Source organism: Pseudorhodoplanes sp. (assembly GCA_032027085.1).
Taxonomy (GTDB): domain Bacteria; phylum Pseudomonadota; class Alphaproteobacteria; order Rhizobiales; family Xanthobacteraceae; genus Pseudorhodoplanes.
Genome location: JAVSMS010000001.1, coordinates 2236894 through 2352236 on the forward strand (window position 1 = coordinate 2236894; position 115343 = coordinate 2352236).

General features: G+C 62.3%; 103 protein-coding genes (2 of these 103 only partly in view). 58 read left to right on the top strand and 45 right to left on the bottom strand.

Annotation, left to right across the window (positions count from 1 at the left end; translation table 11 throughout):
• A protein-coding gene (locus RO009_10870) for an amidohydrolase family protein (protein MDT3685529.1) crosses the window boundary here: on the bottom strand, nucleotides 1-725 show its 5' portion. 325 nt of this gene lie to the left of the window's left edge; 725 of the gene's 1050 nt are visible here — the first part of the coding sequence; it begins with the start codon at nucleotides 723-725; the stop codon falls past the left edge of the window.
• Between the two features lie 127 nt (nucleotides 726-852).
• Here RO009_10870 and RO009_10875 point away from each other — a divergent pair, with 127 nt between their 5' ends.
• The 3 genes from RO009_10875 to RO009_10885 all read left to right on the top strand — a co-directional run bounded on the left by RO009_10875 (nucleotide 853) and on the right by RO009_10885 (nucleotide 4431).
• The gene (locus tag RO009_10875) at nucleotides 853-2046 is read left to right on the top strand and encodes a CoA transferase (GenBank protein MDT3685530.1); all 1194 of its coding nucleotides are present in this window, start codon (nucleotides 853-855) and stop codon (nucleotides 2044-2046) included.
• A gap of 11 nt (nucleotides 2047-2057) precedes the next feature.
• Nucleotides 2058-2849: an enoyl-CoA hydratase gene (locus tag RO009_10880; GenBank protein ID MDT3685531.1), complete on the top strand. Its 792-nt coding sequence runs from the start codon at nucleotides 2058-2060 to the stop codon at nucleotides 2847-2849.
• 145 nt (nucleotides 2850-2994) lie between these two features.
• A complete protein-coding gene (locus RO009_10885) occupies nucleotides 2995-4431 on the top strand; it encodes an NAD-dependent succinate-semialdehyde dehydrogenase (protein ID MDT3685532.1) in 1437 nt (478 codons plus the stop codon).
• Nucleotides 4432-4528: 97 nt separating this feature from the next.
• Here RO009_10885 and RO009_10890 read toward each other — a convergent pair whose 3' ends face one another.
• The 3 genes from RO009_10890 to RO009_10900 form a co-directional block, all read right to left on the bottom strand.
• On the bottom strand, nucleotides 4529-6880 hold the full coding sequence (locus tag RO009_10890; GenBank protein MDT3685533.1) for a xanthine dehydrogenase family protein molybdopterin-binding subunit: 2352 nt from the start codon (nucleotides 6878-6880) through the stop codon (nucleotides 4529-4531).
• A 157-nt stretch (nucleotides 6881-7037) separates the two neighbouring features.
• Nucleotides 7038-8150: a Gfo/Idh/MocA family oxidoreductase gene (locus tag RO009_10895; protein MDT3685534.1), complete on the bottom strand. Its 1113-nt coding sequence runs from the start codon at nucleotides 8148-8150 to the stop codon at nucleotides 7038-7040.
• 197 nt (nucleotides 8151-8347) lie between these two features.
• Nucleotides 8348-8701: a hypothetical protein gene (locus RO009_10900; protein ID MDT3685535.1), complete on the bottom strand. Its 354-nt coding sequence runs from the start codon at nucleotides 8699-8701 to the stop codon at nucleotides 8348-8350.
• A 128-nt stretch (nucleotides 8702-8829) separates the two neighbouring features.
• On the opposite strand from RO009_10900, the gene RO009_10905 reads away from it, so the two are divergent.
• Nucleotides 8830-9732, top strand: coding sequence for a lytic transglycosylase domain-containing protein (locus RO009_10905; GenBank protein ID MDT3685536.1), 903 nt, complete (start codon nucleotides 8830-8832; stop codon nucleotides 9730-9732).
• Here the strand turns inward: RO009_10905 and RO009_10910 are convergent.
• The gene (locus RO009_10910; protein MDT3685537.1) at nucleotides 9729-10805 is read right to left on the bottom strand and encodes a tartrate dehydrogenase; all 1077 of its coding nucleotides are present in this window, start codon (nucleotides 10803-10805) and stop codon (nucleotides 9729-9731) included. The genes RO009_10905 and RO009_10910 overlap by 4 nt on opposite strands.
• Before the next feature lie 221 nt (nucleotides 10806-11026).
• Between RO009_10910 and RO009_10915 the strand changes: the two genes are divergently transcribed.
• Nucleotides 11027-11239: a LysR substrate-binding domain-containing protein gene (locus RO009_10915; protein MDT3685538.1), complete on the top strand. Its 213-nt coding sequence runs from the start codon at nucleotides 11027-11029 to the stop codon at nucleotides 11237-11239.
• An 85-nt stretch (nucleotides 11240-11324) separates the two neighbouring features.
• Entirely contained in the window at nucleotides 11325-12371 is a 1047-nt protein-coding gene (locus RO009_10920; protein MDT3685539.1) for a S1C family serine protease, read from the top strand.
• A gap of 24 nt (nucleotides 12372-12395) precedes the next feature.
• Here RO009_10920 and RO009_10925 read toward each other — a convergent pair whose 3' ends face one another.
• Nucleotides 12396-12683 carry a hypothetical protein gene (locus RO009_10925; GenBank protein MDT3685540.1) on the bottom strand — a complete coding sequence of 96 codons (288 nt, stop codon included), beginning with the start codon at nucleotides 12681-12683 and terminating at the stop codon, nucleotides 12396-12398.
• 189 nt (nucleotides 12684-12872) lie between these two features.
• Between RO009_10925 and RO009_10930 the strand changes: the two genes are divergently transcribed.
• Nucleotides 12873-13025, top strand: coding sequence for a hypothetical protein (locus RO009_10930; protein MDT3685541.1), 153 nt, complete (start codon nucleotides 12873-12875; stop codon nucleotides 13023-13025).
• Between the two features lie 5 nt (nucleotides 13026-13030).
• Here RO009_10930 and RO009_10935 read toward each other — a convergent pair whose 3' ends face one another.
• A complete protein-coding gene (locus RO009_10935) occupies nucleotides 13031-13465 on the bottom strand; it encodes a hypothetical protein (protein MDT3685542.1) in 435 nt (144 codons plus the stop codon).
• Between the two features lie 637 nt (nucleotides 13466-14102).
• Nucleotides 14103-14582, bottom strand: coding sequence for an NUDIX domain-containing protein (locus tag RO009_10940; protein MDT3685543.1), 480 nt, complete (start codon nucleotides 14580-14582; stop codon nucleotides 14103-14105).
• 95 nt (nucleotides 14583-14677) lie between these two features.
• Here RO009_10940 and RO009_10945 point away from each other — a divergent pair, with 95 nt between their 5' ends.
• Nucleotides 14678-15265, top strand: a complete 588-nt coding sequence (locus RO009_10945; GenBank protein MDT3685544.1) for a hypothetical protein — start codon at nucleotides 14678-14680, stop codon at nucleotides 15263-15265.
• Between the two features lie 175 nt (nucleotides 15266-15440).
• On the opposite strand, the gene RO009_10950 is transcribed toward RO009_10945, so the two are convergent.
• From RO009_10950 to RO009_10960, 3 genes are all read right to left on the bottom strand, one after another.
• A complete protein-coding gene (locus tag RO009_10950; GenBank protein ID MDT3685545.1) occupies nucleotides 15441-15680 on the bottom strand; it encodes a hypothetical protein in 240 nt (79 codons plus the stop codon).
• Nucleotides 15681-15829: 149 nt separating this feature from the next.
• Nucleotides 15830-17548, bottom strand: a complete 1719-nt coding sequence (gene ade, locus RO009_10955; GenBank protein MDT3685546.1) for an adenine deaminase — start codon at nucleotides 17546-17548, stop codon at nucleotides 15830-15832.
• A gap of 140 nt (nucleotides 17549-17688) precedes the next feature.
• On the bottom strand, nucleotides 17689-18855 hold the full coding sequence (locus RO009_10960; GenBank protein ID MDT3685547.1) for a cobalamin-independent methionine synthase II family protein: 1167 nt from the start codon (nucleotides 18853-18855) through the stop codon (nucleotides 17689-17691).
• A gap of 237 nt (nucleotides 18856-19092) precedes the next feature.
• Between RO009_10960 and RO009_10965 the strand changes: the two genes are divergently transcribed.
• From RO009_10965 to boxA, 11 genes are all read left to right on the top strand, one after another.
• The gene (locus RO009_10965) at nucleotides 19093-20706 is read left to right on the top strand and encodes a benzoate-CoA ligase family protein (protein MDT3685548.1); all 1614 of its coding nucleotides are present in this window, start codon (nucleotides 19093-19095) and stop codon (nucleotides 20704-20706) included.
• Between the two features lie 133 nt (nucleotides 20707-20839).
• Nucleotides 20840-22015 (top strand): ABC transporter substrate-binding protein, encoded by a 1176-nt coding sequence (locus RO009_10970; GenBank protein ID MDT3685549.1) that lies wholly within the window; start codon nucleotides 20840-20842, stop codon nucleotides 22013-22015.
• 105 nt (nucleotides 22016-22120) lie between these two features.
• Nucleotides 22121-23038, top strand: a complete 918-nt coding sequence (locus RO009_10975) for a branched-chain amino acid ABC transporter permease (protein ID MDT3685550.1) — start codon at nucleotides 22121-22123, stop codon at nucleotides 23036-23038.
• Nucleotides 23035-23982, top strand: a complete 948-nt coding sequence (locus RO009_10980; protein ID MDT3685551.1) for a branched-chain amino acid ABC transporter permease — start codon at nucleotides 23035-23037, stop codon at nucleotides 23980-23982. Before RO009_10975 ends, RO009_10980 begins: the two co-directional genes overlap by 4 nt.
• Nucleotides 23975-24742: an ABC transporter ATP-binding protein gene (locus RO009_10985; protein ID MDT3685552.1), complete on the top strand. Its 768-nt coding sequence runs from the start codon at nucleotides 23975-23977 to the stop codon at nucleotides 24740-24742. Before RO009_10980 ends, RO009_10985 begins: the two co-directional genes overlap by 8 nt.
• Complete coding sequence (locus tag RO009_10990) at nucleotides 24735-25481, top strand: ABC transporter ATP-binding protein (protein MDT3685553.1); 747 nt, start codon at nucleotides 24735-24737, stop codon at nucleotides 25479-25481. Before RO009_10985 ends, RO009_10990 begins: the two co-directional genes overlap by 8 nt.
• Before the next feature lie 58 nt (nucleotides 25482-25539).
• On the top strand, nucleotides 25540-26448 hold the full coding sequence (locus RO009_10995) for a helix-turn-helix transcriptional regulator (GenBank protein ID MDT3685554.1): 909 nt from the start codon (nucleotides 25540-25542) through the stop codon (nucleotides 26446-26448).
• Nucleotides 26445-27257: an alpha/beta hydrolase gene (locus RO009_11000; protein ID MDT3685555.1), complete on the top strand. Its 813-nt coding sequence runs from the start codon at nucleotides 26445-26447 to the stop codon at nucleotides 27255-27257. The genes RO009_10995 and RO009_11000 overlap by 4 nt, the downstream gene beginning before the upstream one ends.
• A gap of 262 nt (nucleotides 27258-27519) precedes the next feature.
• Nucleotides 27520-29208 carry a 2,3-epoxybenzoyl-CoA dihydrolase gene (boxC, locus tag RO009_11005; protein ID MDT3685556.1) on the top strand — a complete coding sequence of 563 codons (1689 nt, stop codon included), beginning with the start codon at nucleotides 27520-27522 and terminating at the stop codon, nucleotides 29206-29208.
• A 94-nt stretch (nucleotides 29209-29302) separates the two neighbouring features.
• Complete coding sequence (gene boxB / locus RO009_11010) at nucleotides 29303-30748, top strand: benzoyl-CoA 2,3-epoxidase subunit BoxB (protein MDT3685557.1); 1446 nt, start codon at nucleotides 29303-29305, stop codon at nucleotides 30746-30748.
• Between the two features lie 170 nt (nucleotides 30749-30918).
• Nucleotides 30919-32130, top strand: coding sequence for a benzoyl-CoA 2,3-epoxidase subunit BoxA (gene boxA / locus RO009_11015; protein ID MDT3685558.1), 1212 nt, complete (start codon nucleotides 30919-30921; stop codon nucleotides 32128-32130).
• A 302-nt stretch (nucleotides 32131-32432) separates the two neighbouring features.
• On the opposite strand, the gene RO009_11020 is transcribed toward boxA, so the two are convergent.
• Nucleotides 32433-33641 carry an aminotransferase class V-fold PLP-dependent enzyme gene (locus RO009_11020; protein MDT3685559.1) on the bottom strand — a complete coding sequence of 403 codons (1209 nt, stop codon included), beginning with the start codon at nucleotides 33639-33641 and terminating at the stop codon, nucleotides 32433-32435.
• Nucleotides 33642-33993: 352 nt separating this feature from the next.
• Here RO009_11020 and RO009_11025 point away from each other — a divergent pair, with 352 nt between their 5' ends.
• Nucleotides 33994-36963, top strand: a complete 2970-nt coding sequence (locus RO009_11025) for an FAD-linked oxidase C-terminal domain-containing protein (protein ID MDT3685560.1) — start codon at nucleotides 33994-33996, stop codon at nucleotides 36961-36963.
• Here RO009_11025 and RO009_11030 read toward each other — a convergent pair.
• Genes RO009_11030 through RO009_11050 form a run of 5 tightly spaced genes read right to left on the bottom strand, consistent with a single transcriptional unit; the run spans nucleotide 36960 to nucleotide 41605 of the window.
• Nucleotides 36960-37331, bottom strand: a complete 372-nt coding sequence (locus RO009_11030) for a sensory rhodopsin transducer (protein MDT3685561.1) — start codon at nucleotides 37329-37331, stop codon at nucleotides 36960-36962. The genes RO009_11025 and RO009_11030 overlap by 4 nt on opposite strands.
• Nucleotides 37332-37346: 15 nt before the next feature.
• Nucleotides 37347-38780 (bottom strand): trehalose-6-phosphate synthase, encoded by a 1434-nt coding sequence (locus tag RO009_11035; protein ID MDT3685562.1) that lies wholly within the window; start codon nucleotides 38778-38780, stop codon nucleotides 37347-37349.
• On the bottom strand, nucleotides 38780-40570 hold the full coding sequence (locus RO009_11040) for a glycoside hydrolase family 15 protein (GenBank protein MDT3685563.1): 1791 nt from the start codon (nucleotides 40568-40570) through the stop codon (nucleotides 38780-38782). Before RO009_11040 ends, RO009_11035 begins: the two co-directional genes overlap by 1 nt.
• Nucleotides 40567-41418 (bottom strand): trehalose-phosphatase, encoded by an 852-nt coding sequence (otsB, locus tag RO009_11045; GenBank protein ID MDT3685564.1) that lies wholly within the window; start codon nucleotides 41416-41418, stop codon nucleotides 40567-40569. The genes RO009_11040 and otsB overlap by 4 nt, the downstream gene beginning before the upstream one ends.
• A complete protein-coding gene (locus RO009_11050; protein MDT3685565.1) occupies nucleotides 41369-41605 on the bottom strand; it encodes a hypothetical protein in 237 nt (78 codons plus the stop codon). Before RO009_11050 ends, otsB begins: the two co-directional genes overlap by 50 nt.
• Between RO009_11050 and RO009_11055 the strand changes: the two genes are divergently transcribed.
• The 7 genes from RO009_11055 to RO009_11085 all read left to right on the top strand — a co-directional run bounded on the left by RO009_11055 (nucleotide 41605) and on the right by RO009_11085 (nucleotide 47136).
• Nucleotides 41605-41733 carry a hypothetical protein gene (locus tag RO009_11055; GenBank protein ID MDT3685566.1) on the top strand — a complete coding sequence of 43 codons (129 nt, stop codon included), beginning with the start codon at nucleotides 41605-41607 and terminating at the stop codon, nucleotides 41731-41733. The two genes, RO009_11050 and RO009_11055, sit on opposite strands and share 1 nt — an antisense overlap.
• Before the next feature lie 154 nt (nucleotides 41734-41887).
• Nucleotides 41888-42214, top strand: a complete 327-nt coding sequence (locus tag RO009_11060) for a hypothetical protein (GenBank protein MDT3685567.1) — start codon at nucleotides 41888-41890, stop codon at nucleotides 42212-42214.
• Nucleotides 42211-43362 carry a Gfo/Idh/MocA family oxidoreductase gene (locus tag RO009_11065; GenBank protein ID MDT3685568.1) on the top strand — a complete coding sequence of 384 codons (1152 nt, stop codon included), beginning with the start codon at nucleotides 42211-42213 and terminating at the stop codon, nucleotides 43360-43362. The genes RO009_11060 and RO009_11065 overlap by 4 nt, the downstream gene beginning before the upstream one ends.
• A 7-nt stretch (nucleotides 43363-43369) precedes the next feature.
• Nucleotides 43370-44560 carry a dihydrodipicolinate synthase family protein gene (locus tag RO009_11070; GenBank protein ID MDT3685569.1) on the top strand — a complete coding sequence of 397 codons (1191 nt, stop codon included), beginning with the start codon at nucleotides 43370-43372 and terminating at the stop codon, nucleotides 44558-44560.
• 149 nt (nucleotides 44561-44709) lie between these two features.
• Nucleotides 44710-45573: a sugar phosphate isomerase/epimerase family protein gene (locus RO009_11075; protein ID MDT3685570.1), complete on the top strand. Its 864-nt coding sequence runs from the start codon at nucleotides 44710-44712 to the stop codon at nucleotides 45571-45573.
• Nucleotides 45574-45609: 36 nt separating this feature from the next.
• Nucleotides 45610-46233: a UdgX family uracil-DNA binding protein gene (locus tag RO009_11080; GenBank protein MDT3685571.1), complete on the top strand. Its 624-nt coding sequence runs from the start codon at nucleotides 45610-45612 to the stop codon at nucleotides 46231-46233.
• Nucleotides 46234-46338: 105 nt separating this feature from the next.
• Entirely contained in the window at nucleotides 46339-47136 is a 798-nt protein-coding gene (locus RO009_11085) for an SDR family oxidoreductase (GenBank protein MDT3685572.1), read from the top strand.
• A 3-nt stretch (nucleotides 47137-47139) separates the two neighbouring features.
• Here the strand turns inward: RO009_11085 and RO009_11090 are convergent, their stop codons facing one another.
• Nucleotides 47140-47352, bottom strand: a complete 213-nt coding sequence (locus tag RO009_11090; GenBank protein MDT3685573.1) for a hypothetical protein — start codon at nucleotides 47350-47352, stop codon at nucleotides 47140-47142.
• A gap of 126 nt (nucleotides 47353-47478) precedes the next feature.
• Here RO009_11090 and RO009_11095 point away from each other — a divergent pair, with 126 nt between their 5' ends.
• Together RO009_11095 and RO009_11100 are read left to right on the top strand one after the other, a co-directional pair.
• Nucleotides 47479-47679, top strand: coding sequence for a CsbD family protein (locus RO009_11095; GenBank protein MDT3685574.1), 201 nt, complete (start codon nucleotides 47479-47481; stop codon nucleotides 47677-47679).
• Nucleotides 47680-47880: 201 nt separating this feature from the next.
• Nucleotides 47881-48672, top strand: a complete 792-nt coding sequence (locus RO009_11100) for a transglutaminase-like cysteine peptidase (protein ID MDT3685575.1) — start codon at nucleotides 47881-47883, stop codon at nucleotides 48670-48672.
• Nucleotides 48673-48675: 3 nt separating this feature from the next.
• Here RO009_11100 and RO009_11105 read toward each other — a convergent pair whose 3' ends face one another.
• The 6 genes from RO009_11105 to RO009_11130 form a co-directional block, all read right to left on the bottom strand.
• Nucleotides 48676-49395 carry a cyclic nucleotide-binding domain-containing protein gene (locus RO009_11105; GenBank protein MDT3685576.1) on the bottom strand — a complete coding sequence of 240 codons (720 nt, stop codon included), beginning with the start codon at nucleotides 49393-49395 and terminating at the stop codon, nucleotides 48676-48678.
• Between the two features lie 134 nt (nucleotides 49396-49529).
• Nucleotides 49530-50357: an MBL fold metallo-hydrolase gene (locus RO009_11110; GenBank protein MDT3685577.1), complete on the bottom strand. Its 828-nt coding sequence runs from the start codon at nucleotides 50355-50357 to the stop codon at nucleotides 49530-49532.
• A 42-nt stretch (nucleotides 50358-50399) separates the two neighbouring features.
• The gene (locus RO009_11115) at nucleotides 50400-52658 is read right to left on the bottom strand and encodes an adenylate/guanylate cyclase domain-containing protein (GenBank protein MDT3685578.1); all 2259 of its coding nucleotides are present in this window, start codon (nucleotides 52656-52658) and stop codon (nucleotides 50400-50402) included.
• A 28-nt stretch (nucleotides 52659-52686) separates the two neighbouring features.
• A complete protein-coding gene (locus tag RO009_11120) occupies nucleotides 52687-53997 on the bottom strand; it encodes an HlyD family type I secretion periplasmic adaptor subunit (protein ID MDT3685579.1) in 1311 nt (436 codons plus the stop codon).
• A complete protein-coding gene (locus RO009_11125; GenBank protein MDT3685580.1) occupies nucleotides 53994-55748 on the bottom strand; it encodes a type I secretion system permease/ATPase in 1755 nt (584 codons plus the stop codon). The genes RO009_11120 and RO009_11125 overlap by 4 nt, the downstream gene beginning before the upstream one ends.
• Nucleotides 55749-55909: 161 nt before the next feature.
• On the bottom strand, nucleotides 55910-59752 hold the full coding sequence (locus tag RO009_11130) for a VCBS domain-containing protein (protein MDT3685581.1): 3843 nt from the start codon (nucleotides 59750-59752) through the stop codon (nucleotides 55910-55912).
• A gap of 326 nt (nucleotides 59753-60078) precedes the next feature.
• On the opposite strand from RO009_11130, the gene RO009_11135 reads away from it, so the two are divergent.
• Nucleotides 60079-61326 carry a flavin-dependent oxidoreductase gene (locus RO009_11135; GenBank protein MDT3685582.1) on the top strand — a complete coding sequence of 416 codons (1248 nt, stop codon included), beginning with the start codon at nucleotides 60079-60081 and terminating at the stop codon, nucleotides 61324-61326.
• A 91-nt stretch (nucleotides 61327-61417) separates the two neighbouring features.
• On the opposite strand, the gene RO009_11140 is transcribed toward RO009_11135, so the two are convergent.
• Together RO009_11140 and RO009_11145 are read right to left on the bottom strand one after the other, a co-directional pair.
• Nucleotides 61418-61627: a hypothetical protein gene (locus RO009_11140; protein ID MDT3685583.1), complete on the bottom strand. Its 210-nt coding sequence runs from the start codon at nucleotides 61625-61627 to the stop codon at nucleotides 61418-61420.
• 63 nt (nucleotides 61628-61690) lie between these two features.
• Nucleotides 61691-62269, bottom strand: coding sequence for an OsmC family protein (locus RO009_11145; GenBank protein ID MDT3685584.1), 579 nt, complete (start codon nucleotides 62267-62269; stop codon nucleotides 61691-61693).
• 208 nt (nucleotides 62270-62477) lie between these two features.
• Between RO009_11145 and RO009_11150 the strand changes: the two genes are divergently transcribed.
• Nucleotides 62478-63089 (top strand): TetR/AcrR family transcriptional regulator, encoded by a 612-nt coding sequence (locus RO009_11150; protein MDT3685585.1) that lies wholly within the window; start codon nucleotides 62478-62480, stop codon nucleotides 63087-63089.
• A gap of 43 nt (nucleotides 63090-63132) precedes the next feature.
• On the opposite strand, the gene RO009_11155 is transcribed toward RO009_11150, so the two are convergent.
• Entirely contained in the window at nucleotides 63133-63585 is a 453-nt protein-coding gene (locus RO009_11155; protein ID MDT3685586.1) for a cupin domain-containing protein, read from the bottom strand.
• A gap of 292 nt (nucleotides 63586-63877) precedes the next feature.
• Here RO009_11155 and RO009_11160 point away from each other — a divergent pair, with 292 nt between their 5' ends.
• The 5 genes from RO009_11160 to RO009_11180 all read left to right on the top strand — a co-directional run bounded on the left by RO009_11160 (nucleotide 63878) and on the right by RO009_11180 (nucleotide 68683).
• Nucleotides 63878-65050, top strand: coding sequence for an ABC transporter substrate-binding protein (locus RO009_11160; GenBank protein ID MDT3685587.1), 1173 nt, complete (start codon nucleotides 63878-63880; stop codon nucleotides 65048-65050).
• A 253-nt stretch (nucleotides 65051-65303) separates the two neighbouring features.
• Nucleotides 65304-66227 carry a branched-chain amino acid ABC transporter permease gene (locus tag RO009_11165; protein ID MDT3685588.1) on the top strand — a complete coding sequence of 308 codons (924 nt, stop codon included), beginning with the start codon at nucleotides 65304-65306 and terminating at the stop codon, nucleotides 66225-66227.
• A 1-nt stretch (nucleotide 66228) separates the two neighbouring features.
• Nucleotides 66229-67236, top strand: a complete 1008-nt coding sequence (locus RO009_11170) for a branched-chain amino acid ABC transporter permease (protein MDT3685589.1) — start codon at nucleotides 66229-66231, stop codon at nucleotides 67234-67236.
• The gene (locus RO009_11175; protein ID MDT3685590.1) at nucleotides 67229-67981 is read left to right on the top strand and encodes an ABC transporter ATP-binding protein; all 753 of its coding nucleotides are present in this window, start codon (nucleotides 67229-67231) and stop codon (nucleotides 67979-67981) included. Before RO009_11170 ends, RO009_11175 begins: the two co-directional genes overlap by 8 nt.
• A gap of 3 nt (nucleotides 67982-67984) precedes the next feature.
• A complete protein-coding gene (locus tag RO009_11180; GenBank protein MDT3685591.1) occupies nucleotides 67985-68683 on the top strand; it encodes an ABC transporter ATP-binding protein in 699 nt (232 codons plus the stop codon).
• 39 nt (nucleotides 68684-68722) lie between these two features.
• Here the strand turns inward: RO009_11180 and RO009_11185 are convergent, their stop codons facing one another.
• Nucleotides 68723-71068 carry a bifunctional salicylyl-CoA 5-hydroxylase/oxidoreductase gene (locus RO009_11185; protein ID MDT3685592.1) on the bottom strand — a complete coding sequence of 782 codons (2346 nt, stop codon included), beginning with the start codon at nucleotides 71066-71068 and terminating at the stop codon, nucleotides 68723-68725.
• Between the two features lie 158 nt (nucleotides 71069-71226).
• On the opposite strand from RO009_11185, the gene RO009_11190 reads away from it, so the two are divergent.
• The 8 genes from RO009_11190 to RO009_11225 all read left to right on the top strand — a co-directional run bounded on the left by RO009_11190 (nucleotide 71227) and on the right by RO009_11225 (nucleotide 78701).
• A complete protein-coding gene (locus tag RO009_11190; protein ID MDT3685593.1) occupies nucleotides 71227-71739 on the top strand; it encodes a MarR family transcriptional regulator in 513 nt (170 codons plus the stop codon).
• Nucleotides 71736-72572 carry an enoyl-CoA hydratase family protein gene (locus RO009_11195; GenBank protein MDT3685594.1) on the top strand — a complete coding sequence of 279 codons (837 nt, stop codon included), beginning with the start codon at nucleotides 71736-71738 and terminating at the stop codon, nucleotides 72570-72572. Before RO009_11190 ends, RO009_11195 begins: the two co-directional genes overlap by 4 nt.
• An 81-nt stretch (nucleotides 72573-72653) precedes the next feature.
• The gene (locus RO009_11200; GenBank protein ID MDT3685595.1) at nucleotides 72654-73844 is read left to right on the top strand and encodes an acyl-CoA dehydrogenase family protein; all 1191 of its coding nucleotides are present in this window, start codon (nucleotides 72654-72656) and stop codon (nucleotides 73842-73844) included.
• Between the two features lie 69 nt (nucleotides 73845-73913).
• The gene (locus tag RO009_11205) at nucleotides 73914-75554 is read left to right on the top strand and encodes a benzoate-CoA ligase family protein (protein ID MDT3685596.1); all 1641 of its coding nucleotides are present in this window, start codon (nucleotides 73914-73916) and stop codon (nucleotides 75552-75554) included.
• Between the two features lie 96 nt (nucleotides 75555-75650).
• On the top strand, nucleotides 75651-76082 hold the full coding sequence (locus RO009_11210) for a RidA family protein (protein ID MDT3685597.1): 432 nt from the start codon (nucleotides 75651-75653) through the stop codon (nucleotides 76080-76082).
• Between the two features lie 66 nt (nucleotides 76083-76148).
• Entirely contained in the window at nucleotides 76149-76898 is a 750-nt protein-coding gene (locus tag RO009_11215; protein ID MDT3685598.1) for a hypothetical protein, read from the top strand.
• A 119-nt stretch (nucleotides 76899-77017) separates the two neighbouring features.
• A complete protein-coding gene (locus RO009_11220) occupies nucleotides 77018-77779 on the top strand; it encodes an FCD domain-containing protein (GenBank protein ID MDT3685599.1) in 762 nt (253 codons plus the stop codon).
• A gap of 43 nt (nucleotides 77780-77822) precedes the next feature.
• Nucleotides 77823-78701 (top strand): ABC transporter substrate-binding protein, encoded by an 879-nt coding sequence (locus RO009_11225; GenBank protein MDT3685600.1) that lies wholly within the window; start codon nucleotides 77823-77825, stop codon nucleotides 78699-78701.
• Between the two features lie 48 nt (nucleotides 78702-78749).
• Here the strand turns inward: RO009_11225 and RO009_11230 are convergent, their stop codons facing one another.
• From RO009_11230 to RO009_11265, 8 genes are all read right to left on the bottom strand, one after another.
• Entirely contained in the window at nucleotides 78750-79484 is a 735-nt protein-coding gene (locus RO009_11230; GenBank protein MDT3685601.1) for an ABC transporter ATP-binding protein, read from the bottom strand.
• Nucleotides 79477-80235: an ABC transporter ATP-binding protein gene (locus tag RO009_11235; protein ID MDT3685602.1), complete on the bottom strand. Its 759-nt coding sequence runs from the start codon at nucleotides 80233-80235 to the stop codon at nucleotides 79477-79479. The genes RO009_11230 and RO009_11235 overlap by 8 nt, the downstream gene beginning before the upstream one ends.
• Entirely contained in the window at nucleotides 80232-81227 is a 996-nt protein-coding gene (locus RO009_11240; protein ID MDT3685603.1) for a branched-chain amino acid ABC transporter permease, read from the bottom strand. The genes RO009_11235 and RO009_11240 overlap by 4 nt, the downstream gene beginning before the upstream one ends.
• 3 nt (nucleotides 81228-81230) lie before the next feature.
• On the bottom strand, nucleotides 81231-82091 hold the full coding sequence (locus RO009_11245; GenBank protein MDT3685604.1) for a branched-chain amino acid ABC transporter permease: 861 nt from the start codon (nucleotides 82089-82091) through the stop codon (nucleotides 81231-81233).
• Between the two features lie 48 nt (nucleotides 82092-82139).
• Nucleotides 82140-83321 (bottom strand): ABC transporter substrate-binding protein, encoded by a 1182-nt coding sequence (locus RO009_11250; protein ID MDT3685605.1) that lies wholly within the window; start codon nucleotides 83319-83321, stop codon nucleotides 82140-82142.
• Nucleotides 83322-83455: 134 nt separating this feature from the next.
• A complete protein-coding gene (locus RO009_11255; GenBank protein ID MDT3685606.1) occupies nucleotides 83456-84643 on the bottom strand; it encodes an ABC transporter substrate-binding protein in 1188 nt (395 codons plus the stop codon).
• A 102-nt stretch (nucleotides 84644-84745) separates the two neighbouring features.
• Nucleotides 84746-85861: a 5-methyltetrahydropteroyltriglutamate--homocysteine S-methyltransferase gene (locus RO009_11260; GenBank protein ID MDT3685607.1), complete on the bottom strand. Its 1116-nt coding sequence runs from the start codon at nucleotides 85859-85861 to the stop codon at nucleotides 84746-84748.
• A gap of 174 nt (nucleotides 85862-86035) precedes the next feature.
• On the bottom strand, nucleotides 86036-87220 hold the full coding sequence (locus RO009_11265; GenBank protein MDT3685608.1) for an ABC transporter substrate-binding protein: 1185 nt from the start codon (nucleotides 87218-87220) through the stop codon (nucleotides 86036-86038).
• 241 nt (nucleotides 87221-87461) lie between these two features.
• On the opposite strand from RO009_11265, the gene xdhA reads away from it, so the two are divergent.
• From xdhA to RO009_11290, 5 genes are all read left to right on the top strand, one after another.
• A complete protein-coding gene (gene xdhA, locus RO009_11270; GenBank protein MDT3685609.1) occupies nucleotides 87462-88886 on the top strand; it encodes a xanthine dehydrogenase small subunit in 1425 nt (474 codons plus the stop codon).
• Nucleotides 88883-91204, top strand: coding sequence for a xanthine dehydrogenase molybdopterin binding subunit (gene xdhB, locus RO009_11275; GenBank protein MDT3685610.1), 2322 nt, complete (start codon nucleotides 88883-88885; stop codon nucleotides 91202-91204). Before xdhA ends, xdhB begins: the two co-directional genes overlap by 4 nt.
• Before the next feature lie 146 nt (nucleotides 91205-91350).
• Nucleotides 91351-91986 carry a helix-turn-helix domain-containing protein gene (locus tag RO009_11280; protein ID MDT3685611.1) on the top strand — a complete coding sequence of 212 codons (636 nt, stop codon included), beginning with the start codon at nucleotides 91351-91353 and terminating at the stop codon, nucleotides 91984-91986.
• Entirely contained in the window at nucleotides 91976-93067 is a 1092-nt protein-coding gene (locus RO009_11285) for an efflux RND transporter periplasmic adaptor subunit (GenBank protein MDT3685612.1), read from the top strand. Before RO009_11280 ends, RO009_11285 begins: the two co-directional genes overlap by 11 nt.
• Before the next feature lie 28 nt (nucleotides 93068-93095).
• Nucleotides 93096-96221 (top strand): efflux RND transporter permease subunit, encoded by a 3126-nt coding sequence (locus tag RO009_11290; GenBank protein MDT3685613.1) that lies wholly within the window; start codon nucleotides 93096-93098, stop codon nucleotides 96219-96221.
• 56 nt (nucleotides 96222-96277) lie between these two features.
• On the opposite strand, the gene RO009_11295 is transcribed toward RO009_11290, so the two are convergent.
• Nucleotides 96278-97120 carry a shikimate dehydrogenase gene (locus tag RO009_11295; GenBank protein MDT3685614.1) on the bottom strand — a complete coding sequence of 281 codons (843 nt, stop codon included), beginning with the start codon at nucleotides 97118-97120 and terminating at the stop codon, nucleotides 96278-96280.
• 65 nt (nucleotides 97121-97185) lie between these two features.
• On the opposite strand from RO009_11295, the gene RO009_11300 reads away from it, so the two are divergent.
• The 9 genes from RO009_11300 (at nucleotide 97186) to RO009_11340 (ending at nucleotide 108391) form a co-directional block, all read left to right on the top strand.
• On the top strand, nucleotides 97186-98109 hold the full coding sequence (locus RO009_11300) for a TRAP transporter substrate-binding protein (protein ID MDT3685615.1): 924 nt from the start codon (nucleotides 97186-97188) through the stop codon (nucleotides 98107-98109).
• Nucleotides 98110-98254: 145 nt separating this feature from the next.
• Nucleotides 98255-99133 carry an IclR family transcriptional regulator gene (locus tag RO009_11305; GenBank protein ID MDT3685616.1) on the top strand — a complete coding sequence of 293 codons (879 nt, stop codon included), beginning with the start codon at nucleotides 98255-98257 and terminating at the stop codon, nucleotides 99131-99133.
• A gap of 37 nt (nucleotides 99134-99170) precedes the next feature.
• Nucleotides 99171-100337 (top strand): zinc-binding dehydrogenase, encoded by a 1167-nt coding sequence (locus RO009_11310; GenBank protein MDT3685617.1) that lies wholly within the window; start codon nucleotides 99171-99173, stop codon nucleotides 100335-100337.
• Nucleotides 100338-100468: 131 nt separating this feature from the next.
• Nucleotides 100469-101389 (top strand): FAD binding domain-containing protein, encoded by a 921-nt coding sequence (locus RO009_11315; protein ID MDT3685618.1) that lies wholly within the window; start codon nucleotides 100469-100471, stop codon nucleotides 101387-101389.
• Complete coding sequence (locus tag RO009_11320) at nucleotides 101382-103265, top strand: molybdopterin cofactor-binding domain-containing protein (GenBank protein ID MDT3685619.1); 1884 nt, start codon at nucleotides 101382-101384, stop codon at nucleotides 103263-103265. Before RO009_11315 ends, RO009_11320 begins: the two co-directional genes overlap by 8 nt.
• A gap of 109 nt (nucleotides 103266-103374) precedes the next feature.
• Nucleotides 103375-104484 carry a molybdopterin cofactor-binding domain-containing protein gene (locus tag RO009_11325; GenBank protein MDT3685620.1) on the top strand — a complete coding sequence of 370 codons (1110 nt, stop codon included), beginning with the start codon at nucleotides 103375-103377 and terminating at the stop codon, nucleotides 104482-104484.
• Between the two features lie 3 nt (nucleotides 104485-104487).
• Nucleotides 104488-105357, top strand: coding sequence for an MBL fold metallo-hydrolase (locus RO009_11330; GenBank protein MDT3685621.1), 870 nt, complete (start codon nucleotides 104488-104490; stop codon nucleotides 105355-105357).
• Nucleotides 105358-105432: 75 nt separating this feature from the next.
• A complete protein-coding gene (locus RO009_11335) occupies nucleotides 105433-106419 on the top strand; it encodes a tripartite tricarboxylate transporter substrate-binding protein (protein MDT3685622.1) in 987 nt (328 codons plus the stop codon).
• Between the two features lie 79 nt (nucleotides 106420-106498).
• Nucleotides 106499-108391 carry a thiamine pyrophosphate-dependent enzyme gene (locus tag RO009_11340; GenBank protein ID MDT3685623.1) on the top strand — a complete coding sequence of 631 codons (1893 nt, stop codon included), beginning with the start codon at nucleotides 106499-106501 and terminating at the stop codon, nucleotides 108389-108391.
• A 133-nt stretch (nucleotides 108392-108524) separates the two neighbouring features.
• Here RO009_11340 and RO009_11345 read toward each other — a convergent pair whose 3' ends face one another.
• The 8 genes from RO009_11345 to RO009_11380 form a co-directional block, all read right to left on the bottom strand.
• Nucleotides 108525-109037, bottom strand: a complete 513-nt coding sequence (locus RO009_11345) for a flavin reductase (protein MDT3685624.1) — start codon at nucleotides 109035-109037, stop codon at nucleotides 108525-108527.
• A complete protein-coding gene (locus tag RO009_11350) occupies nucleotides 109037-110104 on the bottom strand; it encodes an amidohydrolase family protein (GenBank protein ID MDT3685625.1) in 1068 nt (355 codons plus the stop codon). Before RO009_11350 ends, RO009_11345 begins: the two co-directional genes overlap by 1 nt.
• 22 nt (nucleotides 110105-110126) lie before the next feature.
• Complete coding sequence (locus RO009_11355; GenBank protein ID MDT3685626.1) at nucleotides 110127-110846, bottom strand: ABC transporter ATP-binding protein; 720 nt, start codon at nucleotides 110844-110846, stop codon at nucleotides 110127-110129.
• Complete coding sequence (locus tag RO009_11360) at nucleotides 110836-111573, bottom strand: ABC transporter ATP-binding protein (protein MDT3685627.1); 738 nt, start codon at nucleotides 111571-111573, stop codon at nucleotides 110836-110838. The genes RO009_11355 and RO009_11360 overlap by 11 nt, the downstream gene beginning before the upstream one ends.
• A complete protein-coding gene (locus RO009_11365; GenBank protein ID MDT3685628.1) occupies nucleotides 111570-112565 on the bottom strand; it encodes a branched-chain amino acid ABC transporter permease in 996 nt (331 codons plus the stop codon). The genes RO009_11360 and RO009_11365 overlap by 4 nt, the downstream gene beginning before the upstream one ends.
• Nucleotides 112562-113422, bottom strand: a complete 861-nt coding sequence (locus tag RO009_11370; protein ID MDT3685629.1) for a branched-chain amino acid ABC transporter permease — start codon at nucleotides 113420-113422, stop codon at nucleotides 112562-112564. Before RO009_11370 ends, RO009_11365 begins: the two co-directional genes overlap by 4 nt.
• Before the next feature lie 178 nt (nucleotides 113423-113600).
• Complete coding sequence (locus RO009_11375; protein MDT3685630.1) at nucleotides 113601-114842, bottom strand: ABC transporter substrate-binding protein; 1242 nt, start codon at nucleotides 114840-114842, stop codon at nucleotides 113601-113603.
• Between the two features lie 114 nt (nucleotides 114843-114956).
• Nucleotides 114957-115343 carry the 3' end of a CocE/NonD family hydrolase gene (locus RO009_11380; GenBank protein MDT3685631.1) on the bottom strand. It continues 1482 nt past the right edge of the window, so only the last 387 of its 1869 coding nucleotides appear in the window; its start codon lies beyond the right edge, outside the window — the gene reads right to left on this strand; its stop codon occupies nucleotides 114957-114959.

Sequence of the window (115343 nt, forward strand, 5' to 3'; positions counted from 1 at the left end):
GCATGCCGGAAGCGGTCTATCTGATATGGCAGGAATCCGCCGGAATGGGGCAGGTTCATTTTCAGATCAGGAAAGCGTTGCAGCACACCGCCGAAAATCATGCGGATGACAGCGAGTGAGGTCTGCAACGGATAGCCGATGCAATTGTGCAGGAAATACTCGTTCAGACCCTGCGGCGGCTGCTCGTCATAGGGATGCAACAGAACGAGGACTTTCAAATCCTGCACGGCCTGCCAGAACGGATCCAGCGCGGTGTCGTCCAGAAACTTTCCGGGACCGACATAGGTGGAGAGCTGGATCGCGCGGAAACCCAGATCGCGAACGGCACGTTCCAGCACCTTGATGGCCGCAGCGGTGTCCTGCAGCGGTACGTTGGCGGCGCCGGCCAGACGGTTCGGATGTGCCGCGACCGTAGCCGCCAGATGCTCGTTCTGCAGTTCGGAAAATTTCACCGCCAGATCGAGCGGCATTGTGTAGCCGCACAGGTCGATCCAGCTCGCGACCACCTGCATGTCAATACCTTGGCGGTCGAGCGTGGCAATGCGCTCTTCAACCCGCATCAATGGTTTCGGGAAGGGCTTTACGCGACCGCCGGCCAGCTGCAGTTTTAACGCATCATCGGTGCCAGTGAATTCCACACCGTAGCGGGCACCGTCCCGACGCAGGATTTTCACCATTTCCGGGGGGACGAGATGGGCGTGGACATCGATGATTGGAGTGGTCATGGGCATTCCATAATTGAGGCAGTTGGCGCCGCACTTTAATCAAGTCGGGGTCGCTGGCGAGTTGAATTTGCGCCCGGCATCGGGGAATGTCAGCGTCCGGTCAAACAACCAAAGAACGTCCTTGCCAATGCCCTCACGCCGCGCCTCGACGGCGCTCTCCCGTTTCACGGTCCTCGATCTGAGTCGCGTTCGCGCGGGGCCGACCTGCGCGCGCCAGCTTGCGGATTGGGGCGCCAACGTCATCAAGGTCGAGGCGCCGGCGCGGCTCGAGCCGGGCGACCCGATCGGCGGGCCGCGCCACAATGGCGATTTCCAGAATCTGCACCGGAACAAACGTAGCATCACGCTCGATCTGAAAAATCCGGCAGGCCGCGATGCGTTGTTGCGGCTTGCAAAAACGGCGGATGTGGTGATCGAGAATTTCCGGCCGGACGTGAAGACGCGTCTCGGCATCGATTACGAAAACCTGCGCGTGATCAATCCGCGCATCATCTATGCCAGCATTTCGGCCTATGGGCAGACGGGCCCTTACCGGGAGCGGCCGGGCTTCGACCAGATCGCGCAAGGCATGGGCGGGCTGATGTCGATCACAGGGTTGCCGGGGCAGGGGCCGGTGCGGGCGGGCGCGGCGGTCGCCGATGTCGCGGCAGGCCTGTTTGCAGCGCTTGGCATCATGGTCGCCCTGCTGGAACGTGAGACGTCCGGCGAGGGCCAGAAGGTCGAAACCTCGCTGCTGGAATCGCAGATTTTCATGCTCGATTTTCAGGCTGCGCGCTGGCTGGTGGATAAGGTGGTGCCGAAACAGGCCGGCAACAACCATCCGACAAGCATCCCGACCGGCGTCTACAGGACCAAAGACGGTTACATTAATATCGCTACAACCGGCGCGCCGACCTGGATTCGCTTCTGCAAGGCGATGGACGCAGAGCATTTCCTGCAGAATCCGGATTATGCCAGTAATGATCTTCGATCGAAAAATCGCGACAAGCTCAACGCCGAGATCAACGCCATCATGGCGGCGCGGACCAGTGCGGATTGGATCGAGCGATTGAACGTGCAGGGCGTCGCTTGCGGCCCGATTTATGCCATCGACGAGATGTTTGACGATCCGCAAGTCAGGCATCTCGGTATCGTCACGCAGATGCAGACGAAGGATCGCGGCACGCTTGACGTCATGCGCCAGCCCGTCTCACTGTCGCGTACGCCGAGCGTGGTGGCGATGCCGACGCCGGAACGCGGCGAGCATACTAGTGAAATTCTGCGGGAATTCGGATTCAGCGAAGCGGATATTGAAACGCTTCGCAAGGCGAACGCGATCTGAGGAGTTTTGAAATGTCGCAAACGGACAAGATGCTTGCGCGCAAGGAAGATCGCGTCGGCTACATCATCTTCAACAATCCTGAGCGGCATAACGCGATGTCGCTCGAAATGTGGGAGGCGACCAGCGATATTCTCGCCGATTACAAGAAAGACGACAATGTACGTGTCGTTGTCCTGGCCGGCGCTGGCACCAAGGCATTCATTTCCGGCGCGGATATTTCCAAATTCGGTTCCGAGCGTGCCTCTCAGGTGGCGGTTGAGCGCTACAACGCGGCGACGGAAAGGGCCTATGCCGGAGTGCACGACTTCCCCAAACCAACGATTGCGTTGATACGCGGCTATTGCATCGGCGGCGGCCTCGGACTGGCTGTCAGTTGCGACATGCGGATTGCAGCCGACAATGCACGTTTCGCGGTGCCGGCAGCGAAGCTCGGGCTTGGTTACGACTATCCGGGTCTGAAGCGGCTGATGGACGTCGTTGGTCCGTCTTTCACGAAGGAAATATTCTTCACGGCGCGCCAATTCGACGCCGAAGAGGCGAGAACCATGGGCCTCGTCAATCGTGTGTTGCCGGACGCGCAGCTCGAAGACTTCGTGAAAGGCTATGCCGATACGATTGCCGCGAATGCGCCGCTGACGGTAGAATCGGTCAAGTTTATCGTCGGGCAGGCGCTCGAGGACGAGTCCCGGCGCGACATGGCGGCCATCGCGGAAAGCGTCCGGCGCTGCTTCGCCAGCCAGGACTACATTGAAGGCCGCACGGCCTTCATGGAAAAGCGAAAGCCGGTTTTCACCGGCCGATAGTCTCGCTCTTGGCGTTTTTCAGGCAGTGAAACCCATGCCGCCGTACTCCGGCGGCATTGGCCCGCGCGGGTTGGCGATAGCAGCCAGAAGGTGCTAGGTCATCGCCACCCCATTTGCCCGAGGCAGCAGCGAACAGAGGTAACTCATGTCGAGCGTGTATCCCGATCTTCAACTCTACATCGACGGCGAATGGTTGAACGGTGCGGGCCGCAAGGGCGAAGACGTGCTTAACCCGGCGACCGGCAAGGTGCTCGCCAATCTCCCGCATGCCAGCAAGGCCGATCTTGATCGCGCGCTCAACGCCGCGGAGAAGGGACTGGCCGTGTGGCGGGTGACGACCGCCTATGACCGTTCCAAAGTGATGCACAAGGCGGCCGATCTGGTGCGTGAGCGCACAGAGCAGATCGCCAAGGTCATGACGCAGGAGCAGGGCAAACCGTTTCCGGAAGCGCGCGCCGAAGTGATCGGCACCGCCGACATCATCGACTGGATGGCTGAGGAAGGCCGCCGTGCCTATGGCCGCATCGTTCCCGGTCGCGGCAAGAACGTGCGGCAGCTCGTGGTGCAAGAGCCGGTCGGCGTTGTCGCCGGCTTCTCGCCGTGGAATTTTCCGACGCTGACCCCGGTGCGCAAGATCGCGGGCGCGCTCGCGGCCGGCTGCTCGATCGTCCTCAAAGCGGCCGAGGAAACACCGGGCTCCGCCGTCGAACTCGTGCGCTGCTTCCATGATGCAGGTCTGCCGAAGGGTGTGCTCAATCTTGTGTTCGGCGTGCCGGCCGAAGTGTCGCAGCACCTGATTGGCTCAAATACGGTGAAGAAGATTTCCTTCACCGGCTCGGTGCCGGTCGGCAAGCTGCTGGCCGGTCTTGCCGCGCAGGGCATGAAGCGCGCCACCATGGAACTCGGCGGTCACTCGCCGGTGGTAGTGTTCGGCGACGCCGATCCGGAAAAGACTGCCGACACCATTGCCGCGTTCAAATACCGCAACGCCGGACAGGTCTGCATTTCGCCGACGCGCTTCTATGTGCAGGAGGGCGTCTATGACCGCTTCCTCAAGCGCTTCACTGAATATGCGCAGGGCATCAAGCTTGGCGACGGCCTCGAGAAGGGCACCACGATGGGACCGCTCGCCAATTCGCGCCGTCTCGATGCGATGGAATATTTCGTCAACGACGCAAAAGACCGCGGCGGCAAGATTGTCACCGGCGGCAAGCGGCACGGCAACCAGGGCTATTTCTTCGAGCCGACGGTGATCACCGACGTGCCGGATGACAGCAAGATCATGACCGAAGAGCCGTTTGGGCCGGTGGCGCCGATCGTGCGCTTCAAGACCTTCGATGAAGTGGTCGAGCGCGCGAATTCGTTGCCGTTCGGTCTTGCCTCGTATGCGTTCACGGCATCGGCGCAGACCGCAACCATGATCGGCGATGCGTTGCAGTCCGGCATGGTGGGTGTGAATTCGGTCGCGATCTCGACGCCGGAAACGCCGTTCGGTGGCATCAAGGAATCCGGCTATGGCCAGGAAGGCGGCATCGAGGGGCTGGAGGCTTACACCAACCGCAAGTTCATCTCGCAAGGGTAGCGCCAATTGCTGTCATCATCCGCGAAAGCGGATGATCCGGTAACTACCAACATTTCAGAGATTACTGGATGCCCCGCTTTCGCGGAGCATGACAGTTTTAGACTTGAGCCTTTGGCTCCCGGCACGCCAACCAAATCTTCTCGATCGTCGCCGGCATATCCATGGTCGCCGTTGCCTTGCCGGGAACAGCGTCGGCAATCGCGTTCATGATGGCGGCCAGCGCGCCGGTGGTGCCGGCCTCGCCTGCGCCTTTTACGCCGAGCGGATTTGTGGTGGCAGGAACCGGGTGCGAAGCATCGCGGATGATTGGCGGCATGTTGTCTGCGCGGGGCATCGCGTAATCCATGAATGAGCCGGTGACGAGCTGCCCGCTGTCGCGATCATAGACCACATTCTCGAACAGCGCCTGGCCGAGTCCCTGCGCCACCCCGCCATGCACCTGGCCTTCGACCAGCGTGTGATCGAGTACGTGGCCGCAATCATCCACTGCGGAATACGACAGCACATCGAGCCAGCCAGTTTCGGGGTCTATCTCGACCTCAGCGATGTGGCAGCCATTCGGGAAAGCGAGCGGCGTGTCGGTCGCGATCTTGGTGTCGAGATTTTCGGCAATCTCGCCCTTCTTCTTCAATTCATCCGCCTGCGCAGCCAGCTCGAACAGGCCGATCCTGCGATCGGTGCCGACTACCTCGAATGTGCCGGCGCGATAGCCGATATCGCCTTCCGCCGCTTCCAGCACATGGGCGGCGATCTTCTTGCCCTTTTCGACCATTGCTTCGACCACGCGCACAGTGGCGCTGCCGGCCGTCATCGACGAGCGGGATGCAACCGACGGAAAGCCCTTCAGACCCATGTCGGTGTCGCCTTGCCGGTGCTTGATCAGCTGGACCGGAATGTCGAGCTTGTCGGCGACAATCTTCGGATAGACGGTGGCGTGTCCCTGGCCGGTATTGCCGACATTGAGACCGATGGTCAGTGTATTGCCGGAGAACGTGAGCAATGCGCCTTCGGTCGGGTAACCGCCGGAATGCTCCAGGAAGCAGGAAATGCCAATTCCGCGCAGCTTGCCGCGCGCGTTGGACTCCCGCTTGCGCTTCTTGAAATTGTCGTAGTCAGCGAGCGCGAGCGCCTTGTCGAATACAGCGGGAAATTCGCCGCTGTCGAACACGACGCCGAGCGCATTCTTGTAGGGCATCGCCGACGCCGGAATGAGGTTGCGCTTGCGCAGCGTGGCGCGATCGATGCCGGTGACGCGCGCGGCTTCGTCGATCAGCCGTTCGGTCAGGTAATTCGCTTCCGGGCGTCCGGCGCCGCGATAGGCGCCGGTCGGCACTGTATTGGTATAGAGGCAGCGCGCCCCGTAATCGATCCTTGGAATGCGATAGACGGTCGGAAAACATCGGGCAAAGTTCACGGTCGCAAGCGTGATGCCGGCCGTGGTCGCATAGGCGCCGAGATTCTGAATGTGGCGGACGCGCAGCGCCAGGAACTTGCCGCGCTCGTCCATGGCGAGCTCGCCGATCGTCACGCCGTCGCGGGCCTGGTTGTCGGTGTTGAAGGCCTCTGAGCGGCTCGACATCCAATGCACCTTGCGGCCGACGGTCTTCGCCGCCACCAACAGCACCGGATATTCAGGATAGGGGCCGCTTTTCATGCCGAAGGCGCCGCCGACGTCATCGGTCGTGACGCGCAGCTTCTCCTTCGGCCAGTTCATGATGGCGGCGACCGTCTCCTGCATGGGCCCGGCGCCCTGCGTGCAGACATGCAATGTGTAACGGTCACTGGCGGCATCATAGCTCGCGGTGGCGCCGCGCGGCTCCATCGACGCTACCATCAACCGTTGTTGCGTGAGGGTCTGCCGGATGACATGGGGCGCAGACGCAATAATGCGTTCGACCTCGCGCTCATTGGCGCCGTCGTCCACAAGCAGGCCAGGCCAGTCGATGGCGAGATTGCCGGACACGTTGTCGAAGAGCTGTGGTGCATCTGGCTTGTCGGCTTCGCTTGCGTCGGTCACCGCCGGCAATTCGTCATATTCGACGAAGACCAGTTCAAGCGCGTCGAGCGCATGCAACTGCGTATCTGCGACAATAGCGGCGACGGCTTCGCCGACATGGCGCACCTTCTCGCGCGCCAGCGGATCGCGCTGTGAGATAATGGCGGGCTTGCCGCTACGATCCTTGAATGGCACCGGTCGCGCCACGTTGCCGACGCCGGCCTTTTCCATATTGGCGGCAGTCAGCACCGCCAGCACGCCGGGTGCGGCCAACGCTTCCGTTGTGTCGATCGAGACAACGCGAGCATGCGCATGCGGAGACCGCACGAAAACAACATGGGCGGCACCCTGTTTCTCGACATCGTCGACGAAGCGGCCGTGCCCGCGCACCAGCGGGTCATCCTCAACGCGGATGGTTCGATGCGCATGGACGGCGTCGGTCGCAGAGGTCATGGCAGGGGCCCTTGGCTTTTGGAAAGCGGCTTATAGCGCAAAGCAAGGCGGTGGACAGCCTCTGCTTACAATGGCTTCTGGTTATGGGAGCCATGCGTCGTGGAGAGCCAGCCGATGGCATCACTGAGGGCAGGTCCAAGTCCTGACTTGCTCCTCGTCACGCGCCTCCGGCCGCCAGCTTGCGGTTGGCCGCGATCATGTCGGCGATCCCGGACATGGCCTCGTTGTTGAGCGGGATATCGACCGGCGCATTGCGCTCCGCCGACAGGTCAGCGGCGAGATAGCATTGCATGACCATGCGCGCGCTTTCCGGGGTGACCATCACCGGGCGGTCGAGGATGCAGGATTCGAGAAAGTGCAGCGTCTCCGGACCCATCTGCCCGGCGAAGACGTGGTCGACTTGCTCGCCCGGCATGGTCGACATCGGATAGCGCGTGCCGCCTTCGACGGTGTTCAGCCAGTTGTCGCGGTGTGTGTCGTCGAGAAACAGCGAACCCTCGGTGCCGGTGATCTCAATCCAGGTGGCGCAGAAATTTGGATAGCTTGGCGGCAGATTCCAGCCGCCGCCGATGGCGACCAGAACGCCGTTGTCCATCTTCACCGTGGTCCACATGACGTCGTAGGAGCCGTTCACCGGCTTCATGTAGCCATAGGCGCCCTGCGAATAGACACTCACAGGCTTGGCCGGCTCGAGCAGCCAGAACACCATGTCGAGATCATGCGTTGATTCCATCGCGGCGGGCGAGAGCCGCACGCGGCTTGCGATCTTCTTGCCGAGCGATCGTGAGAGGTGCCGGCTCACCATGACGGAGACCGGCTGGCCGAGCGTGCCGTCGGTCAGCTTCTTCTTGGCGTAGGCGAATTTGGTGTTGAAACGCTGCGAATAGCCGATGGTGAATTTGACGTTATTGCGCTTCGCCAGCGCGATCAGTTCGTCTGCCTCGAACAATTCCATCGCGATCGGCTTTTCCAGCAGCACATGCTTGCCGGCTCTCAGGCAGTCGCGCGCGATGGGATAGTGGGTGCTTTCCGGCGTGGTCGAGATATAGACCACCTTGATGTCCGGATTCTTCACGATGTCCTGGTAATCCAGCGTGGCCGTCGCCGCGCTGGTCAGCGCCGCGATTTCCTTCAGCCGGTCCGGCCGAATCTCGCAGACGTGCAGTTTCTTGACCAGTGCGGAGCGGGACAATGTTTCCGACCGGATTCCCCCGCACCAGCCAGTGCCAATCACCGCCACTTCCATTTGCACGATATGAAACCTCCCCATCAGACGGCCGGCTTTACGGTCATTGCTGTGAGCAGACCATGAGATGCAGGGGCCTGCAAATTAGCTTGCAAGGGGAGTGCATATTACCAATCTTGAAAGAGCGCCCAATTTGCAGCCGGCTCTCGCGGCGTACTTCCGCGCGTCGCTTTCAGCGATACACAGACTTTTAATGCGAGGCCCCGTTTTGCCGCGCTTGCCTAATAGCAAATGCGGATGCGGCGCATGCCCTGTGGTTCCGGCTTGTTGGTCCAGTAACAGGTTGTCGGCGGCGCAGGCGGTGCATCCGGGTCGATCTGCGGCCAGACGCCGGGCCCGTCATAAGCGGCATAGCGGTAACCCGGCCGCAGCCAGCCGGGATAGCCATAGATTGGATAGCCGTAGCGCGGGCCGTACATATCGTAACGGGTCGAATAGAACGGCGCCTTGAGCAGCGTGTTGGCGGCGGCGCCGATAATAAGATACGTGGTGATGGGGTCGGCCTTGGCGGGCGTCGCGCAAAGAACGGCGGAGGCAAGCAGAGCGGCTGCAGCGCCGCTGGGAATTCGGGGCATGACCGGTCTCCTTCCGCAGCCGAATCAATAGCTTGTCATGGTTAACAGATGGTTGGCCGCCGTCATGAGTGGGGCGGCGCCAATTCGGCCGACAAACTTCCGGCGAAATGCAGCCTGACCTTTTGGCCATGCGGCGCGGATGGTGCGAAGCTTTTCTTGCTGCGTTGCTGCTGCTGGTCGGCTCTTCCCTCAGCCGGGAGGCCGAAGCGCAGCAACATGACGACTCGCTTTGTCTCATGATCGAATCGGCGGCGCAGTCGCATGACCTGCCGGTGGAGTTCTTCGCCCGGGTGATCTGGCAGGAAAGCCGTTTCCGCGCCGGTGCCGTCGGGCCTGTGACGCGCAGCGGCCATCGCGCCCAGGGCATGGCGCAGTTCATGCCTTATACGGCTGCCGAGCGTGGTCTGCTCGATCCTTTCGATCCCGTCCAGGCGCTGCCGAAATCGGCGGAATTCCTGCGCGAGCTGTGGCTGGAATTCGGCAACCTTGGGCTGGCCGCCGCAGCCTACAACGCGGGTCCGCGCCGCGTGCGCGAATGGCTCGATGGTACGGGCCACATGCCAGGCGAGACGCGCAATTATGTGTCGGCCATTACCGGAATGACTGTCGACGAATGGAAGGAGCAGCGCGGCAAGCCGACGCCGCCAGCCTCGCCGCGCAACAAGCCGGGCTGCGGTGAACTGATGGCGTTGCTCAAACAGACGCCCAGTCCCTTCCTTGAACAGCTTGAGCGACGCGTGAAGCTTGTTGCGGGAAGTCCCTGGGGCGTGCAGCTCGCCGCCGGATTTTCGCGCGATCGCGTCTTGGCAGTCTATGCACGGCTGATAAACCGTTTCAGCACCGTTCTTGCGGAACGCGATCCGAGCATTCTCACGACATTGCTCCGCAGCCGCGGCACCCGCGCTTTCTATCAGGTGCGTCTTGGCGCCGAGACGCGCTCTGCCGCCAACGATCTGTGCAGTCAGATCAGACGCGCCGGCGGCGCCTGCATGGTGCTGCGCAATACGCGCGGCCGCGCCGACGCGGGTTAGTTGTTATCGCCTTCCAGCGCGCGCTTCACCGCGTCGGTCACCTGACGTGTGGTCGCGTTGCCGCCGAGATCGGGCGTATGCAGCGCCGTGTCGGCGGTGACGCGCTCGACGGCCTTCATGAGGCGCGCAGCGGCGGCTTTCTCGCCGAGATGATCCAGCATCATCACGCCGGTCCAGAATGTGCCCACCGGATTGGCGATGCCCTTGCCGGTGATGTCGAAGGCCGAGCCATGGATCGGCTCGAACATTGAGGGTGTCTTGCGCTCGGGATTGAGATTGGCCGTCGGCGCGATGCCGAGCGAACCGGCGAGTGCCGCCGCGAGATCGGAGAGAATATCGGCGTGCAGATTGGTTGCGACGATGGTGTCGAGCGTCTCCGGCCGCAATGTCATGCGCATGGTCATGGCATCGACCAGCATCTTGTCCCATTCGACGTCGGGAAAATCTTTTGCGACTTCCGCCGCCATGTCGTCCCACATCACCATGCCGTGGCGTTGCGCATTTGACTTGGTGACGACGGTGAGTTTCTTGCGCGGGCGCGAACGGGCCAGCTCGAAGGCGAAGCGGATGATGCGGGTGACGCCGGACCGCGTAAACATCGCGACGTCGGTGGCGACCTCCTCCGGAAGGCCCTTGTGCACGCGGCCGCCGACGCCGGCATATTCGCCTTCCGAATTCTCACGCACAATCACCCAGTCGAGCTCGGGACCGCTGACGTGCCGCAGCGGGCTTGTGATGCCGGGCAGGATGCGGGTCGGCCGCACATTGGCGTATTGATCAAGCGGCTGGCAGATCGCGAGCCGCAGCCCCCACAGCGTGATGTGATCGGGAATATCGGGTGCACCCACCGCGCCGAAATAAATAGCGTCGAAGGGGCGCAGCCTGTCGGCGCCGCCTTCCGGCATCATCACCCCGTGCTTCTTGTAATAGTCAGAGCCCCAGCCGAAATGCTCGACCTTCAGCGAAAAGCCGCCATCGCGCTGGGCGCAGGTTTCGAGGACTTCAAGGCCCGCGGCGATGACTTCCGGCCCGATGCCGTCGCCGGGAATCGCAGCAATCTTGTGGATGCGCATTGTTCTTATCTCGCCATCGTCCGTCAGACCAGTCCGCATGAAATCTTCAAGACAGTTCCATCAGACACATTATAACCCGCCCGCATGGAATGATGCACAGACGGCATTCGCCTGTGGGTAGCTCAGCCCTTACGTTGCGCTGACCCGGCTCGCTTCGAGCGCGGGCGCAAGAGGGCCAGCCTTGCTGGCTGACGCCGGTCCTCACCTCGCATCCCGGCATCGTGCTGAACACCCTCGCGGCGGATGGCCGCGGCATCGTCTGGTCGCCGCAGAGTTTGGTGATGGATGATCTGGCCGCAGGAGGACGCTTGATCCGCGCAGGCGATCCGGCATGGGACATTCCGGTTGAAATTCGCCTGTTCCGCCCGCGCGCCCGCCAGAACGACAAGGCTGAGCTTTTCTGGGCGGCGCTGACCGGCCAAACGATTTCGTGAAGCGGTTGCGAGGTTCTGCCGCCACCTTATTTGCATAGTATGATCCGCCCGTGAGTCGCGGATCCCTCCAAGCTGGAGACTTCTGATGCCGGACTTTCGCCGCATCGTCTGGAACGCTCTGCCCGGCCTTTTAGTAGCGACGGCCTTGCTGCTGTCGTCGCAGCTTGCGTCTGCGCAGGACACGCCGGCACCGGAGGAGAATGCGGCTTCGGAAAAACTGACCATCGATCAGATGATCGAGCCGGTCGTGCGCATCAAAGTGTATGTCGATCCAAATGCGCGCACCTCGCAAAGCCTCGGTTATGAGCGCGACGGCTCCGGCATTGTGATCGACTCCAACGGTCTGGTGCTGACCATCGGCTATCTGATGGTGGAAGCGCACACGGCCGAGATCATCACCAATGACGGCCGCAAGATCGCGGCGAATATCGTCGGCTACGATCACGACACCGGCTTCGGCCTCTTGCGTGCGACCGCGCCGCTGAAATTGCGCGCAATGCAATTCGGCAAGGCAGCCGATCTCAAAGTCGGCGAACCGGTGCTCGCCTCGAGCTTCGGCGGCCGCGACGGCACCGTTCCCGCCTTCATCGCCGCACTCCGGGAATTCGCCGGTTCCTGGGAATATCTGATCGACGGCGCCATCTTCACCGCGCCTGCGCATTCGCACTGGAGTGGCGCCGCGCTGATCAATCGCGAAGGCAAGCTGGTCGGCGTCGGCTCGCTGATCGTCGGCGATGTCGGCGGCAAGCATACCGGCGTCGCCGGCAACATGTATGTCCCGATCGATCTGTTGCCGCCGATCCTTGCCGATCTCATCAATGACGGCCGTGCCGGCAATGCGCCGAAGCCGTGGCTTGGTGTGAATACGGAGGAGGTGAACGGCAAGCTGATCGTCAGCCGGATCACGCCGGGCTCGCCCGCCGAGAAGTCGGGAATGAAACGCGGCGATGTCATTGTCAGCATCGGCGGCGAAGCGCCGGCCGGTCTTGCGGACATGTACCGGAAAATCTGGTCGCGCGGCGAAGCCGGCGTCGACGTGCCGGTCGATTTCGAGCGGGACGGCGGCAAGCGGCATCTCGACATCAAGTCGATGAACCGGCTCGATCACCTGCGGCTGAAATCGACGCTCTGATTTCCAGCCGCTCCGCCGGGCGAGTTACCTGTTGCCCCAGTTGAAGTCGCGGGCTGCCGCGATCGGGTCCTTGATCGGCGAGTCGCAAGGCAGGGTAACGTTGCCCTCCATGCGGCCGGAAACGTTGTCGAAGCGCGCCATCCGGCAATGGCCGTCTTTCTGCGCATAGACGACGCGGCCCTGACGCTTCTCCTCCGCCTTGCGCAAATCCACTTCGATCTGATGGCGTTCGCGCTCGTCGAGCACGGTGCGTGCCGTGAAGTAAGCGCAACTGATGATGACGGCACCGAAAGCCATATAGATTGCAGCCACGCGCAGCAACCGGAGGCCGCGGGTCTGAATGCGGGGTGCTGTCCGCCGGGCGCCCTTTGCATCCTTGCGTCTCCCTTTCGCAAGGCCAGGCGCGCCGGTCATTCCAATTTCGCGCATGTGGTGAAGTTAACACGTTTGGCTTTCCATCCGTTTTCATGAATAGCTCAAATTGTCACAACTGCCTGTTTGATGAAGCGGAAACACATCAAATCATTGCCCTTCCTCCTCACACTCTTCGTTGTGCTTAAGAAAATCTTCATCACGATGGCCCGGCCATTCTGCATTGCCCAGGTCGCCGATCATGCGGTGCTGATCCAGCGGAATGCGCCCGCCAAGGGCTGACGCGTTCAGGTCTGTTTGCAGACGGCTTCGCGGCAGAGCTTGGTGAGTTCGGGGAACGGCTGATAGGCGGCCTTGCCGCATATTTCCGGAGTGGCCTTCACCATCTGCGTCATGCGTCCCGCGTAATAATAGACGGCCATTTCGCGCAGGCCCGCATATCTGGCGGGCTCGCCTTTCTTGTTGGGCCGTTCCTTCGGATCGAAACGCAGGCAGGCGACATAGCGCTGAGTTGTGCCGACATTGGTCAGCGTCGGCTCGGAGACGAAGGCGTCGCGGATGCCGCTTGGGTCCGGCAATTCCTTGTGCAGGTAGTCAAGGATCTCGGTGCGATAGCCCTGCGGATAGAGATTTTCCTCGACCTTCTTTTCTTCCTGCGCCGCGCAGCCCGCCAAGAGCGCGGCCGGCAGCAGCCAGGCTGCAATCCTTCCCGATAATGTCACGCTGCGATGCCTCCCTCCTGCGCATCGTGAAAGTCTAGCAAGCCGTCCCCGCACGGACATCCGGAAATCCATACCAGCGCGACACAATCACGCTTGTTGTCAGATTCATTTTTCAAACAGCAGAGCAGACGCGCGTCATCGCCCGTATTGTTTGAGGCGCCGGGATCGCCTTCCTGCTCTTTCCCTCACTTTCAATAAGTGAGGGGGATGGCGCGCCGGGCGGCGCAACCTTCCTTTTTCAGTGTGCGATCCCGTTTCCGGAACCGCCGCGTCGTCCGACGCGCCATCGCGGCGTTTTCACTACGATGCCGGGCCGCGCTTGGTGGGTGATCCAGTGTGGGCCCACGGCAGCCAGCTCCTGGCGGAGGCCCATCAGTGGCCTCGGGCGGAGCCCCGGCATAGCCCGAGTGCGAGCTTGCGAGGCTCGCCCGCGGGCGCCGCACCGGCCGAGGCCCGGAATTACCGGGCGCCGTCCAGGAAGGGTCCTGCGGCGCATCTCCACCGCAGCCCTCCCTTCGTCCCGCCTCCATGACGCCTCATGAGAGCGCCCCTCAGCGGACGAGGTGATATGCTTATAGTCCTACATAGGAATATTGTCAAGAGAAACTTTGCGGGGAATTTGCTGGGTCCGTTTTGGCTATTTGCGCCGGCTGCCGCTGGACGCAAGCTGCGCCAGCAGTGCATCCAAAATCGCGACCTGTCCCTTCACAATCTTGCGCCGCGCCGCGTCCGGGGCGAACCAGCCGGCCTTGTCGACCTCCGGAAAATCCTGCATGCGGCCGGATCTGGGCGGCCATTCCATCGCAAAGAGATTGCTACGCAGCTTCGCCGGATCGGCGTCGCCCTGCAGGGCATAGGCCTGCACGATCTTTCCGCCGGGCTGCCTGAAGGCGCCGAGATCGATAAAGTCGCCTTGCGCGGTGAAGCCGGTTTCTTCGGTGAATTCACGCTGGGCGGCGGCGAGCGGGTCTTCGTCTTCTTCGTAGAGACCCTTGGGAATGCTCCAGGCAGCGTCGTCCTTTTTCGTCCAGAACGGCCCGCCAGGATGCACAAGCAGCACTTCGGGCTTCGCGCCCGACAGGCGATAAAGCAGAATCCCGGCGCTGCGTTTGGGCATGGCTGCGATGTCAGTCCGATGCGTATCAGGCCTCAGGGACGTGCCGGATTGCCGTTCGCAACATCCGGGTTACGGTGTGACGACAGGAGCCTACAATGAATAATCTCATCGCCGATCTCACCGCAAAAATCCGCGACCTCGAGGCCGAACTCGACGCCGAGATGGCCAAGCGGCGCGCCGAATTGCGGGTCGGACTCGAACACGGGCGCATCGCCTTCGAGAAGGAATTGCTGCGGCGGCACCGGGAACTGAAGACCAATCTTTCGAGCTATCTCTGGAACGCGCGCCCGCTGGTCATTCTCACCGCACCGTTCATCTACGCGCTCATCGTGCCGCTTCTGGCGCTCGATCTGTTCGTGAGCATCTACCAGACGATCTGCTTCCCGGTTTACGGCATCGCGAAGGTGAAGCGGAGCGACTATTTCGTCTTTGACCGGCACCACCTTGCTTATCTGAATGCGCTGGAGAAGCTGAACTGCGCTTATTGCTCTTACGCAAATTGCCTGATCGCTTATGTGCGCGAGATCGCCGGGCGGACCGAGCAATATTGGTGCCCGATCAAGCATGCACGGCGGATGGTTGGGGCGCATCCGCGTTACGTCATGTTCGATGATTACGGTGACGCCGAAAATTATCAGCGACGGCTGGCCGAATTACGGGAAAATTTAGCCAAAGGCGAATAAGCCCGCACTAATTGTTCGCTAATTGACCCAAATCAAGTCGCGCCGACTGATTCTCGTATCTAATATGATCGTTGCGACGGCGCAGCGCCCATCTTGCGTCGCCGTAGTCTGCGGACGCGCTCGGCAGGGTCCCACCTCGGCGCGTCCGCCCTTTTTTTGTAGCCGTGCCGCCGGCTCACTTCCCATCGGGCCTAATGATCAACCAAACCGGCCGCCCAAGCAAGCGGTCAAATGCGATGGTGGCGTCCCGCAGGGCCGCCGGCGCCTGGTCGCTATAGCCATAGGCCATCAGCACGAACAGAAGCGGCGGAATGGCCGCGATCCACAGCCCCCAGCGCAGCGCCTGAGCACGGATCCGGGCGCGGCGCTCGGCGTCTTTCTTCGGGTTTGGAATACGGGGCGGGAGATAGGTCATGGGAATTGTTATTGTCACATCAGGCGGCGATCACATTCCATACCGTCATTCCGGAGCGCCGCGAAGCGGCGAACCCGGAATCCAGATATGAATTGGGAATTGCGGCTGGATTCCGGGTTCGCGGACCTGGCCCGCGTCCCGGAGCGACCTCATCCCACGAGCTCAAACCTGTCCACATCGAACAATCCAAAATCGGTGATCTTCAGATGCGGGATCACCGGCAGCGGCAGGAAGGCCACTTGCAGGAGCGGTTCCAGCAGGGTGCAGCCGAGCGCTTTCGCGGCCTCGTGCAGCGGAATCAGTGCCCTGTGAACGGCGTCGAAGCGCTCGAGCGACATCAGGCCGGCGAGCGGCAGCGCCAGTTCGGCGCGGACCTCGCCACCCTCCGCAACGACGAAGCCGCCCTTCAGGTCGATCAGCCGGTTGACCGCCAGCGCCATGTCGGCATCGCTCGCGCCGACCACGCAGATATTGTGGCTGTCATGTCCAACGGATGAGGCGATGGCGCCGCGTTTCAGGCCAAAGCCTCTGACAAAGCCGCGGCCGATATTTCGATTCCTGCCGTGGCGCGCGACCACGGCGACCTTGATGATGTCACCCGCGAGATCGATCTGCTTCTCACCATTGCGCACGGGCAGATCGCGCACGATGCGCTCGGTGATGATCTTGCCCGGGATGACGCCGATGATCTGCGTCGAGGCGCCGGAAGCGGGAATGCGAAAATCCGACGGCGTAACTTTTTCCGCTTTCATGGAATCGAGCCCGACCGGCGCGATGGTCTGCCGCGTGGCAAACAGCGCGTCATCGACAATACGACCGGCGGAGATCACCTGCCTCACCGCGCAGGCATCGAGATCGTCCAGCAGCACAATGTCGGCGCGCCAGCCGGGCGCGATCAGTCCGCGGTCGCGCAGGCCGAAGGCATTGGCGGCGGACCAGCTTGCGAGCCGATAGACATGATGCCGCGGCGCGCCTTGCGCGATGGCGGTGCGGATCATGAAATCGAGATGCCCCTCGCGTGCGATCTCGAGCGGATTGCGGTCGTCGGTGCAGAAGGCGAGAAAGCTCGACGTGTTCTGGTCGATCAGCGGGATCAGTGCGTGCAGGTCCTTGCAGACCGAGCCTTCACGGATCAGCACCGTCATGCCTTTGAGAAGCTTCTCGCGCGCTTCGGCGAGGCCTGTCGCTTCATGGTCGGTGCGGATGCCGGCTGAGAGATAGCCGTTGAGCTCGCGGCCAGAGAGCAACGGCGCGTGGCCGTCGATATGGCCGTCGGAAAAAGCCGACAGCTTGTCGAGCGCGGCCGGCTCTTTCGCCAGCACGCCAGGGAAATTCATGAACTCGGCGAGGCCAACAACCTTCGGGTGCGTGCGCAAAGGCACGAGATCTGCGGCGTCGAGCCGCGCGCCGGAGGTTTCAAAGGCGGTGGCCGGTACGCAGGAGGAGAGCTGCACGCGCAGGTCCATGATGGTGTGCCGCGAGCTGTCGAGGAAATATTGAATGCCGGACAGGCCCATGACATTGGCGATCTCGTGTGGATCGCAGATCGCGGTGGTCACGCCATGCGGCAGTACGCAGCGGTCATATTCCAGCGGCGTCAGCAGCGAGGATTCGACATGGAAATGCGTGTCGATGAAGCCCGGCACTGCGAACAGGCCGCGGCCATCGATCTCGCGCGTGCCTTTGTATTGATCGTAGGTGCCGACTATGCGCGCGCCGCAGATGGCGATGTCCGTCTGCGTGATGCTGCCGGTGATGACGTCGAACAGGCGGACATTTTTGATGACGAGGTCGGCGGCTGTGCGGCCGGAGCCCTGATCGATGAAACGGGCGATGGAAGAGGGGGCGTGTCTGGCGTTCGAGGTCACAATGGCTTCACAAAGGTTTCTGATGTCGTCCCCGCGCAAGCGGGGACCCATAGCCCCATTGCTGTCGAGGTGTGTATGGGTCCCCGCGTTCGCGGGGACGACGACGGAGACATTGGCAACCTCTCGGTTTCAACGGAGACTCAAGCCGCGCTCTTTCTGCCCCACAATTTCGCCGACGCGATGTCGGCGCCTTCGCGCAAGGCCTTCAGCTTCAGCCACACCACCGGCTCCACCACCCATTCGCGGTTGGTGAAGGTGCCGAAGCCGCAATCGGTGGAGGCGATCACGCGCTCGCGCTCGCCAATGGCCGCGACCGCATCCTCGATGCGGCGCGCGACCACTTCCGGATGTTCGACAATATTGGACGTCGTCTCGATCACGCCGGGAATGAGGATCATGTCCTTCGGCAGCGGGTGCTGCCTGAAGGCGGCGTATTCATGCGCGTGGCGCGGATTGGCGAACTCGATCGACAGCGCGCTGACATTGGCCTGATACAGCGCGGGCAGGATCACCGACAGCGGCACGTCGTGAACGTGGGGGCCCTCCCAGTTGCCGTAGCAGACATGCAGGCGTACGCGATCACGCGGAATGCCCTCGATGCCCTTGTTGATGGCGGCGACTTGCTTTTCCACCTGTTTTGCAAACTGCGCGTCGGTGAGATCGCGATGGAACATGGTGCGGTCCATGGCGAGATCGGGCGCGTCGATCTGCAGGATGAACCCGGCTTTGTGGATCGCCTGGTATTCCTTGCTCATCTCCCGCGCCAGCGCGTCGAGATAGTCGTCGTGCGAGGGGTAATAGGCGTTGAGCATGGTGGAGGAGATGATGCCCGGCGAAGCAGCGGTCATGAACATTTCCTGAAACGTGCTTCCGGCGATGTCCTTCACGCGCTTCAGTTCATTTTCGATCGGCGCGGTGTCGAGATATCTGATGTCGCCTTGCGCTTCCGGCGCATTCTGCTGCTTGGAGACATGCGGAAATCGGTGCGTCAGATATTTGACCAGCTCGGGAAATTCCTCGAATTCCATGCCGCGCCGCCGCTTCGATACGCCGGCAAAGCCGGACATGCGCTGCGGCACATAGGTCTGGAAGCCGACCCGCTGCTGTTCGCCGTCATTGCCGATATCGATGCCGACCTCTGATTGCTTTTCGACAACATGGCGCACGGCCTTGTCCATCTCTGCATTCATTTCGGCCTTGTCGAAGGCTTCGCCGGCCTCTCGGCGCACCAGCATGTCGGACAATTTCTCGCTGCGCGGCAGGCTGCCGACATGGGTGGTCAGGATACGGTCCCGGCTTGTGAGCATGCGTGTCTCCCGATGCGGTACTTATAAGCGAAAGGGATGCTTCATCAGGCCGCAGCATGACGCACGCGTCAATCGCCAGTGCGCGGTCTAGAATGCCCTCCAGCTTGTGCTTGACCGGCGAAAGTCCGTCTGTATTATAGTGCATGCGGATCGGTCGTGGCGCGCGCCGAACGTCGTTGCGTTTGCAACTATTGCAAATATTCGCAACAATAAAAACAAGCGCTTGCGGGACGGAACATGGCTCAAGCTGCGTCACAGGCGGCCCAGTCGGGCCGCGAAGTTGGGAGCATGGAAGCTCCGGAGATTTCGCGCGACTATAATTTCGCCGCCGATATTCTCGACCGCAATCTTTCCGCAGGGCGTGCCAACAAGCCCGTTTTCATCGATCGCCGCGGCGCCTGGACCTATGGCCAGCTCGCTGATCGCGTCAACCGCTTCGGCGCCGTGCTGCGCGCCAAGGGCATGCGGCGGGAAGAGCGGATCATGCTCTGCCTGCTCGACACCATCGACTGGCCGACGGCATTCCTCGGCGCGATCAAGGCCGGCGTCATTCCGGTCGCGGTCAACACGCTTTTGACCGAGCAGGATTATCTTTTCATGCTGACCGACAGCCGCGCGCGCGTGCTCGTCGTGTCGCAGGCGCTGCTGCCGAAATTCGAACCGATCATTGCGCGCTGTCCCGATCTCAAACACGTCATCGTGTCCGATGGCGCGACCAGTGATTACGAAAAGTTCGAGGACCTGATCGCGGCGGCACAGCCGGAAAACTACACCGCGCCGACGACGCGCGACGACATGTGCTTCTGGCTCTATTCATCTGGCTCGACCGGCAAGCCGAAGGGGACCGTGCACGCGCATGCGAGCCTGCGGCTGACCGACGAGCTTTATGCGCAGCCGACGCTTGGCCTGAAGGAAAGCGACGTCTGCTATTCGGTGGCGAAGCTGTTCTTCGCTTACGGTCTCGGCAATGCGCTGACATTTCCGATGTCGGCCGGCGCAACGACGGTTTTGCTGGATGAGAGGCCGACGCCGGAGAGCGTCACTGCGCTTTTGAAGCAGCACCCGGTCACAGTATTCTACGGCGTGCCGACTTTCTACGCGGCGTTTCTGGCGAGCCCAGCGGCGCCGCTGCGCGCCGACGTGAAATTCCGCCGCTGCGTCTCCGCCGGCGAAGCCTTGCCGGAGGATGTCGGCAAGCGCTGGAGCGAGAAATACGGCTGCGACATTCTCGACGGCATCGGCTCGACCGAGATGTTGCACATCTTCCTGTCCAATCGCCCGGGTGCGGTGAAATACGGCACCACCGGCCAGCCGGTGCCGGGCTATGATCTCAAGCTGATCGATGATGAAGGACAGCCCGTTGCGCCGGGCGAGATGGGCGAATTGCTGATCCGCGGGCCGTCGAGCGCGATCATGTACTGGAACAACCGCGAGCAATCGCGCCGCACCTTCATGGGCGAGTGGACGCGCTCCGGCGACAAGTATCGGCAGGACGAGGACGGCTATTACGTCTATTGCGGGCGCAATGACGACATGCTGAAGGTCTCCGGCCTTTATGTCTCGCCCTTCGAGGTGGAAGGCGCGCTGCAGACGCATGAGGACGTGCTGGAATGTGCGGTGGTGGCCTGGCTCGACGGCGACGACCTGATCAAGCCAAAGGCCTTCGTGGTCCTGAAGGCGCATGACAAGGCCTGCGACGAACTGGCGCGGCGGTTGCAGGAGCATGTGAAGACCCGCCTTGCGCCATTCAAATATCCGCGCTGGATCGAATTCCGCACCGAATTGCCGAAGACCGCAACCGGCAAGATCCAGCGTTTCAAGTTGCGCATGGAGTCGACGACGCAGGCGTAACCCGCACAAGATCATTTCATCAGGAAGTTTGCTGTCACAGAAGCATCAGGCCGGTCAAAAAGCAGCCTTTTGGCGCGCAATGCGATCCATTAGAGTTGTTGCAGGAGCGGCTCAACACCGGGAGGACTGACAGATGAAAAAGACCCTGCTGACTGCCGGCGCCATACTGGCGCTGGCGATGAGTCCCGCAGCGGCACAGAACAAGACCGTGAAAATCGGCTTCGTTTCGACCTTCAGCGGCCCCACCGCCGTCATCGGCAACGACATGCGCAATTCCTTCGAACTCGCGCTCGATCATCTGGGCCGCAAGATGGGCGGATTGCCGGTTGAGGTGATCTACGAAGATGACGGGCAGAAGCCGGATGTCGGCAAGCAGAAGACCGAAAAGCTGATCGAATCCGACAAGGTGGATTTCATCGTCGGCTATATCTGGTCGAACGTGCTGCTCGCCTCGCTGAAGCCGGTGATCGATTCCAAGACCATGATGGTGATCGCCAATGCAGGCCCGCACCAGGTCGCCGGCGAACTCTGCTCGCCTTACGTATTTTCGACCTCATGGCAGAACGACCAGACCCCGCAGGCGGTCGGCGAATATATGAACCAGAAAGGCGTGAAGACCGTCTATCTGATCGGGCCGAACTACGCTGCCGGCAAGGACATGCTGCAAGGTGTGGCCTCGACCTTCAAGGGCAAGGTGGTCGGTCAGGATCTGACCCGCTGGCCTGACCAACTCGACTTCTCGACCGAGCTGTCGAAGGCGCGTGCGGCGAAGCCGGATGCGATCTTCGTGTTCTATCCGGGCGCGGCGGGCGTGCAGTTCCTGAACCAGTATGTGCAGGCCGGACTGAAGGGGCAGATCCCGCTCTACACCGCCTTCACCATCGACGAATTGTCGCTACCGCGGCAGAAGGACCTGGCGCTCGGCGTGCCGGGCGCGCAGGAATGGGTGAACGATCTGCCCAACGACGCCAACAAGAAGTTTGTTGCTGATTACATCACCAAATACAAGACCCGCCCCTCCTTCTACGGCGCGCAGTCATATGACGCCGCCAATCTGATCAACAGCGCGGTGATGGCGGTGAAGGGAGACCTCAGCAAGAAGGACGCTATGCGCGACGAAATGCGCAAGGCGAACTACAAGTCGGTGCGTGGCCCCTACAAGTACGGCAACAACCACGTTCCGATCCAGAATTTCTATCTGCAGGAAGCGGTGAAGAACGACAAAGGCGAACTGGTGCTGAAGACGGTGGCCACCATCGTCAAGGACAGCCAGGATCGCTTCCATTCAAAATGTCCGATGAAATGGTGATCTGAAACCGGGCCGGACGGCGAGGCCATCGCCGTCCGGCTCGTTTGTTGGGCCAAGCAAAATACGAGCGGGATAAACAAAGCTCGCCGTCTTTCCAGAGTGCGAATGCTTCTTTTTGTCGAACAGACGCTGAATGGCCTGCAATTCGGCTTGCTGCTGTTTTTGCTGGCGGCGGGGCTGACGCTGGTGTTCGGGATCATGGATCTCGTCAATCTGGCGCATGGCTCGTTCTATATGCTGGGCGCCTATTTCGCGGCGACCTTCACCGCACTGACCGGCCATTTCATCGGTGGCGTAGTCCTGGCGTTGATCGCGACGCTGATGGTTGGCATGGCGGTGGAAGTCATCGCCATCCGCCGGCTTTATGGCCGCGATCACCTCGACCATGTGCTCGGCACCTTCGGCCTGCTGCTCTTCTTCAATGAACTGGTGCGGCTGATCTGGGGGCCGGCGGGCATGAATCTGACGCTGCCGTCCTGGCTCAACACCTCGATCGAGCTTATGCCCGGCGTCTATTACTCGATGTACCGCCTGTCGATCATCGTCGTGGCGCTGGTGGTGGCGCTTGTCCTTTATCTCGTGGTGATGCGCACCCGCATCGGCATGCTGATCCGCGCCGGCGCGTCCAACCGCGAAATGATCGGAGCGCTCGGCATCAACATCAAGTTGCTGTTCACCTTCGTCTTTGGCGCCGGCGCGGCGCTCGCCGGTCTTGCCGGACTGATGCAGGCGGCGATCCTGACGGCGCAGATCGGCATGGGCGAGAACATTCTCATTCTCGCCTTCGTGGTTATCATCATCGGTGGTATCGGCTCGATCCGCGGCGCCTTCATCGCCTCGATCCTGGTCGGCCTGATCGATACTGTCGGCCGCGCCTTCCTGTCGGACGTGCTCAAGCTGTTCCTGTCGAATGCCGCGGCCTCGACCGCGGGCCCGGCGCTCTCATCCATGCTGATCTACCTTGTGATGGCAGTCATTCTGGTGATGCGGCCGGAGGGTCTGTTTCCGGCGGCCAGCAAATGAGAAAGGCATTCACGCTTCGCAATATCGTCGTCGCGGCACTGCTCGTCATGCTGGCGCTGGTGCCGGTCTATTCGCAGGCGACCGGCGATGTCTTTCTGATGACGCTGTTCACCCGCATCGTCATCCTGGCCATGGCCGCGGTCAGCCTCAATCTCATCATGGGATTCGGCGGCATGGTGAGCTTTGGCCACGCCGCCTATCTCGGCATTGGCGGTTACGTCGTCGGCATTCTGGCGTATGAAGGCGTCGGCTCCGGCTTTGTTCAGTGGCCGCTGGCGGTGATCATCTCGGCCCTGTTCGCGCTCATCATCGGCGCGCTGTCCCTGCGCACGCGCGGCGTCTATTTCATCATGATCACGCTCGCTTTCGCGCAGATGATCTATTATGTCGGTGTCAGTCTCGATCGCTACGGCGCCGACGACGGTCTGACCATCTACCGGCGCAGCGATTTCGCCGGCCTGATCAATCTCTCCAACAAGACGGTTTTTTACTACGTCTGCGTGACATTGCTGTTCGCCACGATCTATGGCGTCTGGCGTCTGGTCAATTCGCGCTTTGGAATGGTCATCCAGGGCGCGCGCTCCAACGAGCGGCGCATGCGCGCCATCGGCGTGCCCACCTATCGTTATCGCCTCACCTGTTTCGTCATCGCCGGCGCCATCTGCGGGCTCGCCGGCGTGCTGCTCGCCAATCAGGCGGATTTTGTCTCGCCCGCGATCATGCACTGGACGCGCTCCGGCGATCTGATCGTGATGGCGGTGCTGGGTGGCATGGGCTCGGTGGCCGGGCCGGTGCTGGGGGCGGTGGCCTTGCTGGTGCTGGAAGAGGCGTTGTCGGGGATTACCGAATATTGGCAGATCATTCTCGGCCCGATGCTGCTCGCGATCGTGCTTTATGCACGCGGCGGCATTGAGGGATTGTTGCGGGGCGGACGCCATGACTGACGCGCTGCTCAGCATTTCCGGACTTTCCAAGCGCTTTGGCGGCGTCATTGCTTCAGATGACGTGACGCTCTCCGTGCCCGCCGGCGAATTGCACGCCATCATCGGCCCGAACGGCGCCGGCAAGACAACGCTGATCAGCCAGTTGATGGGAGAGTTGCCGCCCGATTCCGGCAAGATCGCGTTTCAGGGCGAGGAAATCACGGCTTTGCCGACCTGGCAGCGGGGCCGGCTGGGGCTTGCCCGCTCGTTCCAGATCACCTCGCTGTTTCTGAATTTCACCGCGCTCGACAATGTGGCGCTGGCCGTGCAGGCGCAGGCAGGGCATTCGTTCCATTTCTGGCACAACGCCCGCAGCCTGCCAGACTTGCGCGAGCCGGCGCGTGCGGCTTTGGCGCGGGTGGGGCTGGCCGGCCGCGAGAATGTCGTGGTGTCGAACATGAGCCATGGCGAACACCGGCAGATCGAGATCGCCATGGCGCTCGCCATGAAGCCGCGCATGCTGCTGCTCGACGAGCCGATGGCCGGCATGGGGCCGGAGGAATCGGCGCGGCTGGTCAGATTGCTGCGCGAGCTGAAACGGGAGCTGACGATCCTGTTGATCGAGCACGACATGGAAGCGGTCTTCGCCCTCGCGGATCGCATCTCGGTTCTGGTCTATGGGCGCGTAATCGCGTCGGGCAAGCCGGGCGAGATCCGCAACAATGCCGAAGTGAAAAAGGCTTATCTTGGCGACGGCAAGAAGGCGGGCGAGCATGGCTGAGATTGCCAAAGACCGCACCGCCGACGAGAACGGCAACCTGCTCGACGTGACGGGGATCGAGACCTGTTATGGACTGAGCCAGGTCCTGTTCAGCCTGTCGATCGCGATTGCGCCGGGCGAGATGGTGACGCTCATGGGCCGTAACGGCATGGGCAAGACCACCACCATCCGCTCGATCATGGGGCTGACGCCGGCGCGCAAGGGCTCGATCCGGTTCCTCGGCCAGGAAATCCGGCAATGGCCGTCCTACAAGGTGGCGCAGCTCGGCATTGGCCTGGTGCCGGAGGGCCGGCAGATTTTCCCCAATCTCACGACCCGCGAAAATCTGATGGCGGCCGCCGCCAATCGCCGGCAGGTGGATGCCCCCTGGACCCTCGACAAGGTGGTGGCGCTGTTCCCGCGGCTGGGCGAGCGCCTCTCCAGCATGGGTAACCTGCTTTCGGGCGGCGAGCAGCAGATGCTGGCGATCGGCCGGGCGCTGATGACCAATCCGCGCCTGCTCATTCTGGACGAGGCCACCGAGGGCCTGGCGCCCCTGATCCGCGATGAAATCTGGCACTGCCTGTCGCAACTGAAGGCGGCGGGCCAGGCGGTGCTGGTGATCGACAAGAACGTGGACGCGCTGACCGAGATCGCCGACCGGCATTACATGATCGAGCGCGGGCGGGTGGTTTGGAGCGGCACATCGGTGGATCTGGTGGCGGCGCCGGACATTCAACACCGCTATCTCGGGATTTGAGCGGACTTGCCTTCATGCCGACATGCACTATTGTGCATGTCGCTTAGGGGACCTGCCGATGCCTGAAATTCGCTCGAAGAAGAACGAGAAGGGCGTGGCGCCAGCGCTGACGGCGAGCGATGAATTTGCCGCTGATGTCGGCGCTCTGGTGCGGCGCGGCCGCGCGCGGCGCGGCATCACGCGCCGGCAACTCGCCGCCGATTCCGGCATCTCCGAACGTTATCTGGCGCAGATCGAAACCGGGCAGGGCAACCCGTCGATCATCGTGCTGAAGGCGATCGCGCTGGCGATGGACATGCCGATCACCGAATTGCTGCCGGTGAACGGCAAGCGGCACGCGGCGTTGAACCGCATCGGCGAATTGCTGGGGCGGCTGCGCACCACGGAATTACCGTCGGTGGCGCAGCTGCTTGAGCAGCGCATCGAGCAGAGCGCGGCGTCCGAACGCGGGCGGCGGATCGCGCTGGTCGGCTTGCGCGGCGCCGGCAAGACCACGCTCGGCGAGATGCTGGCCAAGAAACTCGGCTGGCCCTTCGTCGAACTCAACCGTGTGGTCGAACAGGAATACGGTGCCAGCGTTTCCATGCTGATCGAGATGTCGGGTGTCACAACGTTCCGTCGTTACGAGCAGGCGTCGCTGGAAAAGGTGATTGCCGAGCATGACAAAGTCGTGATCGCGACCGCCGGCGGCATCGTTGCCAATCCGGAAACCTATGCGCTGCTGTTGCGGCGCACGCATACGATCTGGGTGCAGGCGCAACCGCAGGAACATATGAGCCGCGTGATGGCGCAGGGCGATTTCCGCCCGATGGCGGAGAACCGCGCGGCGATGAACGATCTGCTCGCCATTCTCGATGCGCGCAAAAGCGACTACGCGCAGGCGGAAGCGCAGCTCGACACGTCTGGCGAGAAGGTCGATCAGAGCTTGTCGAAATTGTTCAAGCGCGTGCAGGAGTGGGCAAAATGACGCTGCAGAACGAAGGTTTTCTCGATATTTCCGGGCAGCGCCTGGAATACCGCATGATCGGCCCGCGCCCCGACCAGGCACCGACCATCGTGATGTTGCATGAAGGTCTCGGCTGCGTCGGCATGTGGAACAGCTTTCCGGACGGCCTGGCGAAGGCGACCGGCGCCGGTGTCTTCGTCTATTCGCGGGCGGGATACGGCAAATCGAGTCCGGTGATGCTGCCACGCCCCTTGAGCTACATGCATAACGAGGCGCATGAGACTTTGCCGCGCGTGCTGTCGGAGATCGGCTTCCGGCGCGGGCTGCTGCTCGGCCACAGCGACGGTGCATCGATCGCAACGATCTACGCCGGCAGCGTGCAGGATCATCGCATCCGCGGCCTCGTGCTGATCGCGCCGCATTTCTTTGTCGAGGATGTCAGTATCAAAGCGGCCGAGGAAATGAAGGGCGACTATGCGCAGACCGATCTGCGCGAGAAACTGGGGCGCCATCACGCCGATGCCGACAACGCCTTCCGCGGCTGGAATGACGCCTGGCTCGATCCTGATTTCCGCGCTTGGAACACGATTGAAGAGCTCGCTTATATCCGCGTGCCGATTCTGATCGTGCAGGGCGAGGATGACCAGCATGGCACGGTGGCGCAGGTCGAGATGGCGCAGGAGGAATGCTATTGCCCGGTCGATGTCGCGCTGCTGCCCAATGCGCGGCATTGCCCGCATCGTGAGGCGCCGGAGGCGACGCTGAAGGCGGTGGCGGATTTTGCCAACCGCATCCTGCATGGGCATGAGGAAGCCGCTTTCGCCGCATGATCGTCGGGCGCCACGCTTACGTGAACAGGCCCTGAAATATCTTTTTCCCGGTTCTCCGTCGCCTCTTCCGTCCCTTGCCCGGCGGCGAATCGACATTCCGGGAATTCTTCCAGAACGGAGGTTGACATGCAGAACAGGCTGGACATGTTCTAAACCTGCACTATAGTGCATGTTGTCTTGGCCCCCCAAACAAGAGGCCGGTCAGTGAAAATGGATTTCTCGCGCGGCCAACGAGACCGCGCTCCAGGGATGGGCATCAAGGATGGCTGAAGCAACTCGCAAGCTCGCCAATGGCGCCACGCGGATCGACTACGCAACCGATCCGTCGCGCTACCGGCACTGGAAACTGGCCGTCGATGGCGAGGTGGCGACCCTCATCATGGACGTGGACGAGAAGGGCGGGCTCTACGAAGGCTATGAGCTGAAGCTTAATTCCTACGATCTCGGCGTCGATATCGAGCTTGCCGATGCCTTGCAGCGGCTGCGCTTCGAATATCCGGGGGTGAAGACAATTTTGCTGCGCTCGGGCAAGCCGCGCGTGTTCTGCGCCGGCGCCAATATCCGCATGCTGGCGGGCGCGGCGCATTCCGACAAAGTCAATTTCTGCAAATTCACTAACGAGACCCGCAACGGCCTCGAGGATTCCAGCGAATTCTCCGGCCAAAAGACCATCGCCGTGGTGACCGGCTCCTGCGCCGGCGGCGGCTATGAACTCGCCCTCGCGGCCGATCACATCATGCTGGTGGATGACGGCTCTTCGACCGTCTCGCTGCCGGAGCTGCCGCTGCTGGCGGTCTTGCCCGGCACCGGCGGACTGACGCGCGTTACCGACAAGCGCAAGGTGCGTCGCGATCACGCAGATGTGTTCTGCACCACCGAGGAAGGCATCAAGGGCAAGCGCGCAGTGGAGTGGCGGCTGGTCGACGAGATCGTGCCCAACACCAAGCTCGACGACGTGGTGAAGCAGCGCGCGGCGGAATTTGCGAAAAAGTCGGACCGGCCCGCGGACGCGCAGGGCATCAAGCTGACGCCGCTGAAGCGTACATTCACGGACAAGGGCGTCGACTATTCCTCGCTGTCGGTCGACTACAATCGCACCGGCCGCATCGCCACCATCACCTTGCGCGGCCCCGACGCGCCGCCGCCGGCTGACGTCAACGCGATGGTCGCGCAGGGCGCGGACTTCTGGCCGCTGCGGCTGGCGCGCGAACTCGACGACGCCATTCTCGATATCCGCACCAACGAGCCCGAGCTCGCGGTGATCGTGTTCAAGTCCTCGGGCGATGCGGAGCAGGTGCTGGCCTATGACACCTTTCTCGACGCCAACAAGTCGCACTGGCTGGCGCGGGAAATCCGCCTCTACTGGAAGCGCGTGCTCAAGCGCGTCGATCTCACCTCGCGCTCGCTGGTGACGATCGTGGAGCCGGGCTCGTGCTTTGCCGGCACGCTGGCCGAGCTCATTTTCGCCGCCGACCGCTCCTACATGCTGATCGGCCAGCTTGGCGGCAGCAATTTGCCGCCGGCGACGATAGCGCTGTCGAGCGCGAATTTCGGTCCCTATCCGATGTCGAACGGCCTGTCACGCCTGGAAAGCCGTTTTCTCGATGACGAGGCCGCACTCACGGCGGCGCGCGGAAAAATCGGCGAGAAGCTCGATGCGGAAGCCGCCGAAGCGGCCGGACTGATCACCTTTGCCTTCGATGACATCGACTGGGATGACGAGATCCGCATCTTCCTGGAAGAGCGCAGCAAGTTCTCGCCCGATGGTCTCACCGGCATGGAAGCCAATCTGCGCTTCGGCGGGCCGGAGACGATGGAATCGAAAATCTTCGCGCGGCTGACCGCCTGGCAGAACTGGATCTTCCAGCGGCCAAACGCGGTCGGCGAGGACGGCGCGTTGCGCCGCTACGGCACCGGGCAGAAGCCGGTGTTCGATATGCGGAGAGTTTGATTTATCGCCGTCACCCTTCGAGGGCCGCCTGCGGCGGCCACCTCAGGATGACGGATCAAGGAACAACGAAGTAGGGAATTAGAGGAGCGTCCCAATGAATCTCATGAACGTCGATTACTCGACCCAGATCCCGAACAATGTCGGCCTCACCGAAGACCCGCGTGTGCTCAAGGCGCTGGAGACCTGGCACCCCGGTTATCTCGACTGGTGGCAGGACATGGGACCGGACGGCTTCCAGGAATCGCTGGTCTATCTGCGGACCGCCGTCTCGGTCGATCCCAAGGGCTGGGCCAAGTTCGATTATGTGAGGATGCCGCAATACCGCTGGGGCATTCTGCTCGCGCCAGCGGAAGAGAATCGCAAGGTGCCGTTCGGTCAGCATTACGGCGAACCGGCCTGGCAGGAAGTGCCGGGCGAGCATCGTGCCATGCTGCGCCGCCTAATCGTGATCCAAGGCGATACCGAGCCGGCATCGGTTGAGCAGCAGCGCCATCTCGGCAAGACCGCGCCGTCACTCTATGACATGCGCAACCTGTTCCAGGTGAACGTCGAGGAAGGCCGTCATCTCTGGGCGATGGTCTATCTCCTTCAGAAATATTTCGGGCGTGACGGCCGCGAGGAAGCCGACGAGTTGCTGCGTCGCCGTTCCGGCTCGGCGGATTCACCGCGCATGCTTGGCGCCTTCAACGAGGCGACGCCGGACTGGCTGTCGTTCTTCATGTTCACCTTCTTCACCGACCGCGATGGCAAGATGCAGCTCGAGTCGCTGGCGCAATCCGGCTTCGATCCGCTGTCGCGCACCTGCCGCTTCATGCTGACCGAGGAAGCGCACCACATGTTCGTGGGCGAAACCGGCGTCGGGCGAACCGTGCAGCGCACCTGCGACGCGATGAAGGCGGCGGGCATCGAGGATCCGAACGACATCGCGAAAATCCGCGCCCTCGGCGTGATCGATCTGCCGACGGTGCAGAAGAAGCTGAACCTGCACTATTCGCTGTCGCTCGACCTGTTCGGTTCGGAAGTGTCGACCAATGCCGCGAATGCCTTCAATGCCGGTATCAAGGGCCGTTTCCAGGAGACCAAGATCGAGGACGACCACAAGCTGACCAGCTCGACCTATCCGGTGATGAAGCTGGTCAACGGCGAGATCAAGCTCGTCGACGAGCCGGCGCTGACCGCGCTCAACATGCGGCTGCGCGACGACTACACGCACGACTGCGGCAAGGGCGTGGAACGCTGGAACAAGATCATCGAGAAGACCGGCGTGCAGTTCCGTCTGGAATTGCCGCATGTCGCCTTCCACCGCCATATCGGCGAGTTCAAGGACGTGCATGCGACGCCGTCCGGCATCCTGCTTGACGATGCCACCTGGGCGAAGCGCAAGGACGAATGGCTGCCCTCGATGTCGGACGGAGATTTCATCGCCAGCCTGATGCAGCCGGTATCCGAGCCCGGCAAATTCGCCGGCTGGATCTCGGCGCCGAAGGTGGGCATCGACAACAAGCCGGGTGACTTTGAATATGTGAAGATTGCGGCGTAGGACTATTTTTCTGCGTCATCACCGGGCCGCCGCGAAGCGGCGAGACCCGGTGATCCTGCTTGGGCAGGCAAGGCCGTCGTTCCTGAGCGGGATGGCCGGGACATCAGGCGTCAACGACGCCGTCTTCGACGGCTATGCCCGGCCATGACGAACCGAGAGGTTTGCGCAAGATGGACGCAACAACCGCCACCGCCCCCAAGAAGCAGCATCTCATCGATCCGGAGATCTGCATCCGCTGCAATACCTGCGAGGAGACCTGTCCGGTCGATGCGGTGACGCATGACGACAACAATTATGTCGTCGACCACGAAAAGTGTAATTTCTGCCTCGACTGCATCTCGCCGTGCCCGACCGGATCGATTGACAATTGGCGGATCGTGACCCGCGCCTACTCGCTTGAGGAGCAATTCTCCTGGAGCGAATTGCCGGTGCAGGAGCAGATTGAGCTCGCGGCATCGGCGGAGCAGGGCGACGGCGAAGCGGAGGACGACGAAGCGGCGCGCCTGATCGCGGAAGCGCATCTCGGCGTGGGCGGCAAGAGCGTGGCGCCGGCCTCGGCCGGCAAGCCGAAGATCAATCTCTACAACCGCAGCAATCCGGCGATTGCGACGGTGTCGGGCAATTACCGGCTGACCGAACCCGATGCCGACAATGACGTGCGCCACATCATCCTGGATTTCGGCGCGCATGTATTCCCGGTGCTTGAAGGCCAGAGCATCGGCATCATCCCGCCAGGCACCGACAAGGACGGCAAGCCGCACAATATCCGGCTTTATTCCATCGCGTCTCCGCGCGAAGGCGAGAAGACCGGTGCCAACAATCTGTCGCTCACCGTCAAGCGCGAGCCGGGCGGTGTATGCTCGAATTATGTCTGCGACCTGAAGAAGGGCGACCAGGTGCAGGTGACCGGCCCCTTCGGCGCCACCTTCCTGATGCCGGACGATCCGTCAGCCAACATCATCATGATCTGCACCGGCACCGGCTCGGCGCCGTTCCGCGGCTTCACCGAGCGGCGGCGGCGCAACATGAAGGAGGCGCCCGGCCGCATGATGCTGTATTTCGGCGCGCGCCGGCCGGAAGAGCTGCCTTATTTCGGGCCGCTGCAGAAAGTGCCGGACGGGCTGTTGCGCAAGTACTTCGCCTATTCGCGCGTGCCGGGCCAGCCCAAGACCTATGTGCAGGACCGCATGCGCCAGACCGCCGAGGAAGTGGCGGTGTTCCTCAAGCATGAGAAGACCCACATCTATCTGTGCGGGTTGAAGGGCATGGAGAGCGGCGTCGACGAAGCCTTTGCCGACATCTGCCGCGGTGCCGGTCTTGATTGGGCGGCATTGCGCGCCGACCTGCGCGCGCAGGGCCGATACCATGTCGAGACGTATTAACTATTTAATGCGCTCTGCTATCCCGGCCATACATGGTCGCGACGACCAGTCGAGCTCGTCTGGTCCGAGCATTTTGTTCGTATTACGGACGCGATTGCAGCGGAACGAAAGCTGAAGGGCTGGAGTCGGACAAAGAAGAAAGCCCTAGGTGGTTCTGACTTCCGACTGCTTCATCAGTCAACGAAACGCCCTGCAGGCCAACCCAAGCGGTTGACGCTTGATGCTGACGCGTGGGCCGTCGCCCTTCGAGGCCCGCCTTCGGCGGGCACCTCAGGATGACGGATTGAGTTTGTGCCTTCGGTTTACTCCGCCGCCTGGCGCTTCGGGCTCGCATGCGCAGAGATGATGTAGTCCATCGCCGCCTGCACGCCGCCCTTCTTGTGCGGGACGCCCGCGAGCGACAGCGCCATTTCGGTCGCGGCCAGAGCACCGATGATGGTGGCGTCGTTCGTGTCGCCGAGATGGCCGATGCGGAACATCTTGCCGGAGAAGCGGCCGAAGCTCGCGCCATAGGAAATGTTGAAATGCTCCAGCGCCAGCGCGCGGAAGGCATCGCCGTCATGGCCTTCCGGCATCAAAATCGCGGTGATGGTCGAGGAGTAATATTTCGGGTCCCTGCAGATGGTCTCAAGGCCCCAATGCTTGACCGCGCGGCGCACCGCTTCCGCCAGGCGATCGTGGCGGGCGAACACATTGTCGAGACCTTCCTCGTGCAGCATGTCGATGCCTTCGACAAGGCCGCTCAGCATCAGCGTCGCCGGGGTATAGGGGAAGAAGCCGACCTTGTTCATCGCCAGCATGTCGTCCCAGGCGAAGAACGACTTCGGCAGGTTGGATTTCTGGCTCGCCGCGATCGCCTTGTCGCTGAGCGCGTTGAACGACATGCCGGGCGGCAGCATCAGGCCCTTCTGCGCGCCGCCGACAGCGACGTCGACGCCCCATTCATCATGGCGATAATCGGTCGAAGCCAGAGACGAAATGGTGTCGACCAGGAACAAGGCCGGGTGCCCCGCGGCGTCGATCGCCTTGCGGATCGCGGCGATCGGCGAGCTGCAGCCGGTCGAGGTCTCGTTGTGCAGGACGCACACCGCCTTGATCTCCTTGTTCTTGTCCTCGCGCAGACGCGCTTCGATCAGCGCCGGATCGGCGCCGACGCGCCAGTCGGTCTCGATAAATTCCGGCTTGAGGCCGAGGCGCTCGGCCATCTTCTTCCAGAGCGTGGCGAACTGGCCGGTCTCCACCATCAGCACCTTGTCGCCGGCCGACAGCGTATTGGTCAGCGCCGCTTCCCAGGCGCCGGTGCCGGTGGCGGTGAAGATGATGACCGGGCTCGTGGTCTTGAAGATGGTCTTGATGCCGTCCAACGCCCGCTTGGCGAGCTTGGCGAATTCCGGGCCGCGATGGTCGATCACCGGGCGGTCGATCGCGCGCAGGATGCGGTCGGGCACCGGCGTCGGGCCGGGGATCTGCAGGAAATGCCGCCCGGCAACGCGCGAGGAATTCTGGGCCATGGGAAAAAGCTCCTTGGGGACGCGGACCTGCTGTCGGCCAGCTTTGAGAGGATGGAAACTTGCCGGGATGAACACCGGATGCGACATATTGGTCAAGACCAAAACGGCATAGCACCCTCTCCCCGCTTGCGGGGAAAGGGTGGCAAGCGCGCCCGATCTCGGGATTACCCGAGATCGGCACTGCAACACACGCGCAGGTCGCGCGAGCCGGGTGAGGGGGCGTTGCCGCCCTGCCGTGCTTCGACGCCCCCTCACCCGACTTCCTCGCTTCGTTCGGAAGTCGACCTCTCCCGGCAAGCTGGGAGAGGTGACCTCGCGCCCCACGGAGACTGAAAAGGTGAGTGAACGCTTAATGCCGGGGCTGGAACGGCGGCTGAAATCGGAAGGCGCGGGCGAAATTCGCTTCGACGCCTTCAGCCGTGGGCGCTATGCGACTGATGCCTCACACTACCAGATCATGCCCTTGGGCGTGGTCGCGCCGCGCACCATAGACGAGGCCAATCGGGCGATAGCGATTGCGCGGGAAGAGGGCGTCAGCGTGCTGCCGCGCGGCGGCGGCACCTCGCAATGCGGACAGACGGTCAACCATGCGCTTGCCATCGATTGTTCGAAATATCTCAATCGGATTCTTGAAATCGATGTCGAAGGCCGCCGCTGTGTGGTCGAGCCGGGCATCGTGCTGGATGACTTGAATCGCGCGCTGAAGCCGCACGGGTTGTGGTTTCCCGTCGACATCTCCACCGCCTCGCGCGCCACAATCGGCGGCATGACCGGCAACAATTCCTGCGGCGCGCGTTCGCTGCGCTTTGGCAACACGCGCGAGAATGTGCTGTCGATCGATGCATTGCTGGCAAACGGCGAGACCGCGCATTTCGGGCCGGTGCAGGCCGATCTGTCCGACATTCCTGCGTCATCGTCACTGCGCGCGATTGCCGGCGATCTGCTGAAGCTTGGCGCGCGCGAAGCCGACGAAATCGCCGCGCGCTTTCCAAAAGTGCAGCGAAGGGTCGGCGGCTACAATCTCGACGCGCTGGTACCCGGCCGCAACGATCTCAACCTGGCGCATATCCTGATCGGCTCGGAAGGAACGCTCGGCTTCACCACGCGCGTCGAGCTGAAGCTGTCGCCCGTGCTCGGCCGCCGCGCGGTCGGCGTCTGCCATTTCGGCAAGTTCTATGAGGCGATGGACGCCGCGCAGCATCTGGTGAAGCTGAAGCCGATCGCGATCGAGCTGGTCGACCGCACCATGATCGGGCTGGCGCGCGAGATCGCGATGTTCCGCCCGACGCTGGAGCAATTCGTGCGCGGCGCGCCGGACGCGGTGCTGCTGGTGGAATTCGGCGAGGACGATCAGGAGGAGAATGTCCGCCGGCTGAAGCAATTGCACGAGACCATGGGCGATCTCGGCTTCGGCTGGGACAGGCAAGGCGGCAAGTGGGGCGGCGTGGTCGATGTGCTCGATCCGGGCTTGCAGGCGGCGATCACCGACGTGCGGACGTCCGGCCTCAACATCATGATGTCGATGAAGGAGGAGGGAAAGCCGGTCTCCTTCGTCGAGGATTGCGCGGTGCCGCTGGAGCATCTTGCCGAATACACCAGCAAGCTGACGGACGTGTTCGAGAAGCACGGCACACGCGGCACTTGGTATGCGCATGCGTCGGTGGGCTGCCTGCATGTGCGCCCGGTGCTGAATCTGCGGCTGGACAAAGATGTGAAGGCGATGCGCGCCATCGCCGAGGAAGCCTTTGCGATGGTGCGCGCCTACAAGGGCTCGCATTCCGGCGAGCACGGCGACGGTATCGTGCGCTCGGAATTTCATGCCTTCATGTTCGGCGACAAGCTGGTACGCGCCTTCGAAGAAGTGAAGGAGCGTTTCGATCCAGAAGGCCTGTTCAATCCCGGCAAGATCGTGCATGCGCCGAAATTCGATGACCGCTCGAATTTCCGCTTCGCGCCGGGCTATCGCGGCATCGAATTGAAGACGGAGCTCGACTGGTCGGCCTGGCCCGGCGCCGGCGGCGGTTTCCAGGGCGCGGTCGAGATGTGCAACAACAACGGCGCCTGCCGCAAGATGCAGGGCGGCGTCATGTGCCCGAGCTATCGGGTCACCCGCGACGAGAAGGATGTCACGCGCGGCCGCGCGAACACCTTGCGTCTTGCCGTGACCGGACAACTCGGCCCCGATGCGCTCACCTCCGAAGACATGGCCGAGACGCTGAAGCTGTGCGTGTCCTGCAAGGCCTGCCGGCGCGAATGCCCGACCGGCGTCGACATGGCGCGCATGAAGATCGAGGTGCTGGCGGCGCGGGCGAAGAAATTTGGGCTCACGCTGCATCAGCGGCTGGTCGGCTACCTGCCGCGCTATGCGCCCTACGGCGCGAAAGTGCCGTGGCTGTTGAATTTGCGGGACAGATTGCCGGGCGCGGCGAAATTGTCGGAGGCGATTGCGGGGTTCACCGCCCGGCGCAGCCTGCCGAAATGGCGGAGGGACATATTTCGGGATGAGGATGCCATGCGGAACTCCCTCCCCCTGAAACGGGCAGGTGCAGACGGAGCCTGCGGGGATGACCGCGAAGTCGTCCTCTTCGTCGACACCTTCAACCGCTATTTCGAGCGCGAGATCATCGAGGACGCGATCCGTGTGCTGGCGGCCGGCGGCTATCGCGTGCATCTGGTGAAGCCGCGCGACGGCACATCGCGGCCGCTCTGCTGCGGCCGTACCTTCCTTTCGGTCGGCTGCGTGGGCGAGGCGCGGCACGAAGCGGAGCGCACTTTGGCCGCGCTGGAATCCTATATTGTGCGCGGCGTGCCGGTGGTCGGCCTGGAGCCAAGCTGCATCCTCGGCTTCCGCGACGAAATCCCGGCGCTGATCGGCACCAGCGTTGCGCACAGGCTTGCCGAACTCGCGCTCACCTTCGAGGAATTTCTGGCGCGCGAGCAGACGGCGGGCACGCTCAAGCTTCCGCTCGGCGCCGTGAAGCAAAGCGTGCTGGTGCACGGTCACTGCCATCAGAAATCCTTCGACGCCTTCGGCGCGGTGCAGAATGTGCTCAAGCTCGTCCCCGAGGTGTCGGTACAGACGATCGAATCGAGCTGCTGCGGCATGGCCGGCAGCTTCGGCTATGCCAAGGACACCATCGACATATCTCTTGCGATGGGCGAGCTCTCCCTGCTGCCGGCCGTGCGCAAGGCGCCGGACGACGCGCTCATTGTCGCCGACGGCACGTCATGCCGGCACCAGATTCACGACGGCGCCGGCCGCAAGGCCATTCATGTCGCGCAATTGCTGGCGCGCAGCATCGCGGCCGGCGAGGGGGATTAGTCCTGCGCGTAGGCGATGGTTGACAGCAGCGAGATTTCCGCGCGGCGGGAATCAAGCCGCGTGTGCTGCACGACGATCGGCTGATCCGACTCGAAAACCGAAGAATAATCGGTGTCGAGCGGCACCGGCTCCGGATCCTTCAGATCGTTGAAACGCAGGTGGAGCGTGCGCCGCGCCGGCACTGTCACCCTGTAGGTCACGGGATCGCGGTTGGCGAAGAACACCGTCACCGCGACATTGGCATCCTTGTCATTCGCATTGAGGATGCAGGCGGTCTCGTGCGAGAGCAAAGTGCGATCCTGCGACACGCTCTGCGAGGGAATATAGCCTTCCGGAATGGCCCAGCGCTTCCTGCCGATTGCATCCATGCCTGCCTCTCTCGATTATGCTCCCGGAACCGCGCGCGGGAAGCCGAATGAGCGTTGCGGTTGAATCGCGGTATCTTGCGGAGGCACCTTATCCTCCGTCTCGCCGGTCAGAACGGACAGGAAGCGATCCGGCCAGTCGTTGATGTCGTTCTGGGAAATGATCCGGAACAGCGCGTCGTGGCGGGCGCGGCGTTCCTCAATCGGCATTGACAGCGCGCGAGCGATGGTCGCGCCGACCGATGCCGTGTCGTAGGGATTGACCAGAAGCGCCGGCTTACATTCCAGCGCGGCGCCGGCGAAGCGCGAGAGAATGAGCACGCCCGGATCTTCCGGATTCTGCGCGGCGACATATTCCTTGGCGACGAGGTTCATGCCGTCGCGCAACGGCGTGACCAAGGCGGCGCGCGCCGCATGATAGAGGCCGGCAAGCGCGGTGCGGCTATGCGTGCGGTTGATGTAGCGGATCGGGGTCCATGAGGCTTCGCCATAATTGCCGTTGACCTTGCCCACCTTTTCGCTGACCAGTCGCTCCATCGCCGCATATTCCTGGATGCTGGACCGGCTTTTCGGCGTGATCTGCAGATAAGTGACGTTGTTGTGCCATTCCGGATTGGCCGCAAGAAACTGCTCGAAGGCGTCGATACGGGCGTCGATCCCCTTTGAATAATCGAGCCGGTCGACGCCGATGATCATGGCGCGGCCGGACAGGCTGGTCAGAACGCCGTTGACGAAGGACGAGCGCGCGGCGCGGCGCGCCATGCGGCTGAAGGATTCCACTTCGATGCCGACCGGGAATACGCCGATCTTCATCAGGCGCTCGCCGGTGTCGAAAACCCAGCGGGTTTTTTCCGGATAGCGGCATTCGGTCTCGACGTAACGCGCAAAATTCGCCGCGTCGATCTCGGTCTGGAAGCCGGCCAGGTCGTAATGGCTGAGCGCCCAGACGATGCGCTCATGCTGCGGCAGGGCGGTGATGATCTCCGGCGGCGGAAACGGCGTATGCAGGAAGAAGCCGATCTTGTTCCTGTGCCCGCGTTCGCGCAGCGCCTTGGCCAGAGTGAGGAAATGATAGTCGTGCACCCAGACGATGTCGTCAGGCCTCAGAATCTTGTGCAATTCATAGGCGAAATGCTCGTTGACGCGCAGATAGCCGCCGAGATCGCGGCGCGTGAATTCCGCAAGATCGAGCCGGTAATGCAGGATCGGCCACAACACGCGGTTGGCGAAGCCGTTGTAATATTCGTTGTAATCTTCCTTCGGCAGATCGGTGACGACATAGGAAATCTTGTCGGCCTCGATGGTCTTGGTCTCCAGGCTCTTGTTGGCAACGCGTCCGCTCCAGCCGAACCAGATGCCCGGATGTTTCTTCAGCGCCGCAAGCACGGCGACCTCGAGCCCCCCGGCGCGGCTGCCCGCGCGCGGAATGGCGACCCGATTGGATACAATCACTAGCCGCGCCAATATCTGTCCTCCCAGCTCCGCGACAGACGCATCGCAGTGAGTACCAAACCGGCCATGGAATAGGTCTGCGGAAAATTGCCCCATAATTCGCCGGTCTGCAAATGGATGTCCTCGGACATCAGGCCATAGCGGTTCCGATAGCGGAGCGAATCCACGAAAAGCTCGCGCGCCTGGTCGCGGCGGCCGAGCGCCCAATAGGCGTCTATCAGCCAATAGCGGCAGATGAGGAAAGCGGCTTCCGGCATGCCGAAATCATCCGGGCTGGCATAGCGCATCATGTGCTTGCCGCGCAGCAACTCGCGCTCCATGGCCGCCACCGTCTTCATGAAGCGGGGGTCACTTGCGTCCACCACGCCCAGCTCAGGCAGCAGCAGCACCGCCGCATCGAGATCGTCGGCCCCGAAAGCGGCGGTGAAGGCCTGACGTTTCTCGCACCAGGCCTGCTCGATGATGGCCTTATGTATGCGGTCGGCGACGTCGTTCCAGTAGACCGCGCGCTCGCGCAGGCCCAGTCTTTCGGCGATGGCGGCGAGGCGGTTACAGCCGGCCCAGCACATCGCGACCGAATGCGTATGCACGCGCTGGCGGCCGCGATATTCCCAGATGCCGGCATCCGGCGTGAGCGCGTAGCGCTCGGCTTTCTCACCCAGCGTTTCCAGCAGACGAAACAGCGTTTCGTCGCCCATGCGCGGCAGCCGTCGATCAAAGAACATCGGCATCGCGGCAAGGATGATGCTGCCGTAAGTATCGTGCTGCGCCTGCACGGCGGCGGCATTGCCCAACCGGACGGGTCCGTCGGCGCGATAACCCGGAAGCTTGTCGGGAATCCATTCGTCCATCGGGTCGGACGGCACCACGCTGTAAACCGGACGCAGACTGTCCATTTCCTCGGACACCAGATTGAGGATGTAGAAGATGAAATCTTCCATCGTCTGGGTCGCGCCGATGCGGTTCAGCGCCTTGACCACGAAATGCGCGTCGCGCAGCCATACATAGCGGTAATCCCAATTGCGGCCGGTGCCCGGCGATTCCGGAATCGATGTCGTATGCGCGGCGATGATGCCGCCGGTCTCCTCGAAATTGCTGAGCTTGAGCGTAATGGCGGCGCGGATCATCGCTTCCTGCCAATCATAGGACAGGTTCAGCCGCCGCACCCATTCGTGCCAATAGGCTGTCGTGCGATCGAGAAAATCCCGGCAGGTCGGCGCCAGCGCGCCGGGGAACGGCTCGTCAGCGCCGAACACCATATGCAAAGGCCGGCTCAGCACAAAGGGAGTTTCGCCTTCGATATAGGAGAGCGGCGCATCGGTGGTGAGGCGCAACTGCGTGCCGGCGCCCCAATAGCGGATGTGGTTGCTGCCGAGCGAATAGTTGGTGATGGGATGGCCGTAACCGAAGGCCGGGCGGAAACGGATGGAAATCCGCGGCAGCCCGGCCGCAGGCTCGACGATGCGGATCAGCTGCGGCGCGCGATAGATGCGGTCGAAATTCTGGAAGCGGGGCGCAAAATCCGTAATGCGGACTGCATTGCCCTTGCTGTCGGTCAGCGTAGTGACGACGACGGGCGTATTGCGTAGATAGTCCGATGCGACTTCGGCGAGATCGTTGAGGACAATGTCGGTGAAACCCTTTTCCTCGTCGCCGGCGAGCAGACGACAGAAGACGGGATTGCTGTCAAAGCGCGGAAAGCACCACCAGGTGATGCGCGATCCCGGCTCGATCAGAGCCGCGGTGCGTCCGTTTCCGGTGATGGCGAGATCGAGCCCATAATCGGTCATCTCGCCTCCTGGCGGTCGCTCAGGCGCTGCAGCCAGAGCCGGACGTCTTTGGGACCGTCGAAATTGAAGGACGCGCCAGGCACGATGCCTCCGACTGATACACCGATTCCGGAGAAACGCGGAAGAACGGCGAAGGCGGCTTCATCGGTCACGTCGTCGCCGACAAAGACCGGCCGGCGTCCGGCAAAGGGCGCGAACGACATCAAGTCCTGCAGACCGGAGCCCTTGTCGAAGCCGCGCGGCTTGATCTCGATGACGGATTTTCCGGGTAGGATGCTAAGGCCGTCGCATCCATATTTCTCGCAGATGGCGGCGACCGACTTGATCACGGCGCCGCCGAGTTGCGGCGCCAGCCGGTAATGGATGGCGAGCGAATAGTCCTTGTCCTCGATGATGATGCCGGAATCGAGTTCTCCGATCTCGATGAAGCGCCGCCTGAGTGCAGGATCGAGCGGCGAAGACTGCATGCGATGGGGTGTCGCGTCCGGGCTGATGCGGATTTCGGCGCCGTGGCCGCCGACGGCCGCCAATCGCAGCGGATCGAAAATATAGTCGATATCGGCGAGCGACCGGCCGCTGATCAGCCCGAGCGCGCCGCCCAGCCGCTGCGCGAGCCGCGCCAGCATGCGACGAAGCTCGGGCGAGACATGCACGTCATGCGGCTTGGGGGCGATATCAAGCAGGGTCCCGTCGATGTCGAGCAGGATAGCCGTCTCATCGAAGGCGATGGGGAAATCAACTGCCGTGCTCCGGCCGTCTATTTCCTCCGGCAGTTGCGGTTCCTCGACTCCGCCGGCTTCAGCGGGCGTATTCAGGTTTGCGGGGTTTGGTGAAATGATCTGTGACATCCGTCTGGCGGCAGGTGGGGGTTTTGTCGTGCAAAAGGTAACGATAGGAACTCAGCCGGGCAAAAGCGTGACCGGGATGGCTGCCGGGCCCGCATTGCGGGACGATTTGCGGGCTGGTCTGAACGGCTGTGTGCGCGGACATGGCTTTAGCTGCAAAGATAACCCAGAGCAGCGCGATGAGTTCCATTGCACCGCAACAAGCGCCTGAACCGCAAGGTCTTCTTGCGCGGCCAGGCGGCGGCGCGAACCGCCCAATTGCTGACCAGTCATGCATTTTCCGGCTTTGCATCTTTTAACCAATTGGTTAAAAGATGACCCGTCTACATTGTCGTACCCTCAAGCCTATGGTCCGCAGCCTCACCGTCCGTCGTATTGAATTTACCGAGCGGCCCGTGCGCTTCGACGCCACGCGTGCGCAGGGCGCGCCGCCGAACTGATGGTGCCGAAATGGTTCAATAAGGATGCAGGCATGACGCCCGAGCAGACGGTCGAACAATTGCGCACGGCGCTGAATGTCGCGCGCGACCTTTATCTGTCGCGCGGCACATTGCCGAGCGACGGCCATCATTATGTCGATGGCTTCGCCGACACGCCGCAGGCGGAAGCGCGCGCCTTTCTCGCCGCGCATCCTGACTTGTATGAAGAGCGCGACGGCATTGTCCGGCTCATCATCCGTGACGGGAAAATCTCAACCGGCTCGCTCAGGCAGGCCGGCTTTGCATCCGGCGTCGACCCTGCAAAGGTCGGCGTGATACGACACAACGACACTCAAATGAAAGAGGAAGCGCGAACGTGAGCAGCAAGCGTCTTGGCATCATCATGCACGGCGTCACCGGCCGCATGGGCATGAATCAGCATCTGATCCGGTCGATCCTGGCGATCCGCAAGGCCGGCGGTGTGACCTTGTCGGACGGCAGCAAGGTGATGCCGGACCCCATTCTCGTCGGCCGCAACCCCGACAAGATCAGCGCGCTGGCGCAGCAATATGGTGTGTCGCGCTGGGCCACCGATCTCGACAAGGCGCTGCTCAATCCGGAGGATGAAATCTTCTTCGACGCCGGCACAACGCAGATGCGACCCGGCCTCCTTGAGAAGGCGATCAAGGCCGGCAAGCACATCTATTGCGAGAAGCCGATCGCGACCGATCTGGCCGCCGCGATCAAGGTCTGCAAGCTGGCGAAAGAGGCCGGCGTGAAGAACGGCGTGGTGCAGGACAAGCTGTTCCTGCCCGGACTGCTCAAGCTGAAGATGCTGCGCGATTCCGGATTCTTCGGCCGCATGATCGCGGTGCGCGGCGAGTTTGGTTACTGGGTGTTCGAGGGCGACTGGCAGCCGGCGCAGCGTCCGTCCTGGAATTACCGTGCCGAGGATGGCGGCGGCATAATCCTCGACATGGTCTGCCACTGGCGTTACGTGCTCGACAATCTGTTCGGTGAAGTGAAGAGCGTGTCGTGTCTCGGCGCGCGGCATATCCCCGAGCGCTGGGACGAGGCCGGCAAGAAATACAAGGCGACGGCCGATGACGCGGCTTATGCGACATTCGAGCTTGCCGACGGCGTGATCGCCCACATCAACATGTCCTGGGTGACGCGCGTCTATCGCGACGATCTGGTCACGTTCCAGGTCGACGGCACGCAGGGCTCTGCGGTCGCGGGCCTCACCGACTGCGTGATTCAGCCGCGACAGGGTACGCCGCGCCCGGTCTGGAATCCCGACGAGAAGCAATCGATCGACTTCTACTCGACGTGGCAGCCGGTGCCGGACAACACCTTTTATGACAATGGGTTCAAGACGCAGTGGGAGATGTTCATCCGCCATGTCGTCGAGAATGCGCCCTACAAGTACACTCTGGTCGAAGGCGCCAAGGGCGTGCAACTGGTCGAGAATGCATTGCAGAGCTGGAAGGAGCGCCGCTTCGTCGACGTTCCGGCGCTGAAATTGTGAGGCTGTCATGAACCGCTATGAACGCCCGCAAACCGGACTGGCCATCGCGCTGCCGCGCGCGGACCGCACGCTGGATGCGTTCCGGCTCTCGGAGCCGGGGAATTTCCCGTCGAAAGTGCAGGGGCCGCTGAACCGCATTTCATTCGCGGCGGCGCATGTCGTCGCCGATCCGCTGGCCGACAACAATCCCTGGCTCGACACGGCGGTCGACTGGGACCGCACCATCGCGTTCCGCGAGCATCTGTGGGATCTCGGCTTCGGCGTTGCGGAGGCGATGGATACCGCGCAGCGCGGCATGGGCATGAGCTGGCCGGACTCGCTGGAGCTGATCCGGCGCTCGGTCGCGGCGGCGAAGCCGCGCCAGGGTCTGGTGTTCTCCGGCGCGGGCACCGATCAGCTTGTGGTGGAAAACGCGAAAACGCTCGATGACGTGATCCGCGCCTATGAGGAGCAGATTTCCGCGATCGAATCTTTCGGCGGCCGCATCATCCTGATGGCCTCGCGTGCGCTGGCGAAAGTCGGAAAATCCGGCGACGATTACGCCAAGGTCTATGGCCGCATCCTCTCGCAGGTGAAAGAGCCGGTGATCATCCACTGGCTCGGCGACATGTTCGATCCGGCGCTCGCCGGCTATTGGGGAACGCGCGATCTGGACAAGGCGATGGACATTGCCGTGGAGATCATCAATGCGCATGCGTCCAAGGTCGACGGCGTGAAGATCTCGCTGCTCGACAAGGACAAGGAAATAGCGATGCGCCGCCGCCTCGCCAAGGGCGTGCGCATGTATACCGGCGATGATTTCAATTATGCCGAGCTGATCGCCGGCGATGCGCAGGGCTATTCCGACGCGCTGCTCGGCATTTTCGATGCGATTGCGCCTGCTGCGTCTGCGGCCTTGGTGGCATTGGCGAAGAACGACAGGGGGCAATTCGACGCCATTCTCGAGCCGACGGTGCCGCTGTCGCGGCATATCTTCCGGGCGCCAACCCGCTTTTACAAGACCGGCGTCGTGTTCATGGCCTATCTCAACGGCCATCAGGATCACTTCACCATGGTTGGCGGGCAGGAAAGCGCGCGCTCAACCTTGCATCTTGCCGACATCTTCCGCCTCGCCGACGCGGCGGGCCTTCTGCGCAATCCGGAAATGGCGGTGGCGCGGATGCGCATTGTGCTGCAGGCGAGGGGGGTGGAGGCATAACGTTGCGTCGTCCGGGCGCAGCGGGGAATGAAACGACGCGCTGCAGACCCGGACCGTCCACTGCGTGCCTATAACCGTCCCGGACACCGATGCACCATTCGCGCGATGTCCTCATGTTGCATCGCATTCGCGACGACCAGGAATATCAAATGCGTGACTTCTCCAACGATCATCGCTGGCTTTCGCTTAACACGGCAACCGTCCGCAAACAGGCCGACTTCATCGGCATTGTCGAAGCCTGCGTAAAAAGCGGCATCCGCGCCGTGTCGCCCTGGCGTGATCAGGTGGCGCATGTGGGTCTCAATCGCGCGGTGAGGGCGGTGAAAGATGCCGGCCTCGCGCTCTCAGGCTATTGCCGCGGCGGCATGTTCACCGCAGATGACGCGCACCGGCAGGAAGCGCGCGACGACAATCGCCGCGCGGTGGATGAAGCCAAGGCGCTCGGCGCGCCATGTCTCGTGCTGGTCGTCGGCGGGCTGCCACAATATTCGCGGCCGGGCAGCGCCGCTAGCAAGAATATCGGCGCGGCGCAGCGCCAGGTGGAGGACGGCATCGCCGAACTGCTCGATTATGCGCGCACTGCAAATATGCCGCTGGCGCTGGAGCCGCTGCATCCGATGTATGCTGCAGACCGCGCTTGTGTGAACACGATGCGGCAGGCGCTCGACATCTGCGAGCGACTCGATCCGGGCAACAGCGGGATGATGGGGCTCGCGGTCGACACCTATCATGTCTGGTGGGACTTCGAGGTGCTTTCGCAGATCAAGCGCGCCGGCAAAAAGCGCCTGCTTGCTTTCCATGTCTGCGACTGGCTGGTGCCAACCAAAGACCTGCTGCTCGACCGCGGCATGATGGGCGACGGCGTTATCGACATTCCGTATCTGCGTCGCGCGGTTGAGGCGGAAGGCTTCAACAGTTATGTCGAAGTGGAAATCCTGTCGAATGACTGGTGGAGCCGCCCGCTCGGCGAGACGGTGAATACGGTGGTTGAGCGTTTCAAGACCGCGGTCTGAGCGGAACCGCCGCTTCATACCGCCGTTGGTCCGGCAATGACCATCGCCGAACCGCCTGTTCTTCGCATCACCTCGCACAAAGCCCTGCGAGCCGCGGAAGCGGCCTGCACCCGCTGTCCGCTTTACAAGAACGCCACGCAGGCGGTGCCGGGCGAAGGCCCGGCGCGCGCACAGATCATGATGGTCGGCGAACAGCCGGGTGATCAGGAAGATCGGCAGGGCAAACCCTTCGTTGGTCCGGCCGGGCGGATGCTGGACGAGGCCATTCACGAGTCGGGCCTCGACCGCACCACCATCTTCGTCACCAATGCCGTTAAGCATTTCAAATTCGAGCCGCGCGGCAAGCGGCGCCTGCACAAGCGGCCGAACGCCTATGAGATCGACCGCTGCCGCATCTGGTTCGAGCAGGAACGGGCGCTGGTGAAGCCGGCTTTGATCATCGCACTCGGCGCGACAGCGGCGCGCAGCCTGACCGGAAAGGTGGTCACGATTTCGAAGATGCGCGGCGATGTTTTCGACCTGGCCGAAGGCGGGCGCGGGCTCGTCACCATTCATCCGTCCTGGCTGCTGCGGATGGATGACCAGAAGCAGAAGGAGATGGAATACCGCCGCTTTGTCTCTGATCTGCGCGTCGCCAGACAGGCGGTACTCGGCGGCTAGGGCGGGAACTCCGCAGGCTGCTGCCGCGTTCGATCAGATCACAGCAGGAGGCCGTCATGGAAGTCCGCCCCAATCCTCCCCAGAAACAGAGTCGTCAGCCCGGCCGTGAATCGCAGATGCGACCGCAGCCGGAATATCTGCCGCGGTTTCGCGGCGCCGACAAACTCAAAGGTTGCGCTGATCACCGGCGGCGACAGCGGGATCGGGCGGGCCACCGCCATCGCCATGGCGCGCGAAGGCGCCGACATTGCGATCGTTTATCTCGAAGAACACAAGGACGCCGACGAGACCCTGCGGCTGGTGAGGAAAGAGGGCGTCGAGGCGATGAAGATCGCCGGCGACATCGGCGACGAAGCCTTTTGCGAAAGCGCGGTGGACGATGTGGTCGAGACCTTTGGCCGGCTCGATATTCTCGTCAACAACGCCGCGGAACAGCACGAAACCGACGAGCCGCTGGAAATTCCGGCAGCACAACTGGAGCGGACCTTCCGCACCAATGTCTTCGGCTTCTTTTACATGACAAAGGCGGCGCTGCGGCACTTGGACGAAGGCGCATCCATTGTGAACACCACCTCGATTACCGCCTATCGCGGCCACCAGACGCTGATCGATTATGCGTCGACAAAGGGCGCCATCGTTGCGTTCACGCGCTCGCTCTCGCAAGCCCTGGTGGAGAAGGGCATTCGCGTCAACGCCGTGGCGCCGGGGCCGATCTGGACCCCGCTCATTCCGGCCTCGTTCGATGCGGAAAAGACCGCCGAGCATGGCGGCAGCGCGCCGATGAAGCGGCCGGGACAGCCGAACGAGGTCGCGCCCTGCTTCGTTTTTCTGGCGAGCGATGAAGCCTCCTACATAACAGGGCAGGTGCTGCATCCGAATGGCGGCAGCATTCTCAATACCTGACCCTTAGTCGGGCGGCATGCGCGCGGGAGCCGGCGGAAAGGCATCCGGTCCGTCGGTCTCACGCACGTCCGGACTGGGCCGCTCCACGTTCTGTTCGTAGCTTTCCAGCGCCGCATCGTCGCTGTCCGGTTTCTGGATGACGTCGCTCTTGCGTGTTGTGCGGCGGCCGGTAATCGAAACCGCGTCCGGCTTGGGACGGCGTTTGGGTGTTGCCATGACGAAGCCCTCCACTGCGAGATGTAAAGCAAACGCCAATGTTTCAACTGTCGTTCCGCCGCGGCGCGGAACCTCGCCATGGCGCCGACGTTGTCCTGCCATCGCGCAATAAGAGGAGGCGTTACGATGGACTGGAACAGGGTTGAAGGAAGCTGGAAGCAGACCAAGGGAAAGATCAAGGAGCAATGGGGCCGCCTGACCGATGACGACATCGACGTGATCGAAGGCAACCGCGAACAGCTGGAAGGCAAGATCCAGGAGCGTTACGGCCTTGCCAAGGATCAGGTGCGCAAAGACGTAGATACCTGGCTAGACACAATTGGGTAGGCCTCATCAACGAAAGGGCCCGTTTGCGGGCCCTTTCTTGTGTGTTTGCTTTGCATTCACCACGCCGGTTGATAGGCGATTTACCAGACTCGACACACGTGCTCCGGCTTTAACGCGGACGAAAAAATGCGGAATTAGGCTTGCCCGTGTTCCGGAGAGGGACCGGCGCAAGCCGGCTGATGCTCCGGACAGGGGCGTATCATGCGGGTTCGTTTTGTCGTGCATCAGGCCGCGATCATCGCGGCATGCCTGATCCTGCTGCCGGGTCATATCGGCGCCGGCGAGGCGCCGGCTTATTCAAAGATCCGGCTGGCGTCGCTGGTCGAGGTCCCGGAACCTGCATTTCCCTCCGCTGACAGCAGGCCAGAAACGTCATTGACCGGCAAGTGGCACGCGGTGCGCGAGCGCATGCGTCGCGACGAGCGCCTTGTGTCATTGTGCCGCCGCGATCCGGCCGGCTGTCCCTCGGATGCGGCGACGCTCTTCATGTCCATTGTCGATGCCGCGCGCCTGCGCGAAGGCAAAGCGGTGTCCGGAGAAATCAACCGCGCCATCAATCTTGCGGTGCGGCCGGTCTCCGACCAGAAGCGGCATGGCGCCGATGTCTGGACATCGCCGCTGACGACACTGGCGTCGGGACAGGGCGATTGCGAAGACTACGCCATCGCCAAACTCGCTGCGCTCTGGGCGGCGGGGGTCGCCGAAAGCGACACGCGGCTTGTGATTGTGCGCGACGCGCGCGCGCAGGAGGATCATGCGCTCGCCATGGTGCGGCTGGATGGCCGCTGGCTGGCGCTGGACAACCGGCGCTTCACCCTGATCGAGGCGGCGCATCTGGCCTACCGGCCGCTCTTTGTGATAGGCCGCAACGTGGTGCGGGCGGTTTCTGAACCAGGCTCGTGGGCTGCGCTTGATGACGACGGCGCGATCGGCCAGTCCGCGCGCGACGAAAGCGGCTCGTCCGGCGGCCAGACTGCGCCGGTCCTGCTCTAAAACTCAGGTCGTGCCGCTTGCGGCTTCCGCGCTGATCCTGACCTTGTGTTCTTCCAGTTCACGCTCCAGCCGTGCGATGTTCTGCAGCATGCGCTCGCTGGTCAGGCGCAGGAAATAGAAGCCGAATTCCGGATTCTGGAAATAAAGCTCGCGCAGCGTGTCATAGTCGAGCCGCAGCACCTCGCCATCTTCCAGGCATTCCACGGTGCCGGTGCGCCTGTTATCGGGGGCGAGGAAACCCAGCTCGCCCATCAATTTGCCCGGCGGCAATTCCACGCCCAGCTCGGTCACCAGATAGCGGCCGCTGACGATGTAGAACATCTCGTGTGCCGTGTCGCCTTTCCGGAACAGCACAGTGCCCTTCTTGCAATTGCGTTTCTTCATGAACGGCTTGATCCATTCCATCGACAGGTCGCCCTGCGAGGCGATGCGCGCGCGCTTGATGAGCTGCTGCATCTGGACCAGACGCACGAAATTGATGGGCAGCAGCACGGCGTAGAGCACGATGGTGGGCAATTGCCTGGCGAGCACGCCATAGGCCATGAAAAAGCAGTTGCTGACGATGGCGACGATACGCAGCGGCACCATCGTCTTCAGATAGAGCGAGGCGACGTAGCAGAGACCACCGATCAGGCCGAGTGCATTGGCAAGGTCCGCCCGCGACCATGCGAATGCGATCAGCTCATTGAACAGCGTGGCGAGGTCGTATCCGAACAGCGTCATCTCGGGCCCCTGGGAGCGACGAATCATAAAGCCGAAAGGCTCGGTACGTTTTTACTTTCACGTCTGGGTGACGGCGGCAAGCCGCGCTGCACCCTCAGCGGCGGCAGAAGGGCCGTCATTTGGCCACGAAGGCCTTAAAGCGCGATCGTCCGGCCTTCGATGGCGGCAATCGTCCCGGGCCTGATCCTGCTCGCCTCCGCAACGATCCGGTCCATGCAGGCGTCGTCATGCTCCGGCGCGTGATGAAACAGGCAGAATGTTTTCACCTTCGCTGCATCGGCGAGCCGCAAGCCGTCGCGCCAGGCCGAATGGCCCCAGCCCGTCTTCGAGGTGATCTCGTCGTCGGTATAGGTGCAGTCATAGATCAGGAGATCGGCCCCTCGTGCGAACTCGGCCAAGCGCGCATCCGTATCCTTGCCGCTTTCATTGTCGGTCAGATAGGCGAGCGTGCGGCCCGCGAAATCCAGGCGATAGCCGGTGGCGCCGCCCGGATGATCAAGCGGGGTGGTGCGCAGCGCCAAGTGAGGCGCCGGGGTCAGGGTGTCGCCCGCGCGGAAGTCCCGGTATTCGACATGGGCCTTGAATGCGTCCGGCGTGATCGGAAAAATCGGCTCGCTCATCATGCGTTCGATGGCGCTGCGGGTGTTGGTGCCGGACGCGAGATGTCCGCTCCAGATGCGGAAGCGATGAGCGGCCTCGTAGAAAGGCGCAAAGAACGCCAACCCGCTGATATGGTCGATATGCGTGTGGCTGAGAAAAATATCGGCGTCGATCGGCTTGCCGGCGGCCTGCAATTCGTCGCCCAATTCGCGGATGCCGGTGCCGCCGTCGAAGATGATCAGGCGGTCGCCGCAACGTACTTCGACGCAGGGCGTGTTGCCGCCATAGCGCGCCGTCCTGGGGCCGGGGGAGGCGATGGAGCCGCGCACGCCGCGGAACGTCACGGTGAAGGTTTCGGTCATGCGTGGCGTGTCCCGGCAGGCAATCGCGTGAAAACAGGAGGGCTACTTGGTCTCAAATGCATAGACGCCGTTCCAGTCGTCCGGCGGCGCCGTCTCCTGGAAGGACTGAATGCGCGCCAAGTATAGGTCATAGACCTCGTCGAGGCCAAAACCATTCGGCGCGTGCCGCACAAGATGCAGGGTCTCGAGCGCGCCGTGCCAGTCGCGCTTGCGGTATTTGCCGAGCATGAGCGTCACCTGATCACGCATACGGAGGAATTCGTCATCGCGCGCTTCGTCCGGACCGCCCAAGAGGGCATAGATGTATTCCGGCTCGGTCTTGCCCTTGACCGTGATCAGGTCGATCTCGATCGCCGCGAAATCCTCGGTCAGTTTCGCGGCGGTCTTCGAGCCGATGATGATCGGCGTGCCGTAGGACTTGGAGCGGCCTTCCAGGCGCGAGGCAAGGTTCACCGGATCACCCAGCACCGAATAATCAAAGCGCAGGTCCGAACCCATATTGCCGACCACGCATTGGCCGGTATTGATGCCGATGCCGATATTGAGCGGCAGGAAGGGGAGGTCCTGCGCCTTGGCTTCCTGCTCGCGCGTGCGGTTCAGCTCACCGACGCGGCGGAGCATGTCGAGCGCGGCTTCGCAGGCATGCCGCTCGTGATCCTTATCGTCGAGCGGCGCATTCCAGAACGCCATGATGGCATCGCCGATATATTTGTCGATCGTGCCCTTGCGCTCGATGATGGCGTTGGTCATCGGCGTCAGGAAGCGGTTCATCAAATGGGTCAGGCCCTGCGGATCATCCTTGAAGCTTTCCGAGATGGTGGTGAAGCCACGCACGTCGCTGAACATGATGGTCATGTCGCGCACCTCGCCGCCGAGCACAAGTTTCTTCGGCGATTGCGCGAGCTGCTCCACCAATGCGGGCGATAGATACTGGCCGAAGGCGGAGCGGATGCGGCGGCGGTCCTTCTGCTCGCGGAAATAGTTGATGAAGACCAGCGTGATGTAGATGACGAAGGTCGAGAGCAGCGGGAAGGTAAGATCGAACAGCAGGCCTTGCTGCGTATAGAAATAGGCCGCGCCCGCCACCAGCGTGAGTGCGACGCCAAGGCCGAGGATCAACAGCGTTGCGGCGCTGAGTAGCGGCGCCAGCACCACGATCAGCGTCCCGAATGCGAAGGCTGTGATCAGCTCGACGCCGGGCGCATAGTTCGGGTAGGCCAGCACCGACTGGGTCAGTATGTTTTCGAGAATTTGCGCCTGCACCTCGACGCCTGGCATCGATTCGTCGACCGGCGTCGCCTTGATGTCGAGCAGCCCGACAGCGGAGGTGCCGACCACGGCGATGCGTTGCGCGACGCGATCGGCCGCGACCTTGCCCTCCAAAATATCCTTGGCGGACACGAAGCGGCTGCGATCGTGCGGCGAGAAATTGATCCAGAGCTGGCCGTTCTGATCGGTCGGGACTTCGAGGCCGGGCACCGCCACGCTGCGGATGCCGGCATTGTCGGTGCGCACCAGAATGGCCCCCGCGCCGGTGATGACGCGCAGGATCTCCAGCGTGAGAGCGGGGACCATCTGGCCGTGCGCCTTCATCACCAGCGGCACGCGGCGGACGATGCCGTCACGCTCCGGCCGGATGGTGAGGACCCCGCGTCCGGCGGCTGCGTATTCGAGCACCGGCAGATTTTTCAGCAGGCCGTCGAAGGCGATCAGATAGGGATCGGGACTGGCGCCCATGCTGGCGAATCCGGTGCGCGGCAGGTCCTTCGGTCCACTGTCCGGCAAGGCGAAAGGCACGCCGGACTGGCCGAGAACAACCCTGCCCCCTTGCATCGCATTCGCCATGACCGCGTCGTTCGTCGGCAGCGTTTCCAGCCGCTTGCGGGTGTCGTCGTCGATCTGGCTGAGCGTCTTGGCGACCGTGCCGGGCGACATGCGGTCGGGCTCAGGGAACAATACGTCGAAACCGACCGCGGCCACACCCATCTGCTGCAGGCGGGTGATCAGCTCGGCCAGCACGGTGCGCGGCCACGGCCATTGGCCGATGCTGTTGAGGCTAGTCTCGTCGATATCGATGATGACCACGGGCTTGAGCGTGACCTGCCGTGGTTTCAGGGTCTGGTAGAAGTCGAAGCTGCGCAGCTTCAGGTTTTCGAGCGGGCCGGGATCCCAGATGCGCAGCGCGATGAAGGCTGCGAGCAGCGCAAAGCCCAGCGTGCGCCGCACCCCGAACCATTTGATGAGGCTGAAGGCGCGTTTGAGCTTGAGCCGCTCCAGGCGCTGTCGGAGTTTCTTTGCCACGCGCGAACGAGCCCCTGCCTTCGCGATCTTATTTCTCGCGGAAGGCGCGGGTCAATTGATCGTAGAAGGGCTTCATCAGGTAGGAGAGCACGGTGCGCTCGCCGGTCTGCACGAAGGCCTCGACCGGCATGCCGGGCACGAGCTTGACGTCGCCGAGCCGCGCCACTTCCTGCGGCGGCAGGCCGATGCGCACGGTGTAATAGCTCAGGCCGGTGCGCTGATCGGTTGAAATGTCGGCGGAGATGCGGGTGACGGTGCCGTTGATTTCCGGCGTGGTGCGCTGATTGAAGCTGGTGAAGCGCAGCAGTGCGTTCTGCCCGACCTTGAGCTGGTCGATGTCCTGCGGATTGACCTTGGCCTCCACCGTCAGATTGTCCGCCGCCGGCACGATCAGCATGATGGCGTCGCCGGCCGGGATGACGCCGCCGACGGTATGCACCGTCGACTGGAATACGGTGCCGTCCTGCGGCGCGCGGATGTCGATGCGCTTGAGCTGATCTTCAGCGGTGACCTTGCGCTCCACGAATTCGCCGATCTTGCCGTCGACCTCGCGCAATTCGCGCGCCACTTCGCTGGAGAGTTCCTGGTCGATCTGGATGATCTGCAATTCGAGTTCGGAAATCTTGCCCTTGGCCTGCGCGGTGGCGGCGACGAACTGGCCGCGCTCGCCCTCGAGCCGCGTCGCCTCGCGTTCGAGCTGGGTGAGGCGGTTCATCTGCACCAGATTCTTCTGAAACAATTCGCGTACGCCTTTCAGCTCGCGGTCGATCAGCGCGATCTCCTTGGCCTTGGCGTCGCGCTGCGCGGATAGGCCGGAAATCTCTTCGTCCAACTGCAGAATGCGCTGGCGTAATTGCGCCTTCTGGCCGGTGCGCGCGGTCTGGCGCAATTCGAACAGCTTGCGCTCGCTGGTCATCACCGCGGCGACGACCGGGGCCTGCGCGCGGTTCGTCAACTCGGCGGGAAATCGGATGGCGTCGGCGCCGTCGCGCTCGGCTTCCAGCCGTGCCTTGCGTGCGGTGAGCTCGTTCAGGCCCTTGGTGACGACGGCGAGATTGGCGCGCGTCACCGTTTCGTCGAGCCGCACCACGATGTCGCCCGCTTTGACGCGGTCGCCGTCGCGCACGCGCACCTCGCCGACAATGCCGCCGGTCGGATGCTGCACTTTCTTGACGTTGGAATCGACGACGATCTGCCCCGGCGCGATCAGCGCGCTCGAGACGCCGGCGGTCGCCGCCCAGCCGCCGACGCCGATGGTGAGCACCGCCACGACCACGCTGCCGGCGATGACGTGCTGGCGGATCTGCTCCTGCGCGCTGGCGGCCCGTTTCCGCGTCATGCCAGACCTCCGGTTTCGGGAACGACCTTCAGCGGCCGCGCCGTCGCCGGGCGCTGCAGCACCTTGGCGAGAATCTCGTCCTTCGGCCCGAGCGCCTGCATGCGGCCCTCGCGCAGCATCAGCACCTGGTCGACGCCGGCAATCGCACTCGGCCGATGCGCGATGACGACGACAATGCCGCGGCGCGCGCGCACGCCGAGGATGGCGCGCGCCAGAGCCTCGTCGCCTTCCGCATCGAGATTGGAATTCGGTTCATCAAGCACGACCAGGAACGGATCGCGATAGAGCGCGCGGGCGAGCGCGACGCGCTGCGCCTGTCCGGCGGAGAGGGCGGTGCCCTGCTCGCCCACTTCGGTGTCGTAGCCGTCGGGCAGATTGACTATCAGGTCGTGCACGCCGGCGGCCTTGGCGGCGGCGATCACCGCATCGGGATCGGCATCGCGCTCGAAGCGTGCAATGTTCTGCGCCACGCTGCCGGTGAGAAGTTCGACATCCTGCGGCAGATAGCCGATGTGGCGGCCGAGCGCTTCACCGTTCCATTGCGTGAGCGCGGCGCCGTCGAGCCGCACATTGCCGCGCAAGGCCGGCCAGATGCCGACCAGCACGCGCGCGAGCGAGGATTTGCCCGAGGCGCTGGGACCGATGATACCGAGCGCGGAGCCGGCCTGCAGCGTGAAGCTGACATCCTGCAGCACCGCCTTCTGCTGGCCGGGCGGCACGGCGCTCACGGTTTCCACCGCAAGGCTCCTTGTCGGCGGCTGCAGCGGCATCACCTCGCCCTGCGCCGGGAAGGCGGCGAGCAATTTGGTCAGCCGCCGCCAGCTCAAGCGTGCAGCGATGAAGCCCTTCCAGTTGGCGATGGCGAGATCGACCGGCGCCAGCGCGCGGGCCGAGAGGATGGAGCCGGCGATGATGACGCCGGCGGTCGCCTGGTTGTTGATGACGAGCCACGCGCCGACCGCCAGCACCGCCGATTGCAGCATCATGCGCAGCACCTTCGCCACTGCGCCGAGCCCGCCCGACACGTCGCTGGCGTTGCGCTGGCTTCGCATGTAGCGGCGATTGGCGTCGCTCCAGCGCGCGGCGATGCGCCCGACCATGCCCATGGCGGTGAGCGCCTCGGCATTGCGAATGGAGATTTCGGCAAGGCCGTTGCGCGATTGCCCGTAATGGCCGGCTTCCTGGGTGGGCCGCCGGCTCCAGATTTCGGTCAGCAACGTCAAACCGATGAGGATGAGCGCGCCAACGAGCGCGGTGAAGCCGATCCAGAAATGGAAGAGAAAGCAGATGGCGAGATAGACCGGGATCCAGGGCAGGTCGAACAGCGCGATAGGCCCCATGCCGGAAAGAAAGGAGCGCAGATTGTCGAGATCGCGCAAAGGCTGCAGCGCGTCGCTGCGCCCGCCGGCGCGCAAGGGCAGGCGGATCAGCGTCTCATAGACGCGCGCCGACAGCGCGTCGTCGAGACTCGCGCCGATGCGCACCATGATGCGCGCGCGAATGGTGTCGAGCACGCCGAGCGCGATGAACAGGGCGGCGGCAATGATGCAGAGCGCGACCAAAGTCGGCACCGAGCGGCTCGGCAGCACGCGGTCGTAGATTTCCATCATGAAGATGGCGCCGGTGAGCATCAGCACGTTGCTGACGCCGGAAAAGGTGGCGACGCCGATGAAGGCGTTGCGGCAGGCGTGCAAGGCCTGCGTCAGTTCGGAGGGTGCGGTCCCCGCCGGCTTTTTCGGAAGCAGCGACATGCTCAGTCTGGCTCGCCCATCAATATGGCCGGCGCATGTCCGCTGCGCCCGTCCCTCCGCCGCTCAAGGCGGCCCCGCTCACAGGTTAACGGCGGGCGCTATCATGTCACAAAAAGCGCGATTTGTCGCGGGTTTGGGTGAGGGGAGGGTTAATTGGGGGCTCAGACGTGGAAGATGAAGTCATTCGCCGCCAGCGACGTATAACCTTGCACCGTCACTTTGTGGCCGTTACCGAAGTCGATCACTGTGTCAGTCTGACCGATCTCCAGATACCTCTGCAGATCCTCGAAATCGTCAAAGTTCGAAAACGCGCTCAGGTCGATCCGGTCGCCCTGGCCGTGGCTGAAATCGGTAATGGTGTCGCGCCCGTCGCCCGGGCTAAAGACAAAGGTGTCCGCACCCAGTCCACCCGTCAACGTATCGTTGCCGTCGCCGCCGCTAATCGTATCGTCTTTATCGCCGCCCGTTAGCGCGTCTTCGCCTGCGCCGCCGGTCATCTCGTAGCTATAAGCGCCAAAGATTGCGTCGAGCGCCTCGGTGTCCTCTCGTTGGGACAGGTCATAGTCATCGATCGCCTGCTGCAAATCGGAGGCGCGGATACTAAAGCCGTCGAACGAGGCGACCGGAATCTCGTGCTGAGGATCGCTAAAGATTTCAATTTTCGTTATCGTGCCGCCTTCCAGTCGGAAGTCTTCCTCATTGCAGTAGGACAGATCATTCACAGTGACGACGATTGACGGGCTCTGTTCTTGTCCTTCGTAGCTCAACCAGATGAAGTTCTCTCCCGGGCCCTGTGTGGGCTCATTAATAACGTCGCTGTTCAGAAGCTGATCGTACAATTCCCCGATGTCGTAGCCCTCATCAGTCTCTACTGTCACCATGACGGCCCCCGACTGCTCCTCGGGAGGCGCGACGTCAAAGTTGAAGGCCGAGCTGGCTGCCTGCGAGCTATCTTCGTCGTCGTCTTCAACGTAGACGTCGAAGCTCGCGCTGTCCGTCTGACTCCCATCATGCACGAACGATACCAGGCCGTCTTTTAACTGTTGGCCGGTGAAACTCGTTACCCGTTCGAGACTTTGCCCAATGAAAATCTGGCCGTGTAGCGAATTGGTGACTGTGAAGACGACATCCTCGGCAATATCGTCAGGATCATTGAAGTCCAGGTCGGACGACTGCAGCACATACGTGCCGCCGTTCCTCACACTTGCCGACAGATCGCCAATCATGGTCGGCGCGTCGTTGGTGCCGGTTATCGTGATGGTGATGTCTTGCGTCGTGAGGCCGCCGTTAGCGTCATCGACGCTGACGGTATAGATCAGCGTCAGCGTCTCGTCCTCCGCGAGGAAGTCCACCGCGGCATCCGCTACATCATAGGTCCAGTTGACGGTCCCGTTGTTTGCGTTGGTGCCGTTGGCGCTGAGCACGAGCAGCGGCGTCAGCGCGGCAAGCTGGCCTGGTGTCAGGGAAAGACCGGTCTCTCCGTCCGCCGCCTTGTAGCTGGCCGACGTAAAGGCAGCCTTTACCTCCGGGCGGTCGCTCAAATCGACATCGGTGAAGCAGATGGTGCCGGCGGCCGACACTCCTGCCTCACTTTCGGATTGGCTGTCCGAGGTCGCAGTCGCGATCACCGGCGCATCATTGGTGCCGGTGACCGTGACCGTCACCGTCTGCGTGTCGGTGGCACTGCCGTCAGTTAAGGTCAGCGTATAGGTGAGCGTAAGCTTTTCGCCTGCTGCGAGATATTCAAAGGCATTGTCCGCCGCCGCGAAGGTCCAGTTGATATAACCCTGCGTACCGGTGACGCCCGTTTGGCTGACGGTCGCACTTAGCAGATTGAGCAATTGCTGTTGTGAAAGTCCGCCGGTCGGTCCATCTGGTGTCGTAAGCGCAATCGAGACCGAGTGATTGTTCTGGGAGACGTCCACATCCTCGAACGTGAGCGACCCACTCGATTGATAGGCAGGCTGGAAATCTTCAACGGAATCGACCGAGTCATTGTAATCGACAAGGGCGAGTGCCTGCCCCTCGGCTTCCGTGAACTGGACTGTGGCTGGCCCGCTGAGAATCACCGGCTCATCATTTGTACCGCTAACGACAATCGTCACCGTCTGGGTGTCAGTCGCGTCCCAGTCGTCGGCCAGCGTCAGCTTATAGGTGAGTGTGACCTCTTCGCCTGCGGCGAGATAATCGAAGGCGTTGTCCGGCGCGGAGAAGTCCCATTCGAACGTGCCGTCCGTGCCGTCGATGCCGGTCTGGACTACAGATGCGCTGAACCGTTCGAGAAGCGCCTCATTGTTGAGGGCGAGGCCAGTAGTCACCCCGGTCGCGGCGACAGAGAAAGACACGGTGTGGAAATTGTCGGAAATATCGACATCCTCGAAGGAAATCGAGCCCTCGTCCGCGAGTAGCGATTCACTCTCGGTTTGGCCTGCGATTTCGGTCAGTGCGACGGATGGCGGCTCACCAAAAATCACGGGCGCATCGTTCGCGCCGGTGACGACAAACGTCAGTGTCGCGGTCGCGGTCGCGCCAAAGGCATCGGTGATGGTGTAGCGGAACACGTCGTATTCGACTTCGCCCTGCGCCAGATAATCGGCCGCGTCATTATTGAGCGTGTAGACATAGGCGCCGCTGGAATTGATATGCAGCGTGCCGTGCAGTTGCGGGCTGATCGCCACGATCTGCGTCAGCGTGATGAAGTCTCCCGGGTTGGGATCGTGATCGTTGCCGAGCACGTTGCCCGCGGCAGCCTCCTTTCCGGGGCCGTCGACACCCGCTTCGATCAGGTGATGCGACGCCGGGGGCAAAACGTTCGGCGGCACCTGGCCGCCATCCGGCAGCGCGATCGGCGCAAAGTTGATGAATTCGGGATCGTTGAGCAGATCAATAATCGGGGTGTTGCCGTTTCCGCCATTGCCTGTCACCGTGACGGTGACGATCGACCCGTTGCCGCCATTGCCTGACGAATTGTTCGTGTCGACAACGAGAAATTGCGACGAGCCGGCGGTCTTCGTGCTCTGCGGATTGGTCGTGTGCTGGTCCGGGTCGAAGGGGTTCTGCTGGCCCTGATTGAAGATGTTGAAAATCTGCTGAAAATAATTGAGTTCCTGCTGCACTTCCCCCGGAGTCTTCTGCACCTGCTGCGCGATTACCTGCAGCGGGCCGGCCGGCGTCACCACCCAGCCGACGGTGGAGTTGTTGACGGTGCCGAGCAGCGTGCCGGTGGTCTTGTTGTAGATGTTGAACGAGCCGGTGGTGCCATCCGGCTCGACCAGCACCGAGAATTTGGTCTGCCCGTCATTGGCTGAGATTTCGACAAGCACGGCGGTGCCGCGGATGCCCATGGTGGCGACCGGCGTGTCGACACGCATGTCGCCGGTCTTCGCTACCTGTCCGGCGACAAAGCCGATCGTGCCTTGCACCAGGCTGATCAGCGCCGAATTGTTGGTTCCGCCGTCCTGATAGACGAAATCGTTCAGCACCATGCGCGCGTTGGCAGAGAGGCTGAAGGTCGAGCCATCGGAGAACAGCACGGCGATCTTGCCGTCGCCGGTTTGCACCACATCGCCCTTGCGCACCACGTCGCCCTGGTTGGCGGCCATGGCGACACCGTTACGCACGATGGTGGCCGAGCCTTCCACCTGCTCGACGCGGCCGATGGGTGGCTGGTCGGAGGTTTGCGCCCCGGCCTGGGCGAATTGTCCCGGCGCCAGCGGGCCGGCCAAGGCTTCGACGACGTCGGGCGTGAGCGTTGCGCCTTCCGGCGAAAGCAGGGTGGGGCGTTTCTCGGCCTTGAAATAATCCGGGATCAGAAAGGATTTGCCGTCCTCGCCAACGATCTTCAGGTCGGGGCCGGACCGCTGGAAATCGCCGTTGAAGAGAAGATGCGCATCGGGGACGGTGACAAAACCGTCGGGGCTGGCTTCGCCGGCCACGCCGATTTGCGAGGGGCGCGCAAAATCAAACGCCGACTCGTCGGACGCGATCCGGGTCCCATGCAGCATTATGGCCCCCCTAAGGGCTTGGTAACACTATCAATTCTTTCAAAAAACTAAGGCCGCCAGTCCCGTCTCCGGCGGTAAAGCCACAATATTCAATGGTAATAGAATGGTCAATGGATCGTTAATCTGCAGCAAATCCTAAATTTGCACGTGGTTAGCGGCCAAGTGCCGTTTCCAGTTGGCCCTTTTCTTCCAGTCATCCGCAAACTTGCGGGCCGCGCCCGAGCCCACAAGGCGCCTCGTCAACCACGGTCCGGGGATTGCATTGCGCTGGCCGCCCGCGCCAAGACATGATGCAAACGTATTGTGCGTATTGGGACCTAAGCGAAATGAAGGCGATTATCGTAGGCGGCGGCGTCGGCGGGCTGACCATGGCCCTGATGCTGCATGCACGGGGCATGGATTGCGAGGTTTTCGAGCAGGCGGACGCGATCCGCGAACTCGGGGTCGGCATCAACACCCTGCCGCACGCGATCAAGGAGCTGGCGCAACTCGGGCTGCTCGAGCGGCTGGACCAGGTCGCCATCCGCACGCATGAACTGATTTACACCAACATTTTCGGCCAGGAGGTCTGGAGCGAACCGCGCGGCACCGATGCCGGCTTTGAATATCCGCAATTCTCCATCCATCGCGGCCGCCTGCAGGGCGTGATCTACGCCGCGGCGCGGGCGCGGCTTGGCGAATCGCGCATCTTTACCGGGCATCGGCTCGGCGGCTTCACCCAGGATGAGAGCGGCGTCACCGCCTGGTTCTTCGATCGCCATGGCCGCCACTGCAAAACCGCGCGGGGCGACATCCTGATCGGCGCCGACGGGATTCATTCCAGCGTGCGCGCAGCCCTGTATCCGCAGGAAGAGCCGGCGCGCTGGACCGGCACCATCCTGTGGCGCGGCGCGCTTGACTGGCCGCAATTCATGACCGGCCGCTCGATGATCATCGCCGGCGGCATGGCGGCAAAGCTTGTGCTTTATCCGATCGCAGAAGGCTCGCGCGAGGATCGCCGCCTCACCAACTGGGCGGTGATGGTGAAGGTCGGCGAAGGCGGCGGCTCACCCAAGAAGGAGGACTGGTCGCGGCCGGGCCGTTTCGAGGATCTGATGCCGCATGTGCAGCGTTTCAATATTCCGGCGATTGACGCCAAGGCGCTGATCGAGGCGACGCCGGAATTCTGGGAATATCCGCTCTGCGACCGCGATCCGTTGCCGCGCTGGTCGCATGGCCGTGTGACGCTGCTCGGGGATGCCGCGCATCCCATGTATCCGGTCGGCTCCAACGGCGCCTCGCAGGCGATCCTCGATGCGCGTTGTCTTTCCGATCGTCTGCGCGATGCCGAACATCCCTATCAGGCGTTGTGGCAATACGAGCAGGAGCGCCTGCCGATGACGACGCAGATCGTGATGATGAACCGCAAGGGCGGGCCGGAAGGCGTCATCGACGCGGTCGAGCAGCGCGCGCCGAACGGCTTCACCAATATCGACGATGTGCTGTCATATGAGGAGCGCAAGGCGATCGTGCGCGGTTATGCGTCGACCGCCGGCTTCGCCCGTGAGCAGGTGAACAAGCCGAAGGCAGCGTAGCCTCGTGCGGTCTGCAGCGCGTGGTGCGCTGCAGAGCCGGCATTCCATTTCGTTGCGTACTCATCGGGGTCCACGTGCCATGGGCTCCGGATCAGCGGCAGTTGTGATCGCTCCGCTCGCTCTCGGGCGCCGACAGGCATTCGACGATGTCGGCGCGTGAGAAACCGATGTCACGGAACATGCGCTCGTCGAAATAGAGCATCGGCGTCAAGGCGCGCCGGGCGCGATACCGCTTCAAGGCAAAATGCATTCGCCTCATGCCCTTCGACAGGATCGCACAACATAGGCCGATGATCGACATGGCTACCTCCGATACCGATCTGTGAAAAAGGGCCGCACCGAAGAAGGGGCGGCCCTTTAGGTGTCACGCCGCGGCCGCGACGCTGCTCTCACCAAGCGTGCAAGTGACCGGCACGCCATTGCTGACGATGTCAAAGACCGGCGAATAGGCCTGTCCCATCGCCACGAGTTCGCGCTTGGTGGCTTCGTCAACATCGGCGTCGATGTCGAACACAACTCGGATGTTCTGGAAGCCGCGGCGGACATCCTTGGACAATCCGAGAAAGCCCTGCAGGTCGAGATCGCCTTCGAAGCGCGTCGATACGCTCTTCACCGGAATGCTGCGCGCCGCCGCGTGATAGACCAGCGATGTGGTCAGGCAACCCGCGAGCGCGTGCAACACATACTCGACAGGATTTGGCGCCTTGTCGTTGCTGAGGAGAACCGGCGGCTCGTCGTTGACGAGCTCGAACATGCGCGCATGCTTCATCTCCTGGCCGGCGCCGTAATAGTCGGAGATGCGTGAACGGTTCTCGCCGCCGTCGATCCATTCATTGCGAAGCCGGAACTGGAATTGTGCAAGCGACGTGTCGGCCTTGATCGCCTCGATAGTGCCGAAAAGGTTCTGGCGGTTCACGCCATTCAGCATTGTGGTCTTGGACATGGTCGTCTCCTGATCCGGACTCGTCTGCGGGATGCAGATTCCAAAACAGACCGGATGGTCTGTTAATACAGACCGTCTGGTCTGTTTTCAAGCGATTTTTCCCATAAAGGAATTTGTCTAAATATCAGTGTGTTATGCTGTACGGACTTGAAACTGCGGTCCGTTGCTGCCAAGTTACAGACCAAACGGTTTGGTTAGACGGGGTGCCATGGCAGAGAAAGGCGAGCAGACGCGGGAGCGCATTCTGGCGACCGCAGAACCAATGATCCTGCGGCAGGGCTTTGCAGGCACATCTCTCGACGACATTCTCAAGGCGACCAAGCTGACCAAGGGCGCCTTTTTCCATCACTTCAACGGCAAGGGCGATCTCGCCCGCGCGCTGGTGGAGCGCTACGCGCGCAACGACTACAGCCTGTTCGAGCGGTTCGCGGCGGAGGCGGAGTCGGCGAGCGCCGACCCGCTGCAGCAGACCATGCTGTTCCTGAAGTCATTTGAGGATTTCATTGAAGGACTCGCAGAGCCGGTCGGCGGCTGCATCTTCGCCGCCTATACCTATGAAAGCCTGCAATTCGATCCGGCGATCCACGCCTTCATCGCGCACAGCCTGCGGCGCTGGACGGCGCTCTATGAGAAGAAATTCGAGGCGGTGCTCGCGCGCTACAAGCCGGCGCGGCCGGTCACGGCACGTGACCTCGCCGACATGGTCGTCGCATTGATCGAAGGCGGATTCATCCTCTCGCGCAGCTACAACGATGCGACCATCGTGGCGCGGCAGTCGCGGCAATTCCGCCAGTATCTGGAGCTGCTTTTTCCGGAATGAAAAGGGCGACCTGGAGGCCGCCCTTTTCAACAATCGGAGGTGATCACTCCGACGGCGGCGGCAGGAACACGATCTCGTGTTTCGCCGCGAGCGCGACGACATCGGCCGGATTCTGCTCCTTCATCGAGTGGATGCCCCAGAACAGGTCGTAGAGGCGGCGCGTCGGCGTCACCCAGAAGAAGCATTTCACCGCCTGGTCGGACTTGTTGAACAGCCCGTGCGGGATCTGCCGCGGCAGCTTGATCAGATCGCCGGCGGTTGCGACATAGGCGCGCCCGTCGATTTCCGCATCGAGGCGGCCCTCAAGCATGTAAATGAATTCGTCCTGGGTCGGATGAATATGCGGCGGCACGAAGGTGCCGGGCGGGAAGGTGGCGTGCCAGGAAAAGGATTCGTCGCACACTTGCTTTGGCACATAGGTCTGGCCGAGGATATTCCAGACGATCCCGTCGATGCCGGTGCCGGCTTTGGTGACGCCTGCTGTCAGCGTTGGCATGAAACGCATACTCCCATCACGTGTCGTTGATTATTCATGACTGGTCTTGCGCTTCATTCAATCACGAATGGCGCGCGCCAGAAACGCTTCCACGCCGCACCCCTAGTTTCTTTTGCTGCCAGCGTAAACGCACATCCGAAAGGCGAGGCGCGCCCGTAAAACGGGCTTTCCACCCCGGATATTTTAAGCTTAAAATATCTGATTGGCGTCGCTTTGACCCATTCCGCCGACTGTCCCGGCGGGGTAGGCCGGTGGTCGCGTGGGATCCACTTTCCGTGATGGGAGATGCGTAATGAACAGGACAATTTCGGCGCTCGCGATCGGCGCGGCGTTAACCCTGACTCTCGGCGCGGCCGAAGCACAGGAGAAGCTGAAGGTGGGCGTGATTACGACGTTGTCGGGGCCGCCCGCCGTGCTCGGCCAGCAATTGCGCAACGGCTTTCAGCTTGCGGTGAAGGAACTGGGCGGCAAGCTCGGCGGCCGCGACGTCGAAGTGATCGTGCAGGACGACGAGCTGAAGCCCGACGTCGCGGTCAACAAGGTCAAGGCGCTGGTCGATCGCGACAAGGTCGATTTCGTGGTCGGGCCGATCTTCTCGAACATCCTGCAGGCGATCATGAAGCCGGTCACTGACGCAGGCGTCATCCTGATCAGCCCGAATGCCGGCACCTCGAACTTCGCCGGCAAGGAGTGCAACCCGAATTTCTTCGTCACCTCCTATCAGAATGACCAGAACCACGCGGTGTCCGGAAAATACGCGCAGGATTCCGGCATCAAGAAGCTCTATCTGATGGCGCCGAATTATCAGGCCGGCAAGGATGCGCTCGCCGGCGTGAAGCGTCACTTCAAGGGCGAGATCGTTGATGAGGTGTATGTGCCGCTCAACCAGCTCGACTATTCGGCTGAGCTGTCGCGCATCGCGGCCGCGAGTCCCGACGCGGTCTTCGTGTTTTTGCCGGGCGGCATGGGCGTGAATTTCGTCAAGCAGTTCCGCCAGGCCGGCCTTGCCGACAAGATCAAGTTCCTCTCCGCCTTCACGGTCGACGAATCGACTTTGCCGGCGCAGCAGGATGCGGCGATCGGCCTGTTCGGCGGCGCCAACTGGGCGCCCAATCTCGACAATCCGCAGAACAAGAAGTTCGTCGCGGCCTATGAGAAGGAATTCAACGCGGTGCCGGCCACCTATGCCTTCCAGGCTTACGATGCGGCGTTGCTGATTGATTCTGCATTGAAAGCCACCAAGGGCAGCACGTCCGACAAGAACGCGCTGCGCGCGGCGATCAAGAAGTCCGACTTCAAGTCCCTGCGCGGCGACTTCAAGTTCAACACCAACAACTACCCGATCCAGGACTTCTACCTGACCAAGGTCGCCAAACGGCCGGACGGCAAGTACCAGACTGAGATCGTACAGAAGGTGTTCGACGACGTGCCGGATTCCTATGCCAAAGACTGCAAAATGAAGTGAGCCGAGACTCTCTTCCACCCTTCCCGCCGAAGTCGGATGTTTCCGACTTCGGCCAATAATAGGTGATCAGACTCGGGTATACCCGAGTCTGATTGTAGGGAGGGTGGCGCGCCGCTTGAGCGGCGAGCCGAGCGGAGGTCGATGTTGTCTGCCGATTGAGAGATGAAGGACCCCCGCTCGCCTCGCTTTGGTCGGCGAGCGACCCTCCCCACAAGGGGAGGGTAACAACCGGAATCCCCGAGCATCACGTCGTATGTCCACCGCGCTTTTCATCGTCCAGACACTCAACGGGCTTCAGCTCGGCGTGCTGCTGTTCCTGATCGCGGCCGGGCTGACGCTGGTCTTCGGAGTGATGGACTTCATCAATCTGGCGCACGGCGTGCAGTACATGCTGGGCGCCTATCTCGCGGTGATGTTCTACGCGCTCACCGGCAATTTTCTGTTCGCGCTCATTCTCGCGCTCGGCGCGGCGCTGCTCTTTGGCTTGCTGCTGGAATTCGTCATCTTCCGCCATCTCTATGGACGCGATCATCTTGATCATGTGATCGCAACCTTCGGCATCATCCTGTTCCTGAACCAGGGCGTGAAATTCGTCTGGGGAGCGGCGCCGCTGACCCTGCCTATGCCGGAGATGTTTTCCGGCTCGGTGGCGCTGATGCCGGGCCTGCTCTATCCGGTGTGGCGGCTTGTGATCATCGGCTCCGGCCTCGCGGTTGCGATCCTGCTTTACGTTCTGGTGACGCAGACCCGCATCGGCATGCTGGTGCGGGCTGGCGCGACCAACGCCAACATGGTTTCCGCGCTCGGCGTCGATATTCGCCGCCTGTTCATGATCGTGTTCGGCTTCGGCGCGATGCTGGCCGGCTTTGCCGGCGTGATGATCGCGCCCATCCTCTCGGTCGAGCCCGGCATGGGCGACACCATCCTCATTCTCGCCTTTGTGGTCATCGTGATCGGCGGCATCGGCTCGATCCGCGGCGCCTTCCTCGCCGCGTTGCTGATCGGCTTGGTCGACACGCTCGGGCGCTCTTTCGCCGTCGATATCCTGCGCCTGTTCATGGCGCCGTCGCCCGCGCGCACGGTCGGCCCGGCCATCGCCTCGATGCTGATCTACATCCTGATGGCGCTGGTTCTGTATTTCCGTCCGTCCGGGTTATTCCCGGCGAAGGGACGCTGAAATGGCGCAGGCGGACATCACCCAGACCGGCGCTGCAGCGTCTGCGATGCCGGCGCGCAAACCGGTCGCCGGCTTCATTCTGCCGCTCGTCATCTTCGGCTGCTTCGCGGCTGTCCCGCTGCTGAGCGCCTTCGGCGCCGAATCCTATCTGCTCGGCCTTGTCACTCGCGTGATGATTTTCGCCATTGCCGCGCTGGCGCTGGATCTCTTGGTAGGCTACGGCGCGCTGGTGTCCTTCGGTCACGCGGCGTTTGTCGGCATCGGTGCCTATGCCGTCGGCATTCTGGCCTCGCATGGCTTTGGCGATGTGCTGATCTCGCTGCCGGCCGCGCTTCTCGCTTCGGCGCTTTTCGCGTGGCTCACAGGCATCGTGTGTCTGCGCACCAGGGGCGTCTATTTCATCATGATCACGCTCGCCTTCGGGCAGATGGCGTTCTTCACTGCGTCGTCGCTGGCGCCCTATGGCGGCGATGACGGGCTGACCATTCATGCCCGCAACACCATTGCGGGGTTCGAACTGCTCGATAACGAGCGCTTCTTCTATTATTTCTCGCTGCTCTGCCTGATCGCGACCTATCTGTTGTGCCGCGCACTGGTGGCCTCGCGTTTCGGCCGCGTGTTCCGCGGCTCAAAAGAAAATGCGACTCGCATGGCGACGCTCGGCTATCAGGTCTATCGCTTCCAGCTCACCGGCTATGTCATCGCCGGCATGATGGGCGGGCTGTCCGGTTTCCTGCTCGCCAATGCGACGAATTTCGTCAGCCCGGCCTATATGTCCTGGCAGCGCTCCGGCGAGCTCTTGATCATGATCATCCTGGGCGGCGCCGGCACCTTGCATGGTGCGATCGTTGGCACCGCGGCGTTTCTCCTGCTGGAAGAGTGGCTGTCGGGCTTCACCGAGCACTGGAAGATGATTTTCGGTCCGCTTCTGGTGCTGGCCGTGCTGTTCGTGCCGGGCGGCATTGGCGGGATTGGATCAGCGTTGCTGCGGAGATGGCGCCGTGGCTGAGCCGGTCCTGCAGCTCGACAATGTGTGCAAGAATTTCGGCGGACTGCGCGTCACCGACCATGTGACGCTCAACATCCTGCCGGGCGAGATGCACGCGCTGATCGGTCCGAACGGCGCCGGCAAGACCACGCTGATCAATCAGATTTCCGGATTGTTGACGCCGGACGGCGGCCGCATCCATTTCGCCGGCCACAATATCACCGAGGCGCCGCCGTCTGCGCGCGCCAATCTCGGACTCGCTCGCTCGTTCCAGATCACCTCGGTGCTGCCCAGTTTCACCGCGCTGGAGAATGTCTCGCTTGCGGTGCAGGCCCGCTCCGGATCGAGCTATCGGTTTTTCGGCAATGCGGCGTCGGAGCCTGCGCTCATCCAGCCGGCGATGGCGGCTTTGGCGGAAGTCGGCCTCGCCGAACGCGCGCATGTCGCCGCCGCGCATCTCTCGCATGGCGAGAAGCGCGCGCTTGAATTGGCGATGGCGCTGGCGATGCAGCCGAAGCTGCTGCTGCTCGACGAGCCGATGGCAGGCACCGGACCGGAAGAGACCGACAAGCTGGTCGCGGTGCTGAAGCGGCTGAAGGGCCGCTTCCCGATGCTGCTGGTCGAGCACGACATGCATGCGGTGTTCGCGCTCGCCGACAACATTTCGGTCTTGATCTATGGCCGCATCCTGGCGAGCGGCGCGCCTGACGCCGTGCGCAATGATCCGCAAGTGGTTGCCGCCTATCTCGGCGACGAGATGGAGTAGGGGATGCTCTCCGTCGAAAAACTGCAGGCATCCTACGGACCGGCCCAGGTCCTGTTCGACATGACCTTCTCGATCGGCAAGGGCGAGGTGGTGACGCTGCTCGGCCGCAACGGCATGGGCAAGACCACGACCATCAACACCATCATGGGCCTGTTGCCTGCGCGCGGCGGCACGGTGACCTTCGAGGGCGATATGCTCACCGGCCAGCCGCCTTATCGCATTGCGCAGCACGGGCTCGGCCTGGTGCCGGAAGGCCGGCAGGTGTTTCCGACGCTGTCTGTTGAAGAGAATCTGGTCGCGACGTCGGCCTCGCGCTTCGGTACACCGGTGTGGACGCTCGATCGCGTCTACGCGTTCTTTCCGCGGCTGAAGGAACGGCGCAACAACATGGGCAATCAGCTCTCGGGCGGCGAGCAGCAGATGCTGGCGATCGGGCGCGCGCTGATGACCAATCCGCGGCTGCTCATTCTGGATGAGGCGACGGAAGGACTCGCGCCGCTGGTGCGGCAGGAAATCTGGGGCTGCCTGGCCCGGCTGAAACGGGACGGGCAGTCGATCCTCTTGGTCGACAAGCATCTGGACGCAATGCTGAAACTCGCCGAGCGCCACGTCATCGTCGAGAAAGGCCGCGTGGTGTGGACCGGAACCTCGGCCGAGCTCGCGGCGGACGGTGCGTTGAAGCAGAGATATTTGCAGGTGTGATGTTGCTTCCCTCTCCCCGCCAAAGCGGGGAGAGGGAAGTTACTCCGCCGCCTGTTTCCACGTATCCGCGTGCGTCTTCGGCTTTGACTTGATCTTCAGTTCCGTGAGATCGGCGCGGTCGCGCGCGGCATTGCGGAAGAGCTGATCCTTGCCGGAGAGATATTGCGGCGGGCAGGCAATGTCGGCTGCGCCGTACCAGGCCGCAGCTTTCATCGTGAAGAACGGGTCCATCAGGTGCGGGCGCGCGAGTGCGACGAGATCGGCGCGGCCGGCGGCGACGATGGTGTTGACCTGATCGGCGGTGGTGATGGCGCCGACCGCCATGGTGGCGATGCCGGCCTCGTTGCGAATCTGGTCGGAGAACGGCGTCTGGTACATGCGGCCGTAGATGGGCGCGGAGGCCGGGTCGGTCTGGCCGGTGGAGACGTCGATCAGGTCGCAGCCGTGCTCGGCAAAAATGCGCGCGATCTGCACTGCGTCCTCGCCGGTGACGCCGCCGTCGATCCAGTCGGTGGCGGAGATGCGCACCGACATTGGCTTCTCGTCGGGCCAGGCCTTGCGGATGGCGCGAAAGACTTCGAGCGGGAAACGCATGCGGTTCTCAAGCGAGCCGCCATATTCGTCCTGGCGCTTGTTGGTGATCGGCGAGATGAAGCTTGCCAGCAGATAGCCGTGCGCGGCGTGCAGCTCGATCATGTCGAAGCCGGCGCGTTCGGCCCGTTTCGTCGCCGCGACATAGTCGGCGATGGTCTTGTCCATGTCGGCGCGCGTCATCTCGCGCGGCACCTGGCTGTTTGGATAATAGGGAATAGGCGAAGCGGCGATGATCGGCCAGTTGTCGTCCGGCAGCGGCTCGCAATCGCCCTCCCACGACAATTTCGTCGATCCCTTGCGCCCGGCATGGCCGAGCTGCATGCAAATTTTCGCCGCCGAGTTCGCATGCACGAAATCAACGATCTGTTTCCAGGCGGCTTCCTGCTCGTCGTCATACATGCCGGTGCAGCCCGGCGAGATGCGCGCCTCCGCCGACACATTGGTCATTTCGGTAAAGACGAGGCCGGCGCCGCCAATGGCACGGCTGCCGAGATGCACCATGTGCCAGTCGTTCGGCACGCCGTCCTTGGCCGAATACTGGCACATCGGCGATACCACGACGCGATTGGCAACCGTCATGCCGCGCAGCCGGAACGGCTGGAACATCGGCACGGCCGGATTTTTTACATCGGCATCGAACCCGAGGTTACGCACGTCCTGCGCCACAGCCTGATCGACCTCGGCGACGAATTCCGGCGCGCGCAAGGCGAGATTGTCATAGGTGATCGCCTTCGAGCGCGTCATCAGGCCGAACGTGAAGCGGGTCGGGTCCATGCCCCAGAAGCGCTTCACGTGCTCGAACCAGACGAGGGACACCTCCGCGGCGTGCTGCGTCTTTTCGACCTCGTCGCGGCGACTCACTTCATAATCGGCGAGCGCGGCCTTCACGTCCCGCCCGCCGGTCCTGCGGAAAGATTCATAGAGCCCGATGGCGTCTTCCATCGCCAGCTTGGTGCCGGAGCCGATGGAGAAATGCGCGGTCGCCTTGGCGTCGCCGATGATAACGGCGTTCTCATAGACCCAGCGCTCGCAATGGATGGCCGGGAAATTGCGCCACATCGAGCGGTTGATGATCAGCTTGTGGCCCTGCAATTCTTCGGCGAACAATTCCTCCATCAGCCTGGCAGTTCCCGGTTCGTCCAGCGGATCGAGGCCAAGCTTTGCAAAGGTGTCCGGATCAGTTTCGAAAATCCAGGTCGAGCGGCCCGGCTCGTACTGGTAGCAGTGCGCGATGATGATTCCGTATTTCGTCTCGCGGAAGAAGAAGGTGAAGGCGTCGAAGGGCCGGGTGGAGCCCATCCAGGTGAACTTGTTCGGCCGCAGGTCGATGCGCGGCTTGAAATGGTCAATGAAGGTCTCACGCACCCGCGAATTGATGCCGTCGGAAGCGATGATGAGATCGGCCTCCTTGAGGGCGCCAGGGATGTCGGCGATCTCGGTCTGGAATTTCAGCTTGACGCCGAGCGCGCTGGCGCGCTCGTGCAGGAGCCGCAGCAGGGTGGTGCGGGCGCAGCCGCAGAAACCGTTGCCGCCAATGCGGTAAACATGGTTGCGGAAACGGACCTCGATATCGTCCCAATAGGCGAAATGCTCGGTGATCGCGCGGTAGCTCTCCGGGTCATATTTCTCGAAGGTTTCGAGCGTCTGATCGGAAAAAACCACGCCGAAGCCGAAGGTATCGTCAGGCCGGTTGCGTTCGAACACGGTGATGTCCGTGCCCGGCCAGGCCTTTTTCATCAGGATCGAGAAATAAAGCCCGGCGGGTCCGCCGCCGATGACGTGCACCTTCATGGAAGGGCCTCCACAGGCGCGCACAGGAGCGCGCAACATCGGGATAGTTTAAGCTTAAAATAATTTTCCGCAACCGCTTCGGATGCTTGAGATACAGAAATTTTAAGCTTAAACTAATTCGGCAGGCTTGATGCAGATCATCGCGGGCCAAGGGTTTCATGGACGACACCGCCAGCATCCCACTCGACGCGGAAACGAAGGTCGCGGAACGGCCGGCCGATCACGAAGCCGAGTTGCGACTCTGGTTGCGGCTTCTCACCTGCACCACCCTCATCGAGGGTGAAATCCGCAGCCGTCTGCGCGACACTTTCGATGTGACGTTGCCGCGCTTCGACCTGATGGCGCAGCTCGACAAGACGCCCGGCGGCATGACGCTCGGCGAGTTGTCGCAGCGCATGATGGTCTCGGCCGGAAACGTCACCGGTCTTGCCGAGCGTCTGGAATCGCTTGGCATGCTGGAGCGCCGCGCCTCCCCGCATGACCGGCGCGCGCAGATCGTCAGCCTGACCGCAGAAGGCCGCCGCTCATTTCGCGCCATGGCGCGCACGCACGAGAACTGGATTGCGGAGATATTTTCCGATCTGTCCGCCGACGAAATGGAGACACTGATGAAGCTGCTGGCCAAGACAAAAACATCGGCACGCAAGGCGCGCCGCGCGGGAGAAGAGTGATGCCGGCTGCCAATCCCGTCACACTGCCGCTGTCGTCCTACAAGGCGCAGCATGTGCGCCTCGAAGTCTCCGGCAAGATGGCGACGCTGACGCTGAACCGGCCGGACAAGAAGAATCCGCTCACCTTCGACAGCTATGCGGAGATCGCCGACATCTTCCGCGCCGCGGCGAAGGACGAGCAGGTCAAGGTTTTCGTTCTCACCGGCGAGGGCGGCAATTTCTGTTCCGGCGGCGACGTTTTCGAGATCATCGGCCCACTGATCGAGATGGACACCGTTGGCCTGCTCAAATTCACCCGCATGACCGGCGAGGCGGTGAAGGCAATGCGGGCCGCGCCGCAGCCGGTGGTGGCGGCCGTCGACGGCGTCTGCGCCGGGGCGGGCGCGATTCTCGCCATGGCCTCCGACGTGCGGATCGGTACGCCGCGTGCGAAGGTCGCCTTCCTGTTCAACCGCGTGGGACTTGCCGGCTGCGACATGGGGGCCTGCGCGATCCTGCCGCGCATCATCGGCCACGGCCGTGCTTCCGAGCTTCTTTATATGGGGCGCGTGATGGGGGGCGAGGAAGGCGAGCGATGGGGCTTCTTCAACAAGCTGTCGTCGCCGGAAACCGTACTCGCCGACGCAACCGCGGTCGCCAAGGAGCTCGCCGACGGGCCGACCTTCGCCAACGCCATGACCAAGCGCATGCTGGAGATGGAATGGGCAATGTCGGTCGAGCAGGCGATCGAGGCGGAAGCGGTGGCGCAGGCACTCTGCATGGAGACGGAGGATTTCGCGCGTGCCTACCGCGCCTTCGCGGCGAAGCAGAAGCCGGTGTTCGAGGGAAATTAGCGATGATGTTCGCGGGCGCCGCATTCTCCGTCACCTCTCCCCGTTGCGCGGGGAAAGGGAAGAAAAGCGCGGGGAATTGACATGCCCCCCGCCGACACCCTCTCCTGGCCTTTTTTCAACGATGGTCATCGCGCCTTCGCGAAGGAGTTGTCGGCCTTTGCAGAAGCCAATCTGCACAAGTTGCCGCATGACGATATCGATGAAGCCTGCCGCGCGCGGGTAAGGGCGCTGGGTGAGGCCGGTTTTCTGAAAGCGGCGGTGCCGGCGGAATTCGGCGGGCTGCATCCGCAGCTCGATGTCCGCACACTGTGCCTCGCGCGCGAGATTCTTGGTTTTCATGACGGCCTTGCGGATTTCGCCTTTGCCATGCAGGGGCTCGGCACCGGCTCGATCACGCTGTTTGGTTCACCTGAGCTGAAGCGCCGTTATCTGCCCAATGTCGCTGCGGGCAAGACGATCGCCGCCTTCGCGATCTCCGAACTCGAAGCGGGCTCGGATGTCGCCGCGCTGAAGATGACCGCGACGCCGGACGGCAACACACATGTCAGGCTGAACGGCAACAAGACCTGGATCTCCAATGGCGGCATTGCCGACCATTACGTCGTGTTCGCCCGTACCGGTGAGGCGCCGGGGGCGCGCGGACTTTCGGCTTTCATGGTCGACGCCGACACGCCGGGCTTGTCGGTGAAGGATCGCATCGAGGTGATTGCGCCGCATCCGCTCGCGACGCTGCAATTCGATGATGTGAAGGTGCCGGTGAGCCGTCGGCTTGGCGTTCCGGGCGAAGGTTTCAAGGTTGCGATGGCGACGCTCGACATTTTCCGCTCGACCGTCGGCGCTGCCGCGCTCGGCTTCGCGCGCCGCGCCCTGCACGAGATGCTGGAGCGCGCCTCCAACCGCCACCTGTTTGGTGCGCCGCTCGGCGACCTGCAGTTCACGCAAGCTTCGATCGCCGACAGTGCCACCGATGTCGATACATCCGCATTGCTCGTTTATCGCGCCGCCTGGACCAAGGACAACGGCGCGCCGCGCGTCACCTCCGAAGCCGCAATGGCGAAGATGCATGCCACCGAGGCCGCGCAACGCGTGATCGACCGCGCCGTGCAGCTCTTCGGCGGGCTTGGCGTGACCAAGGGCGTGAAGGTCGAGGAGCTCTATCGCGAAATCCGCGCGCTACGCATTTATGAAGGCGCGACGGAAGTACAGAAGATCGTGATCGCACGAGAAGCTTTGAAGAACCGCTCGGCAAAGCCGGCAGCAGCGCAGCCTTAGCCTGATTGCGCGCGAGCGGAATGATGCAGAGGGCGAGGAAAGAAGAAAAGGGTCGACAGGAGCATGGCCATGATCCCCTCGGGACATATCGACACGTTCGCACGTGACAACCTGCCGCCGCAAAGCGAGTGGCCGGAATTCCTGTTCACGATGCCGGAGCTGCAATATCCGGACCGGCTGAATTGCGTGACCGAGTTTGTCGACAAATGGGTGGCGAGCGGGCAGGGTGTCCGCACCTGCATTGTGGCGCCAAGCGAGACACTGACCTACGCGCAACTCGCCGAGCGCATCAATCGCATCGCCAATGTGCTGACGCGCGATCTCGGCCTGGTGCCGGGCAACCGTGTGCTGCTGCGCGCGCCCAACACACCGATGATGATCGCGGCCTATCTCGCGGTGATGAAGGCGGGCGGCGTGGCCGTCGCAACCATGCCGCTCCTGCGCGCCAAGGAACTCTCCTACACGGTGAAGAAGGCGAAGATCAAATTCGCGTTGTGCGATGCGCGGCTCTCCGAGGAGATGGAGAAGACGAAGGAGATCGTGCCGGAGCTGGAGCGCGTCGTCTATTGGGGCGGCGCGGACGGTGAACTGGAAAAGCTCATGGCCAAGCCGGGCTACGAAAATTTCACCGCGTGCGACACCGCCATCGACGATGTCTGTCTGATCGCCTTCACCTCGGGCACGACCGGCGAGCCGAAAGGCACCATGCATTTTCATCGCGACATGCTGGCGCCCTGTGACTCCTACGGAAAATACGTGCTGCAGGCTAGTCCGGAGGATCGCTTCATCGGCTCGGCGCCGCTCGCCTTCACCTTCGGGCTCGGCGGGCATGTGCTGTTCCCGTTCCGCATCGGCGCGACTTCGATCCAGCTCGAGAAGGCGCCGCCGGAGGAATTGCTGCCGGCGATCGGCCAATACAAGGCGACCGTTGTCTTCACGGCACCCACCGCCTATCGCGCCATGCTGCCGCACCTTGCGAGTCATGACATCTCCTCGCTGCGCAAATGCGTCTCCGCCGGCGAAACGCTGCCAAAGGCAACCTTCGAGGCTTGGCAGAAGGCGACCGGCCTGAAAATCCTCGATGGCATCGGCGGCACCGAGATGATGCATATCTTCATCGGCTCGCCGGAAGCAGAAGTGCGCGGCGGCGCGACCGGTAAGGTGGTGCCTGGTTATGTCGCAAAGATCGTTGACGATGAAGGCAACGAGGTGCCGCGCGGCAATATCGGCCGCCTTGCCGTGCGCGGGCCGACCGGCTGCCGCTACCTCGCCGACAACCGCCAGACCAAGTATGTGCAGAACGGCTGGAATTTCCCCGGCGATACCTACCTGCAGGACGAGGACGGCTATTTCCACTATCAGGCGCGCTCTGACGACATGATCATCTCGTCCGGCTACAACATCGCCGGACCGGAAGTGGAAGAAGTGCTGCTCACGCATCCGGCCGTCGCGGAATGCGGCGTGGTCGGCTGCCCGGACGAGGAGCGCGGCCAGATTGTGAAGGCCTATGTGGTGCTGCGCGCCGGGCACACCGGCGACGCGGCGCTGACCAAGGCCTTGCAGGAGCATGTGAAGACGACGGTCGCGCCCTACAAATATCCGCGCGCGATCGAATATGTGACCAGCCTGCCGCGCACCCAGACCGGAAAGCTGCAGCGATTCGAACTGCGCAAGATCGCGATCGAGAGCGCGCAGAGGATGGCGTCGTAAGTCGATTGAGCTTCGGGGCGGTCGATGTCCTCGCCGCGTTGAACACTCCCCCTTTCAGGGGGAGTACTCAGTAAGATTTGTCTGGAGAAGTCATCAGTGTCTGACAGCACCGTCCGCAAATTGGCCGCGACCAGCGGCCTCACGTTTCTTAATCCGCAGGGATGGCCGCAACCAAGAGGCTATGCCAACGGCGTGAAGGCGCGGGGCGAGATGGTGTTTGTCGGCGGCATGGTCGGCTGGGACGAGCAGCAGAAATTTCCGAAAGGATTTGTCGCGCAGACCGAGCAGCTTCTGAAGAACATAGTCCTGGTGCTGAAGGAAGGCGGCGCCGGCCCTGAGCACGTGGTGCGCATGACCTGGTATGTCACCGACATGGACGCCTACCGCAATTCGTTGCCCGAACTCGGCAAGGTCTATCGCGCAGTGATGGGACGAAATTTTTCGGCCATGGCCCTGGTGCAAGTGACGAGCCTGGTCGAGCGCGAGGCGCTGCTGGAAATCGAGACGACGGCGGTCATCCCGGACTGAGCGTGCCGCTGGACTCGCATGGCGCGGCGGGATGAGGTAGCTCCGGCCGTCAACCGGAGCCGTTATTTGCCCCCGCTTGTTCCCCGCGTCGCCATCGCTGCCTCGGTCCTGCTGGCCTCGGTGCTGCTGCATCTGGGCCTGCTCGCCGTGATTCTGTGGGCAGAGCGGCGTGGCGCGACCGCGTCGGAGACAGAGGCGATCGAGGTCGAGCTGATCCGCCCGCCCAAGCCGCCGAAAGCGAAAGTGCCGAAGCCAGAGCTTCCGAAACCGGACTTGCCGAAGCCGGTCGAACAAAAGCCGGTCGAACAGAAACCCGCCGAACAACTCCCGCTGTCGGCCGCGCAAGCACAGCAGATGCCTCCGCCCGAGCCGCCTGCACAGACGGCGAAGGCTGCGCCGCAGGCTCCACCGCCTCCGGTGCCTCCGCCAAAACCGGAAGGGCCCTCCGGCGGACCCAGCGAGGGCAAGTCGAAACTCACCCCTGAGGAGATCGCGGCGTTTCGCGCGCAGGTGCAGAAATGCTGGACCCTGCCGGTCGGGGTTCCAAATGCGACGAAGCTGGAAGCGATCTTGCGCGTTTCGCTCGCACGCAACGGCGCGCTCGCCGCCGGGCCGGAATTGCTCAAGGCCAATGCGTCGGCGGGCGGGCCGGTTCTGGTCGGGATTGCGATGAAGGCGCTGCGCGAATGCGCGCCTTACCGCAGCCTGCCGGCTGCGAAATACAATGACTGGAAAGTGCTGGATCTGCGCTTTCTGGCGACGGGGATGACTGGATTGGGATCAGCCAAGCCGCCACCGCCGCCGCGGCCCGGCTGAGGCGGGGAGCAGCGTCCGTTTGGTCAAAAGTTCCAAAAGGTTACGCCCGCAACTAAAAGATAATATCTTTACGATCTTTCGAACCCTGCCTAACATTGCGGCCGAGATCGAGGGTCGTGATGAAGACCGAGACGCCGCTCATCACCCGTTCGGGCCAGCCGTTTCTGGCGGGGCGCAGCGGTTCGCTGTCGGCGCAGATCGTCGCCGATGTGCGCGACGCGCTGTTCGAAAAGCGGCTCAAGCCCGGCGCCGTCATCGGCACCGAAAAAGAACTTGCGGCACGCTACGGCGTCAGTCGCATCGTGGCGCGCGACGCATTGCGTACGCTGGAGGCGCTCGGCATCGCCGAAATCCGCATGGGCAAAGGAGGAGGGGCGCGGGTGGCGCGCGGCAATCCGCGGTTGTTCGCGGAGGCGCTGGCGGTGCAGCTCGATCTCACCGGCGTGACCGCAGCCGAAGTCATGGACGCGCAGCGCGCGATCGAATGCCTCGCCGCCGAACTTGCCGCCGAACATGCGACACCGGCCGATCATGCGCGGCTCAAGCGGCTGCTGGCGGAAGCGGATAGTCTGATCGAGGACGGCGACGCCTATACGCGATCCTGCCGCGAATTCCATCTCGCCATCGCCGAGGCCTCACATAACCGCGTGCTTGTGGTGCAGTTCATCTCCCTCAATCACGTGTCATGGCCGGCGCACAATCGCACGCTGACGCCGGAGGTGGCGCGGCGGGTGCTCGCCGTGCATCAGGAACTCGCATCGCTGATCGAGATGCGCGACGCCGCCGGCGCCCGCAGGCTGATGGACGACCACGTCAAGATGATCCGCGCGCGGCGTGTGGCCGAGCGCGACGGGAAACATCCAGAAGAAGGATGCTGCTGAACGAGCGACCAACTAACCAACCAAAGACCAAGGAGAAAAAAAGATGGGCAAGCATAAATTCATCATCGAGCCGCATTTCCGCCTGCAGGAATGGATCGCGGAAGAAAAGGGTTACTACGCGCAGGAGGGCCTCGATTACGAATTCCGCGAGCTGGTGCAGTCGACCGATGCGAAGATTCACGACAAGGGCAACAAGGTCGGCGCCTTCCAGTCCTTCGAGGAAGGCCGCAAGGCGGATGTGAGCTGCGCCTGCCACTGGACGGTGAATGTCGCCGCCGCCAAGGGCCATGGCCGGCTCAACCGCGATGTCTATTCGGTGGCGCCGTCGGGCATTTTCGTTGCGCCAGATTCCCCGATCAAGACCCCGGCCGACCTCGCCGGGGTGCCGATCTCGGTCGGCTTTCAGTCCGGCAGCCATTATTCAACGATCCAGGCGCTGGAGCAGTATATGCCGAAGGAAAAAATCAGCCTCTCCTTCAATGACGGCATGCTGTTCAAGCGCATGGAATTGCTGCTCGACGGCAAGATTCCGGCAGCGGCCCTGTTCAGCGGACCTTACTATTTCGCCGAGCAACTGGGCTTCCGCAAGATCATGGACAACACCTTCATGATCGCCAACATGATTCACGGCGAGCCGGACATGGACGACCTGCGCAGATTCTTCCGCGCGCTGAAGCGGGCGCAGCGCGATCTCGATCTGCGGCCGGAGCTGTACACGCATTACTACAAGAAGGAATTCCCGGTGCGTTATCACGACCGCATGGACACGCGCCGCTGGGGTCCGGGCGAACGCATTGTGTTCGAGCCGTACACGGAGGAAACCTTCAATACGTCGCGCGAGTGGATCGGCGAACACGAAATTTTCGAGGGCGGCGATCTGGGCAAGAAGCGCTATGAGGAAGCGACCGTCAGCGTGATGTAGCGTTTGACGGAAGGAGAAGAACGCCGCGTGTAAGAACACGCGGCGTTTCTATTTCTGTCTCAGCATCTCCGGCTCCGCCACGCGTAGTCCGATCAGGCGGTCGATGGTGGCCGTGTCCTGCTCCAGTTCGGCAGACGTTGCGCTGTGGGCGATGTTGCCGCGTTCCAGCACAATCGCATTCTGCGTGAGTGACAGCGCAATGTCGGTATGCTGCTCCACCAGAATGAAGGCCGTGCCCTGTTCCGCCAGCATGCGGCGCAGCGCCGAGGCGAGTTCCTCCACGATGATGGGGGCAAGGCCCTCGAACGGCTCGTCAAGGAGAAGCAGGTCGGGATTGGTCATCATGGCGCGGGCGACCGCAAGCATCTGCTGTTCGCCGCCGGAAAGATGATTGCCCTTGTTGCCGCGGCGTTCCTTCAGGCGCGGCAACAATTCGTAGATGCGATCGAGCGTCCAGTGGCCAGGTCGGGACGCGACGGTGAGATTCTCCTCCACCGACAGTGACGGGAAAATCTCGCGCTCCTGCGCCACCCAGCCGATGCCGCCGCGCGCGCGCTTGTATGGCGGCAATGCGGTGATGTCCTGTCCGAGCCAGATCACGCTGCCGCGCGCCACCTTGGTGTAGCCCATGATGGTCAGCAGCAGGGTCGATTTGCCGACGCCGTTGCGGCCGAGGATCGCGAGGCTGCCCTTGTCGGCGAGATCGAAGGACACATTGTCCAGTACCACGGCATCGCCGTAGCCGGCGCGGATAGTCTTCAGCGCGAGCAGGGGGTCAGCCATGGCGGCCTCCCTTGCCGAGATAAACCTCGCGCACGCGGGGGTCGGCGGCGATCTCGGCGGGAGTGCCTTCCACCAGAATGGCGCCGCCGACCATCACGATGATGCGGCTGGCGAAACGGAACACGACGTTCATGTCGTGCTCGATGAACAGGATGGCGATGTCCTTGGAGAGTTCGGCGATCACCGAAAACAATTCGGCGCTTTCCTCTTCCGGCACGCCGGCGGCCGGTTCATCGAGCAGCAGAACTTTCGGCTTGGTGGCGAGCGCCAGCGCGATTTCCAGGAGGCGCTGCTGGCCATAGGCAAGCTCGCGCGTGTCCCGATAGGCGACGCCGCCGAGCTTCAGCGAATTGAGAATGCTGTAGGCCTCGTCCGCATCATTTTTGTAGGAGGGAAGGCCTTTCCACCAGACGCCGGCATCGCCACGACGCTCCGCGATCACAAGCATGACCGATTCCAAAGGCGTCAGGTTCGGAAACAGCGTGTTGATCTGGAAGGTGCGCACAAGGCCTCGCTTCACCCGCGCGTCGGGCTTGAGCTCAGTGATGTCTTCATCGCCGAGGACAATGCGCCCGCCGTCGGGCGTCAGAAGTCCGGTCATGAGATTGATCAGCGTCGTCTTGCCGGCGCCGTTGGGGCCGATCAGCGCGTAGCGCTCGCCCTGCGGCAATGTCAGACTGATCCCCTTGGCCACAACGAGCGAGCCGAAGCTCTTGTCGACGCCGTGCGTCGAGAGGGCCGGCGCGCTCATGTCCGCCCCCGCCAGGACGACCACAATTTCCTCAGGCCGCCCAGAATGCCGTTCGGCAGCACCATCACCACAAAGACCAGCAGGAGGCCGATCCAGAAATACCAATATTGCGGGTTGATGCCGGAAAACTGGTCGCGCGCGATCATGAAGATCGCCGAGCCGACCAGCCCGCCATAGAGCATGCCGGCGCCGCCGAGCACGAGCATCACCAGCGTGTCGGCGGAGCGCTGGAAGCTCAGCACCTCAAGCGCGACGGTTTCAGTAGTCTGCGCCAGCAGCGCGCCGGCGACACCTGCCATGGCGGCAGAGATGGTATAGATTTTACGGATATGCGCGCGGCTCGGCGCGCCGATCGCCGGCATGCGTGTCGCGTTTTCGCGGATGCCGCGCATCGCCAGCCCAAACGGCGAATTGGTGATGCGCCGCGCCAACAGGAAACCGAGAAAGAGCACGACCAGCGAATAAGTATAGGCAGTGTAGCCCCAGAGGTCGAAATCGAAGACGCCGAAAATCTTCCAGATCCTCACGCCCTGCAGGCCGTCGGCGCCGCCGGTGAGAAAATGCGCGCTGTTGGCCGCTTCGTGCAGCAAGAGGCCAAGCCCGAGCGTGATCATGATCAGCGTCAGATGGCGAAACCGCGCGATGATGAAACTCGAGGCATAGCCGACGAGGGCGGCCATCGCGGCGCCGATGATCAGGCCGGTAATGGGCTCCCCCCAGCCGTGTTTGGACACAATGCCGGCCGTGTAGGCGCCAAGCCCGAAAAAGGCGGCATGTCCGAGCGAGACGATGCCTGCATAGCCGAGTATGAGGTCGAGCGAGAGCGCGAACAGGGCGGTGATGGCGATCTGGCTCGCCAGCACGAGATAGCTCGGGAACAGAAAGTAGGGCAGCAGAGTGCAGAGCCAGAAGGCGACCTCAATGACGTGCCAGCGGCTTTGCGCTTTCAAATATTCATAGGGGCTTGAGGCGGTCTCTGTCGTCAGCGGCATGGCTCAGCGCCTCCCGAACAGGCCGGCCGGCCGCCACATCAACAGCAGGATCATCACCAGATAGATCAGGAAGGCGCCAATCTCCGGCACATAATATTTGCCGGCGACGTCGCTGACGCCGATCAGCGTCGCGGCGGCGAAAGAACCGCCGATCGATCCCAGTCCGCCGACCGAAACCACGATCAGCACATAGACCAGATAGATGAAGGCGAAAGAGGGATCGAGGCCGACGATTTCAATTGCGAGCGCCCCGCCAAGGCCGGCGAGCCCGGAGCCAAGCGCGAAGGTGACAGCGAAGGCGCCGTCGACATTGATGCCGAGGCCGCGCGCCATGCGCTGGTTGTCCACGGCTGCGCGCACCTGCGCGCCGAAGCGCGTGTATTCCAACGCCAGCACCAGGACGAGGGTGATGACGAGGGCGACGCCGATCAGGAACAGGCGATAGACCGCAAAATTCACGCCCATCACGTGGAACGAGCCGCGCAGATAGGACGGCATCTGCACCGGCTGCAGGATGGTGCCGAAGATATAGGCTGCAACCGCAACCGAGATGAAGGCGAGCCCGATGGTGAGCAGCACCTGGTCGAGATCGCTAGCGCGGTAGAGCGGGCGGTAGAGGGTGCGTTCCAACAGCACGCTGACAAAAGCCGCCGCCAGAAAGGCAAACGGCAAAGTGGCCAGAAATGGCCACTTTGCCGTATTCATGAGAAAGACGGTGACATAAGCGCCCAGCATGGCGAAGGCGCAATGCGCCAGGTTGACGAAATTCATCATCCCCAGCGTCACCGAAAGTCCCACGGACAGCAGGAAGAGAAGCATCCCGTACGCAAAGCCGTCGAACAGGACGCCGATCACAGGGCCGATCATTGCAAACTTCGATCCTTCCGGCGCTGTCCGTGGAAAACCTGGCGGTTACTTCTTCATCCGTGCCTTGACCGGGTCCTTCACGTTCTCGACCTTGTCGAACTCGACATTGACGAGCTTGCCGTCGACCTTTTCAACCCGGCGAACATAGATGGTCTGGATGATGTCGCGGGTCTCGGGATCGATCGAGATCGGGCCGCGCGGGCTCTCCCACTTCATTCCCTTGGCGGCATTGATCAGGGCCTCTCCGTCGGTCTTGCCGCCGGTCTTCTTCAGCGCCTCGTAGATCAGGTGCATGCCGTCCCAGCCGCCGATGCTGAACAGGTCCGGGTTGCGGCCATAGGCTTCATTATAGGCTTTCACGAATTCCCGGTTCATCGCCGATTGATGATTGTGGTCGTAGTGGAAGCCGGTGATGATGCCGAGCGCCACATCGCCCATGCTCTTCAGCGCGGTATCGTCGGTAATTTCGCCCTGGCCCATCACCTTGATCTTCTTCGGATCGATGCCGCGCTCCGCCAGCGCCTTGCCGAAAGCGGCCGGCTGCGCGCCGCCAGGCACGAAGACAAAGATGCCCTCCGGATTGATGTCCTTGGCGCGCTGCACATACGCGCTGAAATCCGGATTTGCGACCGGCATCCGGACCGTGCCGACCACTTCGCCGCCGGCCTCCTTAATACCTCGGCTGAAGGCGCCCTCGGCGTCAATGCCGGGGCCGTAATCGGAGACCATGGTATAGATCTTCTTTACCCCGCCCTTGGTCGCGGCCCATTTGCCGAGCGTCTCATTGATCTGCGGGATCGTGACCGAAGCCCGCGCCATGTACTGAGACTTGGTGGTGATGATCGCAGTTGCCGCATTCATGACCACCATGAACTTCTTGGCCTGTTCCGATACGTCGCCGGCGGCCATCGCGTTCGGGGTCAGCGCGAAGCCGGCCAGTATGTCGACGTTGTCGCGAACGATCAGCTCCTGTGCAAGTCGCTTGGCGACATCGGGCGCGATGCCGCCGGTGTCCTTGCGGATGAATTCGATCTTCTTGCCGGCAACGGTATCGCCCTTCTGCTTCACATAGAGCTTAATGGCGTTGTCCATTTGCGCGGCGGCGTCGGCGAACTGCCCCGAATAGGACATGATCAGACCGATCTTGATGGTGCCTTGCGCATTGGCCGCCGGCATGGCCGCGGCCAGTCCCAATGCGGCGGCAAGGCCGATCAGCGCTTTCTTCATTTCATCCTCCCACTTGATCTTGCTGGCCAATTTGTCATGTGGCCGGTTGAGTCGGACCGTAATAGCAGACATTTACCCGGTCAATTGCACTGCCAGGCGCGGCAAAAAGAATTCGATGAACGAGCAAGTGCGTCCTATTTGGGCATCCGCGCCTTCACCGGATCCTTCACATTCTCGACCTTGTCGAACTCGATATTGGTCAATTCACCGCCCACCTTTTCGACCTTGCGGATATAGATCGTTTGCACGACATCGCGGGTTTCCGGATCAATCTGGATTTTGCCGCGCGGGCTTTCCCACGACATGCCCTTGGCTGCGTTGATGAAGGTCTCGCCGTCGGCCTTGCCGCCGGTCTTCTTCAGCGTCTCGTAAATGAGATGCATGCCGTCATAGCCGCCCACCGCCAGCAGATTGGGATTCACGTTGTTATTGGCGGCGCGGAAGTCCTTGACGAATTCCTTGTTCAGCGCGGAATTGTGGCTGCGATCGTAGTGATACGAGGTAATGACCCCGAGCGCTTCGTCGCCCATGCTTTGCAGGCCGGTGTCGTCGACGATTTCGCCGGAGCCGAGGATCTTGATCTTGTCCGGGGTCACGCCGCGTTCGGCGAGGCTCTTCATCACCGCGGCGGGCTCCTTGCCGGCCGGCACGAAGATGAAGACCGATTGCGGATTGGCGTCCTTCACCCGCTGCGCATAGGCGGAGAAGTCTACATTGTTCACCGGTGTGCGGATGGCACCGAGGATTTCGCCGCCGGCCGCCTTGAAGGCGCGCTGGAAGCCCTGTTCGGCGTCGTGGCCGGGCGCATAATCGGACACCATGGTCATGGCATTCTTGATGCCATTCTTGAACGCCCAGGCCCCCAGCGGTTCGGTGATCTGCGGCAGCGTCATCGACACGCGTACGGAGTAGGGCGACTTGGTGGTGATGATCGACGTCGCCGCGTTCATGATCACCATCGGCTTCTTGGCCTGTTCGGAAACCGGAGCCGCAGCCAATGCATTCGGCGTCAGCACAAAGCCGGTAAGAATGTCGACGCCATCGCGCACGACCAGTTCCTGTGCCAGGCGCCGGGCGACATCGGGGGCAATGCCGCCGGTATCCTTGCGGATGATCTCGATCTTCTTGCCGGCGACGGTGTCGCCGTGACGCTTCATGTAGAGCCTGATCCCCCCGTCCATCTGCGTTGCAGTGTCGGCCACCGGACCGGAGAACGGCAAAATCACGCCGATCTTGATGGTGCCCTGCGCCTGTGCAGGCGCTGTGGCAAAGAACATGGCGGCAGCGCCGCAGATGGAAAAAGTCTTCAGATGGTGACGCACGTGATCCTCCCTGCTTCCCCCGGAAGCTGGCCGAATACTAGTCAGGAACATTTTTCCGGTCGAATCGATTCCCACCTGCCCAACGCTGCCCACCCGCAGGGATCAGACGGTCCCCCAGACCTCGTCGGCGACCTCGACGCACAGGGCGAGCTTGCGGCGCTCGATGTCCTCGGTGACCTTGTTGCCGTGATGGGTGGAGGCGAAGCCGCATTGCGGGCTGATGCAGAGATTCTCCAGCGGCACATATTTCGCGGCCTCATCGATGCGCCGCTTGAGAGAATCCTTGGATTTCAGTTCCGGCACCTTGGAACTGACCAGGCCGAGCACGACTTTTTTCGTCTTCGGCACGAAACGCAACGGTTCGAAGCCGCCCGCCCGCTCGCTGTCATATTCCAGGAAGAAGCCATCGACATCAGCCCCGCCGAACAGGACCTCGGCGACGGGCTCGTAGCCGCCCTCGGCCATCCACATGCTCATGGCATTGCCGCGGCAGGTATGCATGGTGATCGCCATGTCGCCGCGGTCTTTGGTGATGGCGCTGACAATATCCGCATATAGTTGCGCCAGCGCAACCGGGTTTTCGCCGTCCTTTTGAACCTGTGCCTGGATGCCGCTGTCGCAGATTGTCGCAAAGGAGACGTCGTCGAGCTGCAGATAGGTGCAGCCGGCCTCGGCCATGTCGGCGATCTCCGCGCGATAGGCGGTGACGATGTCGGACCAGAAGTCCTTCACGTCGGGATAAACCTTCTGATCGATCACCTTGCGGCCGCCGCGCATGTGCAGATAGGTCGGCGAGGGAATGCAGAATTTTGCGGTCTTCGTCGTTGCCGATTTCACGAACTTGAAATCGTCCACCATGATCGGCTTGCTGCGGCGGACCTTGTCGTTCACCACCAGCATCGACGACATATGCGCGGTTTCCCCGCCGGCGCCCTTGAAGCTGACGGCATAGTCGCCGTGCGTCCAGACGATGCCGTCGAAGCCTGTGAGGAAATCGACATGCCAGAAGGCGCGGCGGAGCTCGCCGTCAGTGATGCCCTGAAGCCCGGTCGATTCCTGCAGGGCGATGACATCGCGGATGCAGGCATCTTCGAGGCTGCGAAGTTCCTCCTTGGAAATTTCGCCCTTTTCTGCTTTCGCCCGCGCCTCCTTCAGGCGTTCGGGGCGGAGCAGGCTGCCGACCTGGTCGGCGCGATAGGGCGGTTTGCTTGCTGGCATTCGTTGTTTTCCTCGGTTCGATATTTCACCAAGCGAACCGGGAAGCCGCTTTTTCGTCAACCACTAATCAGCACCGCGGAAGGTGGGCATGGCGGCCATGCGGCCCAATCGCGAACCGCGGGAAGTCAGCGCGCCGATGGAAAATCCGGCGCGCTGATTGCAGCGGAACCGGCGCTATTTCTTCTTCATCGCCTCCTTCACGGGGTCTTTCACATTCTCCACTTTGGCGAATTCGACATTGCGCAGTTCGTTGCCGACTTTCTCCACCCGACGGATATACACGGTCTGGACGATGTCCCGGGTCTCGGGATCGATCGCGATCGGCCCGCGCGGGCTTTCCCATTTCATGCCTTTGGCGGCATTGACCAGCGCCTCGCTATCGGTCTTGCCGCCGGTCTTCTTTAACGCTTCGTAGATCAGGTGCATGCCGTCATAGCCACCGACGGCAAGAAAGTTCGGATTCACGCCGCTGAATTCTTTGGTGAATGCAGCAACGAACTCTTTGTTCAGCTTGGAATCGTGATTGTGGTCGTAGTGCCAAGCGGTGATGATGCCGAGCGCAGCATTGCCCATGCTCTTGATGGCGGAATCGTCGGTCACCTCGCCGGTGCCCATGATCTTGATCGCTTGTGGATTGACGCCGCGTTCCGCAAACGCCTTGCCGAGCGCCGCCGGCTGCGCGCCGGCCGGCACAAAGACAAAGATCGATTCCGGATTGAGGTCTTTCGCGCGCTGCACGAAAGCCGAGAAATCCGGATTGGCCACCGGCATGCGCACGGCGCCGATAATTTCCCCGCCGGCCGCCTTGAAGGCATTTGAATAGGCGCCTTCGCAGTCATGTCCGGGGCCATAGTCGGAGGCCAGCGTATAGGTCTTCTTCGTGCCGTTCTTGAAGGCCCAGGTGCCGAAAGTCGCGCAGACCTGCGGCAGGGTCAACGATGTGCGTACGGAGTAGTTTGACTTGGTGGTGATGATCGCCGTCGCCGCATTCATGATGACCATGAATTTCTTGGCCTGGTCCGACACGTCGGACGCTGCGATCGCATTCGGCGTGAGTACGAAGCCGGCGAGTATGTCGACATTGTCGCGGACAACGAGCTCCTGTGCGAGCCGCTTGGCGACATCCGGCGCAACGCCGCCGGTATCTTTGCGGATGATTTCGATCTTCTTGCCGGCGACGGTGTCGCCCCTCTGCTTCATATAGAGCTTGATGCCGTTATCGAGTTGCGTGGCCGTATCGGCGAATTGTCCCGAATAGGGCAGAATGACGCCGATCTTGATCGTGCCTTGCGCGAGCGCCGGTGATGCAGCGAACGCGATTGCAGTCAGGCCACCCAGTCCGACGATGATTTTTCTCATCGGGGTCCCTCCAGGTGATGGTTTGTGAACGTGCTTTTTTTCTTTAAACGGTATCGGCGGCGGTCAGGCGGGTCAATTTGACGGCTGGTCCGGTCCAGGCCCGGAAGCGGTTTGCGTCCAAAAGCCGCAAGGCCGCTGCCGGCGGACCAAGCCGGGCGATCCGTAAGTTGCATCTCTCAGAAGGCTATATGTAGAGAGTATCAGAGGCCCGGAATAGGCCGGCTTGCCGAGGACATGCAGTGTGCCGATCCGCTTTCGACTGAATGGAGTTCCACGGGTCCTGGACGGGCTTTCGCTCACCGTGACCGTTCTGGACTACCTTCGAGGGACGGAGCGCCTGACCGGCACCAAGGAAGGCTGCGCCGAGGGCGATTGTGGGGCCTGCACAATTGTGGTGGCCAAGCCGGGGCCAGATGGACCGCGTTACGAAGCGGTGAACTCCTGCCTCATGCTGGTACCGCAGCTCGCGGGCTGTGACGTTCTGACCATCGAGGGGCTTGCGGCGCGCGACGGAGAATTGCACCCGATCCAGTCGGCGCTGGTGAATGCCGACGCCACTCAATGCGGATTCTGCACGCCGGGCTTCGCGATGGCGATGTTCGCCTTCTCGCAGGACGGCAGCGCGCGCGACGACGAGACGATCCACGAAGCGCTGGCCGGCAACCTGTGCCGCTGCACCGGCTACCGGCCGATCGTCGAAGCCTGCCGCAAGCTGCAGCCGGCACCGGCCGGGTGCGTTGAGCACATGCAAGAGAACGATACGCTGCCGCTGAATGATGAAGATGCCGTCCATCGTTGCGGAGAGCAGATTTTCTACGCGCCGGCGTCGCTCGACGCACTGACCGCTTTGCGCGCGCAGAACCCTGACGCCATCCTGCTTGGCGGCGGCACCGATCTTGGCCTGCGGGTGAGCAAGGAGCGCGAAGCATTTCCGGCGGTGATCTGGGCCGGGGCGGTGGCCGAGCTCAAGCGTTTGCAGGATGGGGACGGCGTGCTGGAGATCGGCGGCGCCGTCACCTATTCGGAGGCGTTGCCGCTGCTCGACAAGCATTTTCCATCCTTCGCTGCGCTTGTCCGTCGCGTCGGCTCGCGGCAAATCCGCAATCTCGGCACGTTCGCAGGCAATCTCGCCACGGCATCGCCGATCGGCGACACCATTCCCTGCTTGTTCGCGCTGAATGCGGAAGTGACGTTGCGCTCGCAAGCGGGCATGCGCAGCTTGCCGGTGGAGCAATTCATTGCTGGTTATCGCAAGACCGCAATGCAGCCAGACGAGTTCATTGAATCAATCCGTATTCCGGTCGCGCGCGGAGATCGCATTTTCAAAGCCTACAAATTGTCCAAGCGGTTCGATCAGGACATTTCCACCCTGGTGGCGGCTTTCAGCCTTGCGATCGAGAATGGCATTGTGCGCGATATCCGGGCGGCGTTCGGCGGCATGGCGGCGCAGACAGCGCGCGCCAGACATGTCGAAGCCTCTCTGGTGGGTAAGGCATGGACAGCAAATGCGGTTGCTGACATCGATGCCATCATCGCGCAGGATTTCAGGCCGATGAACGATCATCGGGGCGGCGCGGATTATCGCCTGCGCGCGGCCGCCAATCTCGTCCGCCGGCTGCAGGCTGAAACATCTTCTTCGCAACCCGTACAGGTCTGGTTGCTATGACGGCTCCGCTCGGACGCATCCAGGGCGGCATTCATGCATCGATCCGGCATGACAGCGCCGCCGGCCATGTCAGCGGCAGTGCGCTCTATATCGACGATATCCCGAATGTGCCCGGTGCGCTGGAAAGCGCGCTTGTGCTCAGCCCACATGCGCATGCGCGCATCAGGTCGATCGATGTGTCGGCGGCGCTGGCATCGCCGGGCGTCGTAGCTGCTATTTCCGCAAAAGATATCCCGGGCAAGAACGACATCGGCCCGATCCGGCCCGACGAGCCGCTGCTGCCGTCCGATATTGTGGAATATGAAGGCCAGCCGGTGGTCGCGATTGCGGCGACGACGCTCGATCATGCGCGCGTCGCGGCAAAGCTGGTGAAGATCGATTACGAAGTGCTGGAGCCGGTGCTGACGGTCGAGGAAGCAATCAAGCGCCGGCTATTCCTCACGCCGCCGCAAATCATGACACGCGGCGACGTGGATGCGGCGCTGAAAAGCACGGCACATCGTTTGTCCGGCGAGCTGCGCTGCGGCGGGCAGGATCACTTCTACCTTGAGGGGCAGGTCGCCATCGCCACGCCCGGCGAAGGCCGCGACATGCACATCTTCTCCTCCACTCAGCATCCGACCGAGGTGCAGCACGGCGTGGCGCATCTCCTGGGGATTCCGTTCAACGCAGTCACCTGCGAGGTGCGGCGCATGGGCGGCGGCTTCGGCGGCAAGGAGAGCCAGGCCACGATCATCGCCGGCATTGCCGCGGTGCTGGCGTGGAAGACGCGCCGGCCGGTCAAGCTGCGGCTACCGCGCGACGACGACATGCGCGCGACCGGAAAGCGGCATCCCTTCCTGTTCCGCTACGATGTCGGCTTCGACGGCAGCGGCGCGATCGCTGGCCTCGATCTGATGCTGGCGGCGAATGGCGGCAATGTCGCCGACCACACGCCGGCGGTGCTGACGCGTGCACTGTGCCATGCCGACAATTGCTACTGGCTGCCGAACCTCCGCTTCACCGGCTACACCTGCAAGACCAATATCGTCTCCAATACGGCCTTCCGCGGCTATGGCGGTCCGCAGGGGATGTTCGTTATCGAGACGATCATCGAGATCGTGGCGCGCCATCTCGGCAAGACGCCGCAAGAGATCCGACAGCGCAATTTCTACGGCATCGGTCGGAATGATGTCACGCCTTACGGCATGAAGGTCGAGGACAATATCATCGAGCGCGTGCTCGACGAACTCGATCGCAATGTCGATCTGGCCGCGTGGCGGAAGGATATTGTCGCGTTCAATGAGGCGAGCCCCGTCATCAAGAAAGGGCTCGCGACCATGCCGGTGAAATTCGGCATTTCCTTCAACAGGCCGGCGCTGAACCAGGCCGGCGCGCTAGTGCACGTCTATACCGATGGCAGCGTCACCCTGAATCACGGCGGCACCGAGATGGGGCAGGGGCTGTTCATCAAGGTGGCGCAGGTTGTCGCGGAAGCGTTCCAGATCGACATTGGAAACATCAGAATAACGCCGACGAGCACCGGGAAAGTGCCGAATACGTCGCCGACCGCCGCGTCTTCCGGCTCCGATCTGAATGGCATGGCGGCACTCAATGCCGCCGAACAGATCAAGGCACGGATGGCCGACGTCGCTGCGGAACAGTTCAACGTGCCGGTCGGCGAGGTCGTTTTTCAGCAGAATCGTGTTTATGCCGGCAACCGATCCATGTCGTTTGCCGAACTCGCCGCCCTCTCATGGGAAAAGCGCGTCTCGCTGTCCGCCACCGGCTATTACCGCACGCCGAAAATCCATTGGGATTTCGCCACCAATACCGGCCGCCCGTTCTATTACTTCACCTATGGCGCGGCCGCGGCAGAAGTCGCCATCGACACGCTGACCGGCGAATCGCGGGTGCTGCGCGCCGAGCTCGTCCAGGATTGCGGCCAATCGCTCAATCCGGCGATCGATCTCGGCCAGATCGAAGGCGCCTTCGTGCAAGGCATGGGCTGGCTGACAACCGAGGAACTGGTCTGGGACGACAAGGGCCGGCTGCGTACGCACGGGCCGTCAACTTACAAAATTCCGGGCAGCCGCGACGTGCCGCCTGTCTTCAATGCCCGCATCTTGCCCGATGCACCGAACCGGGAAGAAACCGTCTTCCGCTCCAAGGCGGTCGGCGAGCCGCCTTTGATGCTGGCCTTGTCGGTCTGGCTTGCCATTCGGGACGCCATTTCGAGCCTGTCGGGATATCGGCTGGCCGCCCGGCTTGATGCACCGGCTACGCCGGAGCGGGTGCTGGCCGCGGTGGACGATATCCGCGCTCGCGATCAAGCCTGACGGCGACCCATTCAACCCACTGATCTTTCACATCAAGAAATTTCTTGGCGACTGACGCCAGGATTCCATTGACTGCGATCGGGTTGGGGATTAATAGAGCGAACGTTCATTCGCTTTTACCGCACTGCAGCAAGTAGCCGGTTACCATGCGACGTCCGAGCGCCCAGCTCCAGCAAGACCGCCGCGAGGAGATTCTCGACGCGGCCCGGCGCTGCTTTGCTCGCACCGGCTTTCACCAGACCTCGATGCAGCAGATCTGCGCGGAGGCCGGGATGAGCCCGGGCAATCTCTACCGCTACTTCCCGTCCAAGGAAGCGATCATTGCCGGCATCACCGAGCGCGACCGCGCCGAAGTGGGGGCGCAACTCGCCGGTGCCCAGGCGGCGCCCGACTTTTTTGCAACCTTGGAAGCGCTGGCACGCCACCATCTGGTCGAGCGACCGACGGAGGATGTCGGGCTGTGTATTGAGATGATCGCGGAGAGCCGGCGCAATCCCACCATCGCGCGCATCATGCGCGATTTTGACGCCGACGTGCGTGCGCACCTGTTCGCGCTGCTGGCGGCTGCGAAGGATCGCGGCGACATTGCTGCGGACGCCGATTTCGAAGCCGCCGTTGAAACGATGATGCTGCTTGCCGACGGGGTGTGGTGGCGCCGCGCGGTGCATGACGACTTCGATCCGAAAACGTCAATTCCGATTTTCATGAGCATCATGCGGTTCATGCTGCTCGACCGCGCACAACGCGGAGAGAGACAGGTGGGAGTCTCCGATGAAGGGTAGCCGTATTGTCGCCATCGGCCTTGTTGTCGTGGCGGTCGCCTGGATTGCATCCGGCCATCTCATTCCGCACGAGAGCACGGAGAGCAAGGCGGCTTTGACCACCGAAGCCGAGAAGAAGGCCTTTCGCGTGGCTGTTGTTGAAACGACGGCGCAGCCGCACAGTCGCAAGCTCATTCTCTCCGGCCGCACCGAAGCCGACCGCAAGGTGGCGGTTGTGGCGCGCACCGGCGGTGCGCTCACCGAGTTGCGCGTGAAGCGCGGACAGCAGGTCAAGAAGGGCGATGTCATCGCGGTGCTGTCCGATGACGCCCGCGAGGCGCAGGTGGCGCAGGCGCGCGCTCTCTACACGCAACGCAAGACGGAGCTTGAAGCACGCCGCAAGCTGATCGAGCAGGGTACGCTGCCGAAGCTCGAACTCGTCAATCTCGAATCGCAATTCAAGGCCGCCGAAGCCGCGCTCGCTGCGGCGGAAGCCGAACGTGATCGCGGCATCGTGCGCGCGCCCTGGGACGGCGTGATCACAGATACGCCGGCGGAAGTCGGCGGCGCCGCCTTCTCGATGGCCGGCAAGGAGGTGGCGCAGATGGTGGCGCTCGATCCGATGCTGGCCGTGGTGGAAGTGTCGGAACGCAAGCTTGCGGGCATCAAGCTCGGCGACGTTGCTGAACTGCGCCTTGTGACGGGCCAGAAGGCGACCGGTCGCGTGCGCTTTGTGTCCAAGTCGGCGAGCCCGACCACGCGCACCTATCGCGTCGAGGTCGAGGTGAAAAATCCGGACGGCTCGATCCCCGACGGCATCACCGCGGAAGTCGCCATTCCGATGGCCCCGGTGGAGGCCTCGCGCGTGCCGCGCTCGGCGCTAACCTTCTCGTCCGCGGGCGATCTTGGCGTCCGCGTCGTCCGCGACCAGGGCAGGGTCGATTTCGTGCCGATCAGCGTGGTTGAGGACGATCAGGCTTTCATGTGGGTCGCCGGCATTCCCGATCAGTCGCGCGTGATTGTGCAAGGTCAGGACTTCGTGCGTGAAGGCCAGATCGTGCAGGCCGTACCGGCGCCGGAAACCACGGCGGCGAGCCGCTGACCCTCTTGATCGCGGAAAGAGACGCGTCATGTTCAAGCTCATCGACTACGCGATCAGCCATGCGCGCCTGACCATTGCGACGCTGATCTTCCTGCTTGTCGCCGGCTTCATCTCCTACCGGGCGATCCCGAAGGAATCCGAGCCCGACGTCAAGATTCCGATCATTTACACGCAGCTCACGCAGCGCGGCATTTCACCGGAAGATTCCGAGCGGCTGCTGCTTCGGCCGGTCGAGACGCAGCTCAAGTCGGTCAGCAACGTGAAGGAAATGCGCTCCACCGCCTTCGAGGGTGGCGGCTATGTGCTGCTCGAATTTGAAGCAGGCTTCGATTCCAAGGCGGCGCTCGCCGACGTGCGCGCCAAGGTCGACCAGGCCAAGCGCGATCTGCCGCGTGATGCCGATGAGCCGATCGTGCAGGAAGTCAATCTGTCGCTTTATCCGGTGCTCGTGGTCGGCCTGTCCGGCGACATACCGGAGCGTTCGATGCTGCGCATCGCGCGCGCGGCCAAGAATGCGATCGAGCAGGTGCCGGGTGTGCTGTCGGCGGAATTGCGCGGCTCGCGCGAAGAGGCGGTCGAGATCATCGTCGAGCCGATGCTGCTGAAAAGCTACGGCGTCTCGCTCGACCAGCTCATCAGCACCGTGAACGCATCGAACAGCCTGATCGCCGCCGGCGCCCTGGAGGGCGATACCGGACGCTTTGCCGTCAAGGTGCCTGGCCTGATCGAGCGGCCGCAGGATGTGCTGAAGGTGCCGGTAGCCGCCACCTCCGGCGCAACCATCACCGTCGGCGACGTGGCGCAGGTGCGGCCGACCTTCAAGGACGCCACCTCTGTTACGCGGGTCAACGGCCGCACCGCCATGACCATCGAAGTGTCCAAGCGCACCGGCGCCAATCTGCTGGAGACAGTGGACGGCGTGAAGGCGCTGGTCGAGAAGATGAAGACGACCTGGCCGGAAGGCGTGCACGTCACCTTCACGCAGGACAAATCGAAGACCATCCGCATCATGCTCGCGGATCTGCAGAACTCGGTGGTGACAGCCGTTCTGCTGGTGACCGTGATCATGCTGTTCGCTCTGGGCTTCCGCGCCTCGCTGTTCATCGGCATCGCGATTCCGGCGTCATTCCTTGCGGGTGTGCTCGGGCTGTATCTCGCCGGGCTGACCGTGAATATCGTCGTGCTGTTCTCGCTCATTCTCGCGGTCGGCATGCTGGTGGACGACGCCATCATCGTCTCCGAATTCGCCGAGCGCCGTATGGCCGAAGGCATGCCGCCGAAGGAGGCCTATTCGCTCGCCGCGAAACGCATGGCCGGGCCGGTGATCGCCGCGACTGCGACGCGCGTCGCCGCCTTCTCGCCGCTGCTGTTCTGGCCGGGCGTGGTCGGCGAATTCATGAAATACATGCCGATTACCCTGATCGCGACACTGTCGGCCTCGCTGGTCGTGGCGCTGTTCTTCACGCCGACGCTTGGCGCGCTGCTTGGCAAGGCGGCGCCGGTTCCGCATGACGAGCGCATGAATGAGCGGGGCCTCTATATGCGCACGGTGCGGCTGGCTCTGCGCCATCCCGGCACGACGCTCTCGCTGGCGGTCTTCCTCTTGGTGGCGGTGTCGCTCGCTTACGGCAAGTTCGGCCGCGGGGTCGAATTCTTCCCCAACGTGGAGCCCGATTACGGCCAGGTGATCGTGCATGCGCGGGGCAATATCTCGCTTGAGGAGAAGGACCGCCTGCTTCGCGATGTCGAGAAGCATGTACTGGCGACGCCCGGTCTGCAGACGGTCTATACCCGTGTCGGTGAGCAGCCGCGCGGCTCGAACGAGATCACGGAAGACACCATTGGTGTGATCCAGTTCGAATTCGGCGACTGGAAGACACGCAACGTCGCTCACAAGATCATGGACAGCATCCGAGAAAGGACCGCGGAAATTCCCGGCATTCTCGTCGAGGTGACGGCGCCGCGCGCCGGCCCTCCCACCGGCAAGCCGATCCAGGTGCAGATCGGCGCGCTCGATCCGGATGTGTTGCCGGGCATTGCCAAGAAGGTTGCCGGCGTTCTGGCGCAGAATCCGAATATCCGCGATCTCGACGATGGATTGCCGCTGCCCGGTATCGACTGGAAGATCGAGGTCGACAAGGCGGAGGCCGCGAAATACGGCGCGGGGCCGAATACGGTCGGCACGGCGGTGCAGCTTGTTACCAACGGCGTGAAGGTGACCGAATATCGCCCCGCCGAGAGCGACAAGGCCGTCGATATCCTGGTGCGGTTTCCGAGCGACCGCCGCAGCCTCGACCAGATCGACGAATTGCGGGTGCAGACGCCGTCCGGGCAGGTGCCGATCGGCAATTTCGTGCAGCGCATCCCGGCACAGCGCGTCGGCTATATCAACCGCGTCGGCAGTAACCGCGTGATGACGGTATCGGCGAATGTCGCGGAAGGCGTGCAGACCGCGAAGGTGCAGCAGCAGATCGCCGCCGAGTTGAACAAGACCGATCTTGGCGTCGGCGTGACCTGGAAGCTCAAGGGCGAGGACGAGGAGCGCGAGAAGGCGGGAGCATTTCTGATGGGCGCCTTCGGCACCGCGATCTTCCTGATTTTTGCGATCCTCTTGGCGCAGTTCAATCGGCTGACCTCGGTCGGTCTGGTGCTCACGGCGGTCGTTCTCTCGACCATCGGCGTGCTGCTCGGTCTGCTGGTCATGGGGCAGCCCTTCGGCGTGGTGATGACCGGCATCGGCATCATCGCCAATGCCGGCGTGATCGTGAACAACAACATCGTGCTGATCGACACCTACGACCGGCTGCGGCGCGAAGGCGTTGCCGCTTATGATGCGGTCATCGAAACCTGCCGTGAGCGCGCGCGTCCCGTGGTGCTGACGGCGGTGACGGCGATCCTCGGCGTGCTGCCGATCGCCTTCGGCATGAATCTCGATTTCCTGCTGCGTGAAGTCGCCGTGGGAGCGCCGTCGACGCAATGGTGGATCAGCCTCTCGACCGCGATCGTGTTCGGCCTCGGCTTCGCCACCATCCTGACGCTGATCGTCACACCGGCGGCGCTGATGGGCATCGCCATCCTGGCGGAGAAGCGCGGGGCGTGGATGGGGAAAGTGCGGGCAAGATTGGGGCGCCGCCGGATAAAGGTTGCGAGCTGAGCCAGAACTTTCGTTCGCCCCCCGCTTGCGCGGGGACGAACGGAGATTGGATATGGCTATAAAGTATCCTCGATCTCTTTCCGCAGCTCCGCCGTCACTTCCGGCATGACGCCATAGAAGGCGCGAAAGGCCGGGCGCGCCTGATGCAGCAGCATGCCGAGGCCGTCGACAACGGTGTTACCGCGCGCTTTTGCTGACGCGAGCAGCGGCGTGACCAGCGGATTGTAGACGATATCGCTGACCAGGGCCGTTGTCGGCAGCGCGTCGAGCGCAATGTCGAGCGGCGGCTGGCCGACCATGCCCTGACTGGTCGTGTTGACCAGCAGCGCCGCGCCATCGAGGGCCTCGGCGCGCTTGTCCCACGCGAGCACGCGCACATTTGAGCCTGCCGCTGACGCGAGTTCTTCGGCGCGCTCGCGGGTGCGGTTCAGCAGCCTGATCTCCTTCGCCCCTTCGGCAATCAGCGTCACCACGATCGCGCGAGCACCCCCGCCGGCGCCAAGGACGACAACCGGTCCTGCATTCGCCTTCCAGTCCTTGCGGACGTCGCGCACGCTTTCGACAAAGCCATAGCCATCGGTATTGAAGCCCGAGAGCTTGCCGTCCTTTTCCACAACGACTGTGTTCACAGCTCCAATGCGTTGCGCCAGCGGGTCGACATTGTCCACCAGCTTCATCACCTCAAGCTTGTGCGGAATGGTGACGTTGCAGCCGGAAAATCCGAGCGCAGACAATCCTTTCAGCGCGTCGGCAACGCGACCGGGGGCGACCGGCAGCGGCACATAGGTCCCGGCGATGCCGTAATGCGCGAGCCAGAAGCCATGCAGCTTCGGCGAACGCGAATGCGCCACCGGCCAGCCCATGACTCCCGCCAGCTTGAAAGGGTGCGTCTCGTTCATGCAGTGTGACTTCTAGCGTGTATGGCTTTCGATTAGGTGAAATCCGGTGCGAAAGGAAGACGTGAATGGCGGCGAAGATACAAATCCGCATGGGTGGTTACGGCCCGGCCACCACCTGCTTCAGCAAGGCGCTGAAATTCATCGGCGGCCGGCTGGAATCCGAATTCGGCGACAGCGTCGACATCAAATATGTCTGGAACATCATGGATTTCGGTTACCGGTCGGAGGATATTCTCTGGCTGGTTGAAAGCGGCATTCTCAGTCTTGGCTATCAATCGTCCAGCTATCTGACCGACCGCGTGCCGGAGCTCGGCATTGCCGATCTGCCGTTCCTGTTCTCCGACAAGACAAAGGCGCGCGCCGCCATCGACGGCGAGATGGGCGCGTTCCTGGCGCGGAAGATCGAGGAGCGCGTCGGCTATCGCATTCTCGGCTGGTTCGAGAACGGTTTCCGGCATGTGTCGAACAAGGTGAAGCCGATCCACACGCCGGCCGATATGACTGGCATGACCATACGCGTGCTGCCGAGCAAGGTGCAGGCGCGGACTTTCGAACTCATGGGTGCGAAGCCGTTACGCTGGGATCTGACCGAAGCGCTGCAGGCGATCTTCGCCGGCACCATCGACGCGCAGGAAAATCCGCTCGCCAACACGGTCACCTATGGCGCGCACAAATATCACCGCTTCCATACGCTGACTGGGCATTTCTACGTGTCGCGGCCCATTTTCCTGCACCGCACGTCCTATGACGGATGGCCTGACGCGTTGCGGAGAGCGATGCAGCACGCGGTGAAGGATGCCGTTTTGTTTCAGCGGAAGCTTGCGATCGGCGAGGAGGAAGAGGCGCTGGCCGCGATCAGGGCGCAGGGTTGCGAAGTCGTGGAGCTGAGCGCGGCCGAGCATGCGCAATTCGTCACGGCGGTCCAGCCGCTCCTGGCGGAAGCGCGCAATGTCTATGCGCAGGACGCCCTGCGGTTCGTATCGAGTTGATCTTGCTGCGAATTCAACTTGGCTCACACTCGCTGCTTTTGGAAATTTCATGTAATGAAAATAAACTTTACAATGTCGAAAAAATCTTGACTCGCAGGTCGGCTCGTTTTTTCCTGTGCGACATAAAAATCGAAGGAAAAACGCCGTGGCTGATGCAATTCCCGCCAGCAATGAACCGATTGTGCTTGCCCAGCCGGAACGCCTGAAGCCGGCTGCGCGCAACAGCATCCAGTCCGTCGACCGGGCGCTGGCTCTGCTCGAAGCCCTGGCCGAGGCCGGGGGTGAAGCTGCGCTCACCGAGCTCTCGCGCCGCACCTCGCTCAACGTCTCGACCTGCCACCACCTGCTCTCCACGCTGGTGAACTGGGGTTATGTCGCAAAGGTGCCGGGCCGGCGTTCCTATGCGCTCGGCGCGCGCGTGCTTTATCTCGGCCAGGCCTGTCTGCGTCAGGTCGATCTTCCCCGCCGTGCGCAGCACCATATCGATCGCATCAATGCGGTGACTGGCGAAACGGTGCATCTTGCCGTGCTGCAGAGCGACAACATCGTCACCTTGGTGAAGCGCGATTCGCGCCACGCCGTGCGGGTGGAGACCGGCGCGCTCGGCCGGTCGGATGCACCGCATGCGACCGCGACGGGCAAGGCAATGCTTGCCTGGCTGACCGAGGATCATATCCGCCGCATCCTCGCCGATCAGAAGATGAAGCGGTTCACGGAAAACACGATCACGGATTTCGCTGCATTCATTGAAGAATTGCGACATGTCCGCCGCAACGGCTACGCGATGGATCGTGAGGAATTCCAGCCGGGCGTCATCTGCATCGGGTCGGCGATCCGCGATCACGCCGGCGCCGTGGTCGGCGCGATCAGCGCCTCGATGCCGGCCATGCGCGCCACCGAAGAGCATGTCGCGCTGGTGCGCAACGAGATTATCGCCGCCGTCAGCGCCCTGAATGCGGAACTGGGCGAGCCCGGTTCGCAGACGCACGCCTCTTCGCTGAAGCCAAAAGCCGTCGCCAGCTAATCACAAACATACAAATAGAATAACAGGAGGAATGGGCATGTATGCGCCGCCCGGAGTGAAAACCAGCAAGGATTTTCCGATCCCCGACATGATGAAAGCCTGGGTTCTCGGAAATCCCGGCGAGTTGACGCTGAAGGACAAGAAGGTCCCGGTTCCGTCGCGCGCCGAAGTGCTGGTGCGCATCGACGCGGTGGCCATCTGCGCGACTGACCTCGAGATCATCTATCACGGCCCGCCCGCCATGATCGAAGGCGGCATGCCACACAACAAGAACTTCACACCGGGCCACGAATATATGGGCACGGTGGTGGCGCTTGGACCGGGCGTTGACGAATACAGGATCGGTCAGCGCGTGACAGTGGAAATCCATGCCGGCTGCGGCCAGTGCAAACGCTGCCGCGAGGGCATGTACACCTCCTGCCACAACTACGGCATGAATTACGGCGAGCTGAACAAGGGCCACCGCGCCAACGGCTTCACGACCGACGGTGGCTTTTGCGAATATCAGGTCAACAACATCAACACGCTGGTCGCGATCCCCGACAACATGTCGGACGAGGAGGCGACGCTCGTCGTCACCGCCGGTACCGCGATGTACGGCCTGACCGAACTCGGCGGTCTGGTAGCAGGTGAGAGCGTCGTGGTGACCGGCCCCGGTCCGATCGGCCTGCTCGGCGTTGCCGTCGCGAAGGCGCTTGGTGCGCAGCCGGTGATCCTCACCGGCACGCGCGACAATCGCTTGCAGATCGGTAAGGAGCTTGGCGCCGACTACGTCGTCAATATCCGCAAGGAGCCGGACGTTGTCGAAGCGGTGAAGAAGCTCAATGGCGGCAAGGGCGTCGACTACGTGGTCGAATGCTCGGCGGCGCCGAATGCCGTCAATGAAGCGCTGAAGATGGTCAATCGCGGCGGCAAGGTGTGCCTCGCGGCGTTTCCGCATGGCGAAGCGCCGGTCGATATCGCGCATATCGTGCGCAACAACATCTATGTCTACGGCATTCGCGGTGAAGGCAAGAGCGCCACGCATCGCGCCGAAGCCTTCATGAGTCAGAAGCGTTTCGACGCCACCAAGATTCATACCCACACCTTCCCGCTGGAGGATCTGCCGACCGCGATCCGCTACGCCAAGGACCGCGTGGAGGATGCGATCAAGGTGGTGGTGAAAAACAGGCTTTCGTCCGCGCACAAGGTCGCAGCGGAGTGAGCTGAGACCGTCATCCCGAGGCGTCCGCCGAAGGCGGCCCTCGAAGGATAACGGACTAAGACTTTCAGGCCGCCACCGTTCGGGTCCGCTTCCCATCTCAGGGTGACGGGCATTGTTGGAGCAAGTTGCTGATGTTGCTCTGCGACGACTACATGACGCCGAACACGCTCGACGAAGCCTTCTCCGTGATGGAGGCCTATCGCGGACGTTTCAAGCTCGTCGCCGGAGCAACCGACATTTATCCGTGGGCGCGGGAAGGCCGGGCGGGCGATGTCGAGATTTCTGTTCTGATCGACATCTCGAATATTCCGGAACTGAAGGAAAAGAAGATCGGCGACAAGCAGGCGCGCTTTGGCGCAGCGACCAAAATCCAGCGTTTCCTCGATGATCCGCAGCTTGCCTGCGCGCTCCCCTGCATGCCGCGTTGCGCCGTGTGGTTTGCCGATGACCAATTGCGGGAATCGGCGACCATCGGCGGCAATATCGTCAATGCGTCGCCCGCCGGCGACGGCATCCCGCCGCTCATTGCGCACAGGGCGGAGGTTGAATTGGCTGCGCGCCGCAACGGCAAGATCACGACGCATCGCGTCCCGCTCGATCAATTCATCACCGGGCCCAGCCGAACGGCGCTGGCTGAGGATGAGATTCTTGTCGCGATCGAATGCGAGTCGTTGCCGGACTATGGCGGCAGTTTTGAAAAGGTCGGCCATCGCCGCTCGTTGGTGATCTCCACGGTCTGCCTTGCCGCCTTGGTAAAGCTCGATGCCGCCGGCCGCCGTTTCGAGGATGTGCGGCTCGCCATCGGCGGCATCGGCCCCGTGCCGCAGCGATTGTCGGACGTCGAGAAATTCCTTCTGTCGGGCTCGATCGAGGAAGTCCGCCTCGAGCAGGCCGCCGAGATGCCGGTGATGCTCGTACAATCGCGCACACGGCAGGAATACCGGCGTGAAGTTGTGCGCGGCTTTGTGATGCGTGGATTGATCAATGCGGTGCGGCGCGCCGGCGGTGATGTGACCTCGCTGACGTCTGAACTGGAGGCGAGCTATGCCTGAGATCCGAATCGACGCCACCGTCAACGGCCGCAAAGTCAGCAAGCCGGCGAAGCCGCATCAGCGGTTGCTGGATTTCCTGCGTGACGATCTCAATCTCACCGGAGCCAAGGAGGGTTGCGGGGCCGGCGAGTGCGGCACTTGCTCGGTCTTCATCGACGGCGTTCTCTACAAGTCCTGCATTGTTCCGGTCGCCAAGGCGCAGGGCAGGACGGTGGAGACGGTCGAAGCGCTGGCCAAGACCGGTGAATTGTCGATCCTGCAGAAGGCGTTTCACAAGAGCGGGGCCAGCCAATGCGGCTATTGCATTCCCGGCATGGTGATGGCGGCCACCGCCGCGATGCGCGCCAATCCTTTCGCCGACCGCGAGGAGATAAAGGAACGGCTCGGCGGCAACATCTGCCGCTGCACCGGTTACCAGAAGATTTTCGATGCGGTGGAGCTCGCGCGCGATGTGCAGAACGGCACGCTGCCGATGTCTGCTTTGGCCGAGGATCAGGTGGATGAAGGCAAATATATCGGCGCCAATGTGCGTCGCCTGGATGCGCCGAGCAAGGTGTCGGGCGCGCTGAAATATGCCGGCGACATGGTGATGCCGGGCATGCTGCATCTGCAGGTGTTGCGCTCGCCGCATCCGCATGCGCTGATCGAATCGATCGACACGTCTGAAGCGGAAGCGATGGAAGGCGTCGAGGGTGTCATCACCTGTGCCGATGTGCCTGGCGAAGACGGCTTCGGTGTGTTTGTCCATGACCAGCCGGTGATGGCGCGCGGCAAGGTACGGTATGTCGGCGAAGCGGTTGCGGCGGTCGCGGCGGAAGACGTTGTTACTGCGAAGCGGGCGCTGTCGAAGATCAAGGTGGTCTACAAGCCGCTGCCGGCCGTGTTCGATGCCGAGAGTGCGATGCAGCCGGGTGCGCCGGTCATTCACGATTATGCATCCGACAACGTCACCAAGCACATTCCGATTCGCAAGGGTGATATCGAACAGGGCTTCGCCGAGTCCGATCTCGTCGTGGAACAGACCTATGCCACGCAAGCCATCGAACACGCCTATCTCGAGCCGGAAGCGGGCCTCGCCTATGTCGATCCTGACGGCGTGATGACAGTGATTTCGCCGAGTCAGAACATCACGCATCACCGCCACATGCTGGCGAAGATCATCGCCAGGCCGATCAACAAGGTCCGCTTCATCATGTCGCCTGTGGGCGGCGGCTTCGGCGGCAAGGAAGACATGATCTACCAGGGCATGCTGGCCCTGATGGCGGTGAAAACGCGGCGGCCGGTGCGGCTTGTTTTCACGCGCGAGGAATCGATGATCTCAACTGCCAAGCGACATCCCTCCCGCACTACGCTGCGCATGGGCCTGACCCGCGACGGACGCATCAAGGCCGTGTCGCTGAAGATGATCTGCGACGGCGGCGCTTATGGTCTCTCGACCGAAGGCGTGATGCGCAAGGCCGCGATCCTCGGCGCCGGTCCTTACAATATTCCGAACCTGCAGGTCGATACCTGGGGCATCTACACCAACAACACGCCATCCGGTGCGTTCCGCTCCTTCGGCGCGCTGCAGACCCAGTTCGCGACCGAATCGCATCTCGATATCTGCGCCGAGCGTCTCGGTCTCGATCCGTTCGAGATTCGCCGCATCAATGCGATGCGCGACGGCGCGCAGACGCACACCCGGCAACAGCTCAAGTCGGTGAGCTATCTGCGTGTGCTCGACGCCGCGGAGAAAGCGAGCAACTGGGAAAAGGGTGCGCCGGTCTCGCGCGGTGACAGCCGGACGGATTTCGCCCGCGTCGGCGAAGGCGTGCGGTCACCCTGCAGCCTGGGCGCGCGGTTTGAGACGAACGACAAGCTTGAGGCGGCGGAATGATGATGAACGCTTGCGGCATGTATTCCTTTTTCACCTCTTTCCGCTTGCGGGGAGAGATCGCCCGGCGGAGCGTTAGCGAGGGCGGGCGGTTGAGGGGCTGTCTCAAGCAATCGAAGCGCCCCCTCATCCGGCTCGCAGCGTCGCCGTTCGCCGCCTTCTCCCCACACCCGGGGAGAAGGAAAGGGGTCATCTAATGGCCAGGAAACGCGGACGCGGCGTGGCAGGCTGCTGGTACGGCATCGCCCGCACGGCGACGGTCGATCGCGCCGGCGCCTGGGTCGAGATCGACGACGGCGGGACGGCAAAGGTTGTCACCGGCGTCACCGAAATCGGTGAAGGCATTCTCACCGTGCTGGCGCAAATTGCGGCGGAAGAGCTCGGCGTGCGGCCGGAAGACGTCACCATCGGCGACAACGACACCGCACGTTCGCCAGAGGCCGCGCACGCCGGCGCGACGCGGCAGACTTACATGATCGGCAACGTGGTAGCGCTCGCCTCGCGCGAAGCTTTTGGCAAACTGGCGCAGGTGCTGGCCGACGAATGGGGCGTCGCGCCGGACACGATCGAAGCCGCCTCCGGCGAAATCTGGGCGGAAGGCACCAACCACAAGATGACGATGGACCGGGCGGTGCATTTCGCCAAGAGCCGCGGCGTCGTGCCGCTCGGCTCCGCCTCCTTCGGCACCGATACCACGGGTCTGCATCCGGTCGACGGCGCAGGTCGTCCCTGGCAAGCCTATGTTTTTGGCTGCCAGGTCGCGGAAGTGGAGGTGGATACCATCACCGGTGAAGTGCAGGTGCTCGGCATCTGGGCCGCCCATGACGTGGGCCGCGCCGTCAATCCCAAAGGTGTCGAGGGCCAGATTGAGGGCGGCATTGTGCAGGCGCTCGGGCAGGGCCTGATGGAGGATTACAAGCTCGACAAGGGTGTCACGTCGACGCCTGGTCTTGCCAAATACATCCTGCCGACCTCGCTCGACGTGCCGCATATCACCTCGGTGATCGTCGAGGATCCTGACCCCATCGGGCCGCTTGGCGTGAAAGGGATCGGCGAGCCAGCCATGGTACCGACCATCCCGGCGATCATGAATGCAATATATGACGCGGTCGGCGTCCGCATCACCGAGCTGCCGGCGACACCAGAAAAAGTACTGATGGCGCTCAAAGCCCGGGAGCGCGTCGAGAGTGAGCGCCGCGCTGCGGCGCAGGCGGCCGAGTGAGTCATGGCGATGCTTGAGACCAGGCCATCGGATGATTTGAGCGCGGCGACGGCGGAAACGCCGTTCAGGGCCGATCTTGCGGTCATTCGCCGGCTGTCCGCCGTTATTCCCGGCGCGTTGCCGGTTGCGATCAACGGCGTGCGATTTGCCGCCAGCATCCGGCCGCGCAAGTTCGTCATCGCCGGCGGCGATGAAACGCCGGTGACCATGCCGCGCACGGCCTTCCAACTTGTTTATCCGGACGGCACGGTGATGCTGGATGCCGGCATGGACAAGAGCACCCACGATTCCTTTGGCGAAGGCGAACCGTTCTATACGGGCGAGTTTGCAAAACTGCAGCGGGCGCTCAATGCAGCGCGGCTGATTTTGTTAACGCATTATCACGCAGACCACGTCGCCGGCGTTCTGCAGGCGCCAAATTTTGCGGAGCTTGCCTTTAAAACCATCGCGACGACGGACACGATACGGCTGATGATGGACACGCCGCATCGTCCGCATCTCAAGCTGTCCGCCGAGAAAGCGCGGCAATTCATCGCGCTGGATTATGATTGTTATTATCCCGTCGCGCCGGGACTGGTCCTGATCAAGGCCGCCGGCCACAGCCCCGACATGCAGATGGTCTATGTTCGCCTGCAATCGGGGCAAGAATTTCTGCATTCGGTTGATGCGGCCTGGAACGTCGACAATATCCTGCAGATGAAAGGCAAGGCCGCACCCTGGGTGAAGGAAGACGTCCCGGCAATCCAGGGCCAGTTGCGCTGGCTGAACAGGATCGGTGCAACTGAGAAGAACGTCACAATACTGGTGACGCACGACGACGAATTGTTCAGCCGCTTGACGCACGAAGGCGTCCTTGGCAGCGAGCTTCAATGAATGAAGAAGGGCGATGCAAAAAGCGTCCGGCAGAGACGGCGATCAAGAGTCCATGAGAAAAAGGGAGGTACGAGAATGAAAGTTGCAATCAGAATGGTGGGCCTGCTGTGCGCCGCCGCATTGGCCCTGGCGCCGCTCAGCGCCTCGGCGCAGGATTATCCGAACAAGAATATTACGGTGGTCGTGCCGTTTGCGGCCGGTGGTCCAAGCGATGTTGTCGCCCGTATTATTGCCGAACACATGGGCCGGACTCTTGGGCAGACGATGGTGATCGAGAATGTCGGAGGCGCCGGCGGAACGCTGGGCAGCGGCCGCGTTGCCTCTGCGGCGCCGGATGGTTACACGCTGCTCGCCGGCAGCATGGGCTCGCACGTTGCAGCGCCGGTGCTGATGCCCAATCTGAAATACAATCCTGCCAAGGATTTCGTGGCCGTCGGCATCACCGCGCATGCGCCCGCCGCAATCGTCGCCAAGAAAGAATTCCCGGCGAACAATCTCAAGGAATTTATCGCCTACGTGAAGGCCAATGGCGACAAGGTGAGGCAGGCGCATGGCGGCATCGGCTCGTCCTCGCATATGGCGTGCCTGATGTTCAATCAGGCGGCCGGCACCAAGCCTGCGCTGGTCGCCTACCGCGGCACCGGGCCTGCGATGAACGACCTGATGGGCGGCCATGTCGATTTCATCTGCGAACAGGTGGTCAGCGTGGCGTCGCAGGTCAATGGCGGCAGCGTGAAGGCGTTCGTCGTCTCTGCGAGCGACCGTCTTGAAGCGATCAAGAATGTGCCGACCGCCAAGGAAGCCGGCATCAAATACGATATCAGCATCTGGTCCGGCATCTTCGCGCCAGCGGGGACGCCGCAGCCGATCATCGACAAGCTGGCGGCTGCGCTGGACAAGGCGCTGGACGATCCGGATGTGCAGAAGCGCTTGCAGAGCCTCGGCGGCACCGTTCCGAAAAAGGCGGAACGCACGCCGGCGGCTTTCCAGAAAATGGTCAATGCCGAACGCGAGCGTTGGAATCCGATTCTGAAGGAAGCGTCTGCAAAAACGGCGAAATAGCCATCGGCACGCGAGTGCAAACGGGAGCCGGCGGCGATGCCGGCTCCCGTCACGAAACAGACTGAAAGAGATCCAAGCCATGTTGACCAAGACCCCCGAGGACGAGAAGCGGCAACTGATCCGTGCGCGCGCGTCTGCAATTCAGAAGTCCGGGGGGCTTGTGGCCGCGGTCTCGAACGGTAAGCTGCCCAAACTTGTCGAGACCACCCTGTCGGAAGCGCTGGTGCTCGGCCTGCTCAAGCAGGGCGTGCGCAAGTATTTCGCGATTTTCGGCCACGGCTCGACCGATCTTGGCGACATATTGCGCATCTACGAAGAGGAAGGCGTCACCCGCACCTTCAACTGCCGTAACGAGGTCGAGATGGCGCATGCCGCGACCGCTTTGCGGTGGCAATACGGAGAAATCCCCGCTGTCGTCACCTCGATCGGGCCGGGCGCGTTGCAGGCTTTTGCCGGCTCGCTGGCCGCGGCCTCGAATGGCGTCGGCGTCTATCACATTTATGGCGACGAGACGACCTTCGGTGAAGGCTACAACATGCAGCAGGTGCCGAAGCAGGAGCAGGGCCTCTTCGGCCGCATCACCGCGCTGATGGGCGGCTCCTATGTGTTGCATACGCCGGAAGCGTTGCGCGATGCACTGCGGCGCGGCTCGCTCCAGGTCAATCATCCCTATCGGGCTGGACCATTCTATCTGCTGCTGCCGCTGAACACACAGCCGGCGCGGGTGCAGGTCAACCTGGCGGCGCTTCCCGAAAAGCCGGATTTGCCGAAACTCGCGCCTGTCGGCGATGCGGAGTTAGACGAAGCAGCGAGGCTGATCGCATCCGCGACCCGGGTCACGATCAAGGCGGGCGGCGGCACGCGCGGCCATGATGCGGCGATCCGCAGGCTCGCGGAAGCGGCCGGCGCGGCGGTGGCGTTGTCGCCGGGTTGCACGGGCGTGCTGCCGGACGCGCATCCACAGAACATGCATGTCGGCGGCTCGAAAGGCTCGATCAGCGGCAATTTTGCGATGAACAATGCCGATCTGGTCGTTGTCATCGGCTCGCGTGCGGTGTGTCAGGCCGATTGCTCAGGCATCGGCTACAAATCGGCTAAGTATGTCATCAATATCAACGGCGATTTTGCAGACATCACCCACTACAACAACACGACGGTGTTGCCGGGCGATATCGGTGCCGTGGCCGAGCGTCTTGCGGCGAAGCTGGAAGTGCTGTCCGCTGCGTCGAATAAGGCTGAGTGGCTGAAAGCTTGTGGTACCAAGAAGGCGGAGTGGGCCGCGTTCAAGCAGGCCCGCTACGATGCGAAGCCGTTCGAAGATCCGGTCTGTAAAAGGCCGGCACTCGGCCAGCCGGCGGCGATCAAGGTCGTGTTGGATTTCGCAAAGGAAATCGATGCGGCGAAATTCTTTGATGCCGGTGACGTCCAGGCAAACGGTTTCCAGGCGGTGGAGGATGACCGCACCGGCGACACTTTCACCGAGACCGGCGCGTCTTACATGGGTTTTGCATCGAGTGCGCTGCTGGCCTCCGCCATCGCCGACAAGCCGCGTTATGGTATCGTCTTCACCGGCGATGGTTCCTTCATGATGAACCCGCAGATCCTGATCGACGGCGTCGAGCATGGCGTGCGCGGCATGATCGTGATTTTCGACAATCGCCGCATGGCCGCGATCACCGGGCTGCAGATGGCTCAGTATGGACAGGATTTCCGCACCAATGACCACGTTTCGGTCGACTATGTGAAGCTTGCCGGCGCCATCAGCGGCGTGAAGGCGCTGCATGGTGGCTTCAGTGCGGACGAACTGCGCTCCGCCTTACGCGAAGCATACAGGCACGATGGCCTGTCCGTCATCCACGTGCCCGTTTATTGCGGCGATAATGAACTTGGCGGTCTCGGCGCCTGGGGGCAATGGAATGTCGGCAACTGGTGCGACGACGTCCAGCGCGAGTGGATCGAGCAGGATATTTGAGCAGCCAAGCCTTTATCCGTCATCCTGAAGCGCGAACGAAGCGAGCCTCGAAGGATGACTTCTGAACGATACCTTGGCCGCCGCCACAGTTCGAGGCACGCCTCGCCGTGCACCTCAGTGTGAGGGACACATGCTACACATGCTTATACGCTCGATCGTGATAGACCAGCGCCTTCGCCGCCGGTCCGAGGCGCACTGCCACGACCGAGCCGAAATAGACGAAATGTGAGCCGACCTCCTTCGCTTCCAGCACGCGGCAGTCGAAGGTTGCGATGGCCGATTTCAGCGCCGGCGAACCGGTCTTGATCGTGTCCCAGTTGCCGGTCTTGAAGCGCTCGGCCATAAAGATGCCGGTGCGGCCCGCGAAAACATCTGCAATCGTTTCTTCGCTCGCCGCCAGTGTATTGACGCAGAAGCTGCCGTTTTCCAGCATCAAAGGTGTGATCTGGCTTTTGCGATTGAGGCAGACCAGCAGGGTCGACGGTGCATCCGACACCGAGGCAACGGCCGTTGCCGTAAACCCCGCCTTGCCGGACTTTCCGTCGGTCGTAACAATGTGAACGGCGGCGCCGAGACGGCTCATTGCCTCGCGGAAAATCTGCGAGTCCGCCAGTTCGATTGCTGGCGTTTGTGCGGGGTGGTTCATCAGGCCAGTCCCAGAAGTTCCTTGGCGTTGCCGCCTGCGATTGCCGCGATGGTCGAGGCGTCGAACGTGTCGATCGAAGCGACATGTCCGACCGGATCGTAATCGGCCATGTCGAAGGGATAATCCGTGCCCATGACCACATGATCGATGCCCCAGGTTTCGACAAGGGTGGTCAACTGCTTGTGCGAGAAGACGACTGTGTCGAAATATATTTTCCTCAGATAGTCGGTCGGTTGCTTCGGCACACTGTGCGCGTCTGAACGCGCGCCCCAGACATGATCGATTCGACCCCAATAGGCACCGAGATAGCCGCCGCCATGCACGGCAAGAATCTTCAAATTCGGATGGCGCTCCAGCACGCCATCGAAAATGAGGTTGTGCAAGGCGAGGGTGGTTTCGAGCGGATTGCCGATCACATTGTTGAAGTAGAAGCGCTTGAAGCGCTCGCCCTGCGTGAAGCCATTGGGATGGATGACAACAAGCGCGTTCAGTTCTTCGGCTTTCGTCCAGAACGGCGCGTAAGCCGGGTCGGAAATTTCCTTCCCCGCGACGTTGGTCAAAATCTGCACGCCCCTGAAGCCGAGCGTCTTGATCACGCGCTCCAGTTCCTTCGCCGCCTCCGCGCCGTCATTCAGCGGCACCGTGCCGAGGCCGATCAGCCTGTCCGGCTTGCGGCCGACAAATTCCGCCACGCCATCATTGACGATCTGCGCGGCCTTCACCGCAGCGTCCGTCGGCAGGGTGTAGTAGCATTGCCCGGGCGGCGGCTTGATCACCTGCATGTCGATGCCCATGGCGTCGAGGTCCTTCAGGCGCTCGTCGAAATTGACAAGGCGGGTCTTCAGATCGCCATCCTGCTTGGCGTTGACCGCCGCCGTCTCGGGCGATTGAAACTCATGCAACCCGGGACTTAGAAATCTGGCGTATTGCTGGACGAAGGCGCCGGCCTGCGGAATCGCGATATGCGAATGCATATCGATGGTCGTGCTTGCCGGTCGCACGGCGCGGCCCGGCTTGCCATGCTTGCGGGCGGCGGTTGGCTCGTACTTATTCCATACGCCTGTCATAGAACTTTCCGGTCTTTCACCGTCAGAAAACACCCAGATATTGCGTGACGCGCGGGTCGTCGGATCTGATATCGCGCGCCGCGCCGCCGAACGCAACTTCGCCGCTGTTGAGAACGAGGATGTCATCCGCAATGTCGAAAACAAGCTGAGGACTCTGCTCCACCAGCACAATCGATAGTCCGCTGGCCTTTAATTTACGGATGGTCGACATGACTTCGAGGACGATCTGCGGCGCCAGCCCCTCAGACGGCTCGTCCATCAACAGGACGCGCGGGTTGTTCATCAGGGCGCGTCCGATCGCCAGCATCTGCTGTTCTCCGCCCGAAAGATGGGCGGCAACCTGGTTCTTGCGCTCGCGCAGGCGTGGAAACATCTCGAAGACGGTGTCCACAGTCCACGCGTTCTGACGGCCGTTGCCAGCCTTGCGTGCGGCCACTGCCAGGTTTTCGCGCACGGTCAGGCTTCTGAAGATACGCCGTCCCTGTGGCACCAAAGCGACGCCGCAGGCGGCGATCTGCTCGGGCGGCAGGGCCGTGACATTCTGGCCGAAGATCGAAACTGAGCCGCGCCGCGCTGTCAGGAGCCCGACGGTCACATTCATGCAAGTCGATTTGCCGGCACCGTTGCGGCCGAGCAGGCCCAGCAGATGGCCCTCCGGCAGAGCAAACGACACGTTCTGCAGCACATGGCTGTCGCCATAGAAGGCGTGAACGTTGCTCAGCCGGAGCGCGTCAGTGGCCAAGGTAGATCTCCTTGGTGCGCGGATCATTGACCACTTCGGCCCGCGTGCCCTCGACGATGACCTCGCCGAAATGCAGCACGGTGATTTTGTCGGCAAAATCGAGCGCCACGTCCATGTTGTGCTCTATCATGACGACGGACACGTCGCGCGGGATGCGGGCCAGCAGCTTCTGCACGTCGCGCCGCTCGTCGATCGAGAGGCCGGCATAGGGCTCGTCGAGCAGCAACACTTTCGGCTTCTGTGCCAGGGCCATCGCGATTTCCACCCGCCGCCGTTCGCCGTAGGACGTTTCTGCCAGCGGGCGGCTGGCGATATTCTCCAGCCCGACATGAGTGAGCGCCTCGCGGGCTTGCGCGACGAGATCGCTGCGGCGCTCGAGATCGATGAAGGGACTCCAGCGCAGCGGCGAGAGACCCAGCAGCGCCAGCGTCACATTGCGAAGGATGGTATCGCGCGCGAACAGGGTGATGATCTGGTAGGTGCGCGCCATGCCCATGTGCGGCCGCCGGCGGCTGGGGAGGCGGGTGATGTCCTGATCGAACAGGCGGATGGAGCCGCTGTCGGGGGTGATTTCGCCGGTGATGAGATTGAACAAGGTCGTCTTGCCGGCGCCATTTGGGCCGATGATCAGCCGTCGCTCGCCGGGCTCGACTGACAGGTTCACATTGGAGGTCACGCGCAGACCGCCGAAGGATTTGCACAGCCTGTCGACGTGCAGCGCGGTCATGACGCAGCGCTTTCCGCTTTTTCCCTCACGGCAAGCCTGCGGGATTTCAGCCGGTGCCAGCCATACCGCCACAGCCGCGCCGTGCCCGGCACGAGCCCTTCCGGCATGAAGGTGATGATGACGACGAAGATCACACCGAGCACGAGGTTCCAGCGCTCGATATAGGCGCTGACCACATTCTTCATGATGACCACGATGCCGGCGCCGACTACTGGTCCGAGCAAAGTGCCGGTGCCGCCGGAAATCACCATCAGCAGGATTTCGGCGGAGGTCTGCAACGCCGCCACCTGCGGACTGATGAACTGATTGTAATAGACGAAGAGCAACCCGGCGATGCCGGTCCATAATCCGGAAAAGAGGATCGCGAGAAAGCGGATCAGCCAAACATTGTAGCCAAGCATATTCATGCGCCGTTCCTGGTCCCGGGTGCCGCGCAGGCTTGCACCGAAGGGCGAGCGCACAAAGACAATCATCGTCGCGACCGTCGCGAGGAATACGACGAGCGTCGCGTAGTAGAAGCCGTCGGCGCTGGCGAGGCTGAGACCGAAGGGGGCAGGCCGGGTCGAGACATTGATGCCATTGTCGCCGTTGGTCAGGCTGGCCCAGCGATAGGCGATGCCCCAGATGATCTGCCCGATCGCTAGCGTGATCATCAGGAAGCCGATGCCGGTCGCGCGCAAAGCCAGTACGGCAAACACGGCCGTGGAGGCGAGTGTCACGATCAGAGCCATCAGAATCGCGAGCGCATGTCCATGTCCGGCCGCGAGCATAAGGCCCGCCGCGTAGCCCGCCATCGCAAACAGACCGGCATGGCCGAGCGACACCAAACCGGCATAACCGACCAGCACGTTGAGCGAGAGCGCGCAGATCGCCCAGAACAGAATCTGGCTCGCGATATTCACGTAATAGGGATTTCCGACCCAGGCCGGCAATGTGACCAGCAGCGCGAGGGTGAGGGTGATCATCGCAAAGCGATAGTTCCGGGCGGTCATGAAACCACCCGGCCGAACAGGCCCTGCGGCCGCAATACCAGTACCAGCAGCATCGGCAGGAACAGAATGACATAGGCGAGGTCGGGGAACATCGCCTGGCCGAAGTTATAGAGAAAGCCGATCAGGAAAGAGCCGACCAATGCGCCGAGCAGGCTGCCGCTGCCGCCGAGAATGACGACGATCAATGCCAGCGGCAGCATCTCGAAATCGAGGCCCGGATAGACCGAGAGATAGGGCGCGCCAATCACGCCCGCAAAAGCGGCGAGCGCGGCGCCCAGCGCGAAGACAAGCGTGAAGAGTTGCGAGACCTTGATGCCGACGACCCGCGCAATCGGTGCGTCATCCACGCCGGCGCGGATCATGGCGCCGAGCCGTGTCCAGTCGACCATCAGCCAGAGTGCAATGGCGATGACGACCGCGACGCCGACCATCACCAGACGGAAGATGGGGAAGAACAGGCCGGCGACCTGCAACGCCCCCTGCAAGTGCGCAGGCGTCGCCGGCTGCCAGGGATCTCCGGTCCATACCATCAGGGAGATGTCGCCGATGATGAAGGCAAAGCCGAGCGTCAGCAGCACCTGCGGCAACACCTGGCCCTCCAGCCGCCGCAGCAGGAAGCGTTCGATCACACCGCCAATCACGGCCATGGCTGCGCCGCTGAGCAGCGCCGCCAGCCAGAAATTCATGCCCCGGCTCAGGAACGTAACCCCGAAATAGGCTCCAAGCATGAAGAAGGAGCCGTGCATCAGATTCGGAATCCGCATCAATCCGAAAATGAGGGAGAACCCGGCAGATAGCAGAAACAATAGGCCGCCAAGGGCGATGCTGTTCACGGCGAGGGTCAGCCAGAGGTTCATCTACTGTGTTCCTCCCGCCGTCATCCTGAGGCGCGAGCCGGACGTAGTCCGGCGAGCCTCGATGCAGACGGCGGGCCGCCATCTTTCGAGCTCGGCAGCCTTTCTGCCTCGCACCTCAGGATGACGGCCATTCGTCCCTTCTCCGTTGTCACTTTCCGCACGCGCCTTGTGCGTCAGCTCACTCCAAATTCTTCGCCGGCGGTTGGTCGCGCGCATAAACCGGCGCGGCGAGAAATGCCTTCTCGTCATAGGTCCAGAACTGCCCGACATTCGGATAGCGCTTGATGACAGTGTTGACGAGTTTGCCGCCCTTCCTTTCGCATTTGCGGATGAAGACATCTCCGACGACATTTCCGTATTTGTCGAACTTGACGGGGCCGCGCGGTGTGTCGGTCAACGAAACACTGTGCAGCTCGTCCGCCAGCGCCTTGCGGTCATTGACCTTGTCGCCGAGTTTTGCGATCGCGGCTTCGACGCATTGACCTGCGATATACATGCCGGCCGAATAGCCGCCCGGAAGTACGTTGTAGTCCTTCTGCATGCCGGCTACGAACCGCTTGTTGCTTTCCGATTCGAAATCGGCCGAATACCAGGCAGCGGACAGGACGCCAACGGCTTCATCGCCAAGGCTGCGCAACAACGCGTCGTCCATTGCGGTCCAACCGGCCAGGAGCGGTATTTTCGTCTTCACGCCGAGATCGGCATAGGCGCGCATGAACTTCACCGGGTTTGAGCCGGCGAAACCATTGAACACACAATCGACATTGCCGAGCTGGGCAATGTAGGGCGTGTAATCCGGCGTCACCAAGGGCGGCCAGAGCTTTTTTACCACCTTGCCGCCATTGTCCTCGAACACGCGCTGGAAGCCCGCCATCTGCTCGTAGCCGAAGGCGAAGTCCTCCGAGATCGTGGCGGCACGTTTGAACTTCAAATCCTTTGCCGCGTAGTCGCCCATGGCGTGGCACGTCTGTGCGGACGTCGCCGACGGGCGGATGACGAAGGGATTGGCCTTCCGCTGCGTCACGTCCTCCGCAGCAGCGAGACTGATCAGCGGCGTCTGCTTGTCGCGGACATAGTCGGTGATGGCGAGCAGTTCAAAAGCCGCGAGCGGCCCGAGAATGACGTTGACGTTATCGCGCTCGACCACTTCCTGCGCCTTGGTCTTGGCGCCGGCCGGATTGCCGCCGGTGTCGGCGACCAGCAATTCGACCTTGCGGCCGGACAGCGTGTTGTTCTTCTCCTTGAGGAAAGTGGCGATCCCCTGTTCCATCTGTATGCCGCCTTGCGCCAGCGGACCGGTCTTCACCGTGAGCAGACCGATCTTGAACGGCGCGGCTTGTGCGCGGAGCACGGCCGGTGCTGCAATCAGGGCGGTGGTGCCGAGCATTCCCTTGAGAATAGTCCTGCGTTTGACAACCATTGCGTCCTCCCATCATTTGCTCCGCTTGTGGCGGGCCTATTTGTTGTGACTTCCTCTTTCCTTCGCAGATTGAGCGGCCCGAATATTTTCAGCAGATATTGTCGCCTCGGCCGTTCAGGTCCGTCGCATCTCCTTCACGTTCTTCTTCCGGGTTGTCTTGATCCTGCTCTGACGTGCCGGCACCGCCTTGCGTTGCGGCGGCGGAATAACCGGCAGCAGAATGAAAGGTTCGCGTCCGCTCTCGAAATGCAGGGTGGTCGTTCCGCTGAACAGCTTTGCGGGGCGGTCCATGGGATCGTCATGCAGAAATGGGCCGCAGCCTTTCAACTCGTTCTTGAAATTCGAAAGCTTGCCGCCGCTGGCGGCGCCATATTCGTAGTCCTTGCCACGGATCGTGACGCCGAGACGGTAGCCTGTGGGGATGACGATCGAGCTCGGCCAGATCTCGATATCGAGCTCGACCAGGAGGCCCGGTCTCAGCGGCTGCGGCTCATCGTGCGT

Excerpts from the sequence above, each read along its gene's own strand:
- RO009_10875 (MDT3685530.1), top strand. The coding sequence starts at position 853 with ATGCCCTCACGCCGCGCCTCGACGGCGCTCTCCCGTTTCACGGTCCTC.
- RO009_10880 (MDT3685531.1), top strand. The coding sequence starts at position 2,058 with ATGTCGCAAACGGACAAGATGCTTGCGCGCAAGGAAGATCGCGTCGGC.
- RO009_10885 (MDT3685532.1), top strand. The coding sequence starts at position 2,995 with ATGTCGAGCGTGTATCCCGATCTTCAACTCTACATCGACGGCGAATGG.
- RO009_10890 (MDT3685533.1), bottom strand. The coding sequence starts at position 6,880 with ATGACCTCTGCGACCGACGCCGTCCATGCGCATCGAACCATCCGCGTT.
- RO009_10895 (MDT3685534.1), bottom strand. The coding sequence starts at position 8,150 with ATGGGGAGGTTTCATATCGTGCAAATGGAAGTGGCGGTGATTGGCACT.
- RO009_10900 (MDT3685535.1), bottom strand. The coding sequence starts at position 8,701 with ATGCCCCGAATTCCCAGCGGCGCTGCAGCCGCTCTGCTTGCCTCCGCC.
- RO009_10905 (MDT3685536.1), top strand. The coding sequence starts at position 8,830 with ATGCGGCGCGGATGGTGCGAAGCTTTTCTTGCTGCGTTGCTGCTGCTG.
- RO009_10910 (MDT3685537.1), bottom strand. The coding sequence starts at position 10,805 with ATGCGCATCCACAAGATTGCTGCGATTCCCGGCGACGGCATCGGGCCG.
- RO009_10920 (MDT3685539.1), top strand. The coding sequence starts at position 11,325 with ATGCCGGACTTTCGCCGCATCGTCTGGAACGCTCTGCCCGGCCTTTTA.
- RO009_10930 (MDT3685541.1), top strand. The coding sequence starts at position 12,873 with ATGAAGCGGAAACACATCAAATCATTGCCCTTCCTCCTCACACTCTTC.
- RO009_10940 (MDT3685543.1), bottom strand. The coding sequence starts at position 14,582 with ATGCCCAAACGCAGCGCCGGGATTCTGCTTTATCGCCTGTCGGGCGCG.
- RO009_10945 (MDT3685544.1), top strand. The coding sequence starts at position 14,678 with ATGAATAATCTCATCGCCGATCTCACCGCAAAAATCCGCGACCTCGAG.
- RO009_10950 (MDT3685545.1), bottom strand. The coding sequence starts at position 15,680 with ATGACCTATCTCCCGCCCCGTATTCCAAACCCGAAGAAAGACGCCGAG.
- RO009_10960 (MDT3685547.1), bottom strand. The coding sequence starts at position 18,855 with ATGCTCACAAGCCGGGACCGTATCCTGACCACCCATGTCGGCAGCCTG.
- RO009_10965 (MDT3685548.1), top strand. The coding sequence starts at position 19,093 with ATGGCTCAAGCTGCGTCACAGGCGGCCCAGTCGGGCCGCGAAGTTGGG.
- RO009_10970 (MDT3685549.1), top strand. The coding sequence starts at position 20,840 with ATGAAAAAGACCCTGCTGACTGCCGGCGCCATACTGGCGCTGGCGATG.
- RO009_10975 (MDT3685550.1), top strand. The coding sequence starts at position 22,121 with ATGCTTCTTTTTGTCGAACAGACGCTGAATGGCCTGCAATTCGGCTTG.
- RO009_10980 (MDT3685551.1), top strand. The coding sequence starts at position 23,035 with ATGAGAAAGGCATTCACGCTTCGCAATATCGTCGTCGCGGCACTGCTC.
- RO009_10985 (MDT3685552.1), top strand. The coding sequence starts at position 23,975 with ATGACTGACGCGCTGCTCAGCATTTCCGGACTTTCCAAGCGCTTTGGC.
- RO009_10990 (MDT3685553.1), top strand. The coding sequence starts at position 24,735 with ATGGCTGAGATTGCCAAAGACCGCACCGCCGACGAGAACGGCAACCTG.
- RO009_10995 (MDT3685554.1), top strand. The coding sequence starts at position 25,540 with ATGCCTGAAATTCGCTCGAAGAAGAACGAGAAGGGCGTGGCGCCAGCG.
- RO009_11000 (MDT3685555.1), top strand. The coding sequence starts at position 26,445 with ATGACGCTGCAGAACGAAGGTTTTCTCGATATTTCCGGGCAGCGCCTG.
- boxC (MDT3685556.1), top strand. The coding sequence starts at position 27,520 with ATGGCTGAAGCAACTCGCAAGCTCGCCAATGGCGCCACGCGGATCGAC.
- boxB (MDT3685557.1), top strand. The coding sequence starts at position 29,303 with ATGAATCTCATGAACGTCGATTACTCGACCCAGATCCCGAACAATGTC.
- boxA (MDT3685558.1), top strand. The coding sequence starts at position 30,919 with ATGGACGCAACAACCGCCACCGCCCCCAAGAAGCAGCATCTCATCGAT.
- RO009_11020 (MDT3685559.1), bottom strand. The coding sequence starts at position 33,641 with ATGGCCCAGAATTCCTCGCGCGTTGCCGGGCGGCATTTCCTGCAGATC.
- RO009_11025 (MDT3685560.1), top strand. The coding sequence starts at position 33,994 with ATGCCGGGGCTGGAACGGCGGCTGAAATCGGAAGGCGCGGGCGAAATT.
- RO009_11030 (MDT3685561.1), bottom strand. The coding sequence starts at position 37,331 with ATGGATGCAATCGGCAGGAAGCGCTGGGCCATTCCGGAAGGCTATATT.
- RO009_11040 (MDT3685563.1), bottom strand. The coding sequence starts at position 40,570 with ATGACCGATTATGGGCTCGATCTCGCCATCACCGGAAACGGACGCACC.
- otsB (MDT3685564.1), bottom strand. The coding sequence starts at position 41,418 with ATGTCACAGATCATTTCACCAAACCCCGCAAACCTGAATACGCCCGCT.
- RO009_11050 (MDT3685565.1), bottom strand. The coding sequence starts at position 41,605 with ATGGAACTCATCGCGCTGCTCTGGGTTATCTTTGCAGCTAAAGCCATG.
- RO009_11060 (MDT3685567.1), top strand. The coding sequence starts at position 41,888 with ATGACGCCCGAGCAGACGGTCGAACAATTGCGCACGGCGCTGAATGTC.
- RO009_11070 (MDT3685569.1), top strand. The coding sequence starts at position 43,370 with ATGAACCGCTATGAACGCCCGCAAACCGGACTGGCCATCGCGCTGCCG.
- RO009_11075 (MDT3685570.1), top strand. The coding sequence starts at position 44,710 with ATGCGTGACTTCTCCAACGATCATCGCTGGCTTTCGCTTAACACGGCA.
- RO009_11080 (MDT3685571.1), top strand. The coding sequence starts at position 45,610 with ATGACCATCGCCGAACCGCCTGTTCTTCGCATCACCTCGCACAAAGCC.
- RO009_11090 (MDT3685573.1), bottom strand. The coding sequence starts at position 47,352 with ATGGCAACACCCAAACGCCGTCCCAAGCCGGACGCGGTTTCGATTACC.
- RO009_11095 (MDT3685574.1), top strand. The coding sequence starts at position 47,479 with ATGGACTGGAACAGGGTTGAAGGAAGCTGGAAGCAGACCAAGGGAAAG.
- RO009_11100 (MDT3685575.1), top strand. The coding sequence starts at position 47,881 with ATGCGGGTTCGTTTTGTCGTGCATCAGGCCGCGATCATCGCGGCATGC.
- RO009_11105 (MDT3685576.1), bottom strand. The coding sequence starts at position 49,395 with ATGACGCTGTTCGGATACGACCTCGCCACGCTGTTCAATGAGCTGATC.
- RO009_11110 (MDT3685577.1), bottom strand. The coding sequence starts at position 50,357 with ATGACCGAAACCTTCACCGTGACGTTCCGCGGCGTGCGCGGCTCCATC.
- RO009_11120 (MDT3685579.1), bottom strand. The coding sequence starts at position 53,997 with ATGACGCGGAAACGGGCCGCCAGCGCGCAGGAGCAGATCCGCCAGCAC.
- RO009_11125 (MDT3685580.1), bottom strand. The coding sequence starts at position 55,748 with ATGTCGCTGCTTCCGAAAAAGCCGGCGGGGACCGCACCCTCCGAACTG.
- RO009_11130 (MDT3685581.1), bottom strand. The coding sequence starts at position 59,752 with ATGCTGCATGGGACCCGGATCGCGTCCGACGAGTCGGCGTTTGATTTT.
- RO009_11135 (MDT3685582.1), top strand. The coding sequence starts at position 60,079 with ATGAAGGCGATTATCGTAGGCGGCGGCGTCGGCGGGCTGACCATGGCC.
- RO009_11140 (MDT3685583.1), bottom strand. The coding sequence starts at position 61,627 with ATGTCGATCATCGGCCTATGTTGTGCGATCCTGTCGAAGGGCATGAGG.
- RO009_11145 (MDT3685584.1), bottom strand. The coding sequence starts at position 62,269 with ATGTCCAAGACCACAATGCTGAATGGCGTGAACCGCCAGAACCTTTTC.
- RO009_11150 (MDT3685585.1), top strand. The coding sequence starts at position 62,478 with ATGGCAGAGAAAGGCGAGCAGACGCGGGAGCGCATTCTGGCGACCGCA.
- RO009_11155 (MDT3685586.1), bottom strand. The coding sequence starts at position 63,585 with ATGCCAACGCTGACAGCAGGCGTCACCAAAGCCGGCACCGGCATCGAC.
- RO009_11160 (MDT3685587.1), top strand. The coding sequence starts at position 63,878 with ATGAACAGGACAATTTCGGCGCTCGCGATCGGCGCGGCGTTAACCCTG.
- RO009_11165 (MDT3685588.1), top strand. The coding sequence starts at position 65,304 with ATGTCCACCGCGCTTTTCATCGTCCAGACACTCAACGGGCTTCAGCTC.
- RO009_11170 (MDT3685589.1), top strand. The coding sequence starts at position 66,229 with ATGGCGCAGGCGGACATCACCCAGACCGGCGCTGCAGCGTCTGCGATG.
- RO009_11180 (MDT3685591.1), top strand. The coding sequence starts at position 67,985 with ATGCTCTCCGTCGAAAAACTGCAGGCATCCTACGGACCGGCCCAGGTC.
- RO009_11185 (MDT3685592.1), bottom strand. The coding sequence starts at position 71,068 with ATGAAGGTGCACGTCATCGGCGGCGGACCCGCCGGGCTTTATTTCTCG.
- RO009_11190 (MDT3685593.1), top strand. The coding sequence starts at position 71,227 with ATGGACGACACCGCCAGCATCCCACTCGACGCGGAAACGAAGGTCGCG.
- RO009_11200 (MDT3685595.1), top strand. The coding sequence starts at position 72,654 with ATGCCCCCCGCCGACACCCTCTCCTGGCCTTTTTTCAACGATGGTCAT.
- RO009_11205 (MDT3685596.1), top strand. The coding sequence starts at position 73,914 with ATGATCCCCTCGGGACATATCGACACGTTCGCACGTGACAACCTGCCG.
- RO009_11220 (MDT3685599.1), top strand. The coding sequence starts at position 77,018 with ATGAAGACCGAGACGCCGCTCATCACCCGTTCGGGCCAGCCGTTTCTG.
- RO009_11225 (MDT3685600.1), top strand. The coding sequence starts at position 77,823 with ATGGGCAAGCATAAATTCATCATCGAGCCGCATTTCCGCCTGCAGGAA.
- RO009_11230 (MDT3685601.1), bottom strand. The coding sequence starts at position 79,484 with ATGGCTGACCCCCTGCTCGCGCTGAAGACTATCCGCGCCGGCTACGGC.
- RO009_11235 (MDT3685602.1), bottom strand. The coding sequence starts at position 80,235 with ATGAGCGCGCCGGCCCTCTCGACGCACGGCGTCGACAAGAGCTTCGGC.
- RO009_11240 (MDT3685603.1), bottom strand. The coding sequence starts at position 81,227 with ATGCCGCTGACGACAGAGACCGCCTCAAGCCCCTATGAATATTTGAAA.
- RO009_11250 (MDT3685605.1), bottom strand. The coding sequence starts at position 83,321 with ATGAAGAAAGCGCTGATCGGCCTTGCCGCCGCATTGGGACTGGCCGCG.
- RO009_11260 (MDT3685607.1), bottom strand. The coding sequence starts at position 85,861 with ATGCCAGCAAGCAAACCGCCCTATCGCGCCGACCAGGTCGGCAGCCTG.
- RO009_11265 (MDT3685608.1), bottom strand. The coding sequence starts at position 87,220 with ATGAGAAAAATCATCGTCGGACTGGGTGGCCTGACTGCAATCGCGTTC.
- xdhB (MDT3685610.1), top strand. The coding sequence starts at position 88,883 with ATGACGGCTCCGCTCGGACGCATCCAGGGCGGCATTCATGCATCGATC.
- RO009_11280 (MDT3685611.1), top strand. The coding sequence starts at position 91,351 with ATGCGACGTCCGAGCGCCCAGCTCCAGCAAGACCGCCGCGAGGAGATT.
- RO009_11285 (MDT3685612.1), top strand. The coding sequence starts at position 91,976 with ATGAAGGGTAGCCGTATTGTCGCCATCGGCCTTGTTGTCGTGGCGGTC.
- RO009_11290 (MDT3685613.1), top strand. The coding sequence starts at position 93,096 with ATGTTCAAGCTCATCGACTACGCGATCAGCCATGCGCGCCTGACCATT.
- RO009_11295 (MDT3685614.1), bottom strand. The coding sequence starts at position 97,120 with ATGAACGAGACGCACCCTTTCAAGCTGGCGGGAGTCATGGGCTGGCCG.
- RO009_11300 (MDT3685615.1), top strand. The coding sequence starts at position 97,186 with ATGGCGGCGAAGATACAAATCCGCATGGGTGGTTACGGCCCGGCCACC.
- RO009_11310 (MDT3685617.1), top strand. The coding sequence starts at position 99,171 with ATGTATGCGCCGCCCGGAGTGAAAACCAGCAAGGATTTTCCGATCCCC.
- RO009_11315 (MDT3685618.1), top strand. The coding sequence starts at position 100,469 with ATGTTGCTCTGCGACGACTACATGACGCCGAACACGCTCGACGAAGCC.
- RO009_11320 (MDT3685619.1), top strand. The coding sequence starts at position 101,382 with ATGCCTGAGATCCGAATCGACGCCACCGTCAACGGCCGCAAAGTCAGC.
- RO009_11330 (MDT3685621.1), top strand. The coding sequence starts at position 104,488 with ATGGCGATGCTTGAGACCAGGCCATCGGATGATTTGAGCGCGGCGACG.
- RO009_11335 (MDT3685622.1), top strand. The coding sequence starts at position 105,433 with ATGAAAGTTGCAATCAGAATGGTGGGCCTGCTGTGCGCCGCCGCATTG.
- RO009_11340 (MDT3685623.1), top strand. The coding sequence starts at position 106,499 with ATGTTGACCAAGACCCCCGAGGACGAGAAGCGGCAACTGATCCGTGCG.
- RO009_11345 (MDT3685624.1), bottom strand. The coding sequence starts at position 109,037 with ATGAACCACCCCGCACAAACGCCAGCAATCGAACTGGCGGACTCGCAG.
- RO009_11350 (MDT3685625.1), bottom strand. The coding sequence starts at position 110,104 with ATGACAGGCGTATGGAATAAGTACGAGCCAACCGCCGCCCGCAAGCAT.
- RO009_11360 (MDT3685627.1), bottom strand. The coding sequence starts at position 111,573 with ATGACCGCGCTGCACGTCGACAGGCTGTGCAAATCCTTCGGCGGTCTG.
- RO009_11365 (MDT3685628.1), bottom strand. The coding sequence starts at position 112,565 with ATGACCGCCCGGAACTATCGCTTTGCGATGATCACCCTCACCCTCGCG.
- RO009_11370 (MDT3685629.1), bottom strand. The coding sequence starts at position 113,422 with ATGAACCTCTGGCTGACCCTCGCCGTGAACAGCATCGCCCTTGGCGGC.
- RO009_11375 (MDT3685630.1), bottom strand. The coding sequence starts at position 114,842 with ATGGTTGTCAAACGCAGGACTATTCTCAAGGGAATGCTCGGCACCACC.